The organism is Pseudomonas sp. HTZ2, assembly GCF_033173945.1.
Classification (GTDB): Bacteria; Pseudomonadota; Gammaproteobacteria; order Pseudomonadales; family Pseudomonadaceae; genus Aquipseudomonas; species Aquipseudomonas guariconensis.
In genome coordinates, this window is the sequence record NZ_CP137332.1 from 2,109,119 (window position 1) to 2,223,726 (window position 114,608).

The window sequence follows — 114,608 nt, forward strand, 5'->3', positions numbered from 1 at the left end:
CTTTGCCGACTTCGCCACCGCGATGATGGCGTTTTTTCTGGTGCTCTGGCTGCTGTCCACGGCCACGCCTGAACAGAAGCTCGCCATCGCTGGCTATTTCAAGGACCCGATAGGCTTCTCCGAGAGCGGCACCCCCTACGTCATCGACCTGGGTGGTTCGCCACAATTGGCGCCGGAGAAAACCATCAATCCGGAAGAAAAATCCGAGCCGACACCTGACACCAGCATCCAGTTGGACAAAGACAAGGTCGAGACCTTGGCCGAGCAGGTCGAGCAGGAGCGCTTGCAATTGCTGTTGCAGGAACTGCAGAACAAGGTCGAGGAAAACCCGCAACTGCAGAAGTTCAAGGACCAGATCCTGTTCGAGATCACCCAGGACGGCCTGCGCATTCAGATCATGGATGCCGAGAACCGGCCGATGTTCGACCTGGGCAGTGCACGCCTGCAGCCATACTTCGAGGACATCCTGTTGGCCATGGCCGACACCATCAAGGCAGTGCCGAACAAGATCAGCATCAGTGGTCATACCGATGCCAAGCCATACGCCGGCACTGGCGAGTTCGGCAACTGGGAACTGTCGGCCAACCGCGCCAACGCCGCGCGCCGTGCGCTGGTCGCCGGAGGGTATCCGGATGAGCAGGTGGCACGGGTGGTGGGTTATGCCTCGTCGTCGCTGTTCGATCGCAAGGACCCGTTCAACCCGGTCAACCGACGTATCGACATCATTGTCCTGACCAAGAAGGCCCAGCGTACCATCGAAGGCGAGCAGGGCACGCCACAGGCCCCGCCGGCGACAGAACAGGTTCCGGCCAATGGTGCGCCGGGGGCGGCTACCCCGGCCGCGCCGGGCCCGGGCGATACGGCTCAGGCACCGATGCAGCCGCGTGAGCTTCGCCAGAAGCTGAACATCTTCGAAGATGGCGTGTTGAAAATGGACAATACCCAGGAATGAGACCTGGGCTGGGCCAGTCCACAAAAGGCCGCGCCTGCAATCGCTGCAGGCGCGGCCTTGTTTTGTCTGGGAACTGTTCGGCAGACCCGCGCTGGATGACTCAGTAGGTGTCCTGCGGCAGGCTGGCGATGATCGAGCGGTAGCTGTTCATCCGCTGTGGCTTGATGCGCCCGTCATCCAGAGCCTGGAGCAAGGCGCAGCCGGGTTCACGGTCGTGTTTGCAGTCGCGGAAGCGGCAGTGGCCGAGCAGTTCGCGGAACTCGATGAAGCCGGCCTCGACATCGTCGCGGCTGACATGGCCCAGGCCGAATTCGCGGATGCCGGGTGAGTCGATCAGATCACCACCGTTGGGGAAATGGTACAGGCGGGCTGTGGTGGTAGTGTGCGTGCCTTGGCCGGACCATTCGGACAGATCGCCCACACGAGTCCTGACCTCCGGCAACAGGCTGTTGACCAGCGATGACTTGCCGACCCCGGACTGGCCAACGAACACGCTGATGTGCTTGTCCAGCGTCTGCTGCAAACGCTGCATGCCCTCGCCCTGATGAGCCGAAACCTCAAGAAGGGGATAACCCAGGTCGCGGTAAACCGCCAGGAGGGCCTCGATGGTCGGGCCGTTCTGCTCATCGATCAGGTCGGCCTTGTTCAGCAGCAGAAGAGGGCGGATGCCTGCGTGTTCGGCGGCGACTAGGTAGCGGTCGATCAGGTTGGCCTGGGGTTCGGGTGCGGGAGCGAAGACGATCACGATCAGGTCGACATTCGCCGCGACCGGCTTGAGCTGGCCGTGATTGTTCGGCCGGCACAGCTCGGCGGTGCGGGGCATCTGCGCGACGATCACACCATTGCCCTGGTTGCCCGCTCGCCATACCACCCGATCGCCAGTGACCAGTGCCGGTAAATTGGCTCGCAAATGACAGCGAAACACTTGGCCCTTGGACTCGCCATCCTGCGCCTCGACCTCCACCTGCACGCCGAAGTGAGCGATCACCAGCCCCAACTGCTCAGGGCCTAGATCACCCCCTTCCAGCTCCTGCAGGGCGTGTTGCTCACGTTTGGCGGCGCGAGCGGCGCGCTCGCCTTGGATTTTTTCGATGCGCCAGTTTTGGCGACGGTTGAGCTGGCGTTTGGCCATGGAGGTTCCGTGTCGGCGGGGCAGAAGGAAAAACGGCTGGCAGTTTAGCATGGACCATCCTGTCCCTTGCGTTGGCGTTTGCGCCACGAAAGCCGCGTCGTGGGCTAAAATGACGGCCTATTCGAGGAGCCCCTTCATGCAAAACGCACAGAACCTGATCTGGATCGATCTGGAAATGACCGGTCTGGATCCGGACAACGACGTCATCATCGAGATGGCGACCATCGTCACCGACAGTGAGCTCAACACCCTGGCCGAAGGGCCGGTCATCGCGATCCACCACAGCGATGAAGTGCTGGCACGTATGGACGACTGGAACACCCGGACCCACGGTGCTTCCGGCCTGACCCAACGTGTGCGCGAGAGCCGCATCGACATGGCTGAGGCCGAAGCGCAGACCTTGGCCTTCCTCGAACAATGGGTGCCCAAGGGCAAGTCGCCGATCTGCGGCAACAGCATCTGCCAGGATCGCCGCTTCCTTTATCGCCACATGCCTAAGCTCGAAGGGTTCTTCCACTACCGCAACCTGGACGTCTCCACGCTCAAGGAGTTGGCAGCCCGCTGGGCCCCGCAGGTGCGCGACAGCTTCAAGAAGGGGGGGACTCACCTGGCGTTGGACGACATTCGTGAGTCGATCGCTGAGTTGCGGCACTACCGCGAACACTTCATCAAAGTCTAAGTTTCGAGCCTCGAGCCAAGCATCAGCGCCACAGCGGCTGAGTGATCAGCCAGCCGTGGCGTTTTGTTTGTGGGTTTGGCGTTTGCCGCTTTTTTTGGACATGCACCATGTTGTTGATGCTCTACCTTGTCGCCATTACCGCCGAAGCCATGACCGGCGCGCTTTCCGCGGGGCGCCGCGGCATGGATTGGTTTGGCGTGGTGCTGATCGCCTGCGTCACCGCGCTGGGCGGCGGTTCGGTGCGGGATGTACTGCTTGGGCACTACCCGCTGACTTGGGTGAAGCATCCCGAGTACCTCGTCCTGACCAGCTTTGCAGCTTTGCTGACCATCTTCATAGCGCCGCTGATGCGCCATCTGCGCTCGCTGTTTCTGGTGCTCGATGCGCTGGGGTTGGTGGCCTTCACCTTGATCGGTTGCATGACCGCCCTGGAGATGGGGCAGGGCATGCTGGTGGCTTCGATCAGTGGCGTGATCACCGGTGTGTTCGGTGGCATCCTGCGGGACATCTTCTGCAACGATATCCCGCTGGTATTCCGCCGGGAGCTGTATGCCAGCGTCTCCTTTGCCGCCGCCTGGTTCTACCTGGGTTGCGTGCACTTCAAAGTGCCAGCCGAGCAGGCCATGCTGCTGACCTTGTTCGGTGGGTTCCTGGTGCGCTTGCTGGCAATCCGCTTCCATTGGGAAATGCCCAAGTTCCACTACAACGACCAGCAATGATTGCCTCTCTGCAGGCCTGAGGGGCTGGGTCGCTACTGATCTTCGTGCTGTGCCAGCGCCCACTCCACATGCTCGCGCACCAGTGCCGAGGGGTGCTCGCGCCGGGCACGCAAAGCTTCGAGTACAGGGATGGTAGTCGGGGCATTCCCCAGCCCCACCGCCAGGTTGCGCAACCAACGTTCGTAGCCTGCACGGCGCAGGGGAGAGCCCTCGGTGTTGTTCAGGAAGGTCGCTTCATCCCAGAGGAACAGTGCGGCCAGCTCGGCGTTGTCCAGGCCGTGACGTGGCTTGAAGTCGTTTTCCTGGGTCGGGCGGGCGAAGCGGTTCCAAGGGCAGACGATCTGGCAATCGTCGCAACCGAACACCCGATTGCCAATCAGCGGGCGTAACTCGACCGGAATTGCGTGCTTGAGTTCGATGGTCAGGTAGGAAATGCAGCGACGGGCGTCGAGCACATACGGCCCGACGAAGGCGGCGGTCGGGCAGATGTCCAGACAGGCCTGGCAGCGTCCGCAATGTTCGCTGGTCTGGGCCTGATCCACCGGCAGTGGCAGGTCGACGAACAGCTCAGCAAGGAAGAAGTAGCTGCCGGCCTTGCGATTGAGCAGCAAGGTATTCTTGCCGATCCAGCCCAGGCCGGCCTGTTCGGCGATGGCTTTTTCCAATACTGGGGCGCTGTCGACGAAGGCGCGAAAACCAAAGGGGCCTATGGCCTGCTGGATACGCTCGGCCAGGTGCTGCACGCGTTTGCGCACCAGCTTGTGGTAGTCGCGACCCAGGGCATAGCGGGAAATGTAAGCTTTCTCAGGGTGAGCGAGCATCTGGGCCATGCGTGTATCGCCGGGTAGGTAGTCCATGCGCAGTGACACCACACGCACAGTGCCGGGTACCAGTTCGTCGGGGTGCGAGCGTTTGCTGCCATGGGCGGCCATGTAGTCCATCTCGCCCTGGTAACCGGCTTCCAGCCAGCGCTGCAGGTGATGTTCGTGCTCGCCAAGCGCCACGTCGGCGATACCGACGTGTGCGAAACCGAGTTCGCGGCCCCAATCCTTGATCGATTGGGCCAGCGTATTGAGGTCAGGAAGGCAAGCGGACATGGATGGACAAGGCAATACAGGCAGAGGTGCGTATAATTCTGCCAGACATCGGAGCCTTTGACCCCATGCCTCAGACCAAACACCCCGGTAATGCCCCCCAGCTGCTGAGCAGCCTGACCACTGCGCACCTGCCAGCGCGCCGCGCCGACGCCCACAAAGGCGACTTCGGTAACGTCCTGGTGGTCGGGGGCGATCTGGGCACCGGCGGAGCGGTGATGCTCAGTGCCGAGGCGGCCCTGCGCTGCGGTGCTGGCCTCGTGAGCGTGGCCACACGCCCCGAGCACGTCAGTGCAGGGCTTGCACGTCTGCCCGAAACCATGTGGCTCGGCGTGAGTTCGGCCAACCAGTTGATGGGCGTGCTCGAGCGCGCCTCGGTGTTGGTAGTCGGCCCTGGCCTGGGCCAGGCCGCCTGGGGGCGCAGCCTGTTGTCGGCGGCGGCCAACGCGCCTGTGCCGCAGGTGTGGGATGCCGATGCGCTGAATCAGCTGGCGCACAGGCCCTTGGCCCTGCACAGCGGCAGCATCCTCACCCCGCATCCTGGGGAGGCAGCGCGCATGCTGGGTATTTCCACTGAGGCGGTTCAGGCCGACCGCCCGGGAGCTGCCCGCAAGCTTGCGCGCAAGCATGCCAGTGTCTGCGTGCTCAAGGGCGCCGGTACCTTGGTGGCAGGCCCGGATGGGCAGTTGGCGCTGTGCGAGCGTGGCCATCCGGCCATGGCGGGCGCGGGCCTGGGCGATGTGCTGACCGGTGTGCTGGCCGCCTTGCTGGCCCAAGGCATGGACGCGTGGTCGGCCGCTTGCCTGGGCGTGTGGTTGCACGCCTGTGCAGGGGAGCGCTTGGGTGTGAAGGGAAGAGGCTTGGCGGCCAGTGATCTGGTTCCGGTCATTCGTGAGTTGTTGGAGGAGCATTCAGCGTGTCTGGCATAACCCTGTTTCTGGCCGACGAGCCGGCCACCGTCGCATTTGGTGCACGCTTGGCCGAAGTGACCGGCGGTCATGGCGTGATCTTTCTCGAAGGCGATCTGGGCGCGGGCAAGACCACGCTTTCGCGCGGGCTGATCCGCGGCCTGGGCCATACCGGGGCAGTCAAAAGTCCGACCTTCACCGTGGTCGAGCCTTACGAAATTGGCGATGTGCGCGCCTTCCATTTCGACCTGTACCGTCTGGTCGATCCGGAGGAGCTGGAGTTCATGGGGATCCGTGACTATTTCGAAGGGGACCCGCTGTGCCTGTTCGAATGGCCACAAAAGGGTGCGGGCGTTTTGCCAAAGCCCGACCTGACCATTACCATAAGCCCGCAAGCGAGTGGACGCTCGCTTCTCCTTTCACCGCAGGGGGCTCGCGGTGAGGCCTGGTGCGCCGCCCTGGCCACAGAATTCAAACAGTAAATGGGGTTAGGTATGCGCATACGCGCACTGGTCGCCGTCGTTGGGCTGCTGCTGACAGCGGTGACCGTTGACGCTCTGGCCGTCACACAAGTCAAGAGCATGCGTCTGTGGCGCGCACCGGACAATACGCGGCTGGTCTTCGACCTGTCCGGCCCTGTGCAGCACAGCGTCTTCACCCTGACCGCGCCGGACCGCCTGGTCATCGACATCAACGGCGCCACCCTGGGCGGTACGCTGAATGTCGCCACCTCCAATACGCCGATCAACAGTGTGCGCTCCGCCCAGCGCACGCCCACTGACCTGCGCGTGGTGGTCGATCTGAAAAAGGCCGTGACGCCCAAGAGCTTCACCCTGGCGCCCAACGCGCAGTATGGCAACCGTCTGGTGGTCGATCTGTACGATCAGGAAGCCGATGCCGTTGCCGCCAGTACTCCGACCCCGCCGCCTGCGCAAACACCCGCTACTGCCCCGGCCGTGCCGGTAACGCCTGCCCAGCCGGCTATCAAATTGCCGCCGGTGCCCAGTGGCAAGCGCGACATCGTCGTCGCCATCGACGCCGGCCATGGTGGCGAGGACCCAGGCGCATCGGGCTCGCGTGGGCAGCATGAAAAAGACATCGTCCTGCAGATTGCCCGCGAGCTGCAGCGCCAAATCAACACCGAGCGTGGCTATCGCGCCGAACTGACCCGAACGGGCGATTACTTCATCCCGTTGCGCAAGCGCACCGAGATCGCGCGCAAGAAGGGCGCCGACCTGTTCATTTCCATCCATGCCGACGCCGCGCCGTCCAAGGCCGCTTTCGGTGCATCGGTGTTCGCGTTGTCCGACCGGGGCGCAACCTCAGAGACCGCGCGCTGGCTGGCCGACACGGAAAACCGCTCCGACCTGATCGGGGGCGCCGGCAATGTCAGCCTCGATGACAAGGACCGCATGCTTGCAGGTGTACTGCTGGATCTGTCCATGACCGCCACGCTCAGCTCCAGCCTCGATGTGGGGCAGAAGGTGTTGGGCAACATGGGGCGCATCACCCCGTTGCACAAACGCCGCGTGGAGCAGGCTGGGTTCATGGTGCTGAAATCCCCGGATATTCCGTCGATCCTGGTGGAAACCGGGTTCATCTCCAATGCCAACGAAGCCGCCAAGCTGGCGACCAAGAGCCACCAGCAGGCTTTGGCCCGCTCGATCCACACTGGTGTGCGTCAGTATTTCCAGCAAAGCCCCCCTCCCGGGACTTACATCGCATGGCTGCGCGATAGCGGCAAGATTGCCCAGGGACCGCGCGAGCATACTGTGCGGCCCGGCGAAACCCTGGCCATGATCGCCGTGCGTTATCAGGTCAGCGTGGCCAGCCTGCGGACCACCAACAGCCTCAAGAGCGATGAGCTGAAGGTCGGCCAGCACCTCGACATCCCTGGCACTACCCTGGCTGCCCAGCAATGAGTGGTGGTTCGCGCATCCAGTTGCTCAGCCCTCGGCTGGCCAACCAGATCGCCGCAGGCGAGGTGGTCGAGCGCCCGGCTTCGGTCGCCAAGGAGCTGCTTGAGAACAGCCTGGACTCCGGTGCCCGGCGTATCGATGTGGAAGTCGAGCAGGGCGGCGTGAAGCTGCTGCGCGTGCGGGATGACGGTGGCGGCATCGCGCCTGATGATCTGCCGCTGGCCTTGGCGCGCCATGCCACCAGCAAGATTCGCGAACTCGAAGACCTCGAAGGCGTGCTCAGCCTGGGCTTTCGCGGCGAGGCCCTGGCGTCGATCAGTTCGGTGGCGCGCCTGACGCTCACCTCGCGTACCGCCGGCGCTGGTGAAGCCTGGCAGGTGGAGACCGAGGGGCGCGACATGACGCCGCGTGTACAGCCCGCCGCGCACCCTGTCGGCACCTCGGTCGAGGTGCGTGACCTGTTCTTCAATACCCCGGCCCGGCGCAAGTTCCTCAAGTCGGAGAAGACCGAGTTCGATCACTTGCAGGAAGTCGTCCGGCGTCTGGCCTTGGCTCGCTTCGATGTCGGCTTCCACTTGCGACATAACGGCAAGAGCATCCTCAGTCTGCACGAGGCGCCCGATGAGCTGACCCGGGCGCGGCGGGTCGGCACGATCTGCGGCCCGGGCTTCCTCGAGCAGGCGCTGCCTATCGATGTCGAGCGCAATGGCCTGCGTTTGTGGGGCTGGGTTGGCCTGCCGACGTTTTCGCGCAGTCAGGCTGATCTACAGTACTTCTTCGTCAACGGTCGCGCCGTGCGTGACAAGTTGGTGGCCCATGCGGTGCGGCAGGCCTACCGCGACGTGCTGTTCAATGGCCGGCACCCGACCTTCGTGCTGTTCCTCGAACTCGAGCCGAACGGGGTTGACGTCAACGTGCACCCCACCAAGCATGAAGTGCGTTTTCGCGAAGGGCGCATGGTCCACGATTTTCTGTATGGCACTCTGCACCGTGCCCTGGCGGACGTGCGTCCGGAAGACCAGCTCGCCGCACCGGCAGCGGCTACCGAGATCGTCCGTCCCAGTGGTCTGCAGGCCGGTGAGTTCGGGCCCCAGGGCGAGATGCGCCTGGCCTCGCCGGTGCTGGAGCCGCCTCAAGCCGAGCCGCGCCAGTCGTTCGCCGGTGGTGGCTCGGGTTATCAGTACCAGTACACCCCACGCCCCTCGCAGCCTGTGCCGGTTGCTGAAGCGCAGGCTGTCTATCGTGAATTCTTCGCCCCGCTGGAGGGCGGCGCCTCTGTCACGGCGGCGTTGCCGCAAAGCCAGGGCGATGTGCCGCCATTGGGCTTTGCCCTGGCCCAGCTCAAAGGCATCTACATCCTGGCCGAGAACGCCGTTGGCCTGGTGCTGGTAGACATGCATGCCGCCCATGAACGCATCATGTACGAGCGCCTCAAGGTGGCCATGGCCAGCGAGGGGTTGAGTGGCCAGCCGCTGCTGGTGCCCGAGTCGCTGGCCCTCAGCCAGCGCGAGGCCGACTGCGCCGAGGAGCATGCCCAATGGTTCCAGCGCCTGGGCTTCGAACTGCAGCGCCTGGGCCCAGAAACCCTGGCGATCCGGCAGATTCCTGCCTTGCTCAAGCAGGCCGAGGCCAACCGGCTGGTCCAGGACGTGCTCGCGGATCTCATGGAGTACGGCACCAGTGATCGTATCCAGGCGCACCTCAACGAGCTGCTCGGTACCATGGCCTGTCACGGCGCGGTGCGTGCCAACCGCCGCCTGGCCATCCCCGAGATGAACGCGCTGCTGCGTGACATGGAGAACACCGAGCGCAGTGGCCAGTGCAACCACGGTCGGCCGACCTGGACCCAGCTAGGGCTGGATGACCTGGACAAACTTTTCCTGCGCGGTCGATGACATGAGCGGCAAGCCCCCAGCGATATTCCTCATGGGCCCGACGGCGGCCGGCAAGACCGACCTTGCCATCGAGCTGACCAAGGTGCTGCCCTGTGAGCTGATCAGTGTCGATTCGGCGCTGGTCTATCGCGGCATGGATATTGGCACCGCCAAGCCTTCCAAGGACGTGCTGGCTGCACACCCCCATCGGCTGATCGACATTCTCGACCCGGGCGAGAGCTACTCGGCGGCGCAATTTTGTACCGACGCGCTGGAAGCGATGGCCGAGATCACCGCGCGGGGCAAGATCCCTTTGCTGGTGGGCGGCACCATGCTTTATTACAAGGCGCTGGTCGATGGTTTGGCGGATATGCCCGCCGCAGACGCTGCCGTGCGTGCCGAGCTTGAGGCCCAGGCGCGGGACCTGGGCTTGGCCGAGCTGCACCGGCAATTGGCCGAAGTGGATCCGGAATCGGCGGCGCGCATCCATCCCAACGACCCGCAGCGACTGATTCGCGCCTTGGAAGTCTATCGCGTGAGCGGCGAAAGCATGACCGCGCACCGGCAACGTCAATACGCGGAAAGTCGCGGCTCAGACGCAGGCGCGGGCGGTCATTTGCCCTATACTGTCGCCAGTTTGGCGATTGCTCCTACAGATCGTCACATTTTGCATCAGCGAATTGCGCTACGATTTTCGCAAATGCTGGAACAGGGGTTCGTCGACGAGGTCCGAGCACTGCGCGCCAGAAGTGACTTGCACGCAGGGCTGCCGTCTATACGGGCAGTGGGGTATCGGCAGGTCTGGGACTACCTGGACGGCAAGCTGACAGCCGAAGAAATGCGTGAACGCGGTATCATTGCCACTCGCCAATTGGCCAAGCGGCAATTCACCTGGTTACGTGGTTGGTCCGGCGTGGAGTGGCTCGACAGCCTGGCCTGCGACAATCTGTCCCGCACCTTGAAATACCTGGGGGCCATCTCCATATTGAGCTGAGTCCCTGCAATTGCCGTCTATTCTTGCGATTAGAATGGCTTGAATGACCGATTTTATTGTTTTTTTACTATTGATCCTTACAGGAGTGCGGCATATGTCAAAAGGGCATTCGCTACAAGACCCTTACTTGAACACCTTGAGAAAAGAAAAGGTCCCGGTTTCCATTTACCTGGTAAACGGGATCAAGCTGCAGGGCTCGATCGAATCCTTCGACCAGTTCGTGGTACTGCTGAAGAACACCGTCAGCCAGATGGTCTACAAGCACGCCATTTCGACCGTGGTTCCTGCCCGTCCGGTTCGCCTGCCAAGCCCGTCCGATTCCGAACACGGCGACAGCGAGCCAGGCAACGCCTGATAGGAGCCTGCATTGTTCTTTGAGCGCCACGGTGGTGGTGAGCGAGCGTTGCTCGTTCACTTGGAAGGTCAGAACCCTGAGGCGCGCGAAGACCCGCAGGAGTTTCAGGAGCTGGCGCTGTCGGCCGGAGCGGAGATCGTTTCGCTGGCCACGGTGGCCCGGCACCAGCCTACAGCCAAGTACCTGATTGGCAGTGGCAAGGTCGAGGAACTGCGCGATCTGGTCCACGCCGAACAGGTCGATCTGGTGATATTCAATCACACCCTCACGCCCAGCCAGGAGCGCAACCTCGAGCGCGTCTTCGAGTGTCGTGTGCTCGACCGTACCGGGCTGATCCTTGACATTTTCGCCCAGCGGGCGCGCACCCATGAGGGCAAGCTGCAGGTCGAACTGGCTCAGCTCGAGCATATGAGCACGCGCTTGGTACGCGGTTGGACCCACTTGGAGCGGCAGAAGGGCGGTATCGGCCTGCGCGGCCCGGGTGAGACCCAGCTGGAAACCGACCGGCGCCTGTTGCGGGTCCGCCTGCGGCAGATCAAGGCGCGTCTGGAAAAGGTGCGCAGTCAGCGCGAACAGGCAAGGCGCGGCCGCAAACGTGCGGATATCCCATCCGTTTCGCTGGTGGGCTACACCAACGCCGGCAAGTCCACGCTGTTCAACGCCTTGACCACCTCCGACGTCTACGCCGCCGATCAGTTGTTCGCGACCCTCGATCCGACCTTGCGCCGACTCGAACTCGCCGACCTAGGCCCGATCGTGCTGGCCGACACCGTGGGATTCATCCGCCACCTGCCGCACAAGCTTGTCGAGGCATTTCGGGCTACGCTCGAAGAATCGAGCAACTCCGACCTGTTGCTGCACGTCATCGATGCTCATGAGCCCGAGCGTATGGAGCAGATCGAGCAGGTACTGGCGGTGCTGGGCGAGATCGGAGCCGAAGGCTTGCCGATCCTCGAGGTCTATAACAAACTCGACCTGCTCGAAGATGTCGAGCCGCAGATCCAGCGAGATGCCGACGGCAAACCGCAGCGGGTCTGGGTATCGGCACGTGATGGACGTGGCCTGGAACTGGTTGGCCAGGCGATTGCCGAGTTGCTGGGGGATGATCTGTATGTCGGAACCCTGCGTCTGGAACAGCGACTTGCCCGCTTGCGCGCGCAATTCTTCGCTCTGGGCGCGGTGCAAGGCGAAGAGCACGATGAAGAAGGTCGCAGCCTGCTGAGCGTGCGATTGCCCCGGGTGGAGCTCAATCGCCTGGTCAGTCGCGAGGGCATGGAGCCTGAACTTTTCATCGAGCAACACACTTTGCAATAAATGCCCGTCGAGGTCGCCGGGCGACCGTGACAGGCATTCTGTAGCATTGGACGGCGCGCCGTGGGCGCGTCTTTGCTTTATCAGATGGAGAGCGCTATGGCTTGGAATGAGCCGGGTGGCAACTCGAACAATCAGGATCCCTGGGGCGGCCGTCGTGGCGGCGGTGGTGGCGACAAGAAAGGTCCACCGGATCTGGACGAGGCCTTCCGCAAGCTGCAGGACAGCCTCAACGGCATGTTTGGCAGCGGCAAGAAACGCGGTGGCGGTGGCGACCGCAATGTTGGCAAAGGTGGCGGCCTGGGCCTGCTGGGCATCGGCCTGGCCGTGCTTGCGGCCATCTGGCTGTACAGCGCCGTGTACGTCGTGGACGAACAGGAACAGGCTGTGGTGCTGCGCTTCGGCAAGTACTACGAGACTGTCGGTCCGGGCTTGAATATCTATTTCCCGCCCATTGACCGTAAATATCTTGAGAACGTGACCCGCGAGCGGGCCTACACCAAGCAGGGCCAGATGCTCACCGAGGACGAGAACATCGTCGAGGTGCCGCTGACCGTGCAGTACAAGATCACCAACCTGCAGGACTTCGTACTCAACGTCGACCAGCCGGAGGTCAGCCTGCAGCACGCGACCGACAGCGCCCTGCGCCATGTGGTGGGTTCCACCTCGATGGACCAGGTGTTGACCGAAGGCCGTGAGCAGATGGCCGTCGATATCCGTGAGCGCCTGCAGCGCTTCCTCGACAACTACCGCACCGGTATCACCGTCACTCAGGTCAACGTGCAGAGCGCGGCAGCCCCGCGTGAAGTGCAGGAAGCGTTCGATGACGTGATCCGTGCCCGCGAGGACGAGCAGCGTGCACGCAACCAGGCCGAGTCCTACGCCAACGGTGTGGTGCCGGAGGCCCGTGGTCAGGCTCAGCGCATCATCGAGGATGCCAACGGCTACCGCGATGAAGTCATCGCCCGCGCCAAGGGTGAGGCCGATCGCTTCAGCAAGTTGGTTGCCGAGTACCGAAAGGCACCGGACGTGACCCGTCAGCGCCTGTACCTGGAGACCATGCAGGAGGTCTACAGCAATTCGAGCAAGGTCCTGGTGACCAGCAAGGATGGGCAGAACAACCTGCTCTACCTGCCACTGGACAAGATGGTCGAAGGCAGCCGCCATTCGGCCGCACCGGTCAGCACAGTACCGGCGTCGGCCAACGATGCGGCCGCGCGCGCGGCGCAGGAAATGCAACAGCAGCAACAATCGCTGCGTTCTAGGGAGAGCCGCTGATGAGCAATAAATCGCTGATCGCCCTGATCGCCGCCGTGGTGCTGGCCATCGTGGCCTGGAACAGCTTCTACATCGTGTCCCAGACCGAGCGTGCGGTATTGCTGCAATTCGGCCGCGTGGTCCAGGCGGATGTCCAGCCAGGCCTGCATGTGAAGGTCCCCTACGTCAACCAGGTGCGCAAGTTCGACGCCCGTCTGATGACCCTGGATGCACCGACCCAGCGCTTCCTGACACTCGAGAAGAAGGCGGTGATGGTCGATGCTTACGCCAAATGGCGAGTCAAGGACGCCGAACGCTTCTACACCGCGACCTCGGGCCTCAAGCAGATCGCCGATGAGCGTCTGTCCCGTCGTCTGGAAAGCGGCCTGCGTGACCAGTTCGGTAAGCGCACCCTGCACGAGGTGGTCTCCGGTGAGCGTGATGCGTTGATGGCCGACATCACCGCTTCGCTGAATCGCATGGCCAGCAAGGAACTGGGTATCGAGGTCGTCGATGTGCGCGTCAAGGCCATCGACCTGCCGAAGGAAGTCAACCGCAGTGTGTTCGACCGCATGAGCACCGAGCGTGAGCGTGAAGCCCGTGAGCACCGCGCCAAGGGTAACGAACTGGCCGAAGGTATCCGTGCCGATGCCGACCGTCAGCGTCGTGTACTGCTGGCCGAGGCCTATCGTGAAGCGGAAGAGACCCGCGGTGACGGCGACGCCCAGGCGGCTGCCATTTATGCCAAGGCTTACAACCAGGACGCGGACTTCTATGCGTTCTACCGTAGCCTGCAGGCCTATCGCGAGAGCTTCTCCAGCAAGAGCGACGTGCTGGTCCTCGATCCGAAGAACGAGTTCTTCCGCTTCCTGGACAAGAGCAAGCCTTGAGCCCTTCCTGAAAGACGCACCCCGCCTGGCAGCTAAAATGCCAAGCGGGGTGCATCCTGAAGGAAAAGGGGTGTATGATGAGTCAGCCGGGAAATTCCCGGCTTTTTTGCGTCTGCAAGGTTGATCGGCAACGTGTCGGTTGACGGTTTGGTCAGGTCGCAAGGCTATTCGAGGGTATTGGGTACGGTGGTAGCGCTGGGATCGGTGCTGCCCGCTGCTGTGCGCCAATGCCTGCTTTACTGACGGCTCGCCAGCTGGCAAGCCGCCCGGACCAGAGGGGAAATGGCGTAATGGCAACGGTAGACCGCTGGCTGCTGCCAGATGGCATCGAGGAAGTACTGCCGCCTGAGGCTGCGCGCATCGAGATCGCGCGTCGCCAGGTGTTGGACCTGTTCCAGAGTTGGGGTTACGAGCTGGTCGTCACCCCGCATATCGAGTACCTGGAATCGCTGCTCACCGGTGCCGGCCAGGACCTGGACCAGCGCACCTTCAAGGTGGTCGACCCGCAGTCCGGTCGCCTGATGGGCTTCCGCGCCGACTTCACTCCGCAGGTGGCGCGTATCGACGCCCACACCTTGCGTCGCGAAGGGCCGAGCCGCCTGTGCTATGCCGGTAGCGTTCTGCACGCTCAACCCCGTGCCCTGTCCACTTCGCGCAGCCCGATTCAGCTCGGTGCTGAGTTGTACGGCGATGCCAGTCCCACCAGTGACGTCGAGGTCATCAGCCTGATGCTCGCCACGTTGCAACTGACCGATGTCGCCGATGTGCACATGGACCTCGGCCATGTGGGCATCTACCGTGGCCTGGCCCGTGCCGCCGGCTTGTCCGGGGCGGTCGAGCAGCAGTTGTTCGACGCCCTGCAGCGCAAGGCCGTCGATGAAGTGCAGGCCCTGACCGCCGACCTGCCGAAGGATCTGGGCAACATGCTGCGTGCCCTGACCGAGCTGTGCGGTGGTCGTGAGGTGCTGGCCGAGGCCCGCGTCCGCCTGGGGCGTGCGCCAGCCAGCGTGCTGGCGGCGCTTGACGATTTGCTGGCGATCGCCGATCGCCTGGCGGCGCGTTATCCGGACTTGCCGCTGTACTTCGACCTGGGCGAGTTGCGCGGCTATCACTATCACACCGGCGTGGTGTTCGCCGTGTTCGTTCCAGGCGTCGGTCAGTCGATCGCCCAGGGCGGACGCTACGACGACATCGGCGCCGATTTTGGCCGGGCACGCCCAGCCACTGGATTTTCCACGGATTTGAAGACCCTGGTCACACTGGGGCGAGCGGAGGTCGTATTGCCTTCTGGCGGGATCTGGATGCCCGACAGCGGCGACACGGCCCTCTGGCAGATGGTCTGCCAGTTGCGCAACGAGGGCCAGCGTGTGGTCCAGGCACTGCCTGGTCAGCCGTTGAGTGCTGCTCTCGAGGCGGATTGTGATCGGCAATTGATTCAGCAAGACGGGCGCTGGCAGGTACTGCCGCTGACCCATTGAGATTCTTCGTCGGCCGTGGGCCGGCAACCAAGTTTGCGTGAATGAGGACAAGTGTTATGGGTAAGAATGTCGTCGTCCTGGGCACCCAATGGGGTGATGAGGGCAAAGGCAAGATCGTCGATCTGCTGACCGAACATGCTGCCGCCGTAGTGCGCTACCAGGGTGGCCACAACGCGGGTCACACCCTGGTGATCAACGGTGAGAAGACCGTTCTGCACCTGATTCCTTCCGGCATCCTGCGTGAAGGCGTGCAGTGCCTGATCGGCAACGGCGTGGTCGTGGCTCCGGATGCCTTGATGCGTGAAATCACCAAGCTGGAAGAGAAGGGTGTACCGGTGCGCGAGCGCCTGCGCATCAGCCCGGCTGCTCCGCTGATCCTGTCCTACCACGTGGCCCTCGACCAGGCCCGTGAAAAGGCGCGTGGCGAAGCCAAGATCGGTACCACTGGCCGTGGTATCGGCCCAGCCTACGAAGACAAGGTCGCTCGTCGCGGCCTGCGTGTTGGCGATCTGTTCCACCGCGAGCGTTTTGCCGCCAAGCTCGGTGAGCTGCTGGATTACCACAACTTCCAGCTGGTGAATTACTACAAAGAGCCGGCCATCGACTTCCAGCAGACACTGGACGAGTGCATGGCCTACGCCGAGCAGCTCAAGCCGATGATGCTCGACGTCACCGCCGAACTGCATAACCTGCGCCGCGCTGGCAAGGACATCATGTTCGAAGGCGCCCAGGGCTCGCTGCTGGATATCGACCACGGCACCTACCCGTACGTCACCAGCTCCAACACCACCGCTGGCGGTATCTCCACGGGTTCCGGCGTTGGCCCGATGTACCTGGACTATATCCTCGGCATCACCAAGGCCTACACCACCCGCGTGGGTTCTGGCCCGTTCCCGACCGAGCTGTTCGACGAGACTGGCGCCACCTTGGCCAAGCGCGGCCATGAGTTCGGCTCCACCACCGGTCGTGCTCGCCGCTGCGGTTGGTTCGATGCCGTGATCCTGCGTCGCGCTATCGACGTCAACAGCATCTCGGGTATCTGCCTGACCAAGCTGGACGTGCTGGACGGCCTGGAAACCATCAACATCTGTGTTGGCTACAAGAACGAGAACGGTGCGGTCATCGACGCGCCTTCCGACGCTGACAGCTACATCGGCCTGGAGCCGGTGTACGAAGAGATGCCAGGCTGGAGCGAGTCGACCCTGGGCGTGAAAACCTTGGAAGAACTGCCGGCCAACGCTCGCGCCTACATCAAGCGCATCGAGGAGCTGATCGGTGCGCCGATCGACATCATCTCGACTGGCCCGGACCGCAACGAGACCATCGTGCTGCGTCATCCGTTCGCCTGATCAGTCGCTTCGGCAGTGATCGAACGCCGCGCTCCGCAAGGAGTCGCGGCGTTTTCATTTGGGCACCATGCAGAAATGCCTTGTCAGGCGCCAGACATTGGCGTTTATCCCTGCTGTGCTGGGCATAACCCTTGCTGTATGAAACTCCTGTCGGTGCCATCAAAGTAATGGCGCCAGAAAACACGGGAGTTACAACGTGTCTGCCATTCTTTCACTGTTACGAAGCCGCCTCTTGCGGCCAGTGTTTGTTGCACTTGGTATCGCTCTTCTGGTGCAGGTGCTGGTTGCCGTTGCACTAACGCGGAGCACGGTCACCGCCCTAGAAGCCGATTTGGGTGCACGCTTGGGCAGCGACAGCCAGAAACTGGCCGCTGAACTGGAGCAGGCCGGGCAGGATGTCCGCGCCGGGCTCGACAGCCTCTCGGCCAGCACTCGTCAGCGCCTGAGCGCCGGCCTTTCCGAGCGCCTGCAGGGTGAGCAGCAGCAACTGCGCGCCACGCTGGAGAAGAACCTCAAGGACTCGGCCAACGACATGGCCGAGCTATTGGCCTCTGTCGCGCCGCGCGCCATCTGGGACAACGATGTACCGACGCTTTCGGACTTTGCGCGTCGCGCGCAGCGCAATCCCAATGTGTTGTTCGTCATTTATGACGACGCCCAAGGCCAACACCTGACCCGCTACCTGAATCGCCAAAATCCCATCAACCAGACGCTGATCGAGCGCGGGCAGGGCGAGCGCGCGTTGGACAAGGTGCTCGATGCCGCGCGCAAGGACCCTTCGGTGTACTACGTCGAGGCGTCCATCAACCCCAATGGCGCTGAGATCGGCAAGGTGCTGATGGGCGTGTCGACCGCCGGGGTGGAGCAGGAGCTCAAGGCGCTGGACCAGCGCTTTGCTGCCTTGATCGCCAGCGGCGAGCAACTGGTGGGCGATAGCCTGGTGGCGGCCGCCGCCGACAGTGGCAAGGCCCTGCGGTCGCGTCTCGAGACCGCACAGAACAGCGCCACCGCCATGCAGGCCAACACCGCGCAAACCGTGCGCGATGCCGCGGCCGAGCTGCGCTGGCGGATCGGCCTGGGCCTGGTGCTGGTAGGCTTGGGCGTGTTGTTGGTGGTGGCCGTGGTGCTGGGGCGGCGTGTGGTTAACAAGCTGCGCTTGTTGATTGGGGCGCTGAACGATCTGGCGGCGGGCGAGGGCGATCTGACCAAGCGGGTGGCGCTCGACAGCCGTGACGAGATCGGTGATATGGCCTCGGCGGTCAATCGCTTCGTCGACAAGCTGCAGCCCATCGTCCGCGAGGCTGGCGAAGTGGCTCAGCGTACGGGAGTGGAAATCGACACCATGGCTCAGCGCAACGCAGGTGCCGACGCAGCCGCTGCGCTGCAGCGTGACGAGGTCGCCGCCAGTCTGCGTGATCTTTCGAGCATGGCGGACGAGGCCCAGGCCGAAAGCCAAGCCATGCAAGCGGCCTTGCAGCAAGTGGTGGATATCCGCCAAGCCACTGACGAGAACAGTCGCGCTTCCACCCAGCTGGCGCGTTTGATCGAGAACCTGGCCGGGGAGGTGGAGACGGGTTCTCAGGTAATCGAACGGCTGGCCAAGCAGAGCGAGCAGATCGAAGTGGTGTTGACCGTGATCCACGGCATCGCTGAGCAAACCAACCTGCTGGCGCTCAACGCCGCTATCGAGGCTGCCCGGGCCGGAGAGACGGGACGCGGCTTTGCCGTGGTCGCCGATGAAGTGCGCGCCCTGGCAAGCAAGACCCAGAGCTCTACGGGCGATATCCAGGCGCACATCGCCGCCTTGCAGGCAGGAGCCAAGGAGGCGGTGGCCACCATTAGCCAGGCCGGTCGCCAGGCAAGCGAAGGGTTGTTGGTGCTGCGTGACAATGAGCGTCGTCAGCAGTCGGTACAGGCAGCGGTGGAGCAGGTGCACTCGGCCATCGGTCTCGCGACCCGGGCGGCTGAACAACAGGCTCACGGCGCGCAGGCTGTGCGCGGACGAGTGGAGAATATCCATGCCCAGGCTGAGCGTTCGGCAGAGGTGGTGATGCAGACCACGGCCAGCAGCAAGGTGCTGGATGATCTGGCGGCACAGTTGCGGGCGAGCCTGGGGCAGTTCCGCGCCTGAAAAAACGTAGGGGGTGTGACGGGGCGACTGTTGCCCTGCCGGCTCCAGGGGCTGTAAAGCAGCCCCTGGAGCGGCGGTGGGATCTACGAAACGGTTTACGCCTTGTTCAGATACATCCGCGTGGTCAGCAAATACACCGGCAACCCCGACACCACGATCAGTAGCGCCGCATAAGGTGCCGCCGCGGCGAATTCGACGTTGGCGGTATGCGCCCAGACTTCTGTTGCCAGCGTCGTCATGCCGGTGGGGCTGAGTAGCAGGGTAGCGGTCAGCTCCTTCATGGCATCGAGGAATACCAGGGCGAAGGCCGCTGCCAGGGCAGGGAAGATGATTGGCAGAGTCACCCGGCAGAAGGCGCCAAAACTGCTGGCGCCCAAGGTTCGGGCCGCTTCTTCCAGCGTGGGGGAGGCTTTGTTCAGGGCCGTGCGCACGGGGGCCTGGGCCAGCGGCAGGAACAGCAAGGCATAGGCCAGCAGCAGCAGGGCGGACGTCTGGTAAAGGGCCGGCACATAGTGCAGGGCGAAGAACACCAGCGTCAGCGCGATCACCAGCCCTGGCAAGGCATGCAGCAGGTAGGGCAGGCGCTCGGCCCAGATCGCCAGGCGGCCCTTGTAGCGCACCACCAGAAAGCTGATGGGCAGCGCCAGCAGCACGCAAAAACCGGCTCCACCCAAGGAGACTGACAGTGACGTCAGCAGTGCCTTGCCGATTTCCGTAACCGGAAATGCTGCCGATGAACCCACACTCAACCAGTAGCCGAGCATGGCCAAGGGGATTCCGCTGCCCAGTACCGCCAGTGACAGGCAGAACAACTGCCCCAAGGGCATCCAAACCCGTAGGCGAACCGGTTGACCGCGACGGGCCACGCCCTGGCCGATCCGCACATGGCGCGCCTTGCCACGTACGCGCAGTTCCAGCCAGAGCATTGCCAGGCACAGCGCCAGCAGCACAGCCGAAAGCATGGCCGCGTTGGCGTTGCTGAACTCCAGTTCGAACTGCTGGTAGATGGCCGTGGTGAAGGTCTGTAGGCCGAGGATGGACAGGGCGCCGAACTCCACCAGCATGTGCAGGGCAATCAGCAGTGCGCCGCCGATCATCGAGGGCCACAGCAACGGCAGGGTGATCTTGAAGAATACCCCCCAGCGGCTGCAGCCCAGGGTGCGCGCCGACTCCTCAAGAGAGGTGTCGAGGTTGCGCAAGGTCGCGGCCACAGGCAGGAACACCAGCGGGTACTTCGACAGCGCCATGACCAGGATTGCCCCGCCCAGGCCCTCGAAGTCCGAACTCAGCGACACCCAGGTGAAGCTGCTGACGAACGACGGCACAGCAAAGGGTAGGCACAGCACCACCCCCCAGAGGCGACGGCCTGGCAGGTCGCTGCGCTCCAGCAGCCAGGCCAACGCCAGTCCGACGATCAGGCAGGCCACTGTGACCCCTATCATCAACATCAAGGTGTTGCGCAGCAGCCCCCAGACGAAGGGGCGCCAGAGCAGGCGAAAGGCTTCATGCCAGCCGGCTTGCCATGCCTTGAGGGCGACGTAGAGCAATGGCAGCAAGCTCATCGCCACCAGGAACAGGACGGGCAGCACCACCCAGATCGAGGGGCGCTTGCGGCGTGGCACGAAGCGCGCCAGGGCCGGCTGGGGCAGGGCGGCAGTCATCAGAGCAGGCCGACCTCTCGTTCAAGCTCCAAGGCTTCCTCGGCGTTGCCAAGGTCCGCCGGCGAGATCTTCGGTGGGCGTAGCTCTTCGAACGGCTTCAGGCCCTGATCCGAGACCATGCCTTTATGCAACGGGTATTCGGCGGTGGTCTGGGTGATGACGCGCTGGCCCTCTTCGCTGGCCATCCAGTTGAGCAGGGCTTGGGCTTCCTTCGGGTGCTTGCTGGCCTTGACGGCGCCGGCACCGGAGATGGTTACCAGATTGCCGGCGTCGCCGTCGGCCAGGTAGTAGAGCTTGGAGTCCAGCTGGCCACGCTCGCGCTTGAGGGCATACCAGTAGTAATTGTTCACTAGCACGGTATCGACTTCACCGCGCTCGACGGCTTTGAGGGCCACCATGTTGTTGGTGTAGGCCTTGCCGAAGGCTTTGAGGCCGGTTAGCCATTCCTCGGTCGCTTCGCGGCCATGCAGCTTGAGGATGGCCACGGCTTGTTCTTGGAAGGCACCGCTGGTAGGCACGTAGCCGACACGGCCATCCCACTCGGGGTTGGCGAAGTCCATGACGCTTTTCGGCAGGTCCTTCTCGTCGATTTTCTTGGGGTTGAACACGACGATCCGGGTTCGCGCGGTCACACCCATCCAGGTACCGTTGGCGCCGACGTATTGCTTGGGCAGCATGTCCAAGGTCGCGTCATCGATTTTCGCCAACAGGCCCAGTTCGCCCAGGTTGTTCAGAGGCGGGGATTCTTCGGTATAGATGACATCGGCGGGCGAGCGATCGCCTTCCTCGATGATCTGACTGGCCAGCTGGTTGCTGCTGCCCTTGCGAATATTGATGTGAATGCCGGTCTTGGCCTCGTAGGCCTTGGCGATGGCTTCGCCGATTTCTTTGTGCTGGCCGTTGTACAGGGTCAGCGTGACCGGTTCGTCAGCCAAGGCGGCCGGTGCGCCGATCACCAGGCCGAAGAGAGCGGCGGCCAGGCTGCGCATCAGCAGTTGCGGGCGGATCGTCATGCGGGTACTTCCTCGCTTACGGCTACATATTTGGAAACAATGGTAAACGAAATCGTTTCTCAAGTGGCCGTATGGCGAGAAATTCATCAGCAGACAAAGGGCTAAGGAGGCGTCTCTTCCTGGTGGGGCTGGTTTGCCTGTGAAGAGCGATACACAGTGCTTGGCACCGGCTTTGCCGGTGTTTGCGCATGAAGCCGTTGCTGCAGAGGGCAGGGGGCTAAATCGCAGGCAAGAAAAAACCCACTAGCAAGCTAGTGGGTTTTTGTATGGTGCCCAGGAGAAGACTCGAACTTCCACGACCGTTAAGTCACTGATACCTGAAACCAGCGCGTCTACCAATTCCGCCACCTGGGCAAAGCTTTACATCTTCTGTGCAAGACGACTATCGTTCGTTTAACACAGTAGTAACAGATCCTTGGTCATCTGTTACTTGAAAATAGTTGGTGCCCAGGAGAAGACTCGAACTTCCACGGCCGTTAAGCCACTGATACCTGAAACCAGCGCGTCTACCAATTCCGCCACCTGGGCACACATTTCGTCGAGGTCACATGATGCTTTACATCGCGTTGCATCTCAACTACAACGTCGGCTGTCCGTCGTTGTGGTGCGCACTATACGGACGCTCCTGAGGGCTGTAAAGCCCCGGATCAAAAAAAATTCAAAAAATTCAACTTGTTGATTCCGCAGGCCTATTGCCTCCACTTCGACGCTCCGCTGGGGCTGTCCAAGGCAGACATTTCCGGTTTCAATACGCCTATGCCAGAATTCTTATCTATATACCCCAAGGTGAACCCCTTCTGATGGCCGATTGGCAATCCCTCGATCCCGAGGCCGCTCGCGAAGCGGAAAAATACGAAAATCCCATTCCTAGCCGTGAGCTGATCCTGCAGCGTCTCGCCGACCGTGGCGAACCGGCCGCTCGCGAAGAGCTGGCCGCCGAGTTCGGCCTGCACGAAGAAGACCAGATCGAAGCCCTGCGCCGCCGCCTGCGCGCCATGGAGCGCGATGGCCAGCTCATCTATACCCGGCGCGGCACCTATGCCCCGGTAGACAAGCTTGACCTGATCTGCGGTCGCGTTTCCGGCCACCGCGATGGTTTCGGCTTCCTGATCCCGGATGATGGCAGTGAAGATCTCTTCCTGAGCCCTGCGCAGATGCGCCTGGTGTTCGACGGTGACCGCGGTCTGGCCCGGGTTTCCGGTGTCGATCGCCGTGGCCGTCGTGAAGGCGTGCTGGTCGAAATCATCTCCCGTGCCCACGAGAGCGTGGTCGGCCGCTACTTCGAGGAAGGTGGCATTGGTTATGTCACTCCCGATAACCCGAAGATCCAGCAGGAAGTGCTGGTGACTGCCGGGCGTAACGGTGGTGCGAAGATTGGCCAGTTCGTCGAGATCAAGATCACCCATTGGCCGACCCCACGCTTCCAGCCCCAGGGTGATGTGGTGGAGGTGATCGGCAACTACATGGCGCCCGGCATGGAGATCGATGTCGCGCTGCGTAGCTACGATATTCCTCACGTCTGGCCTAAAGATGTGATCAAGGAAGCGCGCAAGTTCCGCTCCGAGGTCGAAGAGAAGGACAAGGAAAAGCGCATCGATCTGCGTCATCTTCCGTTTGTCACCATCGATGGCGAAGATGCCCGCGACTTCGACGATGCCGTTTATTGCGAGCCCTTGGGCAAGCTGCGGCTGTTCTCGGGCGGCTGGCGCCTGTACGTGGCGATCGCTGACGTTTCCAGCTATGTGCGCCTAGGTTCGGCCCTGGATGTCGAGGCGCAGCAGCGCGGCAACTCGGTGTACTTCCCCGAGCGCGTGATTCCGATGCTGCCCGAGGAGCTATCCAACGGCCTGTGTTCGCTGAACCCGCACGTCGATCGCCTGGCCATGGTCTGCGAAATGACCATCAACAAGGCCGGCCAGATGGTCGACTATCAGTTCTACGAAGCGGTGATTCATTCCCATGCCCGCCTGACCTACAACAAGGTCAGCAGCATGCTCGAACATGCCCGTACCCGCGAAGGCAAGGCCCTGCGCGAGGAGTACAGCGCGGTTCTGCCGGACCTCAAGCACCTCTATGCCCTGTACAAAGTGCTGGTGGCGGCTCGCCACACCCGTGGCGCGATCGACTTCGAGACCCAGGAAACCCGCATCATCTTCGGTGAAGACCGCAAGATCGATGAGATTCGCCCGACCGTACGCAACGATGCCCACAAGCTGATCGAGGAGTGCATGCTGGCGGCCAACGTGGCCACCGCCGAGTTCCTGCAGAAGCACGGCGTTCCGGCACTCTACCGTGTTCACGATGGCCCGCCACCGGAGCGCCTGGAAAAACTGCGCGCATTCTTGGGCGAGCTGGGCCTTTCGCTGCACAAGGGCAAGGATCCTTCGCCGAAGGACTACCAGGCCCTGTTGGCGAGCATTGCCGGGCGCCCGGACTTCCATCTGATCCAGACCGTCATGCTGCGCTCGTTGAGCCAGGCGGTGTACAGCGTCGAGAATAACGGCCACTTCGGCCTGAACTACGAGGCCTACACCCACTTCACCTCGCCGATTCGCCGTTACCCGGACTTGCTGGTGCATCGCGCCATCCGCAGCGTGATCCGCTCGAAGATCGATACTCCGCATGTCAAGCGGGCGGGTGCCATGAGCATTCCGAAGGCGCGCATTTACCCATACGACGAGAACACCCTCGACCAGATGGGCGAGCAGTGCTCGATGACCGAGCGACGTGCCGACGAGGCCACGCGCGACGTCGTCAACTGGCTCAAGTGCGAATACATGCGCGACCGTGTCGGCGAGACCTTCCCGGGCGTGATCACCGCGGTGACCGGCTTCGGCCTGTTCATCGAACTGACCGACATCTATGTGGAAGGCCTGGTACATGTCAGCGCCTTGCCGGGTGACTATTACCACTTCGATCCGGTGCACCACCGTCTGTCTGGCGAGCGCAGTGGTCGCAGCTTCCGCCTGGGCGATACTGTCGAGGTCAAGGTCATGCGTGTCGACCTGGAGCAGCGCAAGATCGACTTCGAGATGTCCGAGGCGAGCGTCAACGCCCCGGTCGGTCGCAAACCCGCTGCCGCGGCCGACAAAGCGGTACCTGCAGCCCAGCCGGCACCTGCATCCGAGGCGAAGATTTCGCCCAAGCCGCGCAGCCGCAAAAGCGAGACTGCCGAGGCGTACTTCCCCAAGGACGCCGTGCAGCGTAATGCCGAAGTGCGCAAAAGCCGGGAAATGAAAAAGGCGCTGATGAGCGAGGCCCGTCACAGCCACGCCAGCGGCAAGTCGGACAAAGGCGCCAAGGCGTCCGGCAAGCCGACCAAGCATCGCAAGGGGCCGTCGAAGTCCGGCGCGCCGCGCAAAGGCAAGAACAAGTCATGAGTCAGCTGGAAAAAATCTACGGCGTGCATGCCGTGCAGGGGCTGTTGCAGCATCATCCCAAGCGGGTCAAGCAGATCTGGTTGTCCGAGGGACGCAGCGAACCGCGTATCCAGAGCCTGTTGGCCTTGGCGGCGGAAAACCGCGTTCCGGTCGGCCAGGCCGAGCGCCGCGAGCTCGATGCCTGGGTCGAAGGTGTGCACCAAGGTGTCGTTGCCGAGGTCAGCCCGAGCCAGGTCTGGGGCGAGGCCATGCTCGACGAGTTGCTCGAACGTGCCGAACGGCCACCGCTGATCCTAGTGCTCGATGGTGTCACCGATCCGCATAATCTCGGTGCCTGCCTGCGTACTGCCGATGCTGCCGGTGTCACTGCAGTGGTGATTCCCAAGGACAAGTCGGCGACGCTCACGGCCGTGGTGCGCAAGGTCGCCTGCGGCGCTGCCGAGGTGATTCCACTGGTGGCCGTGACCAACCTTGCCCGTACGCTGGAGAAACTCCAGCAGCGTGGGCTATGGGTGGTCGGGACTGCAGGCGAGGCCGAGCAGGAGATCTACCAGCAGGATCTGACTGGCCCGCTGGTGATGATCATGGGCGCCGAAGGCAAGGGCATGCGTCGCCTGACCCGCGAGCACTGCGACTTCCTGGTCAAGTTGCCGATGGCCGGTAGCGTCAGCAGCCTGAACGTGTCGGTGGCTACCGGGGTGTGTCTGTTCGAGGCTGTGCGCCAGCGTCAGGTCAAGGGCTGATGCCCATTTGCGGCTGATCCCGCTGCTACAGGGCAGTGGGAGCGGGATTACCCGCAAAAGGGGCGGCGCCTCTTTCGCGGGGCTCCGGCAATTTGTTTCCGGCTGTTCAAATAATCGCCAGCCACCTTGCTTGTACTCCCCGCCTTCTCTACAATTGCGCCCCTTGCCAAGCAGGCAGGCGCGCATGTGCCTCTTTCCAAGGCAAGACATACAGTGTCATTCACTCCTTGTCTGACCACAGTGCTGGCAGACTACTAACCCGTAAGGAGCATTCATGCGTCATTACGAAATCATCTTCCTGGTTCACCCGGACCAGAGCGAGCAAGTCGGCGGCATGGTTGAGCGTTACACCAAGCTGATCGAGGAAGACGGCGGCAAGATCCACCGCCTGGAAGACTGGGGCCGTCGTCAGCTGGCCTACGCCATCAACAACGTTCACAAGGCTCACTACGTGATGCTGAACGTTGAGTGCACCGGCAAGGCCCTGGCCGAGCTGGAAGACAACTTCCGCTACAACGATGCCGTGATCCGTAACCTGATCATCCGTCGCGACGAAGCCGTCACCGGCCCGTCCGAGATGCTGAAGGCCGAAGAGAACCGCAGCGAGCGCCGTGAGCGTCGCGAGCGTCCTGAAGCTGCTGATGGCGTCGATGGCGACGACAGCAACGACAGCGACAACAGCGATAACGCTGACGAGTAATCCACGGACCTTTTTGAGGAGCCTATTACATGGCACGTTTCTTCCGTCGTCGTAAATTCTGCCGCTTCACTGCTGAAGACGTGAAAGAGATCGACTACAAAGATCTCAACACCCTGAAAGCTTACGTATCCGAAACCGGCAAGATCGTTCCAAGCCGTATCACCGGTACCAAAGCTCGTTATCAGCGTCAGCTGGCTACCGCTATCAAGCGCGCCCGCTTCCTGGCCCTGCTGCCCTACACCGACAGCCACGGCCGCTGAGACCGGGTCGTCGACAAGTAGCAAGGGATAAGCATGCGAGCGTTGGCTGATTTCATCATGCGCGGTCGTGTGCAGGCCTCCATTGTGGTGGCCGGTTGTGCGGCGTTGCCGCTGTTGTTCTGGTTGAGTGCCGCCGCCGGGAGCCTGGTGTTCCTGCGGCGCGGTTTCAAGGACGCTTCCTCGGTCATCGTCTGGGGTATCTTGCCGGCGTTGGCCTGGTGGATCTTCGGCGAGCCACGCACCTTGATGGTGCTGCTGGGGACGCTGGGGCTGGCTGCGCTGCTGCGCGCCGGACATTCCTGGAACCGGGTGCTGTTGTCCAGCATCGCCCTGGGCCTGTTGTACGGTGTTGTGCTTGGTTCGGTGTTCCGCGAACCGATTGAAGCTCTGGCGCGAGCGCTTGAAAAAGCCCTGCCGCAGATGCTCGACGGCCTCTACCAGCAGTTGTCGGTAGAGGAACAGGCACACCTTGGAAGCCTCATCGTACCGGTGCTCGGCGGCCTGATTGCGGCTCTGTTGCAAGTTGTCAGCGTGCTGGCCCTGATGTTGGGTCGCTACTGGCAAGCCGTGTTGTACAACCCGGGAGGTTTCGGCCGCGAGTTTCACGCGGTACGGATTCCCCTGGTGCCGATGCTGGTGCTGTTGGCCTGCATGCTGTTCGGCCCGAACTTCGGTCCTGGCCTGGCATTGCTGACACCACTGTGCAGTGTGCCGCTCATGTTCGCGGGGATCGCCCTGCTGCATGGGTTGGTGGCCCAGAAGCGCCTGGCCAAGTTCTGGCTGGTGGGGTTGTACGTGACGCTGGTGCTGTTCATGCAGCTGACTTATCCGTTGCTCGTGGTCTTGGCCATTGTCGATAGCCTGATTGATTTTCGCGGTCGCAAGTCCCCTCACCAGGGTGACGATTCCGCGAACGGTGAAGGTTAAAAGTTAAGAGGTTTTACCAAATGGAACTGATCCTGCTGGAAAAAGTCGCCAACCTGGGCAACCTGGGCGACAAAGTAAAAGTAAAAGGTGGTTACGGCCGTAACTTCCTGCTGCCTTTCGGCAAGGCCGTCGTTGCCAACGCCGTCAACCTGGCTGCGTTCGAAGAGCGTCGCGCCGAGCTGGAAAAAGCTGCTGCCGAGCGTAAAGCTTCGGCTGAAAGCCGCGCTGCCCAACTGGCCGAGCTGGAAGTGACCATCACTGCCACCGCTGGTGACGAAGGCAAGCTGTTCGGTTCGATCGGCACCCACGACATCGCTGACGCCCTGACCGCCTCCGGCGTTGAAGTGGCCAAGGCTGAAGTTCGTCTGCCGAACGGCACCATCCGTAACGTCGGCGAATACGACGTTGCCGTGCACCTGCACAGCGACGTTGAAGCCACCGTTCGCGTGGTTGTCGTCGCAGCCTAAGCTGCCGCGAATCGGTTGGCTCCTCGGGGCCAGCCGGTTAACATCGGGCACGGTCCTGCATCATGCAGGTCGTGCCCTTTGTCTTTTTCATCACCCAGATTTTTCGTGTGGACATGAACGAGATCAGCAATCCCGAACAACTAGACCTGCAGACTGCCGCCCTCAAGGTGCCGCCGCACTCCATCGAGGCCGAACAGGCCGTGCTCGGTGGCCTGATGCTGGACAACAACGCGTGGGAGCGGGTGCTGGACCAGGTCTCGGACGGTGATTTCTATCGGCATGACCACCGCCTGATCTTCCGCGCCATCCACAAACTGGTGGATCAGAACCAGCCGTTCGACGTGGTCACGCTGCACGAGCAGTTGGACAAGGAAGGCCTCTCGACCCAGGTCGGCGGGCTGGCGTACCTGGCCGAGCTGGCCAAGAACACGCCCTCGGTGGCCAACATCAAGGCCTATGCGGCGATCATTCGCGAGCGGGCCACGCTGCGCCAGTTGATCAGCATCAGCACCGATATCGCCGACAACGCCTTCAACCCCCAGGGCCGCAATGCTGCGGAAATTCTCGATGACGCCGAACGGCAGATCTTCCAGATCGCCGAAGCACGGCCCAAGACCGGTGGCCCGGTGGGCGTCAACGAGCTGCTGACCAAGGCCATCGACCGCATCGACACGCTGTTCAACTCCGACAGCGACATCACCGGTCTGTCGACCGGCTATACCGACCTGGATGAAAAGACCAGCGGCCTGCAGCCAGCGGATCTGATCATCGTCGCGGGTCGCCCTTCGATGGGTAAGACCACCTTCGCCATGAACCTGGTGGAGAACGCAGTGCTGCGCAGCGACAAGGCGGTGCTGGTGTTCTCCCTGGAGATGCCCGGCGATGCGCTGATCATGCGTATGCTGTCGTCCCTGGGGCGCATCGACCAGACCAAGGTGCGTTCCGGTCAGCTGGACGACGACGACTGGCCGCGCCTGACCTCGGCAGTCAACCTGCTCAACGACCGCAAGCTGTTCATTGACGATACCGCCGGCATCAGTCCCTCGGAAATGCGTGCCCGTACCCGCCGTCTGGTCCGCGAGCATGGCGATATCGCCATGATCATGGTCGACTACCTGCAGTTGATGCAGATCCCTGGCTCCAGCGGTGATAACCGGACCAACGAGATCTCCGAGATCTCGCGTTCCCTCAAGGCGCTGGCCAAGGAATTCAACTGCCCGGTCATCGCCCTGTCGCAGCTCAACCGCTCCCTCGAGCAGCGCCCCAACAAGCGTCCGGTGAACTCCGACTTGCGTGAATCCGGAGCGATCGAGCAGGACGCCGACGTGATCATGTTCGTCTACCGTGACGAGGTGTATCACCCCGAGACCGAGCACAAGGGCATCGCCGAAATCATCATCGGCAAGCAGCGTAACGGCCCCATCGGCTTCATCCGCCTGGCGTTCATCGGCAAGTACACCCGTTTCGAGAACCTCGCTCCGGGCATGTACAACTTCGACGACGACGAATAACCCTTCCAGCGGTACGTCTGTCCCATGTGACGACGGGTTTGCCTGCGAATACAGTGGACTCTGCGCCATCGCATTCGCGGGTGAACCCGCTCCCACAGGGCGGAAGTCTCTTTTTTTGAGCACACGAATCCGACCACTATCGTCGGATTTGATCAAATTTTGTGCTATATTCCGCGCCCGCGATTTCCCTGCACACCAGAACCGGTCACTGACATGCAAGCAGCCAAACCACTCTACGACTATCCCAAGTACTGGGCCGAATGCTTCGGGCCGGCACCGTTCCTGCCCATGAGCAGGGAGGAGATGGATCAGCTCGGCTGGGATTCCTGCGACATCATCATCGTGACCGGAGACGCCTACGTCGACCATCCGTCCTTCGGCATGGCCATCATTGGCCGGCTGCTGGAAGCCCAGGGCTTTCGCGTCGGCATCATTGCACAGCCGAACTGGCAGTCGAAGGACGACTTCATGAAGCTTGGCGAGCCGAATCTGTTCTTCGGCGTCGCGGCAGGCAACATGGACTCGATGATCAACCGCTATACCGCGGACAAGAAGATCCGTTCCGACGATGCCTATACCCCGGGTGGCCTGGCGGGCAAGCGCCCTGACCGCGCAAGCCTGGTGTACAGCCAGCGCTGCAAGGAGGCCTACAAGCATGTGCCGATCGTCCTCGGTGGCATCGAAGCCTCCCTGCGTCGCATCGCCCACTACGACTACTGGCAGGACAAGGTCCGTCATTCGATCCTGATCGATGCCAGTGCCGACATCCTGCTGTACGGCAACGCCGAGCGCGCCATCGTTGAAGTCGCCCAGCGCCTGTCCCAGGGCGAGCGCATCGAAAGCATTACCGATGTACGCGGCACCGCCTTCGTGCGCCGTGACACACCAGAGGGCTGGTACGAGATCGACTCGACCCGCATCGACCGGCCAGGACGTGTCGACAAGATCATCAACCCCTACGTCAACACCCAGGACACCCAGGCCTGCGCCATCGAGCAGGCCAAGGGTGAAGTCGAGGACCCGAACGAAGCCAAGGTTGTGCAGATTCTCGACAGCCCGCGCATGACCCGTGAGAAGTCGGTGATCCGCCTGCCATCGTTCGAGAAGGTGCGCAACGACCCGGTCCTCTACGCCCACGCCAACCGTGTGCTGCACCTGGAGACCAATCCCGGGAACGCCCGCGCTTTGGTGCAGAAGCATGGTGAGGTGGACGTGTGGTTCAACCCACCACCCATCCCGATGAGCACCGAGGAAATGGACTACGTGTTCGGCATGCCTTACGCGCGCGTCCCGCATCCGGCCTATGGCAAGGAGCGCATCCCGGCCTACGAGATGATTCGCTTCTCGGTGAACATCATGCGTGGCTGCTTCGGCGGCTGCACCTTCTGCTCGATCACCGAGCACGAAGGCCGAATCATCCAGAACCGCTCCCACGACTCGATCATCCGCGAAATCGAGGAAATGCGTGACAAGGTGCCAGGCTTCACCGGCGTGGTCTCCGACCTCGGCGGCCCGACCGCCAACATGTACCGCATCGCCTGCAAGAGCCACGAGATCGAGAAGCACTGCCGCAAGCCGTCCTGCGTGTTCCCCGGCATCTGCGAGAACCTCAACACCGACCATAGTTCGCTGATTGAGCTGTACCGCAAGGCGCGTGCCCTCCCGGGGGTGAAGAAGATCCTTATCGCTTCCGGCCTGCGCTACGACCTGGCCGTGGAGTCCCCGGAGTACGTCAAAGAGCTGGTGACCCACCACGTCGGCGGTTACCTGAAGATCGCTCCGGAACACACCGAGCGGGGGCCGCTGGACAAGATGATGAAGCCGGGGATCGGCACCTACGACCGCTTCAAGCGCATGTTCGAGAAGTTCTCGAAGGAAGCGGGCAAAGAGCAATACCTGATCCCGTACTTCATCGCCGCGCACCCAGGCACCACCGACGAGGACATGATGAACCTCGCCCTGTGGCTCAAGAGCAATGGTTTCCGCGCCGACCAGGTGCAGGCGTTCTACCCTTCGCCGATGGCCTCGGCCACGGCCATGTACCACTCGGGCAAGAATCCGCTGCGTAAGGTGACCTACAAGAGCGAAGGGGTGGAGATCGTCAAGAGCGAAGAACAGCGTCGCCTGCACAAGGCCTTCCTGCGCTATCACGATCCGAAGGGCTGGCCAATGCTGCGTGAAGCGCTGCAACGCATGGGGCGCGCTGACCTGATCGGTCCGGGCAAGCACCAGTTGATCCCGCTGCATCAGCCGCAGACCGACAGCTACCAGAGCGCTCGCCGCAAGAACTCGACTCCTGCCGGCAGCCACAAGGTGGGCAAAGACCAGAAGATCCTGACCCAGCACACCGGCCTGCCGCCGCGCGCCAGCGATGGCAGCAAGCCGTGGGACAAACGGGAGAAGGCCAAGGCCGAAGCGTTCGCTCGCAACCAACAGGCGGCCAAGGAGCGCAGGGAAGCGGCCAAGGGCGGCAAAGGCAAGAAGAAGCCTCGTCAGCCAGTCATTCCGCGCTGATCGATAGCCTGGGCACTGGACCCTGTGGAAGCGGGCTTATCCGCGAATGCTGAGGTGTCTACCGACGCATTGGCGGTAAAACCCGTTCCACAGGTCAGATGCGGGGCCCATCGATCGAGATCAATCAGGTTTCTTGTCGACCCACTTGGGTAGCACGGGCGGCACGAATTCCTCCATCGCATTCAGCAGCTCATCCGGCTGCTTGCCAAGCAACAGCATCGCCCGGTGCTGCGGTCTTACGAAGCCTTCTTCGACGATATGGTCGAGGAACCCGCCCAGTTTTTCATAGAACCCGTTCACATCTAGTAAGCCCAATGGCTTGGCGTGGTAGCCCAGCTGGCCCCAGGTCCAGACCTCGAACAGTTCCTCTAGCGTTCCCAGGCCCCCCGGAAGGGCGATGAAGGCATCGCTCAGCTCGGCCATGCGCGCCTTGCGGGCGTGCATGCCGTCGACCACTTCCAGCCGTGGCAAGCCTTTATGGCCGATTTCCGCATCGATGAGGCTTTGTGGCATGACGCCGATCACTTCCCCGCCAGCCGCCATGGCGGCATCGGCCACAGCGCCCATCAGGCCCACGGAGCTCCCGCCGTACACCAGGGTCAGGCCGCGCCGGGCGATGGCCTGGCCCAGAGCTACCGCGGCTTCACGATAAGCGGGGTGGGTGCCGATGCTGGCACCGCAAAAGACACAAACGGAACGTACAGGCATTGCTAATCTCCCATCACATGCGCGCACAGGGTAAGGCGCATGCCTGCCGCTTCCAAGCGCCGATTCACTCGGGGCGGGAGAACTCGCAAACTGCCGCGCCACTGGCGCCACAGGCGTAGGCAGCCAGCAGGCTGCGCATCATGCTGCTCAATGTCATGGTACTTGCTCCTGAATGAGAGGTTGTCCCATCGTCCATTAAGAGGGCATGATGTGCACTTAGATTGGTTGTATACAATCCATTGAACAAATCTACTGGCTGAGGCCTTTCCTCCTTGACCCATATCAGCGGGGAGGCGAGCGGCTTCAGGCAGTCTCGCAATGATTAAACCCTGCCAAGGAGATTCATGATGTTTGCGAAAGCTGTAGCGGTATCCCTGCTGACCCTCGCCAGCGCTTCTGTCTTTGCAGCCGAGTGCTCGGTGACTGTCGAGTCCACCGACCAGATGTCCTACACCACCAAGGAATTCACCGTCGACAAGAGCTGCAAAGAGTTCACCGTCAAGCTGACCCATTCCGGCAGCCTGCCGAAGAACGTCATGGGCCACAACCTGGTGATCAGCAAGACTGCCGACATGCAGGGCATCGCCACCGAAGGCATGAGCAAGGGTCTGGAAAACGACTACCTCAATGCCGCCAATGCCGGGATCATCGCCCATACCAAGATGATCGGTGCGCCAGAGAAGGAAACCGAAGTTAAGTTCGACACCTCCAAGCTCGAAGCCGGTGGTGACTACAGCTTCTTCTGCACCTTCCCAGGCCATATCTCGATGATGAAGGGCAAGGTCATCGTCAAATAAGCGAAACCTGAGCGTATAACCTGTGGGAGCGGGTTTGCCCGCGAATGCCTCGGTGGTCTGCCACTGCATTCGCGGGTGAGCCCGCTCCCACAGGCGTTTCTAGGGGCTGATCAAGGCGCGAACGGCAGCTCGCGTTTGTGCTGGCTCTTGCGGTAGGTGGCGACGATGATGTCGAACGCCTCCTGGCTGACCGGCTCGCCGTGCAGGAACGCGTCGATCTGCTTGTAGGTCACGCCGTGGGAGGCTTCGTCCGGCTTGCCCGGCGCCAAGTCTTCCAGGTCCGCGGTCGGGACTTTTTCCACCAGCGCTTCCGGCGCGCCGAAACTGCGAGCGATGTCTCGCACTTGGTTCTTGACCAGGCCGCTCAGTGGTGCCAGGTCGCAGGCACCATCACCGAATTTGGTGAAAAAGCCCATCACCGCCTCGGCAGCATGATCTGTTCCGATCACCAGGCCGCCCCGGGCGCCGGCAATGGCGTACTGGGCCACCATGCGCATGCGCGCCTTGACGTTACCCACGACGAAATCCACCAGGGTCGGCGAGCCGCCTTCCAAGGCTTTGGTCTCGGCTGCCAGGGCGCGGACGGCCGGGGCGATATCCACGGTGTGCACTTCATCGGCTTTGATCACATCCAGACACGCCTGGGCGTCGTGTTCGTCGTGCTGTACCTGATAGGGCAGGCGCACGGCGATGAAGCGGTAGCTGTCGTCTCCGGTCTCGGCACGCAACTCATTGATCGCGCGCTGGGCGAGCAGGGCCGCGGTCAGCGAGTCGACCCCGCCGCTGATGCCTAGGACCAGGGTCTTGAGCCGAGCATTGGCCAGGCATCCCTTGATGAAGGTCACGCGCCGGGTGACTTCGGCCTGGAGCGCGGCGGCGTCGGCAAACGGGGGCTGCACCTTGAGCTGCTGCGCAATCTCTCGCTGAACGGCTTGCATGGGTTACTCCTTGCTGGGGACTTTGAATACATGGCGCAGGTAATTGACGAAATTCTCGTCACGGCACTGTGTCTTGGCGGCCTCGTCGGAGATCTTGGCCACCGGCGAGCCGTTGCAGTCGGTCATTTTAAGCACGATGCTCATCGGCGCTACACCAGGAATGTCACAGGTAAGGTTGGTGCCGATACCGAAGCTGACATTGATGCGACCGCGCAAGGCGCGGAAGATTTCCAGCGAACGGGTCAGATTCAGGCCGTCGGAAAACACCAGCGTCTTGGTCATCGGATCGATGCCCAGTTTTCGGTAATGGGCGATGGCCTTCTCCGCCCAGGCTACCGGATCTCCGGAATCATGGCGCAGCCCGTCGAAGAGCTTGGCGAAGTACAGGTCGAAATCGGTCAGGAAGGCATCCATGGTGATGCAGTCGGTCAAGGCGATGCCCAAAAGCCCGCGGTATTCGCGGACCCAGCAGTCCAGCGCGGCGATCTGGCTGTCGATCAGCCGAGGGCCCAGTTGCTGGTGGGCCATGATCCACTCATGGGCCATGGTGCCCAGGGGCCTGACATCCAGCTTCCAGGCCAGGTCCACGTTGCTGGTGCCGACGAAGCGCGCTGGGAAGTCATCACGCAACACCCGTACCACTTCTTCCTGCACTCGACCGGAAAAGCGCCGCCGGGTACCGAAGTCGGCCACTTGCAGTTCGGCCAGCTCCTCGTCGCTGGCATGGGCACGCAGCCAGTCGAACTTACGGTACAACTGATCACGCGCCTCGCTAAGGCGCATGCGTGGGTGCAGATGACGATTGCGCACTTCGCTGATGATGGCCAGCAACGGCACTTCGAACAGGATCACGTGCAGCCATGGGCCACGCAGGCGCAAGAACAGCTGATCGTTCTCGATGCCAATACGCAAGTAACGCAGGTTGAAACGAAACAGCCCAAGAAAACGCAGGAAGTCGGGCTTGAGGAAGCTGATGCGCTCGAGGAAGGCCAGCTGACCTTCGTCCAAGCTAAGGTCGCTGAGGTGTTCGATTTCTTTGCGGATTTCGTCGAGGTACGGGCGCAGGTCCTCGCCGTTGCGACAGCGGAACTCCCATTCCACGTCTGCATCCGGGTAGTTGTGCAGGACAGCCTGCATCATGGTCAGTTTGTAGAAGTCGGTGTCGAGCAGGTTGTGCACGATGCGCTCGGCAAATGCGCTCTCGCTCATTGAGGGGCTCCAAGTGGCGGCGCTCGCGTCACAAAGCAGGCGCGCGGAATCCGCGCCATTGTGCCAGCGTTTGCGCCGTCGTGAGCACATTGGCTTCGGTAACGGCCCGTGCGGTTCGGCCCGGGCAGCCCCTGTCGGAGCGGGCTTGTCCCGCGATTTGGCGCTTTTGTCGCCCGTGATCCGGGCACTTTCCTACACACTGCGCCGCCTCGTAACGGTGCCCCCTGTGGCAGTTGTGCACTTGCAGTGTGCAGTTCGGTGACGTCGCCCTGTTACAGGGCGGTTGCACGTAAACACTTGCCAGGGTTGCAATGATGGCGCCGAGCGGTTGCCCAGAATGGCCAGCAGGGTTGCGACTTGTCTAGGTTAGACGGTTGCACGCTCAATAAAGAAAAGGCCGTCGGTCGCCTTTAGTCCGCTCTCTCACTGCGTTTTGCGACGAAGACAAATCTGCTGGCACGGCGCTTGCTCTGAGCTCAGTGCTGAAAGTTGTAGTGCCAACCAAAAAAACTCTAAGGAGCACCACCTCATGTCGCAGACGTTTTACAAGAAAGGTTTCCTGGCTCTCGCCGTAGCTTCGGCACTGGGTGTTTCCTCGTTTGTTCAGGCCGATGTGAAGATCGGTGTCGCAGGCCCGATGACCGGCGCCAACGCAGCGTTTGGCGAGCAGTACATGAAAGGTGCCCAGGCGGCAGCCGACAAGATCAACGCCGCAGGTGGGGTCAACGGCGAGAAGATCATCCTGGTCAAGGGCGATGACGCCTGCGAACCCAAGCAAGCCGTGGCCGTGGCCAACCGTCTGGTCGATCAGGACAAAGTCATCGGCGTGGTCGGTCACTTCTGCTCCTCCAACACCATCCCGGCCTCTGAGGTCTACGACGAAGCTGGCGTGATCGCCATCACCCCAGGCTCGACCAACCCTCAGGTGACCGAGCGAGGGCTCTCGGCCATGTTCCGCATGTGCGGTCGCGACGACCAGCAGGGCATCGTGGCCGGCGACTACATCGTCGATGTACTCAAGGGCAAGAAAGTCGCTGTCCTGCACGACAAGGACACCTATGGTCAGGGCCTGGCCGATGCGACCAAGGCGCAGCTTGAAAAACGTGGCGTGAAACCTGTGCTGTACGAAGGCCTGACCCGAGGCGAGAAAGACTTCAGCGCGGTGGTCACCAAGATTCGTTCCACCGGTGCCGACGTGGTCTACTTCGGTGGTCTGCACCCAGAAGCCGGCCCACTGGTACGCCAACTGCGCGAACAAGGTCTGAAAGATGTGAAGTTCATGTCCGACGACGGCATCGTGACCGACGAACTGGTAGCCACCGCTGGCGGTGCCCAGTACGTCAATGGCGTGTACATGACCTTCGGTGCCGACCCGCGCCTGCTGCCTGACAGCAAGGCGGTGGTGGAGGAGTTCCGCAAGGCCGGTACCGAACCTGAGGGCTACACCCTGTACGCCTACGCTTCCCTCCAGGCCCTGGCTGCCGCGTTCAACGGCGCTAAGTCGAACAAGGGCGAAGACGCTGCCAAGTGGCTCAAGGCCAACCCGGTCCAGACCGTCATGGGCGAGAAGAAGTGGGACAACAAGGGCGACCTGACCGTCTCCGACTACGTGGTCTACCAGTGGGATGCCAACGGCAAGTACCACCAGCTGGAAAAACAAAAATAACAATGGCGACCGGCCCGGATGCGCAGTGCTCCGGGCCGCAGCCCCGCGGTACCTGTCTTTATCCGTAGATCTGCACAGTTCTGCGCTGCGAGGGCCGCTTCAGCGGTGGTCCGCCGTGGTCGGCGCTCGTGCAATCTCAATCAGGTGAGATTGCGTTATGGATGGTATTTTCCTGCAGCAACTGATCAATGGACTGACCCTCGGGTCTGTCTATGGTCTGATCGCCATCGGCTACACAATGGTCTATGGCATCATCGGCATGATCAACTTCGCGCACGGCGAGGTGTATATGATCTCCGCGTACCTCGCGGCGATCAGCCTGGCATTGCTGGCCTACTTCGGTATCGAGTCGTTTCCGCTGCTGATGTTGGGAACCTTGTTGTTCACCATCGTCGTCACGGGCATCTATGGCTTCACCATCGAGCGCATCGCCTACAAGCCCCTGCGTAACTCCACCCGCCTGGCACCGCTGATCAGTGCCATCGGCATCTCGCTGATCCTGCAGAACTACGCGCAGATCAGCCAGGGCGCCCGCCAGCAAGGCGTGCCCACCCTGCTCGAAGGCGCCTGGCGCGTCGAAGTGGGGACCGGCTTCGTGCAACTGACCTACACCAAGATCTTCATCCTGGTGGCGGCCTTCGTCGGCATGGCCCTGCTCACCTATGTGATCAAGTACACCAAGCTCGGCCGCATGTGCCGCGCGACCCAGCAAGACCGCAAGATGGCCTCGATCCTGGGGATCAACACTGACCGGGTGATCTCCTACGTGTTCGTCATCGGTGCGGTGATGGCTGCCCTCGCAGGCGTGCTGATCACCATGAACTACGGCACCTTCGACTTCTATGCCGGCTTCATCATCGGCATCAAGGCGTTCACCGCCGCGGTGCTCGGCGGCATTGGCTCGCTCCCAGGCGCCATGCTTGGCGGGATCATCCTGGGGATCTCCGAGTCGTTGTTCTCCGGCCTGATCAACTCCGACTACAAGGACGTGTTCAGTTTCTCACTGCTGGTGATGATTCTGATCTTCCGTCCCCAAGGCCTGTTGGGTCGCCCGCTCGTGGCTAAGGTGTGAACATGTCTGCTGCCAATACTGTTTCTTCCGGTTTCGATATCAAGCGCAGCCTGCTGGAGACCATCGTCGCTGGCCTGCTCGCCCTGATCGTGTTTGGCCCTGTCGTCGGCGTGGTGCTCGACGGCTACAGCTTCAATGCCGAACCCCGTCGCGTGGCCTGGCTGGTCGGAGGGGTGATGCTGGGGCGCTTCCTGCTCAGCCTGTTTTTGCAGACCGCCTCGGGGCAGCGCATGCTCCAGGGCTTCGAAAGTGGCGGCTCGGGCGTGCACGTGCTGGCGCCTGACTACAAATCACGGCTGCGTTACATCATTCCGGCGCTGATCGTCATCGCCATCGTGTTTCCGGTCTTTGCCAACAAGTACCTGCTCACCGTGGTCATCCTCGGCCTGATCTACGTGCTGCTGGGCTTGGGCCTGAACATCGTGGTAGGTCTGGCGGGCCTGCTCGACTTGGGCTACGTGGCGTTCTACGCCATTGGTGCCTACGGTCTGGCCCTGGGCTACCAGTACCTTGGCCTGGGCTTCTGGAGTGTGCTGCCACTGGCGGCCATCGCCGCAGCACTGGCCGGGTGCATACTTGGATTCCCCGTGTTGCGCATGCATGGCGACTACCTGGCGATCGTGACCTTGGGCTTTGGTGAGATCATCCGCCTGGTGCTGAACAACTGGCTGTCGTTCACCGGTGGCCCCAACGGCATGCCGGCACCGGCGCCGACCTTCATGGGCCTTGAGTTCGGCCGTAGGGCCAAGGATGGCGGAGTGCCCATCCACGAGTTCTTCGGTTTCGAATACAACGCCAACCTTAAGTTCGTGTTCATCTATGCAGTGCTGTTCATCGTGGTGCTGGCCGTCCTGTACATCAAGCACCGTCTGACCCGCATGCCGGTCGGCCGGGCCTGGGAGGCGCTGCGCGAGGACGAGATCGCCTGCCGCTCGATGGGCCTGAACCATGTACTGGTCAAGCTATCGGCGTTTACCCTGGGCGCTTCCACCGCAGGCCTGGCTGGAGTGTTCTTCGCCACCTATCAAGGCTTCGTCAACCCGTCTTCGTTCACCTTCTTCGAATCGGCGTTGATTCTCGCGATCGTGGTGCTCGGCGGCATGGGCTCGACGGTAGGCGTGGTGATTGCCGCGTTCGTGCTGACTGTGGCACCTGAGTTGCTGCGCAGCTTCTCTGAATACCGGGTACTGCTGTTTGGTGTGCTGATGGTGCTGATGATGATCTGGCGACCGCGAGGGCTGATCCGCATCAGCCGTGCCGGTGTGACCCCGCGTAAAGGAGTGGCGCCATGAGCGACGATATCATTCTCTCGGTCGACAACCTGATGATGCAGTTCGGCGGCATCAAAGCGCTCAGCGATGTCAGCCTGAAGGTCCGGCGCAACCAGATCTTCGCCCTGATCGGCCCCAACGGCGCCGGCAAGACCACCGTGTTCAACTGCCTGACCGGCTTCTACAAGGCCAGTGGCGGGCGCATCGAACTGAACGTGCGCGGTGGCCGCACCAATGTGATCCAGTTGCTCGGCGAGCGTTTCCAGGCGGCGGATTTCGTGTCCCCGGCGCGTTTTGCCAATCGCTTGTACTACAAGATGTTCGGCGGTACCCACCTGGTCAACCGCGCAGGCCTGGCCCGGACATTCCAGAACATTCGCCTGTTCAAGGAAATGTCGGTGGTGGAGAACCTGCTGGTGGCCCAGCACATGTGGGTCAACCGCAACCTGCTGGCTGGCGTGCTCAACACCAAGGCCTACCGCAAGGCCGAAAGCGATGCCCTGGACCATGCGTTCTACTGGCTGGAGGTGGTCGATCTGGTCGATTGCGCCAATCGCCTGGCCGGCGAGCTGTCCTACGGACAGCAGCGTCGCCTGGAGATCGCCCGGGCCATGTGCACGCGGCCGAAGATCATCTGCCTGGACGAACCGGCTGCCGGTCTCAACCCCCAGGAAACCGAAGCCCTGAGCCGCATGATCCGCGTGCTTCGCGATGAACACGACATCACCGTGGTGCTCATCGAGCACGACATGGGCATGGTCATGAGCATCTCGGACCATATCGTGGTGCTCGACCACGGCAACGTGATTGCCGAAGGTGCGCCGCAGGACATCCGCAACAACCCGACGGTAATCGCCGCCTACCTGGGTGCCGACGAAGAGGAACTGGTATGAGTGCACCCATTCTCGAGCTCAAGGATCTGGATGTGTTCTACGGGCCCATCCAGGCGCTGAAGAAAGTCAGCATGCACATCAACGAAGGCGAGACGGTCAGCCTGATCGGGGCCAACGGCGCCGGCAAGTCGACCTTGCTGATGTCGATTTTCGGCCAGCCCCGGGCCGCGTCCGGGCAGATCGTCTACCGGGGCACCGACATCACCCGCAAGTCCTCGCACTACATCGCCTCCAACGGCATTGCCCAGTCGCCGGAAGGACGCCGGGTGTTCCCCGACATGACTGTCGAGGAAAACCTGATGATGGGGACCATCCCGATTGGCGACAAGCATGCCGATGAGGACATGCAGCGCATGTACGAACTGTTCCCGCGGCTCAAGGAGCGTCGTAACCAGCGGGCCATGACCATGTCCGGCGGCGAGCAGCAGATGCTCGCCATCGCCCGGGCATTGATGAGCCGTCCCAAGTTGCTGCTGCTTGACGAGCCGTCACTGGGGCTGGCGCCGATCGTGGTCAAGCAGATCTTTTCGACCTTGCGCGAGCTGGCCAAGACAGGGATGACCATCTTCCTGGTGGAGCAGAACGCCAACCATGCGCTGAAGCTCTCCGATAGGGCTTATGTGATGGTCAACGGCCAGATCCGCATGAGCGGTACGGGACAGGAGCTGCTGGTCAACGAGGAAGTGCGCAACGCCTACCTCGGCGGACACTGACCCAGTAACCGGGCCGCAGCGCGGCCCGGTTGTTCACGCCAATGTGGACAACTTGTCGCATACCCTGCACGAGGGCCCGCAGAATCCCTTCGCAAGTCATTGTTTCCACAGGCTTCGTTTTGTCCACGGATCGTGTGGAACCGCCTGTGGAAAACATGGTGGCAGGTGTCTCTACGCCTTTACCGGCGCGCCTTACAGGCATCTGTATGTTTTTTGACCAGGTCAGGCTTGAGGACGTTTTTACTGCAGCCGCGCAGTCCGCAAACAGCGTGTCGATGTTTGGCGAAGGCTGTGGATAACTCTGTGAAAAAGCCTTGGACAGACCGCTGCAAGCGGCACCATTGAAAGCGTTGGGCCATCACCGAAAAGCGCTCAACAGACCCGCTGGACAACGTTGCGTTCATTCAGGATGACGAGTTGCCCCCAATCCGTGGGGAAAGCCTTGTGGATAAGGTGCGTATAGGTGCGTTGAGCCTGTCTATTACAAGGGTTTCAAGGTATTGGCTATTTATTGACCAGCATGGGGTGCGCTTGCTGGAGACGATGCAGCAGACCATGCTGAGCATCTGTCGACGACAACCCACCGTGAAGGAGATGCGCATGACATCCACCGTATTCATTACCGGCGCGACGTCCGGCTTTGGTGAAGCCACCGCCCGCCGTTTTGCTGAGGCAGGTTGGAAGCTGGTGCTCACCGGTCGGCGCAAGGAGCGCTTGGACGCCCTGTGTGCCGAGCTGTCGGCCAAGACCCTAGTGCATGGTCTTGCGGTCGATGTACGTGATCGCCAGGCCATGGAACAGGCGATCGCCAGCCTGCCGCCGACTTTCGACAAGCTGCAGGGCCTGGTCAACAACGCAGGCCTGGCACTGGGCGCGTCACCTGCCCAGGACTGCGACCTGGACGACTGGGAAACCATGGTCGACACCAACATCAAGGGCTTGATGTACACCACCCGGCTGCTGTTGCCGCGCCTGATTGCCCATGGCCGGGGGGCCAGTATCCTCAACGTAGGTTCGGTGGCGGGCAACTATCCCTATCCGGGCAGCCATGTCTATGGCGGCACCAAGGCGTTCGTCGGGCAGTTTTCATTGAGCCTGCGCTGCGATCTTCGCGGCACCGGCGTGCGTGTCAGCAACATCGAGCCAGGACTGTGCGAGAGCGAGTTTTCGCTGGTGCGCTTCGGCGGGGACCAGGCGCGGTACGATGCCACTTACGCGGGCGCCGAAGCGATCCAGCCCCAGGACATTGCAGAAACCATCTTCTGGATGCTTACCCAACCGGCGCACATCAATATCAACAGTCTCGAATTGATGCCGGTGAGCCAGGACTGGGCTGGTTTTTCGATCCACCGCTCGAGCAAGGACTGAACGGACGCGAACCGGCTTTGGCCGGTTCTCGCAGTGCCGTCGATACTTTATTTGATCAGTGACAAGTAGGTTTTGTTGGGCTCGATGATGTTCAGGGCTTGAAGCACATCGTTGATGGCGTCCTGTCGGCCGAGGTCCTCGGCGGTGGCTTTTTGGCTCATCACGCGGCGCAAGCTCAGCAGGTAGCTCAGTTTCCCATGGGCGTGTTCATCGTAGCGTTGATTGCTGCTGTCGATGATCTTCTGGGCCGCCCTGTCGATCTGCGTTTCCACGAATGCTGCAAAATCGTTGTTTTTCATGTCCATTGTTCCTCCTAGATGGAAGAACAATGGTGAGGGGGCATGGCGGTCGATCAGCAGAGGGAAGTGTTGTCCGCACAGGCAGCCTGCAGGCCTTCCAGACACGTCGCCAAATGGTAGGGCGTGGTGGACGGCATGTCGTGCCGGCTGACCTCGCCTTGGCCATCGCGGCATTCATACCAGCCTCCGGCATGCAGGAACCGACCCTCGAGCGCCTGCAACTGCGCCAGTAACTTCGCCGCGCTCCCCGGCCGCAACGCCAGCGCTCGCAGGTATTCCGCCTGCGCCCAAATGCGTTGGGTGGGGTCGATCACCTTACCCGCGACATCCAGCATGGCCAACACTGCCGAATCCTTAACGCCGGACTGTTCGGCATAGATGAATGCACGATCGATGGAGGCATGCAGCGGGGTGCCACGCAGCAGCGGCGAGGTGTCGAGCAGATAGAACCATTCGAACTGATGCCCCGGCTCGAACCAGTTATCCACAGCCCCGTTCGGTTTCTCCAGCATCAAGCCGTGGACGGGATCGACGAAGCGCGCCTGCAGCGCTTCACACAGCGACAACAAGGCGTGCTCGACAGCGTCGTCCTCGCGCACCGCCAGGGTCTGCAGGAAGGCTTCGGTCAGGTGCATCTGAGGATTTTGCAGGGGACCGCTACCCAGGTCCGACCAGTCTTCGCCCAGGCTGGCCTCATACAGCCCGTCATCCCGGGCGAAGCGCTCGGCGACGATATCCAGGGCGGCGTTGAGCGCGGACTCCACCAGACCCTCGCGCACCTTGCCCCAGTAATGGGCGCATGCGAAGACGATGAAGGCATGGGTATAGAGGTCCTTGCGCCGGTCCAGTGGCCGACCTTCGGCATCGATGCTGTAGAACCAGCCGCCATGTTCGGCATCGTGGAAATGCCGTTGCAGCGAGCGGAACAGCGCCGCCGCCCGCTCGGCCGCGCCCGGTTGCTCGATCCGGCTGCTGAACAGGTACAGCTGCCGGGCACAGGCCATGGCGCGGTAGCGCTGCACGGGCATGGGCCGGTGTTCGCCATCGAGGGCTTCAAAGGGCAGGGCCAGTTCGGCATTCCAGCCCGGACCTTGCCACAGTGGCACGATGCAGTCGGCGAAGTGCTGGTTGAAGCGAGCCAGTTCGGGCAGGGTGGGGCGGGGGTCGGACATGAAGGCGCTCGTCGCAATCGGGCAGTGCGCCATGGTAGCAGAATGGGGTTGCAGGGCGCTCGCGCCGGTACTTTACCGTTGTTGGCAACGATCAGCCTGGATTTCCCAACCCTTGCCAGTGGCGCGCACCCACGAAAATGAAGCGCAGTTGCTGGGTGATCTTTTCCTGCGGGGTGAGGGCCTGTGGATTCGCGGCGTCAGGGCTGTCGATCAGTTCGGGCAACGTGGCGAACACGGTCTTGACCACAAGGTCTGCCATCACTGCCAGTGCGGCGCCGTCCAGATGCTGCCAACGCGGCATGCGCGCCAGGTCGGTGGCGAGGTCTGCGCTGATGCCCTGGCGCAGTTGAGCAATGGCTTGGCGCACGGCCTGGGAGCCACCGTACTGTTCGCGGGCCAGGAACAGGAATTGCGCGCGGTGGGCAGCCACCACGTCCAGGAATATCCGCACCGAAGCGTCGGTGATGCCTCCGAGTTCGAACTCGTTGTGCCGCACGATCCGGATGGTCTGGCGGAACGTCGCATCGACCTCGGCCACCAGGGCCAGGCCCAGGGCGTCCATGTCGGTGAAATGCCGATAGAAACCGGTGGGGACGATACCCGCGGCCTTGGCTACTTCGCGCAGGCTGATGCTGCCGAAACCCCGGCCACTCTCCATGAGCTGGCAGGCGGCATCGAGCAGGGCCTGGCGTGTCTGTAGCTTCTGTTCGGCGCGCGGCAGCATGGGACGTATTCTGTGACTGTACGGCTGGGCACTCTAGAAAAAAAAACGAAGCCCGGTCAATGGACCGGGCTTGGAGGGGAGCAGGTATTGCTTGGCGGGTTGTTGTTCTTGGCCATGATGATCAGCCCATGCGGCCAAGTTCTACCAGGCGATCGGAACCGCCTTCGGCGACGCGGTTGTTACGCTCGATCAGGCGATCGGAGCCACCCTCGGCGACGCGGTTGTTACGCTCGATCAGGCGATCGGAACCACCCTCGGCGACGCGGTTGTTGCGCTCGATCAGGCGATCGGAACCGCCTTCGGCGACGCGGTTGTTGCGTTCGATCAGGCGATCGGAGCCGCCTTCGGCGACGCGGTTGTTACGCTCGATCAGGCGATCGGAGCCACCCTCGGCGACGCGGTTGTTACGCTCGATCAGGCGATCGGAGCCACCCTCGGCGACGCGGTTGTTGCGCTCGATCAGGCGATCGGAGCCGCCTTCTGCCAGGGTATTGAGTGGCTGGCTGACGGTGGCAGCGCTGGACCGGGATTCAGCCGTAAGATGTTGTTCGGCAGCCGGCAAGGCGAAGGCGTTGGCGGCAAGGGCTGTCAGGGTCAGGCTCAGCAGCAGATGGCGTTTCATGATCTCGGTGCTCCTCTAGGGGGCTGGGAAAAGTGGGTACGAGGCCAATGCTACGCTCGGTAACGCCAGAGAAAAGTTCATCCGGGTAATGGTAACAATCGATGCCATTGATACACCGCTTGAGCGGCTCAGGCTCAGTGCTTTCAGAGAAGTTCGACTGGAGTGTCACCGGTGGTTGAGGCCCGCGCACCGACCGCTCGGGCCGGTTTATGATCGCCATCGATTAAACCCGGCGCGCTTTCGTCAGTCCGACATAATGAGTGCCATCGCGGTGCCCGTTTTGTGCCATGCAGTCAGGAGAATTACGCAATGACGCGTCCCTTGCGCATCCTTACCTGGATCCTCACCAGCCTGTTGACCCTGCTGGCGATACTGGTGGTAGTGATCGCCACGTTCGACTGGAACCGCGTGAAGCCGCTGCTCAACGAGAAGGTCTCCGAAGCCCTGCACCGCCCTTTTGCGATCAACGGCAATCTGGCCGTGCAATGGCACCGTGAACCTTCAGAGGGCGGTTGGCGCGCCTGGATCCCCTGGCCGCACTTCGTGGCCGAGGACTTGACCCTCGGCAACCCCGACTGGCTCGAAGCGCCGCGCATGGTCGGCCTTGAGCGTGTAACGTTTCGTCTGTCGCCGGTGCCGCTGGTATTCCAGCAGATCGTCATTCCACGCATCGACCTCACCAAGCCTACCGCCAGCCTGACGCGCTTGGCCGATGGCCGGGCCAACTGGACTTTCGACCTCGGCCCCAAGGATGAGAACGCCCAACCCTCTCCCTGGGTGCTGGACATCGGCGCCATCGGCTTCGATCAAGGCAACGTCAGTTTCGATGACCAGACGCTGAAAACCCGCATGAAGGTCCAGATCGATCCGCTGGGCAAGCCGATCCCCTTCAGCGAGATCGTCGGCAAGGCCCGTGCCGAGAAGACCGGCGTTGCCCAGGATTACGCCTTTGGCCTCAAGGCCCAAGGCACCTACAAAGGCCAGCCGGTCTCCGGCACGGGCAAGATCGGTGGTCTGCTGGCCTTGCAGGACGCCAGCCAGCCCTTTCCGCTGCAGGCCGACGCGCGGATCGGCGATACCCGGGTGGCGCTCGCCGGCACCCTGACCGACCCGCGCAACCTGGGGGCGCTCGATGTGCGCCTGCGCTTGTCCGGCAGCAGCCTGGGCAATCTTTACCCCCTCACGGGTGTGACCCTGCCAGACACCCCGGCCTACGCAACCGACGGTCACCTCACCGCCAACTTGCACGATGCCCAGGGGGCGCGGTTTCGCTATGAAGGCTTCAACGGCAAGATCGGCGACAGCGATATCCACGGCGACCTGACGTTCGTCGCCAGCCAGCCACGACCGAAGCTCTCTGGCAACCTGGTGTCCGAGCAGTTGCTGTTCAAGGACCTGGCGCCGCTGATCGGCGCCGACTCCAACGCCGAGCAGAAGGCCCGGGGCGGCGCCAGCAAGCAGCCGACCGGAAAGGTACTGCCGGTAGAGGAGTTCCGTACCGAGCGCTGGCGCGCGATGGATTCGGACGTCACCTTCAGCGGCAAACGCATCGTGCACAGCGAGCAATTGCCGTTCAAGGACCTCTCCGCCCACGTATTGCTGGAGGACGGCCTGTTGCGTCTGGAGCCTCTGCGTTTTGGCGTGGCGGGCGGCAACTTGAACGCGAACATACGCCTGGACGGGCGCAGCGTGCCGATGCAGGGGCGGGCGCGCCTGAGCGCCCGGGGCTTCAAACTCAAGCAGTTGTTCCCAAGCTTTGCGCCCATGCAGACCAGTTTCGGCGAACTCAATGGCGATGCCGACCTCAGCGGACGTGGCAATTCGGTGGCGGCCTTGCTGGGCACTTCCAATGGTGATCTGAGCCTGTTGATCAACGACGGCGCCATCAGCCGCAGCCTGATGGAAATCGCCGGGCTCAACGTGGGCAACTATGTGATTGGCAAGCTGTTCGGCGACGAGGAGGTGAAGATCAACTGTGCGGCGGCCAACGTGGGTATCAAGGACGGGTTGGCGACCACGCGCCTGTTCGTCTTCGACACCGAAAACGCGATCATCTACATCAATGGCACGGCGAATTTTGCCACCGAGCAACTGGACCTGAAGATCACGCCTGAATCCAAAGGGCTGCGCCTGTTCTCCCTGCGATCCCCGCTCTACGTGCGGGGGCCGTTCGCCAAGCCCAGCGCTGGGGTGCAGGCGGTTCCGCTGGCGCTTCGCGGGGCAGGGATGGTCGCCCTGGGCGTGGCCATGGGACCTGCGGCCGGGCTGCTGGCGCTGATCGCACCGGGAGATGATGTGCCCAACCAGTGCACACCGCTGCTGGAGCAAATGAAGGCAGGCAAGGCGCCGAGTGCGGTGAAGGGCAAGAAAAAGTGATCGGTGACGAGTGCGGGCGCCGAGACAGGCTTCACGGGTAAGCCCGCTCCACAGATAGCGGTGTGACTGACGGCACTGCAGAGCTTGCGGGAGCGGGTTTCTTCGCGAGGGCTGCAGAGCAGCCCCCAAACTGGCTTACAACCCTTTCAAGAGGTCCGCCATGTCATCGGCATGTTCTTCTTCCTGGGCCAGAATATCCTCGAAGATACGCCGAGTGGTCGGGTCCTTCTCACCGATGTACTGGATGATTTCACGGTAGCTGTCGATGGCGATGCGCTCGGCCACCAAGTCTTCCAGCACCATCTCCTTGAGCGTGCTGCCGGCCACGTACTGGGCGTGGGAGCGCTTGCTCAGGTTGTCGGGGTTGAAATCCGGCTCGCCGCCCAACTGGACGATCCGCTCGGCCAGCCTGTCGGCATGCTCGGCCTCCTGGGTGGCATGCTCGAGGAACTCGTCGGCAGCGACGCTGGCCTTGATCCCGCTGGCCATGAAGTAATGGCGCTTGTAGCGCAAGTTGCAGACCAGCTCTGTGGCCAGCGCCTCGTTGAGGAGGGTAAGGATCTTGTCCCGGTCGGCGTTGTAACCCTCGGTCACGGCGCCTTGTTCGACATGTTGTCGGGCACGCTCGCGCAGGGTCCGGACATCGGTCAGTTCAATAGCGTTCATGTTCGTCTCCGAAAGGATCAGGGTATTCACGGTGCGTCAGGGAGGGCTCACGCGCCGGGTACGGCCTCGCGGTCCTCTTCTCGTTGCTTGCAGGTCTTGAAGCCCTTGGCGTCGACATGACCGGTGGCGTCGAAGCGCACGTAGTAGGGCTGCTGGTGGCCGTCGCGGTTGAGGATGTAGTCATTGCAGGTACCGCCATTGGGCAGGTCGGTAGCGTTCGACGGGCTGCCGCCGATGGCGATGACCTTCTGCATGGTCATGCCGTTTTCCACTTGCTTGACCAGCGGCTCGTCACGGTAGGTCACGTAATCCACCGGGTTTTCCGGATGGCTGCCGCAGGCGGCCAGCGCCGCGCTTGCCAACAGGATGGCCAGGGTCTTTCTGTACATGGTCCGGCTCCTTGCTCAGGGGTGTTCTGGTTGGAACCGCAGGGCGCCTCAGGAGTTCGATTGCATCGCGCCGGCACGGCCTTGTAGTGTTGGCCTACGATCCAGGCAGAGGGCAGGGAATGAGCCAGGAACTTGCCACGCGTTACCCGTTGGTGCTGGTGCCGGGCATGCTCGGCTTCGTGCGGCTGCTGCTCTATCCCTACTGGTTCGGCATCGTCCCGGCATTGCGCCGGGGCGGGGCGCAGGTCTTTGCGGTGCAGGTCTCGCCGCTGCATTCCAGTGAGCTGCGCGGCGAGCAATTGCTGGCGATCATCGAGGACATCTGCGGGCGCACCGGCGCTGCGCGCGTCAACCTGATCGGCCACAGCCAGGGAGCCCTCAGCGCCCGCTACGCCGCGGCGAAACGGCCCTACCGGGTCGCCTCGGTGACCTCGGTGGCAGGGCCCAACCAAGGCTCGGAACTGGCCGACTACCTGGAACGCAAGGCCCCGGGAGACTCAGCCCAAGGGCGGATGCTCAAAGCCGTGCTGCATGGCACGGCGGTGCTGTTGGTCTGGCTGGAAACCGGCTGGCGCCGTGACCCGCTGCCGATCGATGTGCATGCCTCGCACCAGTCCTTCACCACTGCCGGTGTGGCCCGCTTCAACCAGGCTTATCCACAGGGCCTGCCTGTCACTTGGGGCGGGCAGGGCGATGCCGAGGTCAATGGCGTGCGCTATTACTCCTGGTCCGGCACCTTGCAGCCGGGGCGTACCGATCAGGGGCGCAATCGCTTCGACGCCAGCAACCGCTTCTGTCGTCTGTTCGCCCGAACGTTCGAGCATGAGAAAGGCCAGTGCGACGGCATGGTCGGGCGTTTCAGCTCGCATCTTGGCCAGGTGATCGGCGATGACTACCCGCTCGATCACCTGGACATCGTCAATCAATCCCTCGGCGCGGTGGGCAGGGGCGCCGACCCGGTGCGCCTGTTCACCGAACACGCTGCCCGGCTCAAGGCTGCGGGGCTGTAACAGGCCGGCGTACAGGTGTGGTCCAGCGTTCGGCCAACAGCACGCCCGCCAATGTCAGCAGGCCGCCATACAGGTGATAGCTGGCCAGCTGCTCGTCCAGCACCACGGCGGCGATCACTGCCGTCACCACCGGCAGCAGGTTGAAGAACAGCGTGGTGCGGCTGGGCCCCAGGCGATGCACGGCCTGCATCCATACCCGTGGCGCCACCATGGAGGCGAGCACGCAGGCGTACAGCACCAGGCCGATGTTCTGGGCATTCAGCCCGGTTTTCGGTGACAGCAAAAACAACGGCAGCAGCACGAAGATCGCCACCACCACTTGCAAGTACAGCAATTGCATCGCCGGCAGGCGCAGTTGCCATTTCTTCAGAAGGAAGCTGTACAGCGCGTAGGCAAAGGTGGCCACCAGCATCAACAGGTCGCCGCTGTTGAGGCCTTGCTGCAGCAAGGCACTGGGTTTGCCGGCCGAGACCACTTCCAGCACGCCGATGAACGATAACAACGCGCCGCACAGTGCACCGAAGGTCAGGTGTTGGCCGAGCCAGGCGATGGCCAGGGCCAGGGACATCAGCGGCATCAGCGAGAGGATGATGCCCATGTTGGTGGCGCTGGTGATGCCTGCGGCGAAGTAGGCCAGGCTCTGGTACATGGCCATGCCCAGCACACCAAGGACGAAGATCTTGCCAAGGTGTGGGGCGATCGCGGCGCGGTTGCGCAAGACCTGGGGCAGCAGGAACGGCGTGAACAACAGGCCTGCCAGCAACCAGCGGTAGAAGCCGATCTCGGCAGGGAAGATCGCCCCGGCCGAAAGCTTGGTGACCACGGTATTGCCGGCCCAGATGAGGATGGCCAGCAGGGGAAATGCGTAATTCATGGAACTGTGAGTCTCTGAGGGTGTTGCAAAAATTCGGGACTGCCTTGAAGCCCTTCGCGGGTAAAGCCGCTCCCACAGGTCCGGCGTATTCCTGTAGGCGCGGATGAGCCGCGAAGTGCAGGCAGGCCCAAGCTGGCAGTCATTATCCTTTGTCTGTTCACAAGCCTATACTCGCATCCAGACAACCCACCCTTCGAAGCAGCCAACATGGCCCGCAAATATCTCGACATCCCTGCCTTCGAGCGACTCCCGGCGCCGGTGTACTTTCGCTACGACGAATTCGGCGCTGATACCCACAGCGCCCCGCATCGTCATCCTTGGGGGCAACTCAACTACGCAGCCCATGGCGTCATGCACCTGGACGTCGATGGCCAGCGCTTCGTCTCGCCGCCCCATTACGCCGTGTGGGTGCCTCCAGGGACCGAGCATGGCTGCTATAACCCCCAGGCGATCGTCTACCGTTCGGTGTACTTGGCCAGCGAGCTGTGCCAGGACCTGCCCCAGCAGGCCTGCACCCTGGTGATCAGCGATATTCTCAAGGCCATCCTCGGCGACTTCGCCCAACGCGATCTCAAGGTGGCCCAGGACGAACGCGACCAGCGCCTGGTCCAGGTGCTGCTGGACCAGTTGCACCTTGCGCCGACGCAGGCCTGCTACCTGCCATTCGCCCGCAGTGAAGGCCTGCGCCAGGTGCTCGAAGCCTTGCATGCCGAGCCTGGCGACAATCGCCCGTTGTCCGAGTGGGCCGGCCTTGTGCATGTGAGCGAACGCACCTTGGCGCGCCAGTTCCTGCGTGAGCTGGGGATCAGTTTCGGTGAATGGCGCCTGCGCCTGCGCTTTCTGCGCGCCATCGAGGCGCTGGAGGCGGGTCTGTCGATCCAGTCCATCGCCTTCGACCTCGGCTATAGCACCGCCTCGGCGTTCATCGCCATGTTCCAGCGCCAGGCCCGCTGCACGCCCGAGCAGTATCGTCGCCGGGCGCGCACGGCCTGAGCGGACGGCGAAAAATCTTGGCTACACTCTGCTCGACGACCACGCATGCAGCGTGGAGACAAGGAGATCGCTTCATGAAAATGCTGCACGTGCCTTTGCTGGTGTTGGGTGTGTTGATCAGTGCCCAGAGCTTCGCAGCCACCGCCCAACAGGAGAAAATGACCACCTGCAATGCCCAGGCCTCGGAGAAGGCCCTCAAGGGCGACGAGCGCAAGGCCTTCATGAGTACCTGTCTCAAAGCCAAGCCCGCCACCCAGCAGGAAAAGATGAAAACCTGCAACGCCGATGCCAGCGCCAAGGCGCTCAAGGGAGACGAGCGCAAAGCCTTCATGAGCGATTGCCTGAAGAAGAAATGACCTGCGCCTATGTTTGTCTGGCGAAGGCTGGCAGACTGCGGCTCTTTCCCGTTGTCCGCCGTTGAGGCTGTATGACCTTCACCCCCCGCCAGATTACCCTGGCCAGCTGGATCATCGTGTTTGCCGGCCTGCTGCTGGTGCTGCCCCTGAAGTTGTTGCCCAGCCTGCTGGCAGGCTTGCTGGTGTTCGAGTTGGTCAACATGCTCACGCCGCGCCTGCAGCCGGTGATCGCTGGGCAACGCGCGCGCTGGTTGGCCGTGGCGCTGCTTGGCACCCTGGTGGTCAGTACGCTGACGCTGCTGATCGCCGGGGCCTTCAGTTTCCTGCTTCACGAGGCGGAGAACCCTGGCGCCTCGCTGGATAAATTCATGGCCCTGGTGGAGCGCGCCCGCAGCCAGTTACCACCGTTCATCGAAGGGTACCTGCCGGCCAGCGCCGCCGAGTTCAAAGTGGCCATCGGCGACTGGCTCAAGAGCCACCTGGGTGAGCTGCAACTGGTGGGCAAGGGCATGGCGCACATGTTCGTCACCTTGCTGATCGGCATGATCCTCGGCGCGATCGTGGCCCTGCAGCGCATCCCCGACATTTCCCGACGCAAACCCCTGGCTGCGGCGCTGTTCGAGCGCCTGAGCCTGCTGGTGCAGGCGTTTCGCAACATCGTCTTCGCGCAGATCAAGATTTCCCTGCTCAACACCGCATTCACCGGCGTCTTCCTGGCCGTGGTGATGCCGCTGTTCGGGGTGCATCTGCCGTTGACCAAGACCTTGATCGTGCTGACCTTCCTGCTGGGGCTGCTGCCGGTGATCGGCAACCTGATGTCCAACACCCTGATCACCATCGTGGGGCTTTCGTTGTCGATCTGGGTGGCGGTGGCAGCGTTGGGCTATCTGATCGTCATCCACAAGGTCGAGTACTTCCTCAACGCGCGGATCGTGGGCGGTCAGATCAGTGCCAAGTCGTGGGAATTGCTGCTGGCGATGCTGGTGTTCGAGGCGGCGTTCGGGCTGCCGGGCGTCGTGGCGGGGCCGATCTACTACGCGTACCTGAAAAGCGAGCTCAAGCGGGCTGAGCTGGTTTGAAGCTTCAAGCTGCAAGCTGCAAGTAAAAGCGAGTCGGTGGAGACACCCACTTCTTGCAGCTTGCAGCTTGCAGCTTTTAGACGGCGCCGTAGCGCTTGCGTGCTTCGATCGCCAACCCGCTGCCGATACTGCCGAAGATGTTGCCTTCCACATGCCGCGCGTTGGGCAACATGGCCGCTACGCTGTTGCGCAGCGCCGGAATGCCGCTGGAGCCGCCGGTGAAGAACACGGTGTCCACTTGGCTTTCGCTCACGCCGGCCTTGTTCAGCAGTTCGGTGACGCTTCCGCGCACGCGGGCGAGCAGACCTTCGATGGCATCTTCGAATAGTGGTCGGGTCAACTCCACGGCCAGCTCCGGCTCGATGCGGCCCAGGTCGAGGCGGCGACTGTCCTGGTGGGTCAGCTCGATCTTGCTGGCTTCCACTTCCATCGCCAGCCAGTGCCCGGCGCGCTCTTCGATCAGCTTGAACAAGCGGTCGATGCCCAAGGTGTCTTCGATGTCGTAGCGCATGCTGCCCAAGGCCAGTTGGGATTTCTGCGAGTACAGCGCGTTGATGGTGTGCCAAGTGGCCAGGTTCAGGTGATAACTGGTGGGCATCAGCGCCTGGCTTTTCATCCGGCTGCCATAGCCGAACAGCGGCATCACGCCCTGCAGGCTCAACTGCTTGTCGAAATCGGTCCCGCCGATATGCACGCCGCCGGTGGCGAGGATGTCGCTCTGGCGCTCGGCTACCAGGTGGCGCTCCGGCGACAGGCGGATCAAGGTGAAGTCCGAGGTACCGCCGCCGATATCGACGATCAGCACAAGTTCCTCGCGGCTGATGCCCGACTCGTAGTCGAACGCCGCGGCGATCGGCTCGTACTGGAACGACACCTCCTTGAAGCCGATCTTGCGTGCCACCTCGGCCAAGGTGTCTTCTGCTTCTTGGTCGGCGGCCGGATCCTCATCCACGAAGAACACCGGACGGCCCAACACGACTTCGTCGAAGCTGCGTCCGGCATTGGCTTCGGCGCGCTTTTTCAGCTCGCCGATGAACATGCCCAGCAGGTCTTTGAACGGCAAGGCGCTGCCCAGCACGCTGGTGTCGTGCTTGATCAGCTTGGAACCGAGCAGGCTCTTGAGTGAGCGCATCAGGCGGCCTTCGTAGCCTTCCAGGTACTCGTGCAGCGCCAGACGACCGTAGACCGGACGACGCTCCTCGATATTGAAGAACACCACCGAAGGCAGGGTGATCTTGCCGTCTTCCAGGGCGATCAGCGTTTCCACGCCGGGGCGGTGCCAGCCGACCGTGGAATTGGAGGTGCCGAAGTCGATGCCACAGGCACGGGCCGGGGATACGTCAGACATGGGGAGGAGCTTCCGGAGGCAAAACGGCCGCGCAGTTTATGCCAGTGGCCGACTAAATCAAGACCGGTCGTCTGCTCTGGAACAACCCCAGGCGAACCTTGAAAGGCTATGCTTGACCCCAATCTTCAGAAACATCGTAAAAATTCCCAACGGTGATCCCTTAGATGGACTTCAAAGACTATTACAAGATACTCGGCGTCGAGCCCACCGCGGATGAAAAGGCGATCAAGGCCGCCTACCGCAAGCTCGCCCGCAAGTATCACCCCGATGTCAGCAAAGAGCGTGACGCCGAGGACAAATTCAAGGAGGCCAACGAGGCCTACGAGGTGCTGGGCGACGCCCAGAAACGCGCCGAGTACGACGAGATCCGCAAGTACGGCGGCCAGCATGGCCGGCCGTTCCAGGCGCCTCCAGGCTGGGAAAGCCGTGGCGGTGGTGGTGGTTTCGAGGGCGGAGACTTCTCCGACTTCTTCAGCTCGATCTTCGGCGGCCGGGGCGGCAATCCCTTTGGCCGGGGTCAGCAGCAGCGCAGCGCGGGCAGGCGAGGACAGGACGTGGAGCTGGAACTGGCGATCTTCCTCGAAGAAACCTTGAGCAAGGAATCCAAGCAGATCAGCTTCCAGGTGCCGCAGACCAACGCCATGGGCCAGCGCACCGGGTTCACCACCAAGACCCTCAACGTCAAGATCCCGGCCGGGGTGACGGACGGCGAGCGTATCCGCCTCAAGGGTCAAGGCGCGCCCGGTGTCGGGGGCGGTGCCAATGGCGACCTGTTCCTGACCATCCGCATGGCACCGCACCCGCTGTTCGATGTCGAAGGCCATGACCTGATCATCACCGTGCCCCTGGCCCCCTGGGAGGCGGCATTGGGCGCGAAGGTGGCGGTGCCGACCCTGACCGGCAAGATCAACCTGACCATCCGCCCCGACAGCCAGAGTGGCCAGCGTCTGCGGGTCAAGGGCATGGGCCTTGCCAACAAGCAAGGCGAGCGCGGCGATCTTTACGCCCAGCTCAAGATCGTCATGCCTAGCCAGTCGGATGCGGCCACGCGCGAACTCTGGACCAAGCTTTCCGAGAAAGCTGCGTTCAACCCGAGGACACAATGGAGTAGTTGATCATGAGCAGCACCCTGATCGTTCAACTGGACATGCGAACCCTCTGCCAGGAAGCCGACATCACGGCCGACTGCGTGATCGAAATCGTCGAGCACGGCATCGTTGAACCTTCGGGGCGAACGCCGGAGGATTGGTTGTTCGATGATCAGGCACCGCTGCTGGCCAGGCGGGCAGTGAAGCTGCACCGGGACCTGGAGCTGGAATGGGAAGGGGTGGCCCTGGCGCTGGAGTTGCTCGATGAGGTGCAACAGTTGCGCAGTGAGAACAGCATGCTGCGCCAGCGTTTGGGCAGGTTCATACACCTCTGAACGCAGGATAGGTCGCGGGTAAACCCGCTTCGCGCGAACCCTGCGGATGCTGGTTTAGCCGCGAACAGACCGCATCGACTGGACCGTCAGGCGCTTGGCTTGGCGCCTGGGTTGAGCATCAACTGCATGAACGTCAGGTCCAGCCAGCGGCCGAACTTCACCCCTACCTGCGGCATCTGCCCGGTCACCACGAACCCCAGCCGCTCGTGCAGGCGGACCGACGCCGCATTGCCGCTCTCGATGGCGGCGACCATCACATGTTTTCCGCACGCCCGCGCCCGATCGATCAACGCGCTCATCAATAATGGCCCCAGGCCCTTGCCACGCTGGTCGCCCCGGATATAAACCGAGTGCTCGACCGTGTGGCGAAAGCCTTCGAAGGGGCGCCAGTCGCCGAACGAGGCATACCCCAACACGCCACTGTCATCCACCGCCACCAGGATCGGATAGCCCTGCTGTGCACGCGCCTCGAACCACGCCTGGCGGTTGGCCAGGTCGACTGGCGTCTCGTTCCAGATCGCCGTGGTGTTGCGCACGGCGTCGTTGTAGATCTCGAGGATGCCGGGTACGTCATTGGGCAGGGCATCGCGGATTTCAGCGGTCATGACAGCGGCTCGCAAGGATCGGTACTTGGGCCAGGACAGCTCAGCTGTCCTGGGTGTCCCGCACGGCGGTGCGCGGGTGTCGTTTGCTGCGCACCAACTGGTAGGTGGCGGTGAGGATGACGAACCACAGCGGCGTGAAGATCAGGGCCTTGCGGGTATCGTCCTCCAGGCTCAACAGCACCAGGATGAAGGCAAAGAACGTCAGGCATACATAGCACATCAGGCGTCCGCCGGGCATCTTGTACTTCGAGGCCTGGTGCAATGCGGGGCGGTGCTTGCGGTAGTTCAGGTACGACAGCAGGATCAGCGTCCAGACGAACATGAACAGCAACGCCGAGACCGTGGTGACCAGCGTGAACGCCTCGACCAGGTCAGGAATCACGTAGATCAGCGCAGCGCCCAGCAACAGGCAGGTGCAGGAGAAGTACAGGCCGTTGGCCGGCACGGCGCGGCGCGACAGCTTTTCGAATGCCTTGGGCGCATCGCCTTCCTGGGACAAACCATAGAGCATGCGGCTGGTGGAGAACACGCCGCTGTTGGCCGAGGAGGCTGCCGAGGTGAGCACCACGAAGTTGATGATGCTTGCCGCAGCAGGCAGGCCAGCCAGGACGAACAGCTCGACGAACGGGCTCTTGCCTGGCACCACGTCGCGCCACGGGGTGACGGCCATGATCGCGATCAGCGCCAGCACGTAGAACACGATGATCCGCACCGGAATCGAGTTGATCGCCCGTGGCAGAGTGCGCTCGGGGTTCTTCGCCTCTGCGGCGGTGGTGCCCACCAATTCGATGCCGACGAAGGCGAACACGGCGATCTGGAATCCGGCGAAGAAGCCCATCAGGCCATGGGGGAACATCCCGCCATCGTTCCACAGGTTGGCCAGTTGCGCGGTACGCCCGGCCGGCGATTCGAAGCCAGTGACGACCATGTACAGGCCGGTGGCGACCAGGCCGACAATGGCGACGATCTTGATCATGGCGAACCAGAATTCGACCTCGCCGAACATCTTCACTGTGATCAGGTTCAGTGACAGCAGCACGGCTACGCAGATCAGCGCGGGTATCCACTGGGGTAGGTCGGGGAACCAGAACTGCGAGTAGGCGGCGATGGCGATCACATCGGCGATGCCGGTGATCACCCAGCAGAACCAGTAGGTCCAGCCGGTGAAGTAGCCCGCCCACGGGCCGAGCAGGTCGGCGGAGAAGTCGATGAACGACTTGTAGTTGAGGTTCGACAGCAGCAATTCGCCCATGGCACGCATGACGAAGAACAGCATGAAGCCGATGATCATGTACACGAAGATGATCGACGGCCCCGCCAGGCTGATGGTCTTGCCCGAGCCCATGAACAGGCCCGTGCCGATGGCGCCACCGATGGCGATCAACTGAATGTGGCGGTTGGTCAGGTTGCGTTGCAGATGTGAATCGTCTGCGGAGGTTGATGAGGTCCGGGTCATGGGCTGCATTCCGTTGTGGGTCAGTCTTCTTGTGCAGAGCCAAGTAGGCTAACACGCGCGTTCCAGTCCAGGGGCGCGGCAGATCGCCTCGATTTTTGTGTAGCAGCGTGGTGCCTGTGCCGCCCCTTTTCGCGGGTAAACCCGCGCGCACAGAGGATCACTGAAATCTGTCGGAGCGGTTTTTCCCGCGAAAGAGGCGGCACAGACAAGCAGTCTTCAAGCCCCGGCCAGGATCCGTCGGCGCACCACCAGGCTGTCGACCACCCACATCACCACCATCGAGGCGCCCACCAGCGGGAAGGCCACGCCCAGCACCAGCATGACCACCGTGGCGGTTTTCCAGCGGGGCAAGTCATGGCGCAGTGGCGGAACACCCAGCCCGCCTGCTGGCCGGCGCTTCCACCACATCACCAGCCCGCTCACCGAACCCAGCAGGATCATCAGGCACACCACCAGGATGATCGCCTGGTTCAGCGGCCCGAACATCTTGCCTTCATGCAGCATCACGCCCAGCTCGGTAGCACGGGCGACCGGGCTGTAGTCCTGCCAGCGCACGTCGGCCAGTACCTGGCCGGTGTACTGGTCCACATGCAGGGTGGCGTCGTTGCGCGGGTCATCAGCGAACACTGCGACGGTGAACACACCGCTTGCCGAGCTCGGCAGGGTGATGCTGTAGCCGGGCTCGACCTGGCGCGTGGTGGCCAGGTCCTCGACCTGCTGCAGGCTCACCTGCGGCGCCGCCGGTGCGTTGGACATGCCGTGGTGGGCGCCATGTTCGGCATGGGCGCCGGAAACCGGCATCGGTGTGTTCTCCAGCGCCCAGGGCACGGTCTGGCGGTGGGCGTTGTTCAGCGCGCCGGCCCGTTGATCGGATGTGGGCACATCGTTCCACATGGCCGCCGGGAAGCGGTTCCACAGATCGGCATACTGCTTGCCCCACAGGCCGGTCCAGGTCATGCCGCTGAGCAGCATCAGCAACAACAGCAGCGAGCCCCAGAAGCCGCTGACTGCGTGCAGGTCGCGCCAGAACACCCGGCCACGGGCGGACAGGCGCGGCCACAGCACGCCTGCGCTGCTGCGCCCACGTGGCCACCACAAGTACAGGCCGGACACCACCAGCACGATGCCCCAGCCGGCGGCCAGTTCCACCAGACGATCGCCCACGGTGCCGACCATCAACTCACCGTGCAGGGCGCGGGCCACGGCTTGCAGGTTGTCCTTGGCGTCCTGCTCGCCCAGCACCTTGGCGCTGTAGGGGTCGATGAACACGTTCAGCTCGCGCCCGCCGTCGTGCACCACGAACTGGGCGCTGCGCTCGGCATTGGCCGGCGGCAGGTACTGGCCCACGTGGCCCTGTGGATAAGCCTGGCGCACCTGGGCCAGGAGGGTGTCGGCATCCTGGCGTTGGTGACCGGCCTCGACCACCATCAGGTCGCGGTACAGCACTGGGTCGAGCTGCGGCTTGAACAGGTAGATGATCCCGGTGATCGCCAGCAGGATCATGAAAGGCGCGACGAACAGCCCGGCATAAAAATGCCAGCGCCACGCCAGGTTGTAGAAGGAAATGCGTTGTCCGCTCATGGAACCTCCAGATGACCCGGTTTGGGCGCGGTGATCGCCGCGCCCTGTTTGTTGTTGTCAGAAGCTGATGTCGACCTTGGTCCAGAAGGTCCTACCTGGCTCGTTCACCGGCTGTGGGTCCGTGGCCGGATAGCCGAACCCGGCATTGCCGGCCAGGTTCAGGTGCTCGGCGTAGGTTTTGTCGAACAGGTTGTCGACGCCTGCACTGAGCTTGAGGTTGCGGTTGACCTTGTAGGCACCGTTGAGCGAGAACACACCGAAACCTGCGCTCTTCTCGTAGTCCTTGCCGACCACATTGCCCTGGTTCTCGGCGATGCGATTTTGCTCCGCGACCAGGCGCCACAAGGCCCCGACGCTCCACAGATCGCGGCTGTAGGTCAGCCCCAGACGACTTTCCAGCGGCGGCATCTGCGGTAGCGCCTTGTCGTCGCTGCTGTTCTTGCCCCACGCATAGGCCAAAGTGGCGTCGGCCTTCCAGTTCTCGGTCAGCCTGTAGGCGGCGCCGAGCTCGCCGCCCATGATGCGGGCGTCGATGTTCTGGGCTTGGGAGCTCATGCCTTGGTAGTCGAACAGAATGTAGTCGCGGATCTGCCCGACATAGCCAGAGGCCCAGGCTTCCAGGCGCTCGTCCTGGTATTGGATGCCGAAATCCACCTGGGTGGTTTTTTCCGGCTTGATGCCATCGAAGGCATTGGCCGCGCCGGCTGGCGCCCGCTTGGGCGAGAACAGCTCCCAATAGTCGGGGAAGCGCTGGGCATGACCCAGGCCGACATACGTGGTTGCCGGAATCACCGCCAGGTCGTGCTCGTAGCGCACGAAGCCGCTGGGCAGGGTATCGGCGCGGGTATCGCCCTCGGTGGGGCTGCCTTGGCGAAAATCGCGGGCCGAGGCGCGATCGAGGCGGGCGCCGGTGACCAGGCGGTCGTTTCCGGTGGCGTACCAGGTCAGCTCGCTGAACACGCCATAGTTGTGGAAGTCGGCGTCCTTGGTCCAGGGCTGGCCTTTGTGTGCGTCGATGCCCATGCCACCGCGTTTGCGGTGTTCGTTGGTTTGCGCGTCGAGGCCGCTGACCAGTTGTACATCGGCCCAGCGCCAGGTGGCTTTGACGCGAGCGCCAAGGGTGCGGCGATCGACGTTGCTGACCATGGGCATGCCCATCATGCCGCTGCCGGAAGGCGTGCGTAGGCTGTAGTTGTCCATCACATGGTCGGCATAGTTGTAATAGACCTGGGCTTCGACCTTGTCGAGCACCTCGCCGAGGTTGGATTTTTCGAAGCGCAGGCCCAGGCTCTCGCGCTTGAACTGCGAGCCGTCCATGCCGCGTCCGGCATAGCGGGCTTCGCCGTCACCCTTGCCTGCGGTGAGCTCCAGCAGGGTATCGGCGTCCGGCGTCCAGCCCAGGGCTACATCGCCGTTCCATTTTTCCCAGCGCGACGGCACGGTATCGCCGTGACCGTCGTCGTAGTCATCCGAGCGCGACTGGTTGCCGACAAAGCGGGCATAGCCCTGGCTGTTGCCGGCGGCGGCATCGAGCACCTTGTCGAAGCGGCCGTTGGAGCCTCCCAGCAGGCTGGCATTGACCCGGCTGCCGAGTGCCCCGAAGGACTCGGGTTCACGGTCGAAGAGGATGGTGCCGGCGGAACCGCCAGGGCCCCAGATGACGCTTTGCGGGCCCTTGATCACGGTGAGGCGGTCGTAGGTTTCCGGCGAGATGTACGAGGTGGGCGCATCCATGCGGTTGGGGCAGGCGCCCAGCATCACGCCGCCGTTGGTGAGGATATTCAGGCGCGAGCCGAACATCCCACGCAGCACCGGATCGCCGTTGGTACCGCCGGAGCGGATCGCCGAAAAGCCGGGAATGGTTTTCAGATAGTCGGCGCCATCGCTGGCCGGCACCGGCTGGCGTGGGTCTTTGGGATTGGTGACCACGGTCAGCGGCGAGCTGGGGGCAATGGCGGTGATGACCGTCGGGCTCAGCTCGGCCATCTCGTGCGCATGGCCGTCATGGCCGGTTTCGGCGGCCAGGGCCAGGGGCGCGAGCACAGAGCCGCAGAGCACGGCGATCGTTCCCCGCAGGGAAAGAGCAAAAACAGGGGTACAGCCAGACATAGTGATTCCAGTCGATCAGTCAGGAAAGAGCGCGAAGCCTCCAGGCTTCGTGCGATAGCGTTGTGTTCAGGCGCTGATCGAGGCGGGTGGCGCGCGGCTGCGCGCACCAGGGAAGACGGCCTGCCGGGCGTGGCCCTGGTGGGGCGGTGCGGGGAGTAGGGCGGTGGGAAGTACGACGCCGGCACTGAGCGGGCTGAGGGCCTGGGGCAGGGCCGGGCAATTGAACAGCAGCGTGCAGTAGCCGCATTTTTCCCAGACCACATGCAACTGGCCGTCGTCGTGGCCATGGTGGTCGGCGCCGTGGTCATGCCCGGCTGCCATGGGCATGTCCATCGGCGTGGACATGTTCATGCCGGCGTGGTGATCCATCGGCATCGACTGGGAAACCAGTGGGCCGATGAAGATCATCCACATGGCGAACAGGCTCAGCCAGCCACCACCCAGGCGCCTGCGATCAGGGCGGGTTAAGCGGGTGAACCGGTCGCGCGGCAGGCTCATGGCGAGCGTCTGTCAGCGGTCAGTGCGTATGGGCCTGGCCTTGCTGGTCGGCGGGCGGCTGCTTTTGCACGGCCACCTCGACGGTGATGTCGCCGGCCTTCTCGAAGTGCAGGGTCAGCGGGAAGCGCTTGCCGTCGATGAGCAGGCTGCGGTCCTTGGGCTGCATCAGCATCACGTGATAGGCGCTGGGGGCGAAGGTCAGGTTTTGGCCGGCCGGGACGGCCACGCTGGAGACCTGCTGCATTTTCATCAGGCCGTCAGCGGTCTTGGCGTGCTCGTGCAACTGGGCGTCGTCGGTGATGGGGCTGTCGACCGAGAGCAGGCGGTCGTCCTGCTGGCCGTTGTTGTGAACAACGAAGTAGGCCGCGACGTTGGGGGCATTGGGCGGCAGCTCCAACGACCAGGGATGGGCGATGTGCAGGTCGCCGACGGTGTATTCGTGGGCGTTGGCGAAAGCGCCGGGCAGCAACAGGGCGGCCAGGACGAGGGCTTGCTTGAGCATGGTGAGTCTCCGATCTGTTCAGGTGCGGGCAGACAGCGTGGTCAACTCAGACGATCGGAGAGGCTCGGGGATTGAGCGCCGGCCATAGCTGGCGCGGCGTGGGAGTGTAGGCGGCAGGTGGCGCCAGGTGGCTGCCGAGCAGCAACGTTGGGTTGTGCAGCTGCGGCGGGTAGCCGGGCAGTGCCAGCAGCGGCGCGGCGCCTGAGCAGCACCAGCAGTTCATCAGGCTGGCGGAGTCGTCGCTTTGCGGCCCCAGGTCGATCTTGGCCAGTGCCTGGACATCGACCTTGCCTTTGTTCGCCATGCTCGAACAGAAAGCCCCCCACAGCAGCTGCTCGGCCGGACCTTTGGGCGCGGCGGAAGACAGCGGCATGGCCAGCAGGTTGAACAGCACTGCAAGGCAGGCTATCCAGGCAATGTGCCGACGTGGGGGCATGGGAGAGATCCGGTCAGGAATCAGGTGGCTATTGTAAGGGCGAGTATAGGTAAAAGTGCCGGGGTGCGGTGAAGTGCCGCAGGGGCAGCCCCCTGGAGACGGTACTGCGTGTCGCGCGGCAGAGCCCGCCCGACAAGGGGCACCGCTAAATTTGTGTGAGAGGGGATACCAGCAAGGACGTCAGGCCGCGCTTTCACGTGCCATGCTGGGACCCGATTTTCGTTGGACTAAGGCCTGATCGCAGCCATCAGATCAGCCACCTGATCGAAGACGCGATCCACCGCCGGCAACACCGGGCGCTTGAGCACCAGTACCGGTATGCCCTGTTCCCTGGCCACTTCCAGCTTGGGCTCGGTGGCTGTGCTGCCGCTGTTCTTGCTCACCAGCACATCGATCCGGCGCCGTTGGAACAAGGCGCGTTCGTCCATCAGGTTGAACGGTCCACGGGCGCCGATCACTTCGCAGCGCTCGTTGCCTGGGTAGGTTTCGAGGGCGCGTAGGGTCCAGAACTGGTGCGCGGGGATCTCATCGAGGTGTTGCAGGGGCTCGCGCCCCAGGGTGAACAGAGGGCGTTCGAAGGGGGTCAGGGCTTCGATCAGTCCGGCCCAGTCAGCGACTTCGCGCCAGTCATCGCCAGGCTGCGCCTGCCAGGCCGGGCGGCGCAGAGCCCAGCAGGGGATGCCCGCGTAGCGTGCGGCCTGGGCTGCGTTGTGGCTGATTTGCGCGGCGTAGGGGTGGGTCGCGTCGATCAACAGGCTGATCTGCGCCTCGCGCAGATAGACCGCCAGGCCGTCGGCGCCGCCATAACCGCCGACGCGCACCTGGCACGTCAGATCCTGCGGGACGCGGCCGATGCCGGCCAGGCTATAGATATGCTCGGGCCCCAGCTGGCGGGCGATGGCCAAGGCTTCGGTGATGCCGCCGAGCAGCAGGATGCGCGGGCTCATTGCACACCCGCCTTGCCGACGATGCCGCCTTGGCGGTCGATGGCGAACACCTCGACTTGCACCTGCGCAGGCACCACGCTGCGTGCGAAGGCCAGGGCGTGGGCGCACACCGCATCGCCGAGCGGGACGCCAGCCGCGTGGGCCAAGGCCAAGGCCTGCTGACTGGTGTTGGCCGCGATGATCGCTGCCTGTAAGGTGGCGTCGGCGCCGATGTCTGCCGCCCAGGCCGCCAATTGCGGCAGGTCGATGCTCGAACTGCGGCTGTGCAGGTCCATGTGCCCGGCGGCCAGCTTGCTGATCTTGCCGAAGCCGCCGCACAGGGTCAGGCGGGCGACCGGGACCTTGCGCAAATGCTTGAGCACCGCGCCGACAAAGTCGCCCATTTCGATCAGGGCGATTTCCGGCAGGCCGTAGACCTGGCGCATGGTGTCTTCGCTGGCATTGCCGGTACAGGCGGCGATGTGGGTATAGCCATTGGTGTGGGCGACGTCGATGCCTTGTTGGATCGAGGCGATGTAGGCCGAGCAGGAGAAAGGCCGGACGATGCCGCTGGTGCCGAGAATCGACACCCCCCCGAGGATGCCCAGGCGTGGGTTCATGGTCTTGAGGGCGAGCTGTTCGCCGTCGCGCACGTTGACCGTCACTTCGAAGCCACCACCATGGCCGCAGGCGTCGGCGAGCTGTTGCAGGTGCTCGCTGATCATCCGCCGTGGTACCGGGTTGATGGCAGGCTCGCCCACCGCCAGCACCAGGCCGGGACGGGTGACGGTGCCGACGCCCTGACCGGCGACGAAGCGCACGCCAGGCTGCTCGAGCAGCCGCACCTGGGTGTAGAGCAATGCGCCGTGGGTCACGTCCGGATCGTCGCCGGCATCCTTGATCGTGCCGGCCTCGGCACCGTTGTCGGTGCGGCGGCAGAACGCCAGGCGCAGGGTCACCTGCTTGCCCTTGGGCAGCGTGATACGCACGGCATCGTCGCATTCGCCGGTGAGCAGCAGGCGAGCCGCCGCCAGGCTGGTGGCGGTGGCGCAGCTGCCAGTGGTGAGGCCGCTGCGCAGGGGCGCGGCTTTTTCGCGGGTTTCTTCACGCATCGAGGGGCTTCACCACGTCGAGCAGGGTGATCGGCAGAGCCTGGCGCCAGGTATCGAAATTGCCCAACGGCTGGGCATGGGCCACGTGGATGCGGGTCAGTTCGCCGCCATGGGCTTCGCGGAAGTTGGCCAGCGCCAGCTCGCTTTGCAGGGTCACGGCGTTGGCGACCAGGCGCCCGCCGGGGCGCAGGCGCTCCCAGCAAAAGGGCAGCACGCCCTCGCGGGTCACGCCGCCGCCGATGAAGATCGCATCGGGCCGCTCGAGATCGGCCAGGGCCTGGGGCGCTTTGCCACGGACCAGTTGCAGGCCCGGTACGCCCAGGGCGTCGCGGTTGTATTCGATATGGCCTTGGCGGCCTTCATCGGCCTCGATGGCCAGCGTGCGGCAGCTGGGATGGGCGCGCATCCACTCGATGCCGATCGAGCCACAGCCGGCACCGACATCCCACAGCAGCTCGCCCGGTTGTGGCGCGAGGCGTGCGAGGGTGAGGGCGCGCACATCGCGCTTGGTCAGTTGGCCGTCGTGACGAAAGGCGCTGTCGGGCAAACCGGTGACAGGCGATAGTCGTGGGGTGTCGATGGCGGCCTGGCAGTCGATGGCGATCACGTTGAGGTCGGCTGTACGCGCATGCGGCCAATCCTCGGCGGTGCCGCGCAGATGGCGCTCCTCGGCGCCGCCCAGATGCTCCAGTACATGCAGGCGGCTCGGGCCGAAGCCGCGTTCGCACAGTTGTCGGGCGACGGCTGCCGGGCTTTGGCCATCATTGCTCAATACCAAAAGGCGCATGCCGCTGTAGAGATGCGCGTTGAGCGCGGCCAGGGGGCGGGCGACGACCGACACCACCTGCACCTCCTGCAGCGGCCAACCCAGGCGCGCAGCAGCCAGTGCGCAGGAGGACGGCATCGATAGCACATGCAGCTCTTCGGCCGGCACCTGGCGGGCAAGGCTTGCGCCCACGCCATAGAACATCGGATCGCCGCTGGCCAATACACACACGGGCTCGCCGCGCAGAGCCAGGACCGGCGCCAGTGAGAAGGGGCTTGGCCAGTGCGAGCGTTCGCCGACCACGCAGCGTGGCAACAGGGCCAATTGGCGCGGACTGCCGAAGATCCGCGAAGCGCTCAGCAGCGCACGCCGGGCTTGCTTGCCCAGGCCGCTGAAACCGTCTTCGCCGATGCCCACTACTGTCAGCCAGGGAGTCATGTGTCTCGTTCCGCCATCTTTGGGGCCGCTTGGCGCCCTTCGCGAGTGAGCCCGCACTCACAGAAGCCGCACAGCCCAAGGGGGGCGGATGATCCTGTGGGAGCGGGCTCACCCGCGAAGAGGGCGACGCGGTCCGGAATTTCTGCTCAATCGCAGTCAATGCTCGACCGTCGGCTTTTCATGCCGCCGGACAAAGCAGGCATAATACCGCGCCTTCTACACTCAAGCGCATTTTCAAGATTGCCGGACGCCCCCTTGAATCAGCCTCTCGTCCCTGCCGTGTCACCCCGCCCCTCGGCTTGCCCGGGGTTGTGGCGCATCGTCGCGGCCCGTGACGGTGGCATCTGCCGGATCAAACTCCCCGGAGGCGTGCTGCTGGCCGACCAGGCCGAGGCTGTGGCGACGGCGGCAGAGCGTTTCGCGGGCGGCGTGATCGAGGCGACCAATCGCGGCAATCTGCAAATCCGCGGCATCGGCGCGGACCACGCTGGCCTGATCGAGCATCTGTTGGCCGCCGGCCTCGGCCCGCGCGAAGCAGCAGGCGACGACGTGCGCAATGTGATGCAAAGCCCGCTGACCGGGCTCGACCCTGACATGCTCATCGACACGCGCCCCTTGGCCGAGCAATTGCTGCACCTGCTGGAGACCACCCCGCGCTTGCATGGACTGTCGGCCAAGTTCGCTGTGCAGCTCGATGGCGGCGAGCATCTGGCAATGCTCGAACACCCTCACGACCTGTGGCTTTCGGCAATGATGCTCGACGGCCGCGCCTGGTATGCCTTCGGCTTGGCCGGCTGTCCGGCCAGTGGCCAGGTCCTGGGCGCCGTGCCGGCCGAGCACGGGCTAACGCTGGTTCATGCCGTGCTGGAGCGCTTCCTGGACCTGGCCGAGCCAGAGCAGTCGCGAATGCGCCAGTTGCTCAAGGACTGCCCCGCTGAACGTTTCGTCGACAGCCTGGGCCTGGAGATTCGGCGCGATGGCGCAGTGCTGGGTTGGCGGCGTGCGCCGGCCACTGGCGACTGGCTGGGGCCGCTGCCTCAACGCCAAGGCATGGCCTGGGGTGTCGCCCCGCCATTGGGCCGGCTGACTCCGGTCATGTTGCGCAGCCTCGCCAGGCTGGCCCGTGATGCCGGTGACGGCAGTCTGCGCGTGAGCCCCTGGCAGAGTCTCGTTTTGCCCAATGTCGACCTGGCGATGATCGACCGGGCCGAGTTGAACCGTCTTGGGCTGATCTGGGATGCCGGCCAGCCCTTGGCCCGCCTGACCGCCTGCACCGGCGCCGCCGGCTGTGCCAAGGCCCTGGCCGATACCAAGGCCGATGCCCTGATCATCGCTTCCTTGCTGCAAAAAGGTGGCCCCGGCAGTGTGCATGTTTCCGGCTGCCTGCGTTCCTGTGCCGTGGCTCATGTCGCCCCGGCCACCTTGCTGGCCCGCTCTGCGGGCCGTTATGACCTGTATTTGCGCGACGCGAACCAGCCAGGCTTCGGCAGGCTGCGTGCGCGCGACCTTTCCCCAGAAGAAGCAGGCGCCATGCTCGACCTGCCGACGGAGCACCTTGATGATTGACTACATCCGCGATGGTCAGGAGATCTATCGCAATTCCTTCCGGATCATCCGCGAGGAAGCCCGGCTCGAGCGGATCCCCGCCGACCTGGAGAAACTCGCCGTGCGGGTGATCCATGCCTGCGGCATGGTCGATGCCATCGATGGGTTGCAATTTTCCGAAGGCGCCGGCACTGCAGGTCGACAGGCGCTGGCCAACGGTGCGCCGATCCTGTGCGACGCGCACATGGTCGCCGAAGGCGTGACCCGTGCGCGCCTGCCGGCCAACAACCAGGTGATCTGCACCCTGCGCGACCCCAGCGTGCCCGACTTGGCCAAGAAGTTGGGCAACACCCGCTCGGCGGTGGCGCTGGAACTGTGGCGTCCGCATCTGGAAGGCAGCGTGGTGGTGATCGGCAATGCGCCGACCGCGTTGTTCTACCTGCTGGAAATGCTCGATGCCGGTGCGCCCAAGCCTGCGCTGATCCTTGGTTTCCCAGTCGGTTTCGTGGGCGCGGCGGAGTCCAAGGCGATGCTGGCCGCCGACAGCCGTGGTGTGCCGTTCGTGATCATGCAGGGCCGTCTGGGCGGCAGCGCGATGGCCGCCGCCGCGGTCAACGCCCTGGCCACGGAGGTGGAATGATGCAGCCACGCGGACGTCTGTTCGGCCTGGGCGTGGGCCCCGGTGACCCCGAGCTGATCACGGTCAAGGCCCTGCGCCTGCTGCGCGAGTCGCCTGTGGTGGCCTACTTCGTGGCCAAGGGCAAGCGCGGCAATGCCTTTGGCATCATCGAAGCGCACCTGCAGCCTGAGCAGACCTTGATGCCACTGGTGTACCCGGTGACCACCGAGGTGCTGCCCGAGCCACTGTCCTATGAGCAGGTGATCAGCGACTTCTATGACGAAGCCGGCGTGCAGGTTGCCGAACATCTGGATGCCGGTCGCGACGTGGCGGTGATCTGCGAGGGCGACCCGTTCTTCTACGGTTCCTACATGTACCTGCACGACCGCCTGGCCCAGCGCTACGAGACCCAGGTGATCCCAGGCGTATGCTCGATGCTCGGTGGCGCCTCGGTGTTGGGCGCGCCACTGGTGTATCGCAACCAGAGCCTTTCGGTGCTTTCCGGCGTGCTGCCCCATGAGGAGCTCAAGCGTCGCTTGGCCGATGCCGATGCGGCGGTGATCATGAAACTGGGGCGCAACTTCCCCAAGGTGCGCCAGGTGCTCGGCGAACTGGGCCTGGCTCAACGCGCGCTGTATGTCGAGCGCGCGACCATGGCCAACCAGAAGATCGTGCCGCTCGATGACGTGGACCCGCAGTCCTCGCCGTACTTTTCCTTGATCGTCGTACCGGGTGAGAAATGGCAGGGATGAACATCGGCAAGGCACCCGCAATCGTCATCCTTGGCCCCGGCAGCCTGGCGACGGCGCAGCGCATCCAGCTGTGTTATCCACAGGCGAAGATCCTGGGCCTGGCGGGTCGGGTGGAGGGCGTGGACGCTCACTATGAACATTTCGGTGACACCCTGCGCCAGCTCTACCAGCAGGACACCCCGATCATCGCCCTGTGCGCTGCCGGCATCGTGATCCGCACCCTGGCCAGCCTGCTCACCGAAAAAGGCGCCGAGCCGCCGGTATTGGCCGTGGCCGAGGACGGCAGCGCTGTGGTGCCGCTGCTCGGCGGCCTGTCGGGGGTCAATGTCATGGCCCGGGCGATCGCCCAGGCGCTGGACGTGGCTGCGGCCATCACTACCAGCGGCGAGCTGCGCTTCGGCACTTGCCTGCTCAATCCCCCCGAGGGCTACGCCCTGGCGGACCTGGAGCAGGGCAAGCGTTTCGTCTCCGACCTGCTGGCGGGCGAGTCGGTGCGGGTCGAAGGCGATGCGCCCTGGCTCGACCAGGCGCAATTGCCGCAGCACGACCAGGCCCGGCGCATCATCCGTGTGGGATGCGAAGCGCGTCCGGCCTGCCGTGACGAGCTGCTTATCCATGCCCGCTCGGTGTTGGTGGCGGTCGACGGCGCGGCGCCTGATCTGGCAGAGCGCGTGCCTCAAGCGTTGGCCGAGGCAGGTATCGCCCAGGCCGCGTTGGCCTGCCTGTTGGCCGATGAGCACTACATGGCCGAGCCAGCCTTGCACGAGGCGGCCCAGGTGTTGGGTGTCGCCCTGCGTTTCGCGCCAGCGGCTGGGCGCCTGTCCGAGCAGGTCGAGCAGGCCGTGCCAGGGGCGCGCCTGATCGAGCAGGGCGATGTGGTGATCGCCGTGGCACCAGCGCCGATCGAGCCGGCCCAGGTCGGTCGCGGCCGTGGCCGCCTGGCAGTGATCGGCCTCGGCCCCGGCGCGGCCGACCTGATGGTGCCTGCGGTCAAGGCTGAGCTGGCGCGGGCACAGGATGTGCTCGGCTATGAAACATACGTGCGCATGGCCGGCCCGTTCCGCGCCGACCAGGTGTTGCATTGCACCGACAACCGCGAAGAGATGCAGCGTGCCCGGCACGCCTTCGAGCTGGCAGCCGAAGGGCGTTCGGTGGTCGTGGTGTCCTCGGGTGATCCGGGCGTGTTCGCCATGGCGGCTGCCGTGCTCGAAGCCTTGCACGAATCCAGCGACCCCGCCTGGCACCGGGTGGACCTGCAGATCCTGCCCGGCGTCTCGGCATCGCTGGCCACCGCTGCCCAGGCCGGTGCGCCGCTGGGGCATGACTTCTGCGTCATGTCCCTGTCGGACAACCTCAAGCCCTGGTCGATCATCGAAAAGCGCCTGGACCTGGCCGCCCAGGCCGATCTGGTCCTGGCTTTCTACAACCCTATCTCCAAAGCTCGCCCCCACCAGTTGGGGCTGGCGCTGAGCGTCGTTCGCAAGCACCGCGAGGCGAGTACGCCCGTCGTGCTGGGCCGTGACATCGGGCGCCCGGGGCAGTCGCTGCGGGTGGTCACGCTTGGGGAACTGGTACCGGAAATGGTCGACATGCGCACGATGGTACTGATCGGCTCCTCGACCACCTGTACCTTCCCACGCGCAAACGGCGGCGAATGGGTCTATACCCCGCGTTGGTACCCGCTTAAGCCCAACCTCCTGGAAGCATGACCTGCTGAACTACTCATCCCTACATGCATAGTCTTCGAGTCCTACCCGGTATCCGCCGGGTTCCGACTCAAGGATTTGCATGATGAACGACAAACTGATTACCGATACAAACTCCGCCGCTGTGGTGGAGCAATCGCTGATGACATTCGCTGCTGGGATGAGCCTGCAGAATCGCATCGATGTCATGAGCTCCTACCAGTTCGCATCGCTGGTCGCCTCCAAACTTTATGACAGCGAAGACCAGAGCGAGCAGTGGTACAAGCAGAACCTCAAGGTCATGGAAGACCTGGGCTGGCTGACAGTGCGCCGAACCTACGAGCGTGAACACTCCGGCGAGCAATCGCTCGTTCTGGGCGCCATCGCCTTCAAGGCGATGAAGGTTGTGGGCCAGGCTGTCTTCGGCGGCCCCGTCACTGAGGCGATTAGCAAGATCGCCGAGTCGGCGCTTGATGGGCTGGGAAAGTTCACCGAAGCCCAAGAACTCTTCAAGCGCAACTTCAAGGATAAAATGGCGGGCACTGTTGGCTTGACGGCTTGTCTCGAGACGGATGACGGGCGGCTGATGATGGTGCAAACCGCAGTCAGTACCAAAGGCATGGTACGGGATCTGGACACGATCGCGTTCGAGTGGAAAAACAACGCTGCCTACCACTACTCGGGTACCGCGTTTCTGACGTTCAACACCCAACACTACGCCCGCGTGCGCGAGCATGTGGAAAAGCGGCTGGGTGATCGCCGATTCGACAATGTACTGCAATACGATTTCTGACGCCCGGTACCTGCTTTGCGCGTAGCGTCTGTAGGTACTACGTGGGAAGCATGCCTTGTCGGCCCAACGAGGATATGCATCGTGAACAAGCATCGAGCTGCAGTGGCAGGTAGCAGCCTGGTCGCTTTCCTGCCAGGCATCACCTTGGCGCAGCGCCAAGCGGTTTTGTCGGCAGCGCTGATGGCGGAGCGGGTGACGCGTACCGACCATGACGAGGGGCTGGTGACCGACTGGTTCAGCCATTACCGCAGGCAACTGCAGTTTTATGGTTGGGACGCGGTATCGGCGCAGCAGGTTCATTGGCCTGAGCTCGAGCGCCCCGGCATAGTCAATGCCGCGCTGCGCCGTATAGAAGCCACGGCCGGTGAACGTTATTCGACCGCCGTGAAGCTGGCGATGAACGGTTTGGCCTTGAACGACTGGCCGCTGTTGAATTTTGAGCAGCGCACTCGTGAGCGCGGAGTATTCCAACTACTACCCTGTGCTCCCGGGAAACCCGGATATGTTGATCTGGTGCTTTACCACGAGCGTTGTGAGACCGATACGCTGGGTACTGGATTTCTGTTTCGCAACCGGCAGGAAACCCGGGTTCAGGCCGAGCTCGTCCGTTTCAACACGCGCCTGTTCGATCAGCAGTTTCGTGAGTTGGTGGAAAGGCGCCTGGAGAAGATCGCCCGGCAGCAGATCCTTTCCTTCGAAATTTGAGACCATGGGCTCATTCCGGTCAGGGCACCAGATAACCTTTGATCCCAGTGAAGATGATCTGTGCGGCCAGGGCGCAGACGAACAGCCCCATCAGGCGGCTGACGATCTGCAGGCCTTGGTCGCCCAGGATCCGCTCGATGCGGTTCGACAGATACAGCACCAAGCCAACCGTGAAGCTCGCCAGCGCGATACTGACGATGGCCAGCAGCTTGTCGTCCCAGTGCGGTTGGCCAACGCCCATCACCAGCAACGCACCGATGGTGCCGGGGCCGACGGTGAGCGGGATGGTCAGCGGAACGATGGTCACGTCCTGTTGCACGTTGTCAGCCTGGACCGCTGCCTTGCCCTGGGCCATGCCCAGCGCCGAGATGAACAGCACGCTGCCGGCGCCGATACGGAAGGCGTCGGGGGTTATGCCGAATACGCCGAAGATGGCACGTCCGAACAGGTAGAGCACCACGCTGGCCACCAGTGCCGCGATGGCCACACGCCAGGCAAGCTGCTTGCGCTCCTTGCTGGAGTAGCCGCGGGTCAGGCTGATGAAGCAGGACAGCACGAAGAATGGGCTGTAGAGCACGAGCATTTTCAGGTAGACGCTGAACAACTCATGGAGCATGGCGCAAATCCATGGCGGTGAGGGTGTGGGCAAGTGTATCAGGCGCAATGGCGGCGCGGCTTGCGAGGCTCTCGTGCACGAAGCAGGCGGCGCGGTGAATGGCTGCGGCGCAGGCGACACAGCAGCGTTGTTCCTTCAGGGATCTCACGGAGTCTGCAAACGGTCCGAGGCCGCGGCCCGCTTGCTGGCCCAGAACTGGATCAGCTCGCGCAATTGCGACAGCTCCACCGGCTTGGCCATGTGCCCATCCATGCCGGCCTGGCGCGCGCGATCCTTGTGTTCGGTGAGGATATGCGCGGTCAATGCAACCACCGGGGTGCGCTCGCGTTGGTTGGCGGCTTCCCAGGCGCGTAGCTGCTCGGTGGCGGAGAAGCCATCGAGCACTGGCATCTCGCAGTCCATCAGCACCAGATCATAACGCTGCGCTTTCATGGCGCGCAGGGCTTCCTCGCCATTGCTGGCGGTATCTGGTTCGAGGTTGAGCTTGCCGAGCATGCCGCGGATGACCTTGGTGGAAATGCTGTTGTCCTCGGCGACCAGCACACGGAAGTCGCTGGGCAGGTCCAATGGCGGAGGTGGGCCGGGCAGTGTAGGGGCAGGCGGCTGCTCGCGACCGCGCAGGGCGAGCTCTTCGGCCAGCGTGGTCTTGAGGGTATAGCCGGCCACAGGCTTGGCCAGGATGCGCTTGACCCCGGCATTGCGGGCGATGATCTTGCTCGGCGCATTGCTGATGCCGGTGAGCATCACCACCAGGATGTCGTGGTTCAGGCTCGGATCTTCCTTGATCTTGGCCGCCAGCTGCATGCCGGTCATGCCGGGCATGTTCTGGTCCAGCAGCACGGCGTCGAAGTAGTCGCGCAGGTGCGCCTTGGTGCGCAGCAGGGCGAGCGCTTCCTTGCCCGAAGGCACGGCGCTGACGTTCATGCCCCAGGCACTGCACTGCTGCACCAGGACTTTGCGGCAGGTGTCGTTGTCGTCCACCACCAGCACGCGAGCGTCGCGCAGCGGGCCATCGAGGTCGGCCGGAGGCTGCTCCAGGCGCGAGGGGTCCAGCGGCAAGGTCAGCCAGAGGGTGTTGCCCATGCTGGTGCTGCTCTTGATGCCGAATTCGCCCTGCATCAGGCCGATCAGCTGTTTGGCGATGACCAGCCCCAGATGGCCGCCGAGCTTGTTGCTGGAAAGGAACTGATGGCTGTGCAACTGGGCTTGCAGCAAGGCTTCACGCTCGGCGGCGGGCATCGACTCGCCGCTATCCTGCACGGCGATGCGCAGGCGTGGCAGGTCGCCGCGCTGGTCCAGGGCCACCACCAGCAGGATCTCGCCTTGCTCGGTGTTCTTCAGGGCATTTTCCAGCAGGCTCGAAAGCGCCTGGCGCAGTCGGGTCGGGTCTCCGCTGATGACTCGTGGCACCTGGGGCTGGGTGAAGCTGATCAGCTCGATGTTCTGCTGTTCGGCCTTGGCCCGGAAAATGTTCAGGCAATCCTCGATCAGAGCATTGAGGTCGAACTGCACATCATCCAGCTCGATCTGTCGGGATTCGAGCTTGGAGATGTCGAGGATTTCATTGATCAGCGTGAGCAGTTCGTTGCCGGCGCTGTGGATGGTCTGCACATAGTCGCGCTGCTTGACCGACAACGGCGTGCCCAGCAGCAATTCGGTCATGCCCAGCACCCCATTCATGGGGGTGCGGATCTCGTGGCTGATCTTGGCCAGGAACTCGGCCTTGGCGTTGATCTCGGCATCGCTGGCAGCCAATGCGCGGCTGGCGCGGAAGCGCTCCTCGCTGATGCGGCGCAGCCGTTCGCTGACCGACAGGTTCAGCAGCAAGCCGCTGGCCACGGTCAGCCCCATCAGGATGAACAGCAGCCATGGGGTCGAGGTGCGCGTCAGGCCCAGCAAGGCCGGCAGCAGCACCAGACCGCCCAGGTTGAATATCAGCATGGCCACGGCGAACAGTCGCGCAGGGCCGTAGCCCTTGTACCAGTGGTAGGCACTGACCAGCAGCATGGTCACGCTGCCGAGCGCGAGCAGGGCGTAGGTCATCAGGTTCAGTGGCAGGGTGTCCACGAACAGCAGCACCAGGCCGCTGACCGCGACGATCAGCATTTCTGCATGCAGCAGCCGGTTGCAGCGGATCGAGCTGCAGGGGGTGAAGAAATGCTGGGTGAAATACAGCCCGGCCAGCCCGGCCAAGACCAAGGTCAGATAGGCGGCGGGGGTCTGGGCGCTGTGCCACAGCTGCCACCAGGGGCCGCTGAGGTTCAGCAGGATCAAGGCGCTGAGCAGCATCAGGCCGTGGTAAAGGGCCAGGATCAGCGTGGTGCTCGAGCGGGTGTAGAGGAAGCGGATCAGGTTGTGCAGGATCAGCATCACCAGACCGCCGAACAGCAGGCCGAACAGCAATGGGCGCGTCTGGTCGGCCGCGGCCCAAGCCGCAGGCTCAAGGCTGATGGCCGGACGCAACTGGTGTTCGGATACCAGTCGCAGGTAGATGTCCAGCGCGCGCGGGCTGTTGGGCAGCGGCAGCAGGTGGTCGCTGCTGCGCAGCGTCGGGCTGGCATTGCCGCCTTGACGACCATGGTGCAGCTGGCGAACGAGCTTGTCGCCATCCAGCGCGTAGAGGTCCAGGCGTGAAAGGTCGGGTGCGAAGACCCGCAGCAATTGCTCCTGCTCACCTGGCTCGAGCCGGTAGTGCAGCCACAGCGCCTGGTCGGCGGGGGCGGCATCGAGTTCGAACAGTTGCAGAGGACTGAACTGGTTGCGGTAGCGGTCCGAGCGGATATCGCTCAGTTGCAGGTTGGCCTGTTCGTCGAGCAGAACGCTCCAGCCTCCACCTTGTTCGGCCGAGGCCGGGGGAAGGCAGAGCAGCGTCAGCAGGCTGACGATCAGGGCAATGGCAATCCGAAGCCGACGCAAGACGAGATCCCTTCCTAGCCGTTGTGCAGGATAACTATGCGCGGGGCGCCAAGACGAAGGCAAGGCCCCGTCGGGGCCTTGTCGACGAGCCGGAGGCCGTGAGCCAGGGGCGTCACGGCGATCCGTTGCAGCTTACTGGTGCTCGCCACGCTCGCGGGCGATCGCACGGTAGCCGATGTCGGTGCGGTAGAAGCTACCGTCCCAGTCGATTTGCTCGGCCAGGCGATAAGCCTGTTGCTGGGCGGCCTCGACGGTGGCACCCATGGCAGTGGCGCAGAGCACACGGCCACCGGCGGTCACGACCTTGCCGTCCTTGAGCGCGGTGCCGGCGTGGAAAACCTTGCCCTCGAGCTTGGCGGCAGCGTCCAGGCCGTTGATCACGGCGCCTTTGGCGTAGTCGCCCGGATAGCCGCCGGCGGCCAGTACCACGCCCAGGCTCGGCTGCGGGTTCCACTGGGCCTCGACCTTGTCCAGGGCCTTGGCGAAAGCCGCCTCGACCAGCAGCACCAGGCTCGACTCCAGGCGCAGCATGACCGGCTGGGTTTCCGGGTCGCCGAAGCGGCAGTTGAACTCGATGACCTTGGGGTTGCCCGCCTTGTCGATCATCAGGCCCGCATAGAGGAAGCCGGTGTAGACGTTGCCTTCCTCGGCCATGCCGCGCACGGTCGGCCAGATCACTTGGTCCATCACGCGCTGGTGCACATCGGCGGTGACGACCGGAGCCGGGGAGTAGGCGCCCATGCCGCCAGTGTTCGGGCCAGTGTCCTTGTCGCCGACGCGCTTGTGGTCCTGGCTGGTGGCCATCGGCAGCACGTTGTGGCCATCGACCATGACGATGAAGCTGGCTTCCTCGCCGTCGAGGAACTCCTCGATGACCACACGCGAACCGGCATCGCCAAAGGCATTGCCGGCGAGCATGTCACGCACGGCGGCTTCGGCTTCCTCGAGGGTCATGGCGACGATCACGCCCTTGCCCGCAGCCAGGCCGTCGGCCTTGATGACGATCGGCGCGCCCTTTTCCTTCAGATAGGCCAAGGCCGGCTCGATCTCGGTGAAGTTCTGGTAGTCGGCGGTCGGAATCTTGTGACGGGCCAGGAAGTCCTTGGTGAAGGCCTTGGAGCCTTCCAGCTGGGCTGCGCCCTTGGTCGGGCCGAAGCAGTCCAGGCCACGACTGCGGAACAGATCGACCACGCCGGCCACCAGCGGGGCCTCGGGGCCGACGATGGTCATCTGCACGTTCTGCTCGGCGAAGTCGGCCAGTTGCTCCAGGGCAGTGACGTCGATGGCGACGTTCTCGCACTTGGCCTCGATAGCGGTGCCGGCGTTGCCCGGGGCAACATAGACTTTCTCGACGCGTGGGTCCTGGGCGACTTTCCAGGCCAGGGCGTGCTCACGGCCGCCGCTGCCGATGATCAAAACTTTCATGTCAAAACCTCGAATTCTTTCGGACGGGAGGCAAAGCCTCACGCTGTACGAGGTCGCAATGAAGCAGGTAGATGCAAGGCGGGGTCGGTTCCGATGAGCGGAGTTGCCTTCTGGCAATGAGCATCAGCGGAACCGGCCCCAACGCAGCAGATGCCTGCCTCAGTGCGGCCGATTGCCGTAAATCAGTGGCGGAAGTGGCGCATGCCGGTGAATACCATCGCAATGCCAGCTTCATCGGCGGCAGCGATAACCTCGGCATCACGCATCGAACCACCTGGTTGGATCACGGCGGTGATACCCACTTTAGCCGCATTGTCGATGCCGTCACGGAACGGGAAGAAGGCGTCCGAGGCCATGACCGCGCCCTGAACCTGCAGGCCGGCGTGCTCGGCCTTGATGGCCGCGATGCGGGCGGAGTTGACGCGGCTCATCTGGCCGGCGCCCACGCCGATGGTCTGACGCTGCTTGGCGTAGACGATGGCGTTGGACTTGACGAACTTGGCCACTTTCCAGGCGAAGACCAGGTCGTGGATTTCCTGCTCGGTCGGGGCGCGCTTGGTCACGACCTTCAGGTCGTCGGCACCGATCATGCCGATGTCGCGGCTCTGTACCAGCAGGCCACCGTTGACGCGTTTGAAGTCCCAACCAGCGGCGCGCTCGGCTGGCCACTCGCCGCACTCCAGCAGACGCACGTTCTGCTTGGCAGCCACGACTTCGCGGGCAGCCTGGGAGATTTTCGGCGCGATGATCACTTCGACGAACTGGCGGTCAACGATGGCCTTGGCGGTTTCGCCGTCCAGTTCGCGGTTGAAGGCGATGATGCCGCCGAACGCCGACTCGGTGTCGGTGGCGTAGGCCAGGTCATAGGCCTTGCGGATGCCGCCTTCGTCCTCCGGTACCACGGCCACGCCGCACGGGTTGGCGTGCTTGACGATGACGCAGGCCGGCTTGACGAAGCTCTTCACGCACTCGAGCGCCGCATCGGTGTCGGCCACGTTGTTGAACGACAGCTCTTTGCCCTGCAGCTGGATAGCGGTGGAGACGCTGGCTTCGCCCTTCTTGGCCTCGACGTAGAACGCCGCGCTCTGGTGCGGGTTCTCGCCGTAGCGCATTTCCTGGGCCTTGACGAACTGGCTGTTGAAGGTGCGCGGGAACTCGCTGCGGCCTTCGGTGGACAGGGTGTCCTTGGCCTGGTCGATGGTGCCCATGTAGTTGGCGATCATGCCGTCGTAGGCGGCAGTGTGCTCGAAGGCCTTGAGCATCAGGTCGAAGCGCTGGGCGTAGGTCAGGCCACCGGCCTTGAGGTTTTCCAGGACGCTGGCGTAGTCGCTTGCGTTGACCACGATGGCGACGTCCTTGTGGTTCTTCGCCGCGGAGCGGACCATGGTCGGGCCGCCGATGTCGATGTTCTCGATGGCGGTCGGCAGGTCGCAGCCTGGCTTGGCGATGGTCGCCTCGAACGGGTACAGGTTGACGGCGACCAGGTCGATCGGCTTGATGCCGTGCTCGTTCATGATGGCGTCGTCGATGCCGCGGCGGCCAAGGATGCCGCCGTGGATCTTCGGATGCAGGGTCTTGACCCGGCCATCCATCATTTCAGCGAAGCCGGTGTAGTCGGCCACTTCCACCGCGTTCACGCCGTTGTCCTTGAGCAGCTTGTAGGTGCCGCCGGTGGACAGGATCTCGACGCCCAGCTGTTGCAGTTCACGGGCGAATTCGAGGATCCCGGTCTTGTCGGAGACGCTGATCAGGGCGCGGCGGATCGGCAGGCGGGTAGTCTGGTCGGTCATTTCGGATTCCATAACGCGGTGGTTTCAGCAAAAAAGGCGCCTCTTGGGAGAGCCGCCTTTTCTGATTGGGATTCGGATTACAACAGATCGTACTGCTTGAGTTTCTTGCGCAAGGTGCCACGGTTGAGCCCGAGCATCTCGCTGGCCTTGGTCTGGTTGCCCTTGACGTAGTTCATCACGCTTTCGAGCAGCGGTGCCTCGACTTCCGACAGCACCAGGTTGTAGACGTCCGTGACGGTCGCGCCTTCCAGGTGGGCGAAGTAGTTGTGCAGCGCCTTCTCCACGCTGTCGCGAAGGGTCTGGCCCTCTTCGCTCGGCGTATTGAGGTGCTGTTTCAGGTTGGCGTTGTCGCTCACGGGCGTTGTTCCACTCACTAATGTCTCGGTCATCATCGTCATGCGGCCACCCCTTGTCCGTCCTCTGTCTCAAGGCTCTCTCGACGTTCGCAAAAGAACGCGCGAACGTTGGCGCACTGCGCTTGTGTGTCTTCCAGCGCGTTGAACCGGGCGCGAAACTCCTTGGCGCCAGGTCGTGTTGCCAGGTACCAGCCCACATGCTTGCGGGCGATACGCACGCCCATCACATCGCCATAGAAGGCATGCAGTGCAGCCAGGTGCTCCAGCAGAATGTGTTCCACTTCATCCAGCGCCGGGGCAGGCAGGTGCTCGCCCGTGCGCAGGTAATGCTCGATCTCGCGGAAAATCCACGGCCGCCCCTGGGCGGCACGGCCGATCAGCAGGCCGTCGACGCCGGTGGCGTCCAGCACCGCCCGGGCCTTTTCCGGCGACGTGATGTCGCCGTTGGCAAAAACCGGGATCGACACCGCCTGCTTGATCGCCGCGATGGTGTCGTACTCGGCTTCGCCGGTATACAGATCGGCGCGTGTACGGCCATGGACCGCAAGCGCCTGGATGCCGGCCTGTTCGGCGATCTTCGCCACGGTCAGGCCGTTCTTGTTCGCCCGGTCCCAGCCGGTGCGGATCTTCAGGGTCACCGGTACGTCCACCGCGCCGACCACGGCGTGGAGGATTTCGCTGACCAAGGCTTCATCTCTCAATAAAGCAGAGCCTGCCGCCTTGTTGCAGACTTTTTTTGCCGGACACCCCATGTTGATATCGATGATCTGCGCGCCGGCCTCGACATTGGCCTGGGCCGCCGCGGCCAGCATCTGCGCATCGCCACCGGCGATCTGCACCGAGCGAGGCTCGGGATCGCCTTCATGGATGCGGCGCAGGCGCGATTTGCGGCTGTTCCACAGGCTCATGTCGCTGGTCACCATCTCCGAAACCACCATGCCGGCGCCCAAGCGTTGGCAAAGTGTACGGAAAGGCTGGTCCGTCACCCCGGCCATGGGGGCGAGGATCAGGTTGTTTCGCAGTGTGTAAGGGCCGATGCGTACCGCCGACATAGGTGTTCCCTGTTGTGGGGCCGAATCATGGGAGTCCGAAAAAGGGTTGGCATGATACCCGCTCTCGATGACTGGATAAAGATGAATCTGGATAAAATCTGAACAGCTGCGGGCTTATAACGAGACGCTTCTAGCTGCAAGGTTCAAGCCGCAAGCTTCACGCCAATCGTTGATTGGCCTGCGTTTTTCTTGTGGCTTGAAGCTTGCTAACGAGCGCTGCTTTTCATTCCGGCGAGCGGAAGCTCAGGCTGTAATTAACGGCCTTCGGGCCGGGATCGAGGATGTCCAAGGCGATATGGATGGGGGTCTGGCTGGGCATCTCGCCGCGCCCGGCCAGCTCACCCGACAGGTACTCGCTGGGCTTGAAGCGACGGCTGGCGATCAACTGGCCGTTGAGGTCGGCAAAGCGCAGCTCCAGCAGTGGGAAAGGTTGGGCGAACGGCGCGCGGTTGTAGATGATCGCATCGACGATCAGGGCTCCCTTGAAGTCCGGGTGGCTGCGCACCACCAGGTTGCTGCTCTTGATGCGGGAGATGTCGACGCGGGTCGGCACTGTGCAGCCGAGCATCGGGCACAGCTGCTGGAACCAGGGACGGTACTGGTCCTGGCGGGCCATTTCATCGAAGTGGTAGGCGATGTACTGGAAGGCCAGCAGCCCTGCGGCCAGCAGGGTCAACAGGCCCCACAGCAGGCGCTTGAACCCGTTTGGCTTGGCCTTTTGCCAGTCGAGCTGCAATGGGTCGTCCACCACATGCACCAGCGGCTCCTTGCGGGAAGGACGTTCGGCCTTGGCGGCCAGCATCGGCTCCGGCCGCTCATCATGCAGATCGTCTGGCTCGTCGTCATCACGTGCAGACAGGCGCAGGCTGCCGGGTTCGTCGTCGTCGCGGGCAGAGAGGCCTTTCTCAGGGATGTCGTCGTGGATCGAGAGTGGTGCCAGCGGCGCGTCGGCAAGGACGTCGCGCGGCGCGTCCTGGGGGAGTGGGCGAGGCTCGTCGTCGTCCAGGTCCAGGCCGCCCAAGGTCGGCTCGGTGCGTTCGCCGGGTGCCGGCTCGAGGTCCAGATCGAGGGTTTCCTGTTCGACCAGCACGGGGGCAGGCGCTTCGGCGGAAGGCGGCTCCGGCACATGATCGGTGGCGGTGCCGAAGGGCTCGTGCGCGTGCTCATCGTGGCGATGGTCATCGCGGCGGGCCTGCAAGGCCTCTTCACGTGATGGCGCCTGGCGCTCCCGGTGGGGTTCGCGACGCTCGAGACGGGCGAGTTCCTGGTCCAGGTCCAAATCATCCAGCGCTTGTGCGGTGACCGCCCAATCGTCCTGTTGCGGGCTCGGTGCCGGCTGCGCAGGCACGTCCTGAGGCGGCAGGGCCGGCTCCGGTTGCGCGACCGGGGCTGGCGCTGGTGCTGGTGGCGGGCTAGCCGCCTCAGGCGTGTCGGCGCTCCGGTTCTGCTCCAGCAACTGCTTGGCAGCGTTGAACACCTGCAGGCAGTGGCCGCAGCGCACCACACCGCGCGCCATGCTCAATTGCTGGTAGGTGACGCGAAAGCTGGTCTGGCAATGAGGGCACTGGGTGACGAAACTGTCGGTCATGCGGCAATCCGGGCTATGCAGGTGGTTAAGTCTAGGTGGGCCTAGCGGCGGCAACCACTGATGCGTACCCAGCCGTCGCGCACGACGATTGGGTCCAGATCGAAGTCGGCAGCATAGGCAGCGGCTACTTCGTCGCCCTGCTCGGCAAGGATGCCCGACAAGGCCAGCAGGCCTCCGGGGCGAACCAGGCCGGACAATTGCGGGGCCAGCGAGACCAGCGGGCCGGCCAGGATGTTGGCGACCAGGACGTCGGCTTGCATGGCGGGCATCTGCTCGGGCAGGTACAGGGCCAGTCGCTCGTCGGCGATGCCGTTGCGCTGGGCGTTGTCACGCGAGGCTTCGATGGCCTGCACGTCGATGTCGGTGCCGATCGCCTCGCGGGCGCCCAGCAGCAGGGCAGCGATGGCGAGAATCCCCGAACCGCAGCCAAAGTCCAGGACTTGGGTGCCTTCGAGCTGCTGGCCGTCCAGCCACTCCAGGCACAGGGCGGTGGTCGGGTGGGTGCCGGTGCCGAAGGCCAGGCCTGGGTCCAGCAGCAGGTTGACCGCGTCTTTTTCCGGGGCCTCGTGCCAGCTTGGCACGATCCACAGGCGCCGGCCGAAGCGCATGGGCTGGAAGTTGTCCATCCAGCTGCGCTCCCAGTCCTGGTCTTCGATCACTTCGGCGTGGTGCTCGGGCAACTCGGCGCCGGTCAGCAGGCGCAGGTGGGCGAACACCGCTTCGGGCTCGGCGTCAGCCTCGAACAGGGCCAGCAGGTGAGTGTGCGACCAGAGCGGAGTGGTGTTGAGGTCCGGTTCGAAGATCGGCTGGTCTTCGGCGTCCATGAAAGTCACCGAGACGGCGCCGACTTCGAGCAGGGCGTCTTCGTAGGTTTCGGCTTGGTCTGGGCTGATGGCCAGGCGAACTTGCAGCCAGGGCATGGCGGGCACCTTTGGTAAATCGACAGGGGCAGCCCAGGGCTGCGCGTAGCCTGGCAGTTTACTTGAGTGCGTGGGGTTTGTGCATTCCGTGCATTGGCGGTTTCCGGCGCGGGTAGTTGCTTGCTACCGCATGTCGGTCGGTGTCCAGACCAATCCTTGGTGGCTTCTCAATCAGGATTGATCGTCATGAGTGCATCCGTTTCGCCACCTGTCTCCACGACCAGCTCGCCTATCCTTGAGCGCCTCATTGTCTGGGCCGAGCATTTCCAGCGACGGCTGAACGATCAGTCAACCTTCTTCGAGGTCGCCGAGAACAATCTTCTGGTGGAGTTGAAAACCCATTACAGCGACGCTATCGATCCGCGTTTGCCGCACGACCTGCTCGATGCGGCGCTGCAACATCGGATCGATCAGAGGCCGCTGGTATTCGATGCGCAGTTGCACGCGCCTTATCGTCCGGATGGGCGTGTCGTTCAGGAAATACCCGAGACGCGCCGGGATGTCATGGTCCAGCTCGTGGAAAGCGCAAGCACCCGGCTTCTGGATAATTACCAGGATTACCTGACCCGTTACTGGCAGGTGGCGCCCCAGGGGCTTGTGCAGCGGCAAGCGTATCTCGTCCGTGTTGCCGAGCGAGTGGAAGCGCATTGCCAGAGCATCAAGGCCACGCTGGAGTCGGCAGCGCTTCTCGACATGTCGGTGGAGAGGCTGCGTGCGCAGCTCGGTGAGCACGAACACCAGTGGCATGAGCAGTTGGCGTTATCAAGCTTGGCCACCGAAGCCGAGCGTGAAGCGGTCGATGGCGTGACCAAATCCCACTCTCCACATTGGTACAAATTGCTGGATGAAAGCCAGCGCGCTTGTCTGGAGAAGGCTTGGGAAGACTGGCAGGATGCGCAGGACCAAGCGGGTCGCGCACTGGGCGATGTGCGTTCGCTGCAGCGCCACGCCAGTCGCTGTGCGCAAGACTATCTGGACGAGCATTTTGACGCACCGCTGCTCGCTGACCGGATTACATTCAAGCGGCGAAGGCGAGGCGCCTCACTGCAGGACGGGAAATCGCTGAGCTTGACGGAGCTGGTGGCGGAAGGGGCGCTGAATATCGACCAGCTATATGAGCTCAGTGATATCACCAACACCTCGCTTTTGTGCCCGCCACCGAGCGCAGCGCAGATTCGCGAGTTGGCGGCCAGCGTCGATGCCAAGGCAACCTACCTGCCAGCGCTGACCAAGCGCCACGAAGCAGCCGAGGTCAAGCAGGCGCTGTTCGATGCCTATGATTTCGGCCTGAAGTACAGCGCGCAACGCGCCGTGTATGCAGGGCATCTGCAGGACGCTCATCATGCCCGGTTGTCATCCCTGCGGCAGGGCAATCAGGCTCAGTGGGAGGTCAGTGCCATCGAGCTGTTCGACGGCATGGTTTGCAGTGACCTGTTGGTGTTCTTTCGTAGCCAAGAAGGCGTCTTGGACAGCCTGTTCTTGTATGCGCCAGCAAAGCCGGACGGACAGGAGTGGATCGAGCTCAGCTCCCTTCGCATGCTCAGCGCCGAGATTGGCGGCTGGATGAAAGAGGCGGATGGCCAAGACTACCTGCTGTCGCAATTGCCCGGGGAGCAGCGCGACAGGGCTGTCTTGGAAATCAAAAACATCCAGTCACTGCCCGCTGCATGGGATCTGACCCGCGATCTTCGCAGCGCGAGCCGGGGTTATCAGGCTTGTATCGAAGAAGGCGTTCGGGCGCGCATGACGATACGCGAGCACGAAGTGCAGGCCAGCGAGTCGCCTCGTTGGTACAGCGTGCTGGGCATTGAAGAGCGTCGGGTGATCAACCTGCTTTGCAACGAGGCCCGTGGCGCTGAGCAGGCATTCATCGAGGTGCTGAAAGACTATGAGAGTTTTCAGGACTTTGCCCGACGTACGGTGGGCGAAGCCATCAAGCCGTATCTGGTAAAGCAGGGCATCACCGATCCGGTGGCACCGGAATCGATCGTCTTCGACTTGAGCACGACATTGGCCGATGGGACGACACGTTCTGTCAATCTGCTCGACGTGGTCTGCTATGGCTATGACGACAATTCGGGTATCGACCACCCGAAGCGAGGCGTGCGCTCGCTTGTCGGTCAGGACCTATCTGCGCTGCGAAGCGCCGACCTTGCCCGATACGCGCGTGGTGCCTATGTGGGAGAAAAGTACATTGCTCATGTGCGTGAGCGCTTCCTGCTGGCCGGTTCGGTGGAGTATGCGAACTACCAGCAGTTGTTCGGCAGTGCCCTGCTGAGCGGCATGGATCGTGACTTGCGAGTTGCGCATGGTCGCGCAGAGATCGATCTTGAGACCTACGAGGCGCTGACGCGTCTGGTCACTGAACTGGGACGCACGCTAAGAAAAGAGAAGGCAAGCGGGTCTTCCGAACAAGTGGCCAATCACGATGGGATCTTTCGGCTGACCATCGAGGGGTACGTCATCCTGGGGTGCTATGTGTTCCGCCACATCCAGGAGGGGAAAGCCCAGGACTGGCTGTATGCGCCGGCGGAGCCGAACGGTCGTTTGTTCAGCCGATACAGCACACTGGGGCATGAGATGTCAGGGGTGGCAAACGATTACCTGCTTGCGCGGGCGCCTCTGGCGGGCAGGCGCAAGGTCGAACAACGCCTGATTGCCCTGGCTTCGGGCAGTGCCTCCCGAGATTCACTGCGCGGCCTTCAGCACGTCATCACCATCGCTGCTGAATACGAGGCCTATATCGAACATGCGCTGGCGGATGTCGATGAGGTGACGAGCAGCCACTTCGAGGTGATTCGCACGCAAGTCGCCAAGGGGCTGTTGTACGCGCTGGTGCCGCTTTCTCTCGTCTCGCCGCCGTTCGCAGCGTTGCTGGGCGCCTATTTTGTCGCGGCGCCGCTGCGCTCGGCGATTATCGCCCACACGCGCAAGGACACCGCGCATGCCCTGCAACAGTGGTTGCTCGCCTCTTGGGGGTTGCTAGGGCTGATGATCGTGCTGCCAGGGTTTTCGCTCAGAGCGGTCAGGTCGTTGCTGGACGAAACACGGCACATGCTGGCGATCAAGCAAGTGTCCTCTGCCAGCTGCAGGCGCGCTCCTTCGATGCGTTTGGACAAGCGGTGGGCGGTCAAGGGTGAGCCGGCGAACCTTCAGGAAGTCACCGAGGCGGGCATCTGGCAAGGCACCTACCGCAGCGGCGCATCAAGCGAGGCGCCTGGGGTCCGGCACTTCGTCCGCCACCAGGGGCGGTACTTCCAGGTCGAGAGGGACGTGGAACATGGCACGCTGCGCGTGATCAAGGCCAACCGGCCCGACAGTCTTCACCGGGAGGCCATCGTCCGCAGTGCAGATGGTCGCTGGGTGGCCAATAGCACAGGCCTGCGCGGGGGCAACACCGTGCATGACTTAGGGCGGATCACCGACGTGCGGCAAGTCGCCCAGGGTACGAGCCCTGATCCGCTTCGCGGAGCGCTGCAGGGCGAAGCGGTGGTCGGGCGGCTGTCGGCCAGCAGCGCGGACAACTACCTGTTCACGCTCAATGTGCAGAGCTGCGTGGCTGTTTCGCTGTACAACCCGGCAACCAAATGGGGCGCTGTCATCCACTTCGACCATAACATCCGCGGGCTCATCGAACGCGCGATCCGGGACGTTCTGTCTCGCATCCAGAGTGCCGGAGCAGGGGAGGTGCGTGCCGTGATGGCGGGTGGAGATTGGTTGGGAGGGACGAGCATCGGCGAACCGATCCGGTCAGTGCTCAGGCGCCAGGGGATATCCGCGCAGTGGGACCATTGGTCGTACTCTTCATGCTTTGGCAAGACCTATGGCATGACATTGGACTTGGGCACCGGTGTGACCCAGGTCTATACCACCTCCGGCGACTTGGTAGCAGGCTTGTACGATCCGATTCTGCGTGGAGCACGCGCGGGTGCCGCGGGTATCAGCGGCAGGGCTGGCCGAGTGCTAGCGCGAGTCAGGGCCGAACCGTTGTACCAGTTGCGCAGCGGCCAGGTCAGCGATGGCGCGGGTCGTGTCTACAGGACCAGCGAGTACGAGAACAACGCCATCGCGATTCATCTGGTGTCCTGACCACCCAATAAAAACCCCGGCACTGGGCCGGGGTTTCTTGCATCACGCTAACGCGATCACTCCTGGTTGGCCAGTTTGTGCTCGAGGTAGTGGATGTTGACGCCGCCTTTGCAGAAACCTTCATCACGCACGAGGTCGCGGTGCAGTGGAATGTTGGTCTTGATGCCGTCGACGACGATCTCGTCCAGGGCATTGCGCATGCGAGCCATGGCCTCGTCGCGGTCCTTGCCGTAGGTGATCAGTTTGCCGATCAGCGAGTCGTAGTTCGGCGGAACCGAGTAACCGCTGTACAGGTGCGAATCGACGCGAACGCCGTTGCCGCCCGGGGCGTGGAAGTGCTTGACCTTGCCTGGGCTCGGAATGAACTTCTTCGGATCCTCGGCGTTGATACGGCACTCCAGCGCGTGACCACGGATGACCACGTCTTCCTGGCGGATCGACAGTTTGTTGCCAGCGGCGATGCTGAGCATCTCCTTGACGATGTCGATGCCGGTGACCATTTCCGAGACCGGGTGCTCGACCTGGACGCGGGTGTTCATCTCGATGAAGTAGAAACGGCCGTTCTCGTACAGGAACTCGAAGGTACCAGCACCGCGGTAGCCGATCTCGATGCACGCGTCGACGCAACGCTTGAAGACTTCCTGACGGGCCTTCTCGTCGATGCCTGGCGCTGGCGCTTCTTCCAGGACCTTCTGGTGACGGCGCTGCAGCGAGCAGTCGCGATCGCCCAGGTGGATGGCGTTGCCCTGGCCGTCGGACAGGACCTGGACTTCCACGTGGCGTGGGTTGGTCAGGAACTTCTCCAGATAGACCATCGGGTTGCCGAAGGCGGCACCGGCTTCGGTACGGGTCAGCTTGGCCGAGGCGATCAGGTCCTCTTCCTTGTGCACCACGCGCATGCCGCGACCACCACCGCCACCGGCGGCCTTGATGATCACCGGGTAGCCGACGTCGCGGGCGATCGCCAGGGCGACCTCTTCGTCTTCCGGCAGCGGGCCGTCAGAGCCTGGCACGGTCGGTACGCCGGACTTGATCATCGCGTCCTTGGCCGAAACCTTGTCGCCCATCAGGCGAATGGTGTCGGCTTTAGGGCCGATGAAGGCGAAACCGGACTTCTCCACCTGCTCGGCGAAGTCGGCGTTTTCCGCCAGGAAGCCGTAACCCGGGTGGATGGCGGTGGCGCCTGTCACTTCGGCAGCGGCGATGATCGCCGGGATGTGCAGGTAGGAATCCTTGGACGATGCAGGACCGATGCAGACCGACTCGTCTGCCAGGCCCAGGTGCATCAGTTCGCGGTCGGCCGTGGAATGAACAGCGACGGTCTTGATACCCAGCTCTTTGCAGGCACGCAGGATCCGCAGGGCGATTTCCCCGCGGTTGGCGATCAGGACTTTTTCGAGCTTCCCAGACATCGTTGGCTCTCCGCGGTTCAAACGATGGTGAACAGCGGCTGGTCGAACTCAACCGGCTGACCGTCTTCCACCAGGATGGCGTCGATGACACCGCCGATCTCGGCTTCGATGTGGTTCATCATCTTCATGGCTTCGACGATGCACAGGGTGTCGCCTTTCTTCACGGTCTGACCGACTTCAGCGAAGTTGGCCGAGGTCGGCGAAGGCTTGCGGTAGAAGGTACCGACCATTGGCGAGCGAATCACGGTGCCTTTGAGGGCTGGAGCGGCAGCGGCGGCTTCGGCGGCCGGGGCAGCGGCAGCGACTGGCGCGGCAGCGGCGACAGGGGCAGCGGCCGGAGCCGGGGCGGCGAAGTACTGGGCGCCGGCCGGGGTCTTGCTGTGACGGCTGATGCGAACGGACTCTTCGCCTTCCTTGATCTCCAGTTCGTCGATGCCAGACTCTTCCAGCAGTTCGATCAGCTTCTTGACTTTACGGATATCCATTAATCATCAACTCCCAAGGTTCGGTCGGGGACTTAATTTTAAAAACGTGTCTAAAACGTTTCTCTACAGCCCTGGCCCCGAAGGGCCAAAGCCTTGTGTCATCAGGGCTGTGCGTTGGCAGCCAGGTATTCCAGCGCGGATTCCAGGGCCAACCGATAACCGGTGGCGCCCAGACCGCAGATCACCCCTACGGCGACATCTGAAAAGTAGGAGTGATGACGGAACGGTTCACGCTTGTGCACGTTGGAGAGGTGCACTTCGATGAATGGGATGCTCACAGCCAGCAATGCGTCACGTAATGCGACGCTGGTGTGGGTGAAAGCAGCCGGATTGATCAGGATGAAGTCCACGCCTTCGTTGCGGGCGGCATGAATACGGTCGATCAATTCGTACTCGGCATTGCTCTGCAGGTACTGCAGGTGGTGGCCAGCGGCGCGGGCGCGCTGCTCCAGGTCCTGGTTGATCTGGGCCAGGTTCACGGCACCGTAGTGGCCTGGTTCGCGGGTACCGAGCAGGTTCAGGTTGGGGCCGTGCAGCACCAGTAGGGTTGCCATCTGCGATTCCTTGGGTTTTGTAGGGCAATACGACATGAGCGCGGCGACTATGCCGCAAGAGGGCGTCGGGTGTCCAGTTCCCTGCAATAGCCAACACGTTGTCCGAGGTTCGCGCAAAGTATGTGACCAGATCATTAAGTCTGGTCACTCCTTTAGTGAAGTTGCCCGGTCCGGAGAAGTTATAGACCCAGTTTGCCGCGCACGCGCGTCAGAATCGCCGCAAATTCGCCGGCGTTTATCTCGCCAATGACCCGATCAACGGAAAGTTCGCTGCCGTTCGCTGCAAAAAACAGCAGCGCAGGTGGGCCGAACAGCTGGTAGCGGTCGAGCAGGGTGCGTTGCTCTGCGTTGCTTTCGGTGATGTCGAAACGCAACAACTTGAACGCGCCCAATTGTGATTGGACCTGTGGTGCGCTCAGTACTTCGTGTTCGATCACTTTGCAACTGATGCACCAGTCGGCGTACCAGTCCAGCAGTACCGGTTTGCCGGCGGCCTTGGCGTCGGCGAGCGCTGCATCCAGTGCGGCGGGCGTGGTGATGGTCTGCCAGGCGTCGGTCTTGCTGGCCCGGCTGCCGTCGAGGCTGGCTGCTGCCGGGGGCGGCAAGGGGCGCAAGGGGTCGCCTTGACCGCTCAGGGCGCCATACCAGCAGGCCAAGGCGTAGACCAGCAGGGCCAGGCCGAGCAATTGGGCCAGGCGTTGACGCGGGGTCTTGACCACCAACTCCAGGGCGCCGAGGAACAGCGCCACGCCCGCGGCGAGCAGACCGACCAACAGCAACGTCGCAGGCCCCGGCAGCACGCGGCTGAGCAGGCCGATGGCCAGGCCCAGCAGGAGAACCCCGATGGCATTCTTGACGGTGTTCAGCCACGGGCCGCTCTTGGGCAGCCACGCTGCTCCTCCGGTGGCCACCAGCAATAGCGGCGCGCCCATTCCCAGGCCCAGGGCGAAGAGTTTCAGCGCCCCGCCCAATGCATCGCCGCTCGCGCTGATGTACAGCAGGGCTCCGGCCAGCGGCGCCGACACGCAGGGGGAGACCAGTAGGCTGGACAGCACGCCAAGCACTGCCGCACCCAGCAACGAGCCGCCTTTGGTGCGGTTGGCCATGCTGTCCAGGCGGCTGCTCAGCGCCTGCGGGAGCTTGATTTCGAACAAGCCGAACATGGCCAGGGCAAACAGCACGAAGAACAGCGCGAATGGCACCAGCACCCACGCCGACTGCAGGCGTGCCTGCAGGTTCAGGCTGGCGCCGAACATGCCCATCAGCGCCCCAAGCACGGCAAAGGACACGGCCATCGGCAGCACATACGCCAGCGACAGGCTCAGCCCACGCCAGCCACCCACCTGCCCGCGCAGCACCACACCGGACAGGATCGGCAGCATCGGTAGCACGCAGGGGGTGAAAGTCAGGCCTATGCCGGCGAGGAAGAACAGCAGCAGTGACTGCCAGCCCCAGCCTTGCTCGGCGCCACCTGCGCCGGCCTCGGGTTTCCCGCCGGTGCCATCGATGCTCAGCCGTTCGGTTTCCGGCGGATAGCACAGGCCTTTGTCGGCGCAGCCTTGGTAGCCCACCAGCAAGGTGAAGGCACGTGGATCGGTGCGTGGCAACTGGATGTCGACCACGCCGTGGTAGACCTCGACATCGCCAAAGAACTCGTCGTGCTTGGCTTCGCCCTTGGGAATATCGGCCTGGCCCAGGGCGATGTCGGCGGGCTCCGTACGGAACTGGAAGCGGTGGCGGTAAAGGTAATAGCCGTCGGTGGCGACGAAGCGTAGCTTGACGGTCTGGGCGTCGGCCTGGACCAGGCTGAGCTTGAAGGCTTCGTGGACAGGCAAGAAGTCGGCGCTGTTGCTCAGAGAGGCGGCGCCGAGGGTGGCGCTGGGGCGGTTGTCGAGCAGGCCCGCGGCGAAGGCAGGGCTGGCCAGCAGCAGGAACAGCAGGAAAAACAGGCGGCGCATGGCGGTCTCGCTAGGTGAAACGTGGGCGCATCATAGCGGACTTGCCCACGATTGGGGCCTGGTTGGCCGGCAGCGCGACACATGGCCGCTGGATTTCATGTTGTCAGTGCCGACGCAACCGCTCAGGTGCCGAGACGCTCAGAGGCGAAACGCCCGCACCGCCGTGTTCAGCTCGCTGCCAAGCTGGAGCAACTGCTCACCTTGCTCACGCCCTTCGCCTATGCGTTGCAGGTTGTCCTCGCCCAGTGCGTGAATCCGCTCGCTGTGGTCGCGAATCTCGCTCACCGCCCCTGTCTGCTGGGCGGTTACCTCGGCGATGCGTACCGCCGTGTCGGCGATCGTGCGGATGGCACCGACGATTTCATCGAGTGCGCCATCGGCAGCCTGGGCCTGGCTGGCGGTGGCCTCGGCGTGTTCGAGCTGGGTGCGCATGCCGTTCACCGATTCCCGGGCGGCTTGTTGCAGGCGGTCGATCAAACCCTGGATTTCACCCGTAGCCCCCGTGGTGCGCTGGGCCAGCGAGCGCACCTCGTCGGCGACCACAGCGAAGCCACGGCCCATCTCGCCCGCCCGTGCAGCCTCGATGGCGGCATTGAGTGCCAGAAGGTTGGTCTGTTCGGCGATCGCACGAATCACTGTCAACACACCGCCGATGGTGGCCGACTCCTCGGCCAATTGCTCGATCGTCTGCGCGTTGCCTTGCACTTCATCGACCAATGCACGCAGGCCGGACAGGCTCTGGCCGATCACCGCCTGGCCCTGTTCCACGGCGCGCCCGGCATCACGGCTGGCTTCGGCGGCGGCGCTGGCATCGCCCGCGACCTGCTGGATGGTCGCCTCCAGTTCGCCCAAGGCATCGCGGATCTGTGCGGTGTCACCGGCCTGGCGCTCGGCGCCGTCGTGCAGGGCAGTGCTCATTCCCGCCAAGGCATGACTGCTGCCGGCAACCTGTTCGGCGTTGTGACGCAGGGTGCCGACCAGGTCCACCAGGTATTGGCGCAGGCGATTGAGCGACGCCTGGATATCGTGCAGCTCACGGTTGGTGCGCCCCAAGGTGATGGCCTGGGCGAAGTCGCCCTCGGCCCAGCGCGACAGGGCAGGGGCAAGGCCGGTCAAGGTCCGCGCCAAGCGGCGCTGAAGGGTGTCGATGAGCAGGGCGATGAGCAGGATCAGGCCAATCATCAGCCCCTGGATGATACGCACTTCGCCGGCGATCTTGGCGTGCAGGCCCCGTACCTCAGGCTCCAGGGCTGCGATGGCCTGTTGCACTGCTTCCAGTCGCTCGCCTGTGCTGGCGGCCAGGGCGGTACGGCGCTCGATCTGTTCGCGGGTGCGTTGCAGTTCGGCCGGGTAGCGGGCCAGCAGGCTTTGCAGCTCGCGCTTGAGGCCCACCGCCACATCTTCGCGTTGCTCGCTGGCCTGTGTCTGCAGCCCCATCAGGGCGGCGAAATCGTCGGCGTTGGACTCGGCAGCGCGGGTCACGCCCAGCAGTGGTAGGGTGTCGATGGCCTGGGCTTGGGCGCGGATCAGTTGCAGTTCACGTTCGACTTCGTCGGCCAGCTCCGCACGGCCACTGCTGACCAGCTTGTCCCGAGCCAGGGACAGGCGCCCCAGGTGCACCGAGGCGTCCAGCACGGGCGTCAGGTACCGGCCCGCGTCTGGGCTGGCGCTGTCACGGGCGTAAGCTGCCAATTGCTCAAGATTGGCCCCCAGCTCACGTTCGGCCTGAAGCAGCAAGGCCTGCGGGTCGCCGGCGAGCTTGCCGGCGGCGAGCAACTCGTTGGCGGTAAAGGTCTGCAGGTGGTCCAGGCTGGGGCGCAGCTTGTCCGAAAGCGCCTGTGGCCAGTCGGCCAGGGAGGCCTGCAACTGCTTGGTCGCCTCCATGGCGGCGGCATGGCGCAGGGCGTCGCCACTGCCCAAATAGGCCTGGATATTGCGCGCTGCATCACGCTGGAACTGTTGGGACAAATCCAGGTAGCGCTCCATCAATTGATAGGGGCGCTCCAGGGCGCGTTGCGACCACCACAGGGTCGCGCCCAGGGCGATACAGACGGTCACTAGCAGCAAAGTATTGAAATTGGTCAGCCACTTCAGGCGCATAGCTGCGAACTTCCGGCGGGGAGTGGAGAGGTAGGTGCCTGAAGTTATTGCGATTTTGTGACGAGGTGATGACGAGAAAGGCGTGACCTTACAAAAAAGTGGCTATTTGCCTTTATTGGCCAAGCCGGTCGGAGAAGCAGGTGGCACGCACCACGCAGTTGCGCCCGGCATGCTTGGCGCGGTACAGCGCCTCGTCCGCGGCGCTGGCCATGGTCAGGGCATCGAGGTTGTCGTCCAGTTGCACCACGCCGGCGCTGAACGTGCACGTGAGATCGTGGGGCTGGGCCGGGTAGAGGATTTCGGCGAAACGTCGGCGAATCTCGTCCAGTACCTTGTGGGCCGCGTCCAGCGCGGTGTTAGGCATGACGATGGCGAACTCCTCGCCGCCGTAGCGCCCGATGAAGTCGGTCTTGCGCAGCCGCTGCTTGAGAAACAGCGCCAGGCTCTTGATCACCCGGTCGCCCATCGGGTGGCCATGGCGATCGTTGATTTTCTTGAAATGGTCGATGTCGAGCATGGCGAAGCTCAGCGGCTGCGCTTCGCGGCGTGCGCGGAAGCTGCAATCTTCCAGCAACTGCAGGATATGGGTGTGGTTGTACAGCCCCGTGAGGCTGTCGCGCACCATGCGGGCCTTGAGGTGACGGGCGCGGGCCGCGCGGTTGCGCACGGTGGTGATCAGGTGGCGTGAGCGGATCGGCTTGGTCAGGAAGTCGTCACCGCCCTCGCTCATGGCGTCCAGTTGCTTGTCCAGATCATCCTCGGCCGACAGGTAGATGATCGGCACACTGACGTAGCGATCGTTATGGCGGATGACCTTGGCAAGCTCGGGGCCGGTGCAGTCGGGCATATAGAGGTCGAGGATGATCAAGTCGGGCTGGAAATCCGCCAGCTCGGCCATGGTGCGGATCGGCTCGGTGAGGGTGCGGGTGATCATGCCCGCGCCGTTGAGCAGGCGTTCGGTATACATGGCCTGGGCGCGGGAGTCATCGATGATCAGCACACGGAAGGGGTCGTACTGGGTGGCGCTGGTGTAGAGCTCGACTTTCTCCAGCAGGCTCGAGGCCTCCAGCGTGCCGGTCAGGAACTCCTGGCCTCCGGCGCGTACGGCGGCCAGACGGGTGGGGGTGTCGGTCTCGTGGTGGCTGAAGAACAGCAGCGGGATGTGCTGATCCAGCCCTTGCTGGGCCAGGGCCGCGAGTTTCAGGCCTTGGCCTGGGCCAGTGAAGTCCACATCCATCACGATGGCCGAAGGCAAACGTTCACGCATCGAGGCGCAGAAGGCCTCGGCACTGTACAGCGCCTGCACGCCCAGGCCGAAGAATTCGAGCTGCTGGGCCAGGCGCTCGGCTCGGTCGTGGTCCTGAAGCAGGATGTAGACGGGCTTGCGTACGGGTGGTAGGGGCACATTGTCGAGCTGGTCGCCTTTGCGCAGGCCGGTACGTGAGAGGCGCTGCATCAGGCGGTTGAGCTCGCTGATCAGCTCCGAGTTCAGCCGCGCGCTGTTGGCCTCGATGGCCCGCAACGTCTGGCCGATCGCCGTCGAGAGCACGCTATGCTCGGGTTGTTCGAAGCGCTCGGCATAGCGTTGCAGGCGCAGGTTGGCCTCGCACAGCTCGCCCAACTCCGCAGCCGACCACTCGCCCCGTTGCAGGCGCTGCCAGATCTCCAGGATCTGTCGGGCCTGGTGGATGACCCGCTGGGCGAAGTGCTGCTTGAGGCGCTCGTGGCTCGGGTCGGCTGGCTGGGTCATGTCCTGACTGCTTGTTGGTGTGTGGTTATGCAGGTGCAATGATGGCTCCATGCTAGCACTCATTTCTGGACTGGCCAGTGCGCCATGTCAACAAAGTCTGCCCAGGTACGAATATTCAGTTACCGACCGATTGGTCGCTTATGCGTAAGGCAGTGTCTGCTTTATAGTGCTGCCACGCGGGCTTGCCGTGGCACCCTGGCTGGGGCTGGTGGTCCAAGCCCCTGAACTGTCGGACTGATAAGGACAACGCCATGCTGGATTGGAAAAACCGCGAGGCCAAAGCCGAGCCCCGTGAGCGCGTCGACGCCCGTGGCGCCGCTGCACGTAGCTATCTGGGGGGGCTGTGGAGCCGAGCCTTGGGCACCCTGATCGGCCTGTATCTGTTGGTGTGCATCGGCCTCGGTTGGTACTGGAGCCAGGAGCCGGAGCTGTTCCCCGTTCAGCAGAACGCCCAGGCTGCCGCCGAGCGCACCGGCCAGCAAATGGTGGTGGGCTATACCACCATCGAGACCCTCAAGACCGTCGCCGGCACCCTGCTGAACAAGCCGGGCGGCTACATCTCCAACGACCGTTTCCCGCCAGGGCTGTGGATGGACAACATGCCGAGCTGGGAATACGGCGTGTTGGTCCAGGTGCGTGACCTGTCCCGCGCCCTGCGCAAGGACTTCGCCCGCTCCCAGTCGCAATCGACCGAAGATGCGGACCTGGCCAAGGCCGAGCCGCGCTTTAACTTCGACAACAAGAGCTGGATCCTGCCGTCGAGCGAATCGGAGTTCGAGGAGGGCATCAAGTCGCTCAGCCGCTACCAGCGCCGTCTGGCTGCCGGCGACCAGGGCGCCATCTTCTATACCCGCGCGGACAACCTGAACAACTGGCTAGGTGATGTGGCCACCCGCCTGGGCTCGTTGTCCCAGCGCCTGTCGGCCAGTGTCGGTCGGGTCAAGCTCAACAGCACCCTGAAGACCGAGTCGGTCGTTCCAGGCCAGGCGCCGCAGGTCGACGAGGAACTGGTGGAAACCCCATGGCTGCAGATCGACAACGTGTTCTACGAAGCCCGGGGTCAGGCTTGGGCGCTGTCGCACCTGCTGCGCGCCATCGAGGTCGACTTCGCCGATGTACTGGCCAAGAAGAACGCCACGGTCAGCGTGCGCCAGATCATCCGTGAGCTGGAGGCCTCCCAGGAGGCGCTGTGGAGCCCGATGGTGCTCAACGGCAGTGGCTTTGGCATGTGGGCCAACCATTCGCTGGTAATGGCCAACTATATTTCCCGGGCCAACGCCGCTGTCATCGATCTGCGTCAACTGCTGTCGCAGGGCTGAGGATGACCATCAGCCCACAGGAGGCTGCGCATCGCGCGGCCTCCGATCGTGAATCGGTCGCCTGGGTCGACGAGGCCGACCGACTGCTCGGCGCGCTACCCCGGGCCGAGCTGCGTGAGCGCGGCCTGATCGGGCGCTGCACCTTCATCTTGTTGTTCAACAGCGCCGGTGAGCTGTGCGTGCACCGGCGCACGTTGAGCAAGGCCTTGTATCCCGGCTATTGGGACGTGGCAGCTGGTGGCATGGTGGCAGCTGGCGAAAGTTACGAGATGTCGGCGGCGCGTGAACTGGAGGAAGAGCTGGGTATCTCGGGCGTCGAGTTGCGCTTTCACGAGCGGTTCTACTTCGATCAACCGGACAACCGCCTATGGTGCGCGGTGTTCTCGGCGGTTTCCGATGCACCGTTGAAGCTGCAGCCCGAAGAAGTCAGTGAAGCGCGGTTCATGAGTCTTGCCCAGATAGAAGCCGATCGTGGACGTTTGTCGTTCTGTCCGGACTCGCTGGCGGCGCTGGATCGTTACGCCGCCAGTCTGAAATAGCTGTGTTGGCAGGGGCCGGCTCTTACGCAGGTGAACCCGCACTCACAAGGCTCATATAGCGCTTGAGCGCTGTGGGAATGGGTTTGTTTGCGAAGGGTCGCAAAACATTCGAAAAATGGCGCATTCCGGTACTTAGCAACCGGCAGATTTATCGTTACACTGCGCGCCCTTTTCGGGCTGTCGCAGGATTTTGCGGCAGTAGCGCTGCCCCTGCCAGAGTGGGGCTTCGCGGTCGGTCCTGGCCCCAGGCACCGACCAGTTTTTGTCCTCAGCAAAGAGGAACAAAAGTGGCCAAGAAAGCTTCTTCCTTCGCCGCCCTTGGCGGTCTCGTTTACTCCACCGATGCCGGTCGGCATTGCCCGGACTGTGGCAAGCCGGTGGACGCCTGCATCTGCAAGCAACAGGTCATCCCCGAAGGTGATGGTATCGCCCGCGTGCGCCGCGAAAGCAAAGGCCGTGGCGGCAAGACCGTGACCACCATCAGTGGCGTCCCGCTGCCCCTCGACCAGCTCAAGGAGCTGGCCAGCAACCTCAAGCGCCGTTGTGGCACCGGAGGCGCGCTGAAGGACGGGGTCATCGAGATCCAGGGCGACCATGTCGAGCTGCTGCTCGGTGAGTTGACCAAGCAGGGCTTCAAGGCGAAGAAATCCGGCGGTTGATCCCGGCTCGCGCGATTTTTCGCCCATTGCTTTCTAAACTCGTTCCCGTGGCAAGGGTCTATCCCCTGGCACGGACGAATCGTCATTTTCGGTTTTTACACTGCATCCGCGCCCTCGTGGTGCAGTGTCTTCGACTTATCTACAGGGGACTTGAATGTCCGTACGACGCACACGCAAAGATGATGGCAGCCAGTGGACCGTGGCCGACAGCCGCAGTGTTTATGGGATCCGCCATTGGGGCGCTGGTTATTTCGCCATCAATGAGGCCGGGCGCGTCGAAGTGCGCCCCAACGGTCCGGACAGTGCCCCGATCGACCTGTACGAGCAGGTCGACGAGTTGCGCCAGAGCGGCCTGTCGCTGCCGCTTCTGGTGCGTTTCCCCGACATCCTGCAGGACCGCGTGCGCCAGCTGACCGGCGCCTTCGATGCCAACATCGCGCGCCTGGAATACCAGAGCAAGTACACGGCCCTGTATCCGATCAAGGTCAACCAGCAGGAAGCGGTGGTGGAGAACATCATCGCCACCCAGAACGTTTCCATAGGCCTTGAAGCCGGGTCCAAGCCCGAGCTGCTGGCGGTCCTGGCGTTGGCGCCCAAGGGTGGGACCATCGTCTGCAATGGCTACAAGGACCGTGAGTTCATCCGCCTGGCGCTGATGGGCCAGAAGCTTGGCCACAACGTGTTCATCGTTATCGAGAAGGAGTCCGAGGTCGCCCTGGTGATCGAGGAAGCCGCCGATCTCAAGGTCAAGCCGCAGGTCGGCCTTCGTGTGCGCCTGTCGTCGCTGGCTTCGAGCAAGTGGGCCGACACCGGGGGCGAGAAGTCCAAGTTCGGCTTGTCCGCCGCACAGCTGATCTCGGTGGTGCAGCGCTTCCGCGATGCAGGCCTCGACCAGGGCATTCGCCTGCTGCACTTCCACATGGGCTCGCAGATCGCCAACCTGGCCGACTACCAGCACGGTTTCAAGGAGGCCATTCGTTACTACGGCGAATTGCGCGCCCTGGGCCTGCCGGTCGATCACATCGACGTCGGTGGCGGCCTGGGCGTGGACTACGACGGCACACACTCGCGTAACGCCAGCTCCATCAACTACGACATGGACGACTATGCCGGCGTGGTGGTGGGCATGCTCAAGGAGTTCTGCGACGCCCAAGGCCTGCCGCATCCGCACATCTTCTCCGAGAGCGGCCGCTCGCTGACCGCGCACCACGCCATGCTGGTGATCCAGGTGACCGACGTCGAGAAGCACAACGACGAAGTGCCGACCATCGAGAACAAGGAATCGCTGCCTGAAACCGTGCAGTGGCTGGTCGACCTGCTGGGCCCGACCGACATCGAGATGGTCACCGAGACCTACTGGCGCGCCACCCACTACATGGGCGATGTGGCCGCGCAATATGCTGACGGCAAGATCAGCCTCGCCGAGAAAGCCCTGGCCGAGCAGTGCTACTTTGCCGTGTGCCGCCGCCTGCACAACTCGCTCAAGGCCCGTCAACGCTCGCACCGCCAGGTGCTGGACGAGCTCAACGACAAGCTGGCCGACAAGTACATCTGCAACTTCTCGGTGTTCCAGAGCCTGCCGGACACCTGGGCCATCGGCCAGGTGCTGCCGATCATCCCGCTGCACCGCTTGGACGAGGAACCGATGCGCCGCGCCGTGTTGCAGGACCTGACCTGCGACTCCGACGGCAAGATCAACCAGTACGTCGACGAACAGAGCATCGAGACCAGCATGCCGGTGCACGCGGTCAAGGAAGGCGAGGACTACCTGCTGGGTGTGTTCCTGGTCGGTGCCTATCAGGAAATCCTGGGTGATATGCACAACCTGTTCGGCGACACCGACTCGGTGAACATCTACCAGAACGCCGATGGCAGCGTGTACCACGCCGGCATCGAGACCCACGACACCATCGAGGACATGCTGCGTTATGTGCACCTCTCGCCGGAGGAGTTGATGACGCACTACCGCGACAAGGTGGCCAGCGCCCGCATCACGGCGCGTGAGCGTACCCAGTTCCTGGATGCGCTGCGTCTGGGGCTGACCCGGTCGTCGTACCTGTCTTCCTGATCGCACGATGCGCTAGCGTCTGGAGCGATCGAGGCGCGGGCTAGGGTGAAACGGCCTTGACCATGGCCCTGCCGATGGCGGCGATCGCGGCGTTGCGTTCATCCAGGGAAGCTTCGGTGTCCTTGAGGTAGATGGTCGCGACGATCGCCTCGCCCCGCGGCGGCCATAGGACCGCCGCAATGCCTCGCGCCCCGAAACTTCCGCTGCCGGTCCTGTCGGCGATTCGCCAGTCGTTGGGGATTGCCGCCCGCAAAAGCGGGCCACCCACCTCGTTGTTGCTCAGCCATTCGGTCAGTTGTGCCCTGGACGGTGTGTCCAGGGCCGTTCCCAGTAACAATGCCTTTACCGTGTTTGCCATGGCCCGTGGTGTCGTGGTGTCACGCTCATCCCCAGGCATGACCTCATTCAAACTCGGTTCGTTTCGATCCGATCGGGTGGTCTGGTCGCCCAGTCCTCGGACAAAAGCGGTCACTACCTTGGGCCCTCCCAGGACCTTGAATACGGCATTGGCGGCGGTGTTGTCGCTGGTTTTGAGGGTGATGGCGCACAGTTTTGCCGCAGGTACATGCGTGCCGACCAGGTCTTTGGTCACCGGCGCGTAGGCCAGGATGTCTTGCGAGTGAATAGGCACCGATCGGGTCATCAGCGCTTGCCCTTCATTGAGCAGCGTCGAACACAAAAGAAGCTTCACGGTGCTTGCCATCGGAAAGCGTTCGTCGGCCCGATACTGCCAGGAGCGACCCGTGCCGGTGTCATGAATCGAGTATCCGACTGTCGCCTTGAGCGTGCGCTCTATCTGCAGGGCTGCTTCCTGGATTGGGTCGCCGCCGGCCATGGCCGCCTGGGGTGGGAAGGTGACAGCAGTAGCGAACAGCCATGAGCCGACCAAGCGTCTGACCTGACGGGAAAGCATGAGTAAGTCCTGTCGATAAAAGAGGGAGCGGGCGACGTTAAGAGGCTTTGGTTGTTTCAGATGCAGGATATGGCCTCAAGCTACGAAGACTTGTTCTGGTTATTGGGTAGGGTGTTTCTGGGGCATTCCTTTGATTGCCTCAATGCCAGGTCGTGATGCAGACGCATCGCCGTCCCTCATGGAACCCATAGGCCTTGTTGCCGCAGCTGCCAACCCACCCATCCCAGCGTTATCGCCCGTAGCCCCATGAATACGAGAAAGGCCAACCACAGACCATGGTTGCCCAGCCCGCTCATCGCCAGCGCCAAGGGCAAGCTCAGCGCCACGCTGAGCAGCATCGCATTGCGCATCTCCCGTGCGCGTGTGGCGCCGATGAACAGGCCGTCGAGCAGGTAGCTCCATACGGCGATCAACGGCAATACCGCCAGGTAGGGTAGGAACGGGTAGGCCGCTACGCGCACGCTGTCGATATCGGTCTGCAGGTCGATGAACAGATGCCCTGCGACCAAGAACAGCGCGGCAAAACCCAGGCTGACGATCAGCGACCAGCCGCAGGCCACCACCAGCGAGCGGCGTAGGGTCTGGTGGTCTCGGGCACCGATGGCGTGGCCGCACAGGGCTTCGACTGCATGGGCCAGGCCGTCCAAGGCATAGGCGGTGAGCATCAGGCCATTGAGCAGCAGGGCGTTGGCCGCCACAGTGGCTTCGCCCAGTCGCGCCCCCTGAACGGTTACCAGCAGGAACACCAACTGCAGCGCCAGGCTGCGCAGGAAGATGTCGCGGTTGACCGACAGCAGCGGCCGCCAGGACTGCCAGCGCTTGAGTGCGGCCCAGGCAATGTGCCCAGGGTAGGCGCGCAGGGCCGGACGCGTCAGGGCAAGCCCGAGCAGCGCGGCGCTCCATTCGGCCATGACCGAGGCCCGCGCCGAGCCCAGCACGCCCCAGTCGAGGCCAAGAACGAACCACAGGTTAAGGACGATGTTCAGCACGTTGGTGGTCAGCAGGATCGCCATGGGCGCCCGGGCGTTCTGCGTGCCCAGGAACCAGCCGACCAGGGCGTAGCTGGCCAGCGCCGCCGGCAGGCCTAGCAGACGGGTATGGAAGAAATCCTCGGTGGACTGGTGCAGCGCCGCGCTCGGTTGCATCGCCTGCAACGCCAATTGGCTGAAAGGAATCGCCAGCAGGCCGATCAGCAGTGCGAAGGCCAGGGCCAGCAGTAATCCTTGCACCAGTACCTGGCGTAAAGCGGCTCCATCGGAGCGTCCTGCAGCCTGGGCGGCGAACCCGGTAGAGCCCATGCGCAGGAAACCCATCAGCCCGGCCATGAAGGTGAACAAGGTCGACCCCACCGCCACTGCGCCCAATTGATGGGCATGGGGCAGGTGGCCGATCACGGTGCTGTCGACCAGGGCCACCAGTGGTACCGAGATGTTGGACAGGATCATCGGCGCGGCCAGCGCCCAGACCTTGCGGTGGGTACGGCGGTCGTGCCAGTCGGTGGACAGTGCGGACATGTGAAACCTTGGGCTGAAGGGCCGCTTGGAGAGTGGCGCCATTGTAGCGGGCAGGCCAAGGCTGTGCGCGAACAGGGTCTCAGTTGCACGCTCATGGCAGGTACGTGGCCAACCATTGCGCTATAGTTGCGCCCTTATCGACACGCTGCCCAAGAGTTCTCTTTCCATGCTCAACAAAGGATTGTTGCTGGCCTGCGCGCTGGCGCTGCTCAGTGCTTGTGATTCCTCGTCGAAGGATGCTCCGGCTCCTGCCGACAAGCCGGCTGCGTCGGCGCCTGCCGCCACCCCGGCGCCCAAGCGCGAAGACCCGGCCGTCCTGGCCAAGCGCTACGCCGACCGCGAGCTGACCGTGCTGGACGTCTCGGAAGTTCAACTCGATGGTGCCAGTACCCTCTCGGTCAGCTTCTCCGCTCCCTTGGACGCCAATCAGGACTTCGCCTCCAAGGTCCATCTGGTCGATACCGTCAAAGGCAAGATCGACGGCGCCTGGGAGCTTTCGGACAACCAGATGGAACTGCGCCTGCGTCATCTGGAGCCGCAGCGAAAGCTGGTCTTGACGGTCGACAAGGGCCTGCTGGCGGTCAACGACAAGCGTCTGGAGCAGGAGTCGGTGACCCGTCTGGAAACCCGCGACATGCAGCCGACCGTGGGCTTCGCCAGTCGCGGCTCGCTGTTGCCCACCCGCCTGGCCGAAGGCCTGCCGGTGATCGCCCTGAACGTCGAAAAGGTCGATGTGGAATTTTTCCGCATCAAGCCGGACATGCTCTCCAGCTTCCTGGTCAACTGGGGTCGCAACAGCAGCCTGTACTACTACCAGTCCAAGGAAACCCTGGACATGGCCGACCTGGTCTACAGCGGCCGCTTCGACCTCAACCCTGCGCGCAACACCCGCGAGACTGTGCTGCTGCCGATCGCCGGGATCAAGCCGCTGCAGGAGCCGGGCGTGTACCTGGCGGTGATGCGCGCCTCGGGCACCTATGATTATTCCCAGCCGGCGACCCTGTTCACTTTGAGCGACATCGGCGTCTCCGCCCATCGCTACCGGGATCGCCTGGACGTATTCGCCCAGGCCCTGGAAGGCGGCAAGGCGCTCAAGGGCGTCACTCTCGAGTTGCACGATGACAAGGGCAAGCTGCTGGCCCAGGCCGAAACCGACGGCGAGGGCCACGCACAACTGCCGATCACTGCCAAGGCCGACACGCTGATCGCCACCCAGGGTGTAAACACCACGCTGCTACGCCTGAACACCGCCGCCCTGGACCTGGCCGAGTTCGACATCACAGGCCCTCAGGCCAATCCGCTGCAGTTCTTCATTTTCGGTCCGCGCGACCTGTATCGCCCGGGCGAGACGGTGTTGCTCAACGGCTTGCTGCGCGATCAGGACGGCAAGCCGGTCAAGGCGCAACCGGTGACGGTCGAGGTACGTCGGCCGGATGAGCAGGTCAGCCGCAAGTTCGTCTGGGAGGCCGACAGCAACGGTTTGTTCCAATACCAACTGCAACTGGCCACCGAAGCCCCGACCGGACGCTGGCAACTGCTGCTCGACCTGGGGGGCGGGCGTAAGCAGGTCTATGAATTCCTGGTCGAGGATTTCCTCCCAGAGCGCCTGGCCCTGGAGCTCAAGGGCAGCAGCGCGCCGCTGTCGCCTGACGAAACCGCGCGCATCCAGGTCAATGGCCGTTACCTCTACGGCGCGCCTGCCGCTGGCAACCGTCTGAGCGGCCAGGCCTATGTACGCCCTCTGCGCGAAGCCGTGCCGGCGCTGCCGGGCTATCAGTTCGGTTCGGTCACCGAGACCGAACTCAACCAAGACCTGGAGCTGGACGAGGTGACCCTCGACAACGCCGGCAAGGCCACCCTGGATATCGAAAGCCGCTGGGCCGAGGCCCGTTCGCCGTTGCAACTGACTGTCCAGGCCAGCCTCCAGGAGTCTGGCGGACGGCCGATCACCCGCCGCCTGGAGCAGCCGATCTGGCCGGCCGAACGCCTGCCGGGCCTGCGTGGCCTGTTCGAGGGCGAGGAAACCGACAGCGACGGTCCCGTGGAATTCGAAGTGCTGGTGGCCGATCGCGAAGGTCACAAGCTTGCCGCCGAAGACCTCAAGGTGCGTCTGGTGCGCGAGCGTCGCGACTATTACTGGAACTACTCCCAGAGCGACGGCTGGAGCTACAACTACAACGAGAAATTCCTCACCCAGAGCGAGGAGACCGTCAGCGTGAAGGCTGGCGGCACCGCCAAGCTGAACTTCCAGGTGGAGTGGGGCCCGTACCGGGTCGAGGTAGAAGACCCGCAGACAGGGCTGGTCTCCAGCGTGCGCTTCTGGGCGGGCTACCGGGCCCAGGACAACGCCGAAGGTGGCGCGGTGCGTCCGGACCAGGTCAAGCTGGCCTTGGACAAACCGTCCTATGCCGACGGGGCCACCGCCAAGGTCACGGTCACCCCACCTGCTGCCGGCAGCGGTTATCTGATGATCGAATCCAGCGATGGCCCGCTGTGGTGGCAGGAGATCGACGTGCCCGCCGAGGGCAAGACCTTCGACGTGCAGCTGGATGAAAAGTGGGCGCGTCACGACCTGTACATCAGCGCCCTGGTGATCCGCCCCGGCGAACGCAAGGCCAACGCCACGCCAAAGCGCGCCGTGGGTGTACTGCATCTGCCGCTGGACCGTGCCGAACGCAAGCTCGCTTTGACCTTGCAGGCCCCGCAGAAGATGCGCCCCAAGCAACCGCTGACCGTGAAATTCAAGGCCGCCAACGCCGATGGCAGCGTGCCGAAACAGGTGCATGTGCTGTTGTCGGCGGTGGACGTGGGCATCCTCAACATCACCGATTTCAAGACCCCGGACCCGTTCGCCAGCCTGTTCGGCCGCAAGGCCTACGGTGCCGACCAATTGGATATCTACGGCCAGCTGATCGAGGCCGGGCAGGGCCGTCTGGCGAGCCTGGCATTCGGCGGCGACGCGGCCATGGCCAAGGGCGGCAAACGCCCCAACACCACGGTCACCATCGTTGCCCAGCAAAGCCTTCCGGTAACGCTCAATGAACAAGGCGAGGGCGAGGCGACTGTCGAGATTCCGGACTTCAACGGTGAGCTGCGCCTGATGGCCCAGGCCTGGACCGACGAGCACTTCGGCATGGCCGAAGGCAAGACGGTCGTCGCCGCACCGCTGATCGCCGAACTCTCGGCGCCGCGCTTTTTGGCCGGTGGCGATCACACCAGCCTGGCGCTGGACCTGGCCAACCTGTCCGGCCGCGCCCAGCAACTGAACGTGCAGGTGAGCGCCGAGGGCCAGTTGGCTCTGGCCGGCGAAGGCCAGCAGAGCGTCAGCCTGGCCGAGGGCCAGCGCAAGACCTTGATGATCCCGGTGCAGGCCCAGGGTGGCCTGGGCCAAGGCAAAGTGCAGGTGCGGGTCAACGGCCTGCAGTTGCCTGGCGAGCCGACCCCAGCCTTCGAGCGCCAGTGGACGCTTGGCGTGCGCCCCGCCTATCCGGCGATGCTCAAGCACTACCGCGTGGCGCTCAAGGACCAGCCCTGGACCTTGCCTGAAGGCGACCTCGCGGCCTTCGAGACCGCGGGCCTGGAAGCCAGCCTGGCGCTGTCCAGCCGCCCACCGCTGAACCTGGCCGAACAGATTCGCGCCCTGGAGGCCTACCCCTACGGCTGCCTGGAGCAGACCACCAGCGGCCTGTACCCTTCGCTCTACGCCGATGCCGAAAGCCTCAAGCGCCTGGGTATCAAGGGCGAGCCGGCCGACGTGCGCAAGCGCAAGATCGAGATGGGCATCGAGCACCTGCTGGGCATGCAGCGCTACAACGGCAGCTTCGGCCTGTGGAGCTCGGACAGCGAAGAGGAATATTGGCTCACCGCCTACGTCACCGACTTCCTGCTGCGCGCCCGCGAGCAAGGCTTCGGTGTACCGGCCGAGGCCCTGAAGAAAGCCAATGAACGCCTGCTGCGCTATGTGCAGGAGCGCAACCTGATCGAGGTGGACTACAGCCAGAACGCCGACCACACCCGCTTTGCCGTGCAGGCCTATGCCGCGCTGGTGCTCGCGCGCAACCAGCAGGCGCCGCTCGGTGCCCTGCGTGGCCTGTTCGAGCGCCGCAGCGATGCGCGCTCCGGCTTGCCACTGGTGCAGTTGGCGGTGGCGCTGGACAAGATGGGTGACAAGCCGCGTGCCCAGCAAGCCTTGCAGGCGGGCCTTGGCGTGAAGCGCAGCGATGGCTGGATGGCCGATTACGGCAGCACCCTTCGAGACCAGGCACTGATCCTGGCCTTGCTGCAGGAGAACAACCTGGCCGCCAACCAGGTCGACCAGCGCCTGTTCGCGCTGTCCGATGAGCTGGCGGCCAACCGCTGGCTGTCGACCCAGGAGCGCAACGCCTTGTACCTGGCCGGTCGTGGCCTGCTGGGCAAGCCGGAAGGCCAGTGGCAGGCACGCCTGGACAGCGCCGGAGAGATCCGCGAGTTCAACAACGCTGAATCGGGCATGAAGCTCGAAGGCCCCTTGCTGATGTCGCCGCTGACCGTGCAGAACCAGGGCAGCGAGACCCTCTACCAGCAGCTGACCCTCTCCGGCTACCCGCGCCAGGCCCCGCCTGCAGGGGGCAACGGTATGGAGATCCGCCGTGAGTACCTGGGCATGAACGGCCAGCCGCTGGATGTGCGCAGCCTACGCAGCGGCGAGTTGGTGCTGGTGCACCTGGCGCTCAAGGCCTCCACCGCGGTGCCGGACGCCTTGGTGGTGGACCTGCTGCCGGCGGGCCTGGAGCTGGAGAACCAGAACCTGGCCCAGAGCGCCGCCAGCCTGGACAACGCCAGCAGCGCGGTGAAGCAGTGGCGCGAGTCGATGCAGAATGCCAGCCTGGTGCACCAGGAGTATCGCGACGACCGCTATGTGGCCGCGCTCAAGCTCGATGGCTACGGCACCAGCCATCTGCTGTACCTGGCCCGGGCAGTGACGCCGGGGACCTATCGCATTCCCCCACCGCAGGTGGAGTCGATGTACCGGCCTAACCTGCAGGCGGTTGGGGAAGGGCAGGGAGAGATGATCGTGAGAGGGCGCTGAGGGCTCTTGGAGCTTCGAGCGGCAAGCGGCAAGTAAAAGCAGGTGGTGTGAGCCACGCTTGCTTGCAGCTTGCAGCTCTAATGAACGATCCAGCTCAACACCCACAGGCCCAGCAACGCCCAGATGATCCCGAGGATGATCGAGGCGCGCATGAAGGCGCGGACGGCCGAGTACAGCAGCATCAGGCCGACGATGAGCGCCAGGATGCTGACCAGCGAGGTGTCCATGCCCAGGTTGCGCGCCAAGCCGTCGATGAAACTGCTGCCGGCGTTGGCCAGCAGGTTGAACAACCCGCTAAGGCCGTCGACGATGAAACGGATCAACGAACCCAGTGCTTGGCCCAGCCACTCGAAAAAACCTTCTACATGCATAGTTGCTTCCTGATGAACGAATCGGCGCGGGTGCCGTTCCCTAGCCTTTGGCCATCACTTGGGCAGGTCGGTTCCCGATGCCAATGGTAGCGTGCCTGCGCACCCGCACCGCAAGGGTCGTGCGTGGTATCGGCATCGCCAGTGTGCTGGTCGTGGCGCTGTTGTGGCTGGCCGATCGCTTGTGGCCGTTGCCCATGCCGGGCGATGACCTGGCGCGGGTGGTGCTTGCCGAGGATGGCACGCCCCTGTGGCGTTTTGCCGATGCCGACGGAGTGTGGCGGTATCCGGTGAGCCCCGAGGAGGTCTCGCCGTTGTACCTGGAAGCGCTGCTGACCTACGAGGACCGTTGGTTCTATAGCCATCCCGGGGTCAACCCGCTGGCGCTGGCGCGTGCAGCCTGGCTGAACCTGCGTGGTGGCCGGGTGGTGTCGGGCGGCAGCACGCTGTCGATGCAGGTCGCACGCCTGCTCGACCCTCACGAACGCACCCTGTCGGGCAAGCTGCGTCAGCTGTGGCGTACGGCGCAGTTGGAGTGGCACCTGTCCAAGCGTGAGATCCTTCAGCTCTACCTCAACCGCGCCCCGTTCGGCGGCACCCTGCAAGGGGTGGCCGCCGCCAGCTGGGCTTACCTTGGCAAGTCGCCGATGCACCTCACACCTGCCGAGGCAGCGCTGCTGGCGGTGCTGCCCCAGGCGCCCAGCCGGCTGCGCCCGGATCGCCACCCCGAGCGTGCCCAGCGGGCCCGCGACAAGGTGCTGGAGCGCTTGGCCGAGTACCAGGTATGGCCGGCGCAGCGGGTGAGCGAGGCGCAGGAAGAACCCTTGCTGCTGGCGCCTCGCCAGGAGCCGGCCCTGGCCCCCTTGCTGGCCCGGCGTCTGAACAGCGCCAACAGCCCACCGCTGATTCGCACTACCCTCGATGCGGCCTTGCAACGTCGCCTGGAGGACCTGCTGTTGGGCTGGCGTGCACGGCTGCCCGAGCGCACCTCAGCGGCGCTGCTGGTGGTGGAGGCGCAAACCATGGCCGTGCGCGCCTACCTCGGCTCCATCGACCTAGCCGATGAGCGCCGCTTCGGTCATGTCGACATGGTCCAGGCCTTGCGATCACCCGGCTCGACGCTCAAACCGTTCCTCTACGCCATGGCCATGGACGATGGGCTTATCCACTCAGAATCCTTGTTGCAGGACGTGCCACGTCGTTATGGCGACTACCGGCCTGGTAATTTCTCCATGGGCTTCACGGGCCCGGTTTCGGCCAGTTCCGCCCTGGCCCTGTCGCTGAATCTGCCGGCAGTGCAGTTGCTCGAGGCTTACGGACCAAAGCGTTTCGCCGCGCAGATGCGCATGGGTGGCATGCCGCTGGTACTGCCGCCGCTCGCCGAACCGAACCTGTCGCTGATCCTCGGCGGAGCGGGCAGCCGTCTGGAGGACCTGGTGGGTGGCTACGCGGCCCTGGCCCGTGAAGGGAAGAGCGCGCGGGTACGCCTGCAGCCTCAGGATCCGCTGGTCGAGCGGCAGCTGCTGTCGCCTGGTTCGGCCTGGATCGTCCGGCGTATCTTGAGCGGCCAGGCCCGGCCGGACCGTGATCTTCACGCTGAGCTGGTACAGCGCCCGCAGTTGGCCTGGAAGACCGGCACCAGCTACGGTTTTCGTGACGCCTGGTCGGTGGGCGTGGGGCCGCGCTACCTGATCGGTGTGTGGATCGGTCGACCCGACGGCACGCCGGTGCCGGGACAGTTCGGCTTGGCTTCGGCGGCGCCGCTGATGCTGCAAGTCCACGACCTGCTCAGCAACCGTGACAGCCAGCGGGGGATCAATGTGCCGGCTGAGCGTGTGCCGGCGAGCGTCGGTGTGGCCGCCATCTGTTGGCCATTGGGCCAGCCCATGAACCGCCTGGACCCCAACTGCCGTCGCCAGCGCTTCGCCTGGACATTGGACGGCACTACGCCGCCGACCCTGCAAGCGGCCGATCAGCCGCTGGGGCTTGGGTTGCGCGAGACGGTTTGGGTCAATGGGCGTGGTTTGCGCGTCGATGCCAGTTGCAGCGGCGCCAAGGCGCAGGAGGTGGCGTTGTGGCCGGCGCCGCTGGAGCCGTGGCTGCCCCGCATCGAGCGCCGCGCCGCGCGCCTGCCGGCGGTGGACCCTAGCTGTCCGCCCCAAGTGCCGGTGAGCGCGCCGCCGCTGTCGATCGTCGGTGTGCGCCCCGGCGACACCCTGCGACGCCCGGCAACCAGTCGCGAACCGCTGCAGGTGCCGGTTTCGGCCTTGGGCGGCAGCGGTCAGCGCTGGTGGTTCCTCAATGGACAGCCCTTGGGCGAGACCCGCGACCAGGACAGTCTGCTGGTGCGCTTCGAAAAGACCGGGCGCATCGAACTCAGCGCGCTGGACGAAAGTGGCGAGACCGCGCGGGTAGAGTTTCAGGTCAGCCAATAGCGACCACCGCGCCGCTCGCTTCGGCCGTTCGACGATCGTGAGGCCAGCACCTACGCTTGAACCAGAGGGCGGTCCTGTTGCGCCCGGTCTTCGCGGGGTCATGGAGCGTCCTATGCGTCCTCTGGTCGTTACGCTGCTGATGGTGTCCGGGGCCTGTGTTTGCCATGCCGGGTCGCTGCCGAGCGTGCTCGACGGCAATGAGGTCGAACGACGCCTGCCCACCGCCAACCTGCCGATCGATACCTATCGTCCTCTTCCGGCGGGGGTGCGCATGCCGGCCGCGGAGAAAACAGCGCCTGCATGGCCGCTGAACACGTCTGTGGCAGTCCGCAAGGTGCGCTTCGAAGGCGGTACGGTGTACCTGCTGAGCGAATTGCGCGAGCACTACCAGCACGTGGTCGGCCATCAGGTGACCCTGGCTGAACTCATCGCAGTGACCGACCGCCTGACCGAGCGTTATCGGCGCGATGGCTACCTGCTATCGCGGGCCTACCTGCCGCCTCAGGACTTCGCTGATGGCCGTGTCCACGTGGTGTTGGAGGAGGGCTATATCGGCGAAACCCAGGTGCACGGGGAGATCGGGCCCGCGGTCGGCTACCTGGAGCAAATCCTCGACAAGCTCAAGGCCGAGCGGCCACTGACGCGAGAATCCTTCGAGCGCTATACCGGCCTGATCGGGCGCATGCCTGGTGTGAGCGTCGAGGCCGAACTGCAGCCCGCCGGGTGGCGCGATGGCGCCATGCGCCTGATCGTCCATGTCGGGCGCAAACCCTTTGGCGCCTGGTTGACCCTGGCCGAGGGTAGTCGCACGTCCGCGCAAGCGCTGATGGCGTTCGACAGCCAGGCCCAGACCCGTTTCGCCGAGCAGTTGAGCGCCCGCGTCCTGCTGCCGCCTGGTGACGACGAGGCCCATTACTACCGACTCGACTACAGCCAATACCTGGACGCCGAGGGCAGCCGGCTGCTGCTTTCGGCGTCCCGCTTTCGCAGCGAGCCGCGCACCTTTGTGCCCTTGGATGACGGTGAGAACCTGCGCCAGCGTTGGGATAGCGAGCGCCTTGCCATCGGCGTCAGCCAAGCCCTGATCGTCAAACCCGACGAGTGGCTGGATGTGGTCGGGCAGTTCTACACCACGGCCGATCACGTCGACTGGCGCACGGCCGACCCAGCGCGCCAGGACGACAGTGACACCTATGCTCGGGCGGTGTCCTTCGAAGGGGACTGGCGCAAGGTCGAGGACGGTCGGTTGCGTAGAGTCAGTGCCGGCGTGCACCAAGGCCTGGATCTGTTCGGCGCTCGCAGTGACAGCGCCCGCGATGTGGATTTCTTGCGCCTGCGCCTGTCTGGTTTGCAGCGCGATGCGTTGGCGCGTGACTGGCAGGGTGTGGTGTCCGGCGCGGTGTACTGGAGCGGCAACGACCTGCCCGACAGCGAACGCCTGCTGTTCGGTGGCCAGCACTTCGGCCGCGGCTACCCGGCCGACCAGGCCTCGGGTGACAAGGGGTGGGGATTGGCCTACGAGCTGGACTACAGCGTCTACCGCGACGGCGCTTGGGTACGGTTGCTGCAGCCCTATCTGGCGCTCGATGCCGCCCGGGCGTGGTCGAACGGGCGCGACTTGGAGCGGGCACGACTGGCCTCGGCGGCGTTGGGAGTGCGCATAGGGGATAGGCGCTTTTACAACCTGGCCGTGGAACTGGCCAAGCCCCTGGCGGATGTGGCGCAGGACAGCCTTGATCGCAGCCCGAGGATCATGGTGAATCTAAGTGTTTCCCTGTGAGGGTGAGTGGCGCTTAGCAGAGCGAGCCCTACCACTGCGTGGTCTCTTGGGCGCTGGCGAGGCCTGCGATGGGGCGCGTAGCGTCCCCAGGGGTCAGCACACGACCTGCATCCGCGGCTTGGGGAACAAGTTCTCCAGCGTCTCCAGCAGGCGTGCGTGATAGATGGGCTTGCGGAACAGGTCCAGTACCTGAAGGCGCAGCAGGTCGCTGATGTCTTCCATGTCGGCGTGACCGGACATGACGATCACCGGCAGATGCTGGCGGGCCGTGTGGTCGCGCAGGCGTTTGATCAGGCCGATACCGCTTTCCTCGGGCATACGCAGGTCGGTGATGACCAGGGCCACGTCCGGGTGGCGGGTGAGCTGGAGCAGGGCGCCTTTGACCGAGGTGGCGGTCAGGCAGATGAAACCTTCGTTCTCCAGCAGTTCGGCGAGTTCGAGCAGGGCCTCTTCCTCGTCGTCTACCAGCAGGATCTGTTGACGCAAGGAAGAGAGTGACATGGCCGGCTCCTTTCGAATGGGTTCCAAAATCGTTGCTGCCATCTTGATCGTTAAGTACCACCAGTCGTAGAGCTTCCTCCACTGCTGCCGCCAGTCGTGCCACTGGTTCCTGTAGTGATGGCAGCCTGGATCTTATCCATGACCGATTTGACATTGTTGGACACGCCCGGGACGAACCCCGCCAGCACGACTGCCACCATGGCGGCGATCAACGCGTATTCGATACCGGAGGCGCCGTCCTTGCGTTGGATGAACTGTTTGCAGTGAAGAAGGATGCGTTTGAGCGACATGGTGCAACTCCTCGCGCGTTCGAGCGCTGATGGCGGGGAATCCCCTCGGTGATACCCCTTTGCCATCACAGAATTCGCCAAGCGATTGGAAGCTGCAAATGTAACAACGGATTAATCCAAAAGTATGAGTTTCGAATAGCCGCGCTAAGTTTCTGTTTTGCCGAGGTGTCAATTTAGTGGCATCAAAAAGCACCTGTTTCTCATGGCAATTTGTGGCATTTGGACTACGTTGCAATAGCGAAATAGTTTCTTTTTGCCATCAGCTAAATGCGCAAACGGCGTAAGGGGATAGCGGATATGAGTAGTCGCTTGACCATGATGCTCGCCGGTTTTTTCCTGGTCGCCGCGTTGGTGGCTGGGTACTGGGGGCTGGTTCTTAGTCGCCCCTCGGTGCCCGTCGAGCAACCGGCCCCGGTGATGGCTCCCGTGGCTGCGCCTGCCGCGCCGACCCCGGCCAAGGCAGAGGAGCCTGTGCGCTCACAGATTGTCGTGCTGCGCCGCGACGTTGCTGCCAATACCCCCTTGACCCCAGACGATCTGTTGCTCGAGCGCCTGCAGGTAGTGCCGGCAGGGGCATTCCAGCGAATCGAGCAGGTTGTCGGGCGTAGCAGCATGCGCCCTTTGGCGGCAGGCAGCTGGCTTGCCGAAGACAGTTTCCAGGCAGGTGGTCCGCTGGCGCGGATGATCCGCCCACACGAGCGGGCCGTGGCCGTGGCGGTGGACGATGTGATCGGTGCCGCCGGGCAGCTTCGTCCGGGCGATTACGTGGATGTGCTGTTGTTTCTGCGAGAGGAAAACAACAATCCCCAGTCTTCCGCGCAGGTGGTGTTGCCTGCACTGCGCGTGCTCAGCGTCGGCGAGCAGATGGGCTTGGCCAATGATGGCCGGCCGGCACAGACCCAGGAGGAGCAGAAGGCCCGTCGCGATCAACCGGGTAGCACGGCCCGCACCGTGGCACTGGCCGTGCCTGAAGCGCTGGCCAGCCGACTGATGCTGGCGGCCCAGACAGGGACCTTGCGTCTGGCGGTGCGCAGCGCCGACGAACAACGCCTGGCCCGCTACTGGGCCGGCACCGAAGCCAGTGCCCAGGTGGAAAACGCCAACCGTGACCTCTATCGTTTCAGTCAGCTGTCCCAGGTGCCGATTGCCAAGACGGTGGCGCCTGGCAGCGGCATCTCGGGCATGCAGATCATCCGTGGCGCCCAGGCTGCCGATACCTCAAAGACTCCGTGACCTAGCAAGGACGCCGCCATGCGTAGTATCGAGCGGATACTCAGACAGTTGTGCCCTGCCCTGACGATGGTGACGTTGCTGCCGATGGCCCAGGCGGCCGACAAAGGCTGCGCTGCATTCAGCCAACTGCCGTCGGTGATCGAGATGGACCAAGGCCTGCAACAGGAGCTGCGCCTGCCGGTGGCCATCAGCCGGGTG

General features: G+C 63.3%; 96 protein-coding genes, 2 tRNA genes and 2 pseudogenes (2 of these 100 running past the window's edge). 54 read left to right on the plus strand and 46 right to left on the minus strand.

Features of this window, described 5'->3' with window-relative positions:
* A protein-coding gene (gene motB / locus R6G97_RS09795; RefSeq protein WP_043211995.1) for a flagellar motor protein MotB crosses the window boundary here: on the plus strand, positions 1-952 show its 3' portion. The gene continues 80 nt to the left of window position 1, outside the view; the window shows 952 of its 1,032 coding nt (coding positions 81-1,032); its start codon lies beyond the left edge, outside the window; the stop codon is at positions 950-952.
* A gap of 100 nt (positions 953-1,052) precedes the next feature.
* Here the strand turns inward: motB and rsgA are convergent, their stop codons facing one another.
* Positions 1,053-2,084, minus strand: a complete 1,032-nt coding sequence (gene rsgA / locus R6G97_RS09800; RefSeq protein WP_090343180.1) for a small ribosomal subunit biogenesis GTPase RsgA — start codon at positions 2,082-2,084, stop codon at positions 1,053-1,055.
* A gap of 136 nt (positions 2,085-2,220) precedes the next feature.
* On the opposite strand from rsgA, the gene orn reads away from it, so the two are divergent.
* Positions 2,221-2,763: an oligoribonuclease gene (gene orn / locus R6G97_RS09805; RefSeq protein WP_070571130.1), complete on the plus strand. Its 543-nt coding sequence runs from the start codon at positions 2,221-2,223 to the stop codon at positions 2,761-2,763.
* Positions 2,764-2,870: 107 nt separating this feature from the next.
* On the plus strand, positions 2,871-3,482 hold the full coding sequence (locus R6G97_RS09810) for a trimeric intracellular cation channel family protein (protein ID WP_043211988.1): 612 nt from the start codon (positions 2,871-2,873) through the stop codon (positions 3,480-3,482).
* Between the two features lie 32 nt (positions 3,483-3,514).
* Here R6G97_RS09810 and queG read toward each other — a convergent pair whose 3' ends face one another.
* Positions 3,515-4,579 carry a tRNA epoxyqueuosine(34) reductase QueG gene (gene queG / locus R6G97_RS09815; RefSeq protein ID WP_182942234.1) on the minus strand — a complete coding sequence of 355 codons (1,065 nt, stop codon included), beginning with the start codon at positions 4,577-4,579 and terminating at the stop codon, positions 3,515-3,517.
* 65 nt (positions 4,580-4,644) lie between these two features.
* Here queG and R6G97_RS09820 point away from each other — a divergent pair, with 65 nt between their 5' ends.
* The 13 genes and pseudogenes from R6G97_RS09820 (at position 4,645) to R6G97_RS24945 (ending at position 19,042) form a co-directional block, all read left to right on the plus strand.
* Positions 4,645-5,505, plus strand: coding sequence for an NAD(P)H-hydrate dehydratase (locus R6G97_RS09820; protein ID WP_043212015.1), 861 nt, complete (start codon positions 4,645-4,647; stop codon positions 5,503-5,505).
* Positions 5,493-5,966, plus strand: a complete 474-nt coding sequence (gene tsaE, locus R6G97_RS09825; protein WP_043211984.1) for a tRNA (adenosine(37)-N6)-threonylcarbamoyltransferase complex ATPase subunit type 1 TsaE — start codon at positions 5,493-5,495, stop codon at positions 5,964-5,966. The genes R6G97_RS09820 and tsaE overlap by 13 nt, the downstream gene beginning before the upstream one ends.
* Positions 5,967-7,406: an N-acetylmuramoyl-L-alanine amidase gene (locus R6G97_RS09830; protein ID WP_180962700.1), complete on the plus strand. Its 1,440-nt coding sequence runs from the start codon at positions 5,967-5,969 to the stop codon at positions 7,404-7,406.
* Entirely contained in the window at positions 7,403-9,298 is a 1,896-nt protein-coding gene (gene mutL / locus R6G97_RS09835; protein WP_317848049.1) for a DNA mismatch repair endonuclease MutL, read from the plus strand. Before R6G97_RS09830 ends, mutL begins: the two co-directional genes overlap by 4 nt.
* 1 nt (position 9,299) lies before the next feature.
* The gene (miaA, locus tag R6G97_RS09840; protein ID WP_250034387.1) at positions 9,300-10,271 is read left to right on the plus strand and encodes a tRNA (adenosine(37)-N6)-dimethylallyltransferase MiaA; all 972 of its coding nucleotides are present in this window, start codon (positions 9,300-9,302) and stop codon (positions 10,269-10,271) included.
* A gap of 94 nt (positions 10,272-10,365) precedes the next feature.
* Complete coding sequence (gene hfq / locus R6G97_RS09845; protein ID WP_003258160.1) at positions 10,366-10,626, plus strand: RNA chaperone Hfq; 261 nt, start codon at positions 10,366-10,368, stop codon at positions 10,624-10,626.
* Positions 10,627-10,638: 12 nt separating this feature from the next.
* Positions 10,639-11,940 carry a ribosome rescue GTPase HflX gene (gene hflX / locus R6G97_RS09850; RefSeq protein ID WP_043211980.1) on the plus strand — a complete coding sequence of 434 codons (1,302 nt, stop codon included), beginning with the start codon at positions 10,639-10,641 and terminating at the stop codon, positions 11,938-11,940.
* 96 nt (positions 11,941-12,036) lie between these two features.
* Positions 12,037-13,215: an FtsH protease activity modulator HflK gene (gene hflK, locus R6G97_RS09855; protein ID WP_043211979.1), complete on the plus strand. Its 1,179-nt coding sequence runs from the start codon at positions 12,037-12,039 to the stop codon at positions 13,213-13,215.
* On the plus strand, positions 13,215-14,084 hold the full coding sequence (gene hflC / locus R6G97_RS09860; RefSeq protein WP_043211977.1) for a protease modulator HflC: 870 nt from the start codon (positions 13,215-13,217) through the stop codon (positions 14,082-14,084). Before hflK ends, hflC begins: the two co-directional genes overlap by 1 nt.
* Positions 14,085-14,374: 290 nt before the next feature.
* Positions 14,375-15,562 (plus strand): ATP phosphoribosyltransferase regulatory subunit, encoded by a 1,188-nt coding sequence (locus R6G97_RS09865; protein ID WP_043211975.1) that lies wholly within the window; start codon positions 14,375-14,377, stop codon positions 15,560-15,562.
* Between the two features lie 56 nt (positions 15,563-15,618).
* The gene (locus tag R6G97_RS09870) at positions 15,619-16,911 is read left to right on the plus strand and encodes an adenylosuccinate synthase (protein WP_013974430.1); all 1,293 of its coding nucleotides are present in this window, start codon (positions 15,619-15,621) and stop codon (positions 16,909-16,911) included.
* Positions 16,912-17,923: 1,012 nt separating this feature from the next.
* A pseudogene (locus tag R6G97_RS24940) lies at positions 17,924-18,184 on the plus strand (HAMP domain-containing protein); the annotation flags it as partial.
* 69 nt (positions 18,185-18,253) lie between these two features.
* Positions 18,254-19,042 (plus strand): methyl-accepting chemotaxis protein, encoded by a 789-nt coding sequence (locus R6G97_RS24945; protein ID WP_372240776.1) that lies wholly within the window; start codon positions 18,254-18,256, stop codon positions 19,040-19,042.
* Positions 19,043-19,137: 95 nt separating this feature from the next.
* On the opposite strand, the gene R6G97_RS09880 is transcribed toward R6G97_RS24945, so the two are convergent.
* From R6G97_RS09880 to R6G97_RS09895, 4 genes are all read right to left on the minus strand, one after another.
* Positions 19,138-20,703, minus strand: a complete 1,566-nt coding sequence (locus R6G97_RS09880) for an ABC transporter permease (protein ID WP_043211970.1) — start codon at positions 20,701-20,703, stop codon at positions 19,138-19,140.
* Entirely contained in the window at positions 20,703-21,716 is a 1,014-nt protein-coding gene (locus R6G97_RS09885) for an extracellular solute-binding protein (RefSeq protein WP_043211968.1), read from the minus strand. Before R6G97_RS09885 ends, R6G97_RS09880 begins: the two co-directional genes overlap by 1 nt.
* Before the next feature lie 267 nt (positions 21,717-21,983).
* Positions 21,984-22,070, minus strand: a tRNA-Leu gene (locus R6G97_RS09890).
* 87 nt (positions 22,071-22,157) lie between these two features.
* Positions 22,158-22,244 (minus strand) — tRNA-Leu (locus R6G97_RS09895).
* A 272-nt stretch (positions 22,245-22,516) separates the two neighbouring features.
* Here R6G97_RS09895 and rnr point away from each other — a divergent pair.
* From rnr to R6G97_RS09935, 8 genes are all read left to right on the plus strand, one after another.
* Positions 22,517-25,096 carry a ribonuclease R gene (rnr, locus tag R6G97_RS09900; protein WP_043211965.1) on the plus strand — a complete coding sequence of 860 codons (2,580 nt, stop codon included), beginning with the start codon at positions 22,517-22,519 and terminating at the stop codon, positions 25,094-25,096.
* A complete protein-coding gene (gene rlmB, locus R6G97_RS09905) occupies positions 25,093-25,839 on the plus strand; it encodes a 23S rRNA (guanosine(2251)-2'-O)-methyltransferase RlmB (RefSeq protein ID WP_043211963.1) in 747 nt (248 codons plus the stop codon). The genes rnr and rlmB overlap by 4 nt, the downstream gene beginning before the upstream one ends.
* Before the next feature lie 274 nt (positions 25,840-26,113).
* The gene (gene rpsF / locus R6G97_RS09910; protein WP_043211961.1) at positions 26,114-26,539 is read left to right on the plus strand and encodes a 30S ribosomal protein S6; all 426 of its coding nucleotides are present in this window, start codon (positions 26,114-26,116) and stop codon (positions 26,537-26,539) included.
* Positions 26,540-26,568: 29 nt separating this feature from the next.
* Positions 26,569-26,799 (plus strand): 30S ribosomal protein S18, encoded by a 231-nt coding sequence (gene rpsR / locus R6G97_RS09915; protein WP_009403887.1) that lies wholly within the window; start codon positions 26,569-26,571, stop codon positions 26,797-26,799.
* A gap of 33 nt (positions 26,800-26,832) precedes the next feature.
* Positions 26,833-27,726 (plus strand): hypothetical protein, encoded by an 894-nt coding sequence (locus R6G97_RS09920; RefSeq protein WP_043211957.1) that lies wholly within the window; start codon positions 26,833-26,835, stop codon positions 27,724-27,726.
* Between the two features lie 20 nt (positions 27,727-27,746).
* On the plus strand, positions 27,747-28,193 hold the full coding sequence (rplI, locus tag R6G97_RS09925) for a 50S ribosomal protein L9 (protein WP_043211954.1): 447 nt from the start codon (positions 27,747-27,749) through the stop codon (positions 28,191-28,193).
* A gap of 113 nt (positions 28,194-28,306) precedes the next feature.
* Entirely contained in the window at positions 28,307-29,704 is a 1,398-nt protein-coding gene (dnaB, locus tag R6G97_RS09930) for a replicative DNA helicase (RefSeq protein WP_043212012.1), read from the plus strand.
* 213 nt (positions 29,705-29,917) lie between these two features.
* Complete coding sequence (locus R6G97_RS09935; protein WP_043211952.1) at positions 29,918-32,218, plus strand: YgiQ family radical SAM protein; 2,301 nt, start codon at positions 29,918-29,920, stop codon at positions 32,216-32,218.
* 120 nt (positions 32,219-32,338) lie between these two features.
* On the opposite strand, the gene R6G97_RS09940 is transcribed toward R6G97_RS09935, so the two are convergent.
* Positions 32,339-32,926 carry a TIGR00730 family Rossman fold protein gene (locus tag R6G97_RS09940; protein ID WP_043211950.1) on the minus strand — a complete coding sequence of 196 codons (588 nt, stop codon included), beginning with the start codon at positions 32,924-32,926 and terminating at the stop codon, positions 32,339-32,341.
* Between the two features lie 347 nt (positions 32,927-33,273).
* On the opposite strand from R6G97_RS09940, the gene azu reads away from it, so the two are divergent.
* Complete coding sequence (gene azu / locus R6G97_RS09945; protein WP_043211949.1) at positions 33,274-33,723, plus strand: azurin; 450 nt, start codon at positions 33,274-33,276, stop codon at positions 33,721-33,723.
* 110 nt (positions 33,724-33,833) lie between these two features.
* Here the strand turns inward: azu and nadE are convergent, their stop codons facing one another.
* Both nadE and pncB read right to left on the minus strand, forming a co-directional pair.
* Positions 33,834-34,661: an ammonia-dependent NAD(+) synthetase gene (nadE, locus tag R6G97_RS09950; RefSeq protein WP_043211947.1), complete on the minus strand. Its 828-nt coding sequence runs from the start codon at positions 34,659-34,661 to the stop codon at positions 33,834-33,836.
* Positions 34,662-34,664: 3 nt separating this feature from the next.
* A complete protein-coding gene (gene pncB / locus R6G97_RS09955) occupies positions 34,665-35,870 on the minus strand; it encodes a nicotinate phosphoribosyltransferase (protein ID WP_043211943.1) in 1,206 nt (401 codons plus the stop codon).
* A 529-nt stretch (positions 35,871-36,399) separates the two neighbouring features.
* On the opposite strand from pncB, the gene R6G97_RS09960 reads away from it, so the two are divergent.
* From R6G97_RS09960 to R6G97_RS09985, 6 genes are all read left to right on the plus strand, one after another.
* Complete coding sequence (locus R6G97_RS09960; RefSeq protein ID WP_043211941.1) at positions 36,400-37,536, plus strand: branched-chain amino acid ABC transporter substrate-binding protein; 1,137 nt, start codon at positions 36,400-36,402, stop codon at positions 37,534-37,536.
* A 157-nt stretch (positions 37,537-37,693) separates the two neighbouring features.
* Positions 37,694-38,608, plus strand: a complete 915-nt coding sequence (locus R6G97_RS09965) for an ABC transporter permease subunit (protein WP_043211939.1) — start codon at positions 37,694-37,696, stop codon at positions 38,606-38,608.
* A gap of 2 nt (positions 38,609-38,610) precedes the next feature.
* Positions 38,611-39,900 (plus strand): high-affinity branched-chain amino acid ABC transporter permease LivM, encoded by a 1,290-nt coding sequence (livM, locus tag R6G97_RS09970; RefSeq protein WP_043211937.1) that lies wholly within the window; start codon positions 38,611-38,613, stop codon positions 39,898-39,900.
* Entirely contained in the window at positions 39,897-40,772 is an 876-nt protein-coding gene (locus R6G97_RS09975) for an ABC transporter ATP-binding protein (RefSeq protein ID WP_043211934.1), read from the plus strand. The genes livM and R6G97_RS09975 overlap by 4 nt, the downstream gene beginning before the upstream one ends.
* Positions 40,769-41,485, plus strand: a complete 717-nt coding sequence (locus R6G97_RS09980; protein ID WP_043211932.1) for an ABC transporter ATP-binding protein — start codon at positions 40,769-40,771, stop codon at positions 41,483-41,485. Before R6G97_RS09975 ends, R6G97_RS09980 begins: the two co-directional genes overlap by 4 nt.
* 600 nt (positions 41,486-42,085) lie before the next feature.
* Positions 42,086-42,853, plus strand: coding sequence for an SDR family oxidoreductase (locus R6G97_RS09985; RefSeq protein ID WP_102081313.1), 768 nt, complete (start codon positions 42,086-42,088; stop codon positions 42,851-42,853).
* Between the two features lie 47 nt (positions 42,854-42,900).
* Here the strand turns inward: R6G97_RS09985 and R6G97_RS09990 are convergent, their stop codons facing one another.
* The 4 genes from R6G97_RS09990 to R6G97_RS10005 all read right to left on the minus strand — a co-directional run bounded on the left by R6G97_RS09990 (position 42,901) and on the right by R6G97_RS10005 (position 45,670).
* Positions 42,901-43,152: a hypothetical protein gene (locus R6G97_RS09990; protein WP_043211929.1), complete on the minus strand. Its 252-nt coding sequence runs from the start codon at positions 43,150-43,152 to the stop codon at positions 42,901-42,903.
* Between the two features lie 53 nt (positions 43,153-43,205).
* Entirely contained in the window at positions 43,206-44,324 is a 1,119-nt protein-coding gene (locus tag R6G97_RS09995) for an AGE family epimerase/isomerase (RefSeq protein ID WP_043211925.1), read from the minus strand.
* Between the two features lie 91 nt (positions 44,325-44,415).
* The gene (locus tag R6G97_RS10000) at positions 44,416-45,048 is read right to left on the minus strand and encodes a TetR family transcriptional regulator (protein ID WP_043211922.1); all 633 of its coding nucleotides are present in this window, start codon (positions 45,046-45,048) and stop codon (positions 44,416-44,418) included.
* A gap of 121 nt (positions 45,049-45,169) precedes the next feature.
* On the minus strand, positions 45,170-45,670 hold the full coding sequence (locus R6G97_RS10005; protein WP_090343167.1) for a phage infection protein: 501 nt from the start codon (positions 45,668-45,670) through the stop codon (positions 45,170-45,172).
* Between the two features lie 309 nt (positions 45,671-45,979).
* On the opposite strand from R6G97_RS10005, the gene R6G97_RS10010 reads away from it, so the two are divergent.
* Positions 45,980-48,046, plus strand: coding sequence for an AsmA family protein (locus R6G97_RS10010; protein ID WP_317848050.1), 2,067 nt, complete (start codon positions 45,980-45,982; stop codon positions 48,044-48,046).
* A gap of 135 nt (positions 48,047-48,181) precedes the next feature.
* Here R6G97_RS10010 and R6G97_RS10015 read toward each other — a convergent pair whose 3' ends face one another.
* Both R6G97_RS10015 and osmE read right to left on the minus strand, forming a co-directional pair.
* A complete protein-coding gene (locus tag R6G97_RS10015) occupies positions 48,182-48,712 on the minus strand; it encodes a ferritin-like domain-containing protein (RefSeq protein ID WP_043207973.1) in 531 nt (176 codons plus the stop codon).
* 47 nt (positions 48,713-48,759) lie between these two features.
* The gene (gene osmE / locus R6G97_RS10020) at positions 48,760-49,101 is read right to left on the minus strand and encodes an osmotically-inducible lipoprotein OsmE (RefSeq protein WP_043207971.1); all 342 of its coding nucleotides are present in this window, start codon (positions 49,099-49,101) and stop codon (positions 48,760-48,762) included.
* A 119-nt stretch (positions 49,102-49,220) separates the two neighbouring features.
* Here osmE and R6G97_RS10025 point away from each other — a divergent pair, with 119 nt between their 5' ends.
* Positions 49,221-50,111 (plus strand): esterase/lipase family protein, encoded by an 891-nt coding sequence (locus R6G97_RS10025; protein ID WP_317848051.1) that lies wholly within the window; start codon positions 49,221-49,223, stop codon positions 50,109-50,111.
* Here R6G97_RS10025 and R6G97_RS10030 read toward each other — a convergent pair.
* Positions 50,092-50,985 (minus strand): DMT family transporter, encoded by an 894-nt coding sequence (locus tag R6G97_RS10030; protein WP_043207967.1) that lies wholly within the window; start codon positions 50,983-50,985, stop codon positions 50,092-50,094. The genes R6G97_RS10025 and R6G97_RS10030 overlap by 20 nt on opposite strands.
* Before the next feature lie 207 nt (positions 50,986-51,192).
* On the opposite strand from R6G97_RS10030, the gene R6G97_RS10035 reads away from it, so the two are divergent.
* From R6G97_RS10035 to R6G97_RS10045, 3 genes are all read left to right on the plus strand, one after another.
* Positions 51,193-51,978 (plus strand): AraC family transcriptional regulator, encoded by a 786-nt coding sequence (locus tag R6G97_RS10035; RefSeq protein ID WP_043207965.1) that lies wholly within the window; start codon positions 51,193-51,195, stop codon positions 51,976-51,978.
* 74 nt (positions 51,979-52,052) lie between these two features.
* The gene (locus R6G97_RS10040; protein WP_043207962.1) at positions 52,053-52,334 is read left to right on the plus strand and encodes a PsiF family protein; all 282 of its coding nucleotides are present in this window, start codon (positions 52,053-52,055) and stop codon (positions 52,332-52,334) included.
* Positions 52,335-52,405: 71 nt separating this feature from the next.
* The gene (locus tag R6G97_RS10045; RefSeq protein WP_043207960.1) at positions 52,406-53,413 is read left to right on the plus strand and encodes an AI-2E family transporter; all 1,008 of its coding nucleotides are present in this window, start codon (positions 52,406-52,408) and stop codon (positions 53,411-53,413) included.
* A 76-nt stretch (positions 53,414-53,489) separates the two neighbouring features.
* Here the strand turns inward: R6G97_RS10045 and R6G97_RS10050 are convergent, their stop codons facing one another.
* A complete protein-coding gene (locus R6G97_RS10050; RefSeq protein WP_090343158.1) occupies positions 53,490-54,761 on the minus strand; it encodes an Hsp70 family protein in 1,272 nt (423 codons plus the stop codon).
* A 164-nt stretch (positions 54,762-54,925) separates the two neighbouring features.
* Here R6G97_RS10050 and cbpA point away from each other — a divergent pair, with 164 nt between their 5' ends.
* Both cbpA and R6G97_RS10060 read left to right on the plus strand, forming a co-directional pair.
* The gene (gene cbpA, locus R6G97_RS10055; RefSeq protein WP_043207955.1) at positions 54,926-55,876 is read left to right on the plus strand and encodes a curved DNA-binding protein; all 951 of its coding nucleotides are present in this window, start codon (positions 54,926-54,928) and stop codon (positions 55,874-55,876) included.
* A gap of 2 nt (positions 55,877-55,878) precedes the next feature.
* Positions 55,879-56,184, plus strand: a complete 306-nt coding sequence (locus R6G97_RS10060; RefSeq protein ID WP_043207952.1) for a chaperone modulator CbpM — start codon at positions 55,879-55,881, stop codon at positions 56,182-56,184.
* 86 nt (positions 56,185-56,270) lie between these two features.
* On the opposite strand, the gene R6G97_RS10065 is transcribed toward R6G97_RS10060, so the two are convergent.
* The 10 genes from R6G97_RS10065 to cbiE all read right to left on the minus strand — a co-directional run bounded on the left by R6G97_RS10065 (position 56,271) and on the right by cbiE (position 66,613).
* On the minus strand, positions 56,271-56,789 hold the full coding sequence (locus R6G97_RS10065) for a GNAT family N-acetyltransferase (RefSeq protein ID WP_043207949.1): 519 nt from the start codon (positions 56,787-56,789) through the stop codon (positions 56,271-56,273).
* 40 nt (positions 56,790-56,829) lie between these two features.
* Entirely contained in the window at positions 56,830-58,245 is a 1,416-nt protein-coding gene (gene cycA, locus R6G97_RS10070; protein ID WP_043207947.1) for a D-serine/D-alanine/glycine transporter, read from the minus strand.
* 216 nt (positions 58,246-58,461) lie between these two features.
* Complete coding sequence (locus R6G97_RS10075) at positions 58,462-59,826, minus strand: PepSY-associated TM helix domain-containing protein (protein WP_182817078.1); 1,365 nt, start codon at positions 59,824-59,826, stop codon at positions 58,462-58,464.
* A gap of 57 nt (positions 59,827-59,883) precedes the next feature.
* Positions 59,884-61,935, minus strand: coding sequence for a TonB-dependent copper receptor (locus tag R6G97_RS10080; RefSeq protein WP_317848052.1), 2,052 nt, complete (start codon positions 61,933-61,935; stop codon positions 59,884-59,886).
* Between the two features lie 66 nt (positions 61,936-62,001).
* Positions 62,002-62,433, minus strand: coding sequence for a DUF2946 domain-containing protein (locus R6G97_RS10085; RefSeq protein WP_250034398.1), 432 nt, complete (start codon positions 62,431-62,433; stop codon positions 62,002-62,004).
* A 19-nt stretch (positions 62,434-62,452) separates the two neighbouring features.
* Complete coding sequence (locus tag R6G97_RS10090; protein ID WP_043207941.1) at positions 62,453-62,935, minus strand: copper chaperone PCu(A)C; 483 nt, start codon at positions 62,933-62,935, stop codon at positions 62,453-62,455.
* Between the two features lie 46 nt (positions 62,936-62,981).
* Positions 62,982-63,371, minus strand: a complete 390-nt coding sequence (locus R6G97_RS10095) for a DUF2946 domain-containing protein (protein ID WP_182817083.1) — start codon at positions 63,369-63,371, stop codon at positions 62,982-62,984.
* A gap of 227 nt (positions 63,372-63,598) precedes the next feature.
* Positions 63,599-64,318 carry a cobalt-precorrin-6A reductase gene (locus tag R6G97_RS10100; protein WP_043207938.1) on the minus strand — a complete coding sequence of 240 codons (720 nt, stop codon included), beginning with the start codon at positions 64,316-64,318 and terminating at the stop codon, positions 63,599-63,601.
* On the minus strand, positions 64,315-65,409 hold the full coding sequence (locus R6G97_RS10105) for a cobalt-precorrin-5B (C(1))-methyltransferase (protein ID WP_250034399.1): 1,095 nt from the start codon (positions 65,407-65,409) through the stop codon (positions 64,315-64,317). Before R6G97_RS10105 ends, R6G97_RS10100 begins: the two co-directional genes overlap by 4 nt.
* Entirely contained in the window at positions 65,402-66,613 is a 1,212-nt protein-coding gene (gene cbiE / locus R6G97_RS10110; RefSeq protein WP_317848053.1) for a precorrin-6y C5,15-methyltransferase (decarboxylating) subunit CbiE, read from the minus strand. Before cbiE ends, R6G97_RS10105 begins: the two co-directional genes overlap by 8 nt.
* Before the next feature lie 240 nt (positions 66,614-66,853).
* Between cbiE and cobG the strand changes: the two genes are divergently transcribed.
* The 6 genes from cobG to R6G97_RS10140 all read left to right on the plus strand — a co-directional run bounded on the left by cobG (position 66,854) and on the right by R6G97_RS10140 (position 72,712).
* Entirely contained in the window at positions 66,854-68,179 is a 1,326-nt protein-coding gene (gene cobG, locus R6G97_RS10115; protein ID WP_317848054.1) for a precorrin-3B synthase, read from the plus strand.
* Entirely contained in the window at positions 68,172-68,798 is a 627-nt protein-coding gene (locus R6G97_RS10120; protein ID WP_043207930.1) for a precorrin-8X methylmutase, read from the plus strand. The genes cobG and R6G97_RS10120 overlap by 8 nt, the downstream gene beginning before the upstream one ends.
* Positions 68,798-69,529, plus strand: a complete 732-nt coding sequence (locus tag R6G97_RS10125) for a precorrin-2 C(20)-methyltransferase (RefSeq protein ID WP_043207927.1) — start codon at positions 68,798-68,800, stop codon at positions 69,527-69,529. Before R6G97_RS10120 ends, R6G97_RS10125 begins: the two co-directional genes overlap by 1 nt.
* A complete protein-coding gene (gene cobJ / locus R6G97_RS10130) occupies positions 69,517-71,238 on the plus strand; it encodes a precorrin-3B C(17)-methyltransferase (protein WP_317848055.1) in 1,722 nt (573 codons plus the stop codon). The genes R6G97_RS10125 and cobJ overlap by 13 nt, the downstream gene beginning before the upstream one ends.
* An 82-nt stretch (positions 71,239-71,320) precedes the next feature.
* Positions 71,321-72,007 carry a hypothetical protein gene (locus R6G97_RS10135; protein WP_052352398.1) on the plus strand — a complete coding sequence of 229 codons (687 nt, stop codon included), beginning with the start codon at positions 71,321-71,323 and terminating at the stop codon, positions 72,005-72,007.
* Positions 72,008-72,088: 81 nt separating this feature from the next.
* Entirely contained in the window at positions 72,089-72,712 is a 624-nt protein-coding gene (locus R6G97_RS10140) for a hypothetical protein (RefSeq protein ID WP_090343140.1), read from the plus strand.
* 19 nt (positions 72,713-72,731) lie between these two features.
* Here R6G97_RS10140 and R6G97_RS10145 read toward each other — a convergent pair whose 3' ends face one another.
* The 8 genes from R6G97_RS10145 to prmA form a co-directional block, all read right to left on the minus strand.
* Positions 72,732-73,328, minus strand: coding sequence for a MarC family protein (locus R6G97_RS10145; protein ID WP_043207917.1), 597 nt, complete (start codon positions 73,326-73,328; stop codon positions 72,732-72,734).
* A 144-nt stretch (positions 73,329-73,472) separates the two neighbouring features.
* A complete protein-coding gene (locus R6G97_RS10150) occupies positions 73,473-76,244 on the minus strand; it encodes a hybrid sensor histidine kinase/response regulator (RefSeq protein ID WP_043207916.1) in 2,772 nt (923 codons plus the stop codon).
* Between the two features lie 132 nt (positions 76,245-76,376).
* Complete coding sequence (gene purD / locus R6G97_RS10155) at positions 76,377-77,669, minus strand: phosphoribosylamine--glycine ligase (RefSeq protein ID WP_043207915.1); 1,293 nt, start codon at positions 77,667-77,669, stop codon at positions 76,377-76,379.
* Between the two features lie 182 nt (positions 77,670-77,851).
* Positions 77,852-79,459 carry a bifunctional phosphoribosylaminoimidazolecarboxamide formyltransferase/IMP cyclohydrolase gene (gene purH / locus R6G97_RS10160; RefSeq protein WP_043207913.1) on the minus strand — a complete coding sequence of 536 codons (1,608 nt, stop codon included), beginning with the start codon at positions 79,457-79,459 and terminating at the stop codon, positions 77,852-77,854.
* A gap of 77 nt (positions 79,460-79,536) precedes the next feature.
* Positions 79,537-79,857, minus strand: coding sequence for a DNA-binding transcriptional regulator Fis (fis, locus tag R6G97_RS10165; RefSeq protein ID WP_008093076.1), 321 nt, complete (start codon positions 79,855-79,857; stop codon positions 79,537-79,539).
* On the minus strand, positions 79,854-80,867 hold the full coding sequence (gene dusB / locus R6G97_RS10170; protein ID WP_043207912.1) for a tRNA dihydrouridine synthase DusB: 1,014 nt from the start codon (positions 80,865-80,867) through the stop codon (positions 79,854-79,856). The genes fis and dusB overlap by 4 nt, the downstream gene beginning before the upstream one ends.
* Before the next feature lie 223 nt (positions 80,868-81,090).
* Positions 81,091-82,455, minus strand: coding sequence for a DUF3426 domain-containing protein (locus R6G97_RS10175; protein WP_317848056.1), 1,365 nt, complete (start codon positions 82,453-82,455; stop codon positions 81,091-81,093).
* A gap of 41 nt (positions 82,456-82,496) precedes the next feature.
* The gene (gene prmA / locus R6G97_RS10180; protein WP_317848057.1) at positions 82,497-83,375 is read right to left on the minus strand and encodes a 50S ribosomal protein L11 methyltransferase; all 879 of its coding nucleotides are present in this window, start codon (positions 83,373-83,375) and stop codon (positions 82,497-82,499) included.
* 186 nt (positions 83,376-83,561) lie between these two features.
* Here prmA and R6G97_RS10185 point away from each other — a divergent pair, with 186 nt between their 5' ends.
* Positions 83,562-87,464 carry a type III effector 1 gene (locus R6G97_RS10185; protein ID WP_317848058.1) on the plus strand — a complete coding sequence of 1,301 codons (3,903 nt, stop codon included), beginning with the start codon at positions 83,562-83,564 and terminating at the stop codon, positions 87,462-87,464.
* Between the two features lie 56 nt (positions 87,465-87,520).
* Here R6G97_RS10185 and accC read toward each other — a convergent pair whose 3' ends face one another.
* The 6 genes and pseudogenes from accC to R6G97_RS10215 form a co-directional block, all read right to left on the minus strand.
* A complete protein-coding gene (gene accC / locus R6G97_RS10190; RefSeq protein WP_043207909.1) occupies positions 87,521-88,876 on the minus strand; it encodes an acetyl-CoA carboxylase biotin carboxylase subunit in 1,356 nt (451 codons plus the stop codon).
* Between the two features lie 17 nt (positions 88,877-88,893).
* Positions 88,894-89,361: an acetyl-CoA carboxylase biotin carboxyl carrier protein gene (gene accB / locus R6G97_RS10195; protein WP_043207908.1), complete on the minus strand. Its 468-nt coding sequence runs from the start codon at positions 89,359-89,361 to the stop codon at positions 88,894-88,896.
* Positions 89,362-89,462: 101 nt separating this feature from the next.
* Entirely contained in the window at positions 89,463-89,915 is a 453-nt protein-coding gene (gene aroQ / locus R6G97_RS10200) for a type II 3-dehydroquinate dehydratase (RefSeq protein WP_043207906.1), read from the minus strand.
* A 179-nt stretch (positions 89,916-90,094) separates the two neighbouring features.
* Positions 90,095-91,873, minus strand: a complete 1,779-nt coding sequence (locus R6G97_RS10205) for a protein-disulfide reductase DsbD (protein WP_317848059.1) — start codon at positions 91,871-91,873, stop codon at positions 90,095-90,097.
* A 138-nt stretch (positions 91,874-92,011) separates the two neighbouring features.
* Positions 92,012-92,527, minus strand: a pseudogene (locus tag R6G97_RS24950) (methyl-accepting chemotaxis protein); the annotation flags it as partial.
* Between the two features lie 1,558 nt (positions 92,528-94,085).
* Entirely contained in the window at positions 94,086-95,723 is a 1,638-nt protein-coding gene (locus R6G97_RS10215) for a diguanylate cyclase (RefSeq protein ID WP_090343121.1), read from the minus strand.
* Between the two features lie 251 nt (positions 95,724-95,974).
* Here R6G97_RS10215 and R6G97_RS10220 point away from each other — a divergent pair, with 251 nt between their 5' ends.
* The 4 genes from R6G97_RS10220 to speA all read left to right on the plus strand — a co-directional run bounded on the left by R6G97_RS10220 (position 95,975) and on the right by speA (position 100,308).
* Positions 95,975-97,042, plus strand: a complete 1,068-nt coding sequence (locus tag R6G97_RS10220) for a DUF2333 family protein (protein WP_070572707.1) — start codon at positions 95,975-95,977, stop codon at positions 97,040-97,042.
* A 2-nt stretch (positions 97,043-97,044) separates the two neighbouring features.
* Positions 97,045-97,581, plus strand: coding sequence for an NUDIX hydrolase (locus R6G97_RS10225; protein WP_043207901.1), 537 nt, complete (start codon positions 97,045-97,047; stop codon positions 97,579-97,581).
* A gap of 287 nt (positions 97,582-97,868) precedes the next feature.
* Positions 97,869-98,240 carry a translation initiation factor Sui1 gene (locus R6G97_RS10230; RefSeq protein ID WP_043207898.1) on the plus strand — a complete coding sequence of 124 codons (372 nt, stop codon included), beginning with the start codon at positions 97,869-97,871 and terminating at the stop codon, positions 98,238-98,240.
* Positions 98,241-98,394: 154 nt separating this feature from the next.
* A complete protein-coding gene (speA, locus tag R6G97_RS10235) occupies positions 98,395-100,308 on the plus strand; it encodes an arginine decarboxylase (protein WP_043207896.1) in 1,914 nt (637 codons plus the stop codon).
* Between the two features lie 40 nt (positions 100,309-100,348).
* On the opposite strand, the gene bla is transcribed toward speA, so the two are convergent.
* A complete protein-coding gene (gene bla, locus R6G97_RS10240) occupies positions 100,349-101,221 on the minus strand; it encodes a class A beta-lactamase (RefSeq protein WP_317848061.1) in 873 nt (290 codons plus the stop codon).
* Positions 101,222-101,397: 176 nt separating this feature from the next.
* A complete protein-coding gene (locus R6G97_RS10245) occupies positions 101,398-102,735 on the minus strand; it encodes an MATE family efflux transporter (protein WP_317848062.1) in 1,338 nt (445 codons plus the stop codon).
* A 166-nt stretch (positions 102,736-102,901) separates the two neighbouring features.
* On the opposite strand from R6G97_RS10245, the gene R6G97_RS10250 reads away from it, so the two are divergent.
* Positions 102,902-107,803 (plus strand): alpha-2-macroglobulin family protein, encoded by a 4,902-nt coding sequence (locus R6G97_RS10250; protein WP_317848063.1) that lies wholly within the window; start codon positions 102,902-102,904, stop codon positions 107,801-107,803.
* A gap of 77 nt (positions 107,804-107,880) precedes the next feature.
* Here R6G97_RS10250 and R6G97_RS10255 read toward each other — a convergent pair whose 3' ends face one another.
* Entirely contained in the window at positions 107,881-108,174 is a 294-nt protein-coding gene (locus R6G97_RS10255; RefSeq protein ID WP_043207888.1) for a hypothetical protein, read from the minus strand.
* 77 nt (positions 108,175-108,251) lie between these two features.
* Here R6G97_RS10255 and pbpC point away from each other — a divergent pair, with 77 nt between their 5' ends.
* A complete protein-coding gene (gene pbpC, locus R6G97_RS10260) occupies positions 108,252-110,606 on the plus strand; it encodes a peptidoglycan glycosyltransferase PbpC (RefSeq protein WP_090343112.1) in 2,355 nt (784 codons plus the stop codon).
* A gap of 112 nt (positions 110,607-110,718) precedes the next feature.
* Positions 110,719-112,386 (plus strand): ShlB/FhaC/HecB family hemolysin secretion/activation protein, encoded by a 1,668-nt coding sequence (locus tag R6G97_RS10265; protein ID WP_090343109.1) that lies wholly within the window; start codon positions 110,719-110,721, stop codon positions 112,384-112,386.
* Between the two features lie 93 nt (positions 112,387-112,479).
* On the opposite strand, the gene R6G97_RS10270 is transcribed toward R6G97_RS10265, so the two are convergent.
* Positions 112,480-112,887: a response regulator gene (locus tag R6G97_RS10270; protein ID WP_043207882.1), complete on the minus strand. Its 408-nt coding sequence runs from the start codon at positions 112,885-112,887 to the stop codon at positions 112,480-112,482.
* Positions 112,888-112,937: 50 nt separating this feature from the next.
* On the minus strand, positions 112,938-113,177 hold the full coding sequence (locus R6G97_RS10275; RefSeq protein ID WP_317848064.1) for a Flp family type IVb pilin: 240 nt from the start codon (positions 113,175-113,177) through the stop codon (positions 112,938-112,940).
* Between the two features lie 297 nt (positions 113,178-113,474).
* Between R6G97_RS10275 and cpaB the strand changes: the two genes are divergently transcribed.
* On the plus strand, positions 113,475-114,410 hold the full coding sequence (cpaB, locus tag R6G97_RS10280) for a Flp pilus assembly protein CpaB (protein WP_102081259.1): 936 nt from the start codon (positions 113,475-113,477) through the stop codon (positions 114,408-114,410).
* Positions 114,411-114,428: 18 nt separating this feature from the next.
* A protein-coding gene (locus tag R6G97_RS10285) for a type II and III secretion system protein family protein (protein WP_043207876.1) crosses the window boundary here: on the plus strand, positions 114,429-114,608 show its beginning. Its footprint extends 1,065 nt past the window's final position; only the first 180 of its 1,245 coding nucleotides appear in the window; the start codon lies at positions 114,429-114,431; its stop codon lies beyond the right edge, outside the window.

Bases quoted from the DNA above. Each gene is read 5' to 3' on its own strand.
- R6G97_RS10270 (WP_043207882.1), bottom strand. From the start codon at position 112,887: ATGTCACTCTCTTCCTTGCGTCAACAGATCCTGCTGGTAGACGACGAG.
- prmA (WP_317848057.1), bottom strand. From the start codon at position 83,375: ATGCCCTGGCTGCAAGTTCGCCTGGCCATCAGCCCAGACCAAGCCGAA.
- R6G97_RS10010 (WP_317848050.1), top strand. From the start codon at position 45,980: ATGACGCGTCCCTTGCGCATCCTTACCTGGATCCTCACCAGCCTGTTG.
- R6G97_RS10040 (WP_043207962.1), top strand. From the start codon at position 52,053: ATGAAAATGCTGCACGTGCCTTTGCTGGTGTTGGGTGTGTTGATCAGT.
- R6G97_RS09830 (WP_180962700.1), top strand. From the start codon at position 5,967: ATGGGGTTAGGTATGCGCATACGCGCACTGGTCGCCGTCGTTGGGCTG.
- R6G97_RS10220 (WP_070572707.1), top strand. From the start codon at position 95,975: ATGCTGGATTGGAAAAACCGCGAGGCCAAAGCCGAGCCCCGTGAGCGC.
- cpaB (WP_102081259.1), top strand. From the start codon at position 113,475: ATGAGTAGTCGCTTGACCATGATGCTCGCCGGTTTTTTCCTGGTCGCC.
- R6G97_RS24945 (WP_372240776.1), top strand. From the start codon at position 18,254: ATGGCTCAGCGCAACGCAGGTGCCGACGCAGCCGCTGCGCTGCAGCGT.
- R6G97_RS10005 (WP_090343167.1), bottom strand. From the start codon at position 45,670: ATGAAACGCCATCTGCTGCTGAGCCTGACCCTGACAGCCCTTGCCGCC.
- rpsF (WP_043211961.1), top strand. From the start codon at position 26,114: ATGCGTCATTACGAAATCATCTTCCTGGTTCACCCGGACCAGAGCGAG.
- R6G97_RS10255 (WP_043207888.1), bottom strand. From the start codon at position 108,174: ATGCATGTAGAAGGTTTTTTCGAGTGGCTGGGCCAAGCACTGGGTTCG.
- rlmB (WP_043211963.1), top strand. From the start codon at position 25,093: ATGAGTCAGCTGGAAAAAATCTACGGCGTGCATGCCGTGCAGGGGCTG.
- R6G97_RS10035 (WP_043207965.1), top strand. From the start codon at position 51,193: ATGGCCCGCAAATATCTCGACATCCCTGCCTTCGAGCGACTCCCGGCG.
- R6G97_RS10185 (WP_317848058.1), top strand. From the start codon at position 83,562: ATGAGTGCATCCGTTTCGCCACCTGTCTCCACGACCAGCTCGCCTATC.
- rpsR (WP_009403887.1), top strand. From the start codon at position 26,569: ATGGCACGTTTCTTCCGTCGTCGTAAATTCTGCCGCTTCACTGCTGAA.
- R6G97_RS09990 (WP_043211929.1), bottom strand. From the start codon at position 43,152: ATGAAAAACAACGATTTTGCAGCATTCGTGGAAACGCAGATCGACAGG.
- R6G97_RS09870 (WP_013974430.1), top strand. From the start codon at position 15,619: ATGGGTAAGAATGTCGTCGTCCTGGGCACCCAATGGGGTGATGAGGGC.
- R6G97_RS10100 (WP_043207938.1), bottom strand. From the start codon at position 64,318: ATGAGCCCGCGCATCCTGCTGCTCGGCGGCATCACCGAAGCCTTGGCC.
- R6G97_RS10050 (WP_090343158.1), bottom strand. From the start codon at position 54,761: ATGTCTGACGTATCCCCGGCCCGTGCCTGTGGCATCGACTTCGGCACC.
- R6G97_RS09960 (WP_043211941.1), top strand. From the start codon at position 36,400: ATGTCGCAGACGTTTTACAAGAAAGGTTTCCTGGCTCTCGCCGTAGCT.
- hflC (WP_043211977.1), top strand. From the start codon at position 13,215: ATGAGCAATAAATCGCTGATCGCCCTGATCGCCGCCGTGGTGCTGGCC.
- bla (WP_317848061.1), bottom strand. From the start codon at position 101,221: ATGCTTTCCCGTCAGGTCAGACGCTTGGTCGGCTCATGGCTGTTCGCT.
- accC (WP_043207909.1), bottom strand. From the start codon at position 88,876: ATGTCTGGGAAGCTCGAAAAAGTCCTGATCGCCAACCGCGGGGAAATC.
- R6G97_RS10090 (WP_043207941.1), bottom strand. From the start codon at position 62,935: ATGCTCAAGCAAGCCCTCGTCCTGGCCGCCCTGTTGCTGCCCGGCGCT.
- R6G97_RS10015 (WP_043207973.1), bottom strand. From the start codon at position 48,712: ATGAACGCTATTGAACTGACCGATGTCCGGACCCTGCGCGAGCGTGCC.
- R6G97_RS10245 (WP_317848062.1), bottom strand. From the start codon at position 102,735: ATGTCCGCACTGTCCACCGACTGGCACGACCGCCGTACCCACCGCAAG.
- osmE (WP_043207971.1), bottom strand. From the start codon at position 49,101: ATGTACAGAAAGACCCTGGCCATCCTGTTGGCAAGCGCGGCGCTGGCC.
- mutL (WP_317848049.1), top strand. From the start codon at position 7,403: ATGAGTGGTGGTTCGCGCATCCAGTTGCTCAGCCCTCGGCTGGCCAAC.
- purD (WP_043207915.1), bottom strand. From the start codon at position 77,669: ATGAAAGTTTTGATCATCGGCAGCGGCGGCCGTGAGCACGCCCTGGCC.
- fis (WP_008093076.1), bottom strand. From the start codon at position 79,857: ATGACGATGATGACCGAGACATTAGTGAGTGGAACAACGCCCGTGAGC.
- orn (WP_070571130.1), top strand. From the start codon at position 2,221: ATGCAAAACGCACAGAACCTGATCTGGATCGATCTGGAAATGACCGGT.
- cobJ (WP_317848055.1), top strand. From the start codon at position 69,517: ATGGCAGGGATGAACATCGGCAAGGCACCCGCAATCGTCATCCTTGGC.
- rsgA (WP_090343180.1), bottom strand. From the start codon at position 2,084: ATGGCCAAACGCCAGCTCAACCGTCGCCAAAACTGGCGCATCGAAAAA.
- R6G97_RS09985 (WP_102081313.1), top strand. From the start codon at position 42,086: ATGACATCCACCGTATTCATTACCGGCGCGACGTCCGGCTTTGGTGAA.
- R6G97_RS10095 (WP_182817083.1), bottom strand. From the start codon at position 63,371: ATGCCCCCACGTCGGCACATTGCCTGGATAGCCTGCCTTGCAGTGCTG.
- R6G97_RS09940 (WP_043211950.1), bottom strand. From the start codon at position 32,926: ATGCCTGTACGTTCCGTTTGTGTCTTTTGCGGTGCCAGCATCGGCACC.
- R6G97_RS10145 (WP_043207917.1), bottom strand. From the start codon at position 73,328: ATGCTCCATGAGTTGTTCAGCGTCTACCTGAAAATGCTCGTGCTCTAC.
- R6G97_RS10120 (WP_043207930.1), top strand. From the start codon at position 68,172: ATGATTGACTACATCCGCGATGGTCAGGAGATCTATCGCAATTCCTTC.
- R6G97_RS10265 (WP_090343109.1), top strand. From the start codon at position 110,719: ATGCGTCCTCTGGTCGTTACGCTGCTGATGGTGTCCGGGGCCTGTGTT.
- pbpC (WP_090343112.1), top strand. From the start codon at position 108,252: ATGCCAATGGTAGCGTGCCTGCGCACCCGCACCGCAAGGGTCGTGCGT.
- hfq (WP_003258160.1), top strand. From the start codon at position 10,366: ATGTCAAAAGGGCATTCGCTACAAGACCCTTACTTGAACACCTTGAGA.
- pncB (WP_043211943.1), bottom strand. From the start codon at position 35,870: ATGAGCGAGAGCGCATTTGCCGAGCGCATCGTGCACAACCTGCTCGAC.
- R6G97_RS09820 (WP_043212015.1), top strand. From the start codon at position 4,645: ATGCCTCAGACCAAACACCCCGGTAATGCCCCCCAGCTGCTGAGCAGC.
- R6G97_RS10105 (WP_250034399.1), bottom strand. From the start codon at position 65,409: ATGCGTGAAGAAACCCGCGAAAAAGCCGCGCCCCTGCGCAGCGGCCTC.
- R6G97_RS10030 (WP_043207967.1), bottom strand. From the start codon at position 50,985: ATGAATTACGCATTTCCCCTGCTGGCCATCCTCATCTGGGCCGGCAAT.
- R6G97_RS09885 (WP_043211968.1), bottom strand. From the start codon at position 21,716: ATGACGATCCGCCCGCAACTGCTGATGCGCAGCCTGGCCGCCGCTCTC.
- R6G97_RS10175 (WP_317848056.1), bottom strand. From the start codon at position 82,455: ATGACCGACAGTTTCGTCACCCAGTGCCCTCATTGCCAGACCAGCTTT.
- R6G97_RS09935 (WP_043211952.1), top strand. From the start codon at position 29,918: ATGCAAGCAGCCAAACCACTCTACGACTATCCCAAGTACTGGGCCGAA.
- R6G97_RS10080 (WP_317848052.1), bottom strand. From the start codon at position 61,935: ATGTCTGGCTGTACCCCTGTTTTTGCTCTTTCCCTGCGGGGAACGATC.
- R6G97_RS10065 (WP_043207949.1), bottom strand. From the start codon at position 56,789: ATGACCGCTGAAATCCGCGATGCCCTGCCCAATGACGTACCCGGCATC.
- R6G97_RS09965 (WP_043211939.1), top strand. From the start codon at position 37,694: ATGGATGGTATTTTCCTGCAGCAACTGATCAATGGACTGACCCTCGGG.
- R6G97_RS10215 (WP_090343121.1), bottom strand. From the start codon at position 95,723: ATGACCCAGCCAGCCGACCCGAGCCACGAGCGCCTCAAGCAGCACTTC.
- R6G97_RS09980 (WP_043211932.1), top strand. From the start codon at position 40,769: ATGAGTGCACCCATTCTCGAGCTCAAGGATCTGGATGTGTTCTACGGG.
- cbiE (WP_317848053.1), bottom strand. From the start codon at position 66,613: ATGACTCCCTGGCTGACAGTAGTGGGCATCGGCGAAGACGGTTTCAGC.
- R6G97_RS10085 (WP_250034398.1), bottom strand. From the start codon at position 62,433: ATGAGCCTGCCGCGCGACCGGTTCACCCGCTTAACCCGCCCTGATCGC.
- R6G97_RS10060 (WP_043207952.1), top strand. From the start codon at position 55,879: ATGAGCAGCACCCTGATCGTTCAACTGGACATGCGAACCCTCTGCCAG.
- R6G97_RS09975 (WP_043211934.1), top strand. From the start codon at position 39,897: ATGAGCGACGATATCATTCTCTCGGTCGACAACCTGATGATGCAGTTC.
- R6G97_RS10025 (WP_317848051.1), top strand. From the start codon at position 49,221: ATGAGCCAGGAACTTGCCACGCGTTACCCGTTGGTGCTGGTGCCGGGC.
- R6G97_RS09810 (WP_043211988.1), top strand. From the start codon at position 2,871: ATGTTGTTGATGCTCTACCTTGTCGCCATTACCGCCGAAGCCATGACC.
- livM (WP_043211937.1), top strand. From the start codon at position 38,611: ATGTCTGCTGCCAATACTGTTTCTTCCGGTTTCGATATCAAGCGCAGC.
- accB (WP_043207908.1), bottom strand. From the start codon at position 89,361: ATGGATATCCGTAAAGTCAAGAAGCTGATCGAACTGCTGGAAGAGTCT.
- R6G97_RS10225 (WP_043207901.1), top strand. From the start codon at position 97,045: ATGACCATCAGCCCACAGGAGGCTGCGCATCGCGCGGCCTCCGATCGT.
- dnaB (WP_043212012.1), top strand. From the start codon at position 28,307: ATGAACGAGATCAGCAATCCCGAACAACTAGACCTGCAGACTGCCGCC.
- R6G97_RS09880 (WP_043211970.1), bottom strand. From the start codon at position 20,703: ATGACTGCCGCCCTGCCCCAGCCGGCCCTGGCGCGCTTCGTGCCACGC.
- R6G97_RS09865 (WP_043211975.1), top strand. From the start codon at position 14,375: ATGGCAACGGTAGACCGCTGGCTGCTGCCAGATGGCATCGAGGAAGTA.
- R6G97_RS10250 (WP_317848063.1), top strand. From the start codon at position 102,902: ATGCTCAACAAAGGATTGTTGCTGGCCTGCGCGCTGGCGCTGCTCAGT.
- R6G97_RS10000 (WP_043211922.1), bottom strand. From the start codon at position 45,048: ATGCTGCCGCGCGCCGAACAGAAGCTACAGACACGCCAGGCCCTGCTC.
- rplI (WP_043211954.1), top strand. From the start codon at position 27,747: ATGGAACTGATCCTGCTGGAAAAAGTCGCCAACCTGGGCAACCTGGGC.
- azu (WP_043211949.1), top strand. From the start codon at position 33,274: ATGTTTGCGAAAGCTGTAGCGGTATCCCTGCTGACCCTCGCCAGCGCT.
- R6G97_RS09920 (WP_043211957.1), top strand. From the start codon at position 26,833: ATGCGAGCGTTGGCTGATTTCATCATGCGCGGTCGTGTGCAGGCCTCC.
- dusB (WP_043207912.1), bottom strand. From the start codon at position 80,867: ATGTCGGCGGTACGCATCGGCCCTTACACACTGCGAAACAACCTGATC.
- aroQ (WP_043207906.1), bottom strand. From the start codon at position 89,915: ATGGCAACCCTACTGGTGCTGCACGGCCCCAACCTGAACCTGCTCGGT.
- purH (WP_043207913.1), bottom strand. From the start codon at position 79,459: ATGACCGACCAGACTACCCGCCTGCCGATCCGCCGCGCCCTGATCAGC.
- R6G97_RS10205 (WP_317848059.1), bottom strand. From the start codon at position 91,873: ATGCGCCGCCTGTTTTTCCTGCTGTTCCTGCTGCTGGCCAGCCCTGCC.
- nadE (WP_043211947.1), bottom strand. From the start codon at position 34,661: ATGCAAGCCGTTCAGCGAGAGATTGCGCAGCAGCTCAAGGTGCAGCCC.
- R6G97_RS10125 (WP_043207927.1), top strand. From the start codon at position 68,798: ATGCAGCCACGCGGACGTCTGTTCGGCCTGGGCGTGGGCCCCGGTGAC.
- R6G97_RS10135 (WP_052352398.1), top strand. From the start codon at position 71,321: ATGAACGACAAACTGATTACCGATACAAACTCCGCCGCTGTGGTGGAG.
- R6G97_RS09995 (WP_043211925.1), bottom strand. From the start codon at position 44,324: ATGTCCGACCCCCGCCCCACCCTGCCCGAACTGGCTCGCTTCAACCAG.
- queG (WP_182942234.1), bottom strand. From the start codon at position 4,579: ATGTCCGCTTGCCTTCCTGACCTCAATACGCTGGCCCAATCGATCAAG.
- rnr (WP_043211965.1), top strand. From the start codon at position 22,517: ATGGCCGATTGGCAATCCCTCGATCCCGAGGCCGCTCGCGAAGCGGAA.
- miaA (WP_250034387.1), top strand. From the start codon at position 9,300: ATGAGCGGCAAGCCCCCAGCGATATTCCTCATGGGCCCGACGGCGGCC.
- cycA (WP_043207947.1), bottom strand. From the start codon at position 58,245: ATGACCCGGACCTCATCAACCTCCGCAGACGATTCACATCTGCAACGC.
- R6G97_RS10045 (WP_043207960.1), top strand. From the start codon at position 52,406: ATGACCTTCACCCCCCGCCAGATTACCCTGGCCAGCTGGATCATCGTG.
- R6G97_RS10075 (WP_182817078.1), bottom strand. From the start codon at position 59,826: ATGAGCGGACAACGCATTTCCTTCTACAACCTGGCGTGGCGCTGGCAT.
- cbpA (WP_043207955.1), top strand. From the start codon at position 54,926: ATGGACTTCAAAGACTATTACAAGATACTCGGCGTCGAGCCCACCGCG.
- hflK (WP_043211979.1), top strand. From the start codon at position 12,037: ATGGCTTGGAATGAGCCGGGTGGCAACTCGAACAATCAGGATCCCTGG.
- R6G97_RS10275 (WP_317848064.1), bottom strand. From the start codon at position 113,177: ATGTCGCTCAAACGCATCCTTCTTCACTGCAAACAGTTCATCCAACGC.
- speA (WP_043207896.1), top strand. From the start codon at position 98,395: ATGTCCGTACGACGCACACGCAAAGATGATGGCAGCCAGTGGACCGTG.